At 54.0% G+C, this 114,624-nt stretch carries 105 protein-coding genes (2 of these 105 cut by a window edge); 49 read left to right on the top strand and 56 right to left on the bottom strand.

The features are described from left to right. A protein-coding gene (locus C5523_RS15540) for a GNAT family N-acetyltransferase (protein WP_172600664.1) crosses the window boundary here: on the top strand, positions 1-74 show its 3' portion. The gene continues 382 nt to the left of window position 1, outside the view; the window shows 74 of its 456 coding nt (coding positions 383-456); its start codon lies beyond the left edge, outside the window; it ends in the stop codon at positions 72-74. Positions 75-192: 118 nt separating this feature from the next. On the opposite strand, the gene C5523_RS15535 is transcribed toward C5523_RS15540, so the two are convergent. After that, positions 193-1,116 (bottom strand): AraC family transcriptional regulator, encoded by a 924-nt coding sequence (locus tag C5523_RS15535; RefSeq protein WP_071194833.1) that lies wholly within the window; start codon positions 1,114-1,116, stop codon positions 193-195. 94 nt (positions 1,117-1,210) lie between these two features. Between C5523_RS15535 and C5523_RS15530 the strand changes: the two genes are divergently transcribed. The 3 genes from C5523_RS15530 (at position 1,211) to C5523_RS15520 (ending at position 3,053) form a co-directional block, all read left to right on the top strand. Further along, positions 1,211-1,981: an SDR family oxidoreductase gene (locus tag C5523_RS15530; RefSeq protein WP_108701466.1), complete on the top strand. Its 771-nt coding sequence runs from the start codon at positions 1,211-1,213 to the stop codon at positions 1,979-1,981. A 140-nt stretch (positions 1,982-2,121) separates the two neighbouring features. Beyond that, complete coding sequence (locus tag C5523_RS15525; protein ID WP_172960898.1) at positions 2,122-2,571, top strand: SMI1/KNR4 family protein; 450 nt, start codon at positions 2,122-2,124, stop codon at positions 2,569-2,571. Positions 2,572-2,666: 95 nt separating this feature from the next. Continuing rightward, positions 2,667-3,053 carry a hypothetical protein gene (locus C5523_RS15520; RefSeq protein WP_108701464.1) on the top strand — a complete coding sequence of 129 codons (387 nt, stop codon included), beginning with the start codon at positions 2,667-2,669 and terminating at the stop codon, positions 3,051-3,053. A gap of 328 nt (positions 3,054-3,381) precedes the next feature. Here C5523_RS15520 and C5523_RS15515 read toward each other — a convergent pair whose 3' ends face one another. From C5523_RS15515 to C5523_RS15500, 4 genes are all read right to left on the bottom strand, one after another. Next, positions 3,382-4,338: a glutathione S-transferase family protein gene (locus C5523_RS15515; protein ID WP_108701463.1), complete on the bottom strand. Its 957-nt coding sequence runs from the start codon at positions 4,336-4,338 to the stop codon at positions 3,382-3,384. Positions 4,339-4,348: 10 nt separating this feature from the next. Then, entirely contained in the window at positions 4,349-4,756 is a 408-nt protein-coding gene (locus C5523_RS15510) for a DoxX family protein (protein WP_039079357.1), read from the bottom strand. A 108-nt stretch (positions 4,757-4,864) separates the two neighbouring features. Then, positions 4,865-5,758 carry a LysR family transcriptional regulator gene (locus tag C5523_RS15505; RefSeq protein WP_108701462.1) on the bottom strand — a complete coding sequence of 298 codons (894 nt, stop codon included), beginning with the start codon at positions 5,756-5,758 and terminating at the stop codon, positions 4,865-4,867. Between the two features lie 102 nt (positions 5,759-5,860). Beyond that, positions 5,861-6,757 (bottom strand): LysR substrate-binding domain-containing protein, encoded by an 897-nt coding sequence (locus C5523_RS15500; protein WP_071194839.1) that lies wholly within the window; start codon positions 6,755-6,757, stop codon positions 5,861-5,863. 128 nt (positions 6,758-6,885) lie between these two features. Here C5523_RS15500 and C5523_RS15495 point away from each other — a divergent pair, with 128 nt between their 5' ends. Then, complete coding sequence (locus C5523_RS15495; protein WP_103245667.1) at positions 6,886-8,238, top strand: MFS transporter; 1,353 nt, start codon at positions 6,886-6,888, stop codon at positions 8,236-8,238. Between the two features lie 50 nt (positions 8,239-8,288). Here C5523_RS15495 and C5523_RS15490 read toward each other — a convergent pair whose 3' ends face one another. Next, positions 8,289-11,042: a LuxR C-terminal-related transcriptional regulator gene (locus tag C5523_RS15490; RefSeq protein ID WP_108701461.1), complete on the bottom strand. Its 2,754-nt coding sequence runs from the start codon at positions 11,040-11,042 to the stop codon at positions 8,289-8,291. A 207-nt stretch (positions 11,043-11,249) separates the two neighbouring features. On the opposite strand from C5523_RS15490, the gene C5523_RS15485 reads away from it, so the two are divergent. Then, on the top strand, positions 11,250-12,029 hold the full coding sequence (locus C5523_RS15485; protein WP_039079352.1) for an acetoin reductase: 780 nt from the start codon (positions 11,250-11,252) through the stop codon (positions 12,027-12,029). Positions 12,030-12,086: 57 nt separating this feature from the next. Here the strand turns inward: C5523_RS15485 and C5523_RS15480 are convergent, their stop codons facing one another. Further along, on the bottom strand, positions 12,087-12,635 hold the full coding sequence (locus tag C5523_RS15480; protein WP_071194842.1) for a flavodoxin family protein: 549 nt from the start codon (positions 12,633-12,635) through the stop codon (positions 12,087-12,089). A gap of 24 nt (positions 12,636-12,659) precedes the next feature. After that, a complete protein-coding gene (locus tag C5523_RS15475) occupies positions 12,660-13,088 on the bottom strand; it encodes a DoxX family protein (RefSeq protein WP_039079350.1) in 429 nt (142 codons plus the stop codon). 249 nt (positions 13,089-13,337) lie between these two features. Between C5523_RS15475 and C5523_RS15470 the strand changes: the two genes are divergently transcribed. After that, positions 13,338-13,718: a helix-turn-helix domain-containing protein gene (locus C5523_RS15470; protein WP_108701460.1), complete on the top strand. Its 381-nt coding sequence runs from the start codon at positions 13,338-13,340 to the stop codon at positions 13,716-13,718. 107 nt (positions 13,719-13,825) lie between these two features. Here the strand turns inward: C5523_RS15470 and dhaM are convergent, their stop codons facing one another. The 3 genes from dhaM to dhaK are packed head-to-tail and all read right to left on the bottom strand — an operon-like array spanning position 13,826 to position 16,970. Further along, complete coding sequence (gene dhaM, locus C5523_RS15465; RefSeq protein WP_108701459.1) at positions 13,826-15,241, bottom strand: dihydroxyacetone kinase phosphoryl donor subunit DhaM; 1,416 nt, start codon at positions 15,239-15,241, stop codon at positions 13,826-13,828. 15 nt (positions 15,242-15,256) lie between these two features. Continuing rightward, on the bottom strand, positions 15,257-15,889 hold the full coding sequence (dhaL, locus tag C5523_RS15460) for a dihydroxyacetone kinase subunit DhaL (RefSeq protein WP_108701458.1): 633 nt from the start codon (positions 15,887-15,889) through the stop codon (positions 15,257-15,259). Positions 15,890-15,899: 10 nt separating this feature from the next. Further along, positions 15,900-16,970 carry a dihydroxyacetone kinase subunit DhaK gene (gene dhaK / locus C5523_RS15455; RefSeq protein ID WP_039079346.1) on the bottom strand — a complete coding sequence of 357 codons (1,071 nt, stop codon included), beginning with the start codon at positions 16,968-16,970 and terminating at the stop codon, positions 15,900-15,902. Between the two features lie 460 nt (positions 16,971-17,430). Here dhaK and dhaR point away from each other — a divergent pair, with 460 nt between their 5' ends. Next, on the top strand, positions 17,431-19,353 hold the full coding sequence (dhaR, locus tag C5523_RS15450) for a dihydroxyacetone kinase operon transcriptional regulator DhaR (protein ID WP_108701457.1): 1,923 nt from the start codon (positions 17,431-17,433) through the stop codon (positions 19,351-19,353). A gap of 3 nt (positions 19,354-19,356) precedes the next feature. Here dhaR and C5523_RS15445 read toward each other — a convergent pair whose 3' ends face one another. The 5 genes from C5523_RS15445 to C5523_RS15425 all read right to left on the bottom strand — a co-directional run bounded on the left by C5523_RS15445 (position 19,357) and on the right by C5523_RS15425 (position 26,558). Beyond that, a complete protein-coding gene (locus C5523_RS15445) occupies positions 19,357-20,109 on the bottom strand; it encodes an alpha/beta fold hydrolase (protein ID WP_039079344.1) in 753 nt (250 codons plus the stop codon). Positions 20,110-20,282: 173 nt separating this feature from the next. Further along, positions 20,283-21,968, bottom strand: a complete 1,686-nt coding sequence (locus tag C5523_RS15440) for an NAD-dependent malic enzyme (RefSeq protein ID WP_108701456.1) — start codon at positions 21,966-21,968, stop codon at positions 20,283-20,285. Between the two features lie 184 nt (positions 21,969-22,152). After that, complete coding sequence (locus tag C5523_RS15435; RefSeq protein WP_047370704.1) at positions 22,153-23,091, bottom strand: AEC family transporter; 939 nt, start codon at positions 23,089-23,091, stop codon at positions 22,153-22,155. Positions 23,092-23,306: 215 nt separating this feature from the next. Continuing rightward, entirely contained in the window at positions 23,307-24,956 is a 1,650-nt protein-coding gene (fumA, locus tag C5523_RS15430) for a class I fumarate hydratase FumA (RefSeq protein ID WP_108701455.1), read from the bottom strand. A gap of 90 nt (positions 24,957-25,046) precedes the next feature. After that, the gene (locus C5523_RS15425) at positions 25,047-26,558 is read right to left on the bottom strand and encodes an anion permease (protein ID WP_039079340.1); all 1,512 of its coding nucleotides are present in this window, start codon (positions 26,556-26,558) and stop codon (positions 25,047-25,049) included. A gap of 635 nt (positions 26,559-27,193) precedes the next feature. Here C5523_RS15425 and C5523_RS15420 point away from each other — a divergent pair. Beyond that, positions 27,194-29,977: a flavocytochrome c gene (locus C5523_RS15420; RefSeq protein WP_108701454.1), complete on the top strand. Its 2,784-nt coding sequence runs from the start codon at positions 27,194-27,196 to the stop codon at positions 29,975-29,977. 44 nt (positions 29,978-30,021) lie between these two features. Further along, entirely contained in the window at positions 30,022-30,990 is a 969-nt protein-coding gene (locus C5523_RS15415; protein WP_079496627.1) for an FAD:protein FMN transferase, read from the top strand. Here the strand turns inward: C5523_RS15415 and dcuR are convergent. Together dcuR and C5523_RS15405 are read right to left on the bottom strand one after the other, a co-directional pair. Next, positions 30,971-31,690, bottom strand: a complete 720-nt coding sequence (gene dcuR, locus C5523_RS15410; protein WP_039079337.1) for a two-component system response regulator DcuR — start codon at positions 31,688-31,690, stop codon at positions 30,971-30,973. The two genes, C5523_RS15415 and dcuR, sit on opposite strands and share 20 nt — an antisense overlap. Further along, complete coding sequence (locus C5523_RS15405; protein ID WP_071194916.1) at positions 31,687-33,264, bottom strand: sensor histidine kinase; 1,578 nt, start codon at positions 33,262-33,264, stop codon at positions 31,687-31,689. The genes dcuR and C5523_RS15405 overlap by 4 nt, the downstream gene beginning before the upstream one ends. Positions 33,265-33,482: 218 nt before the next feature. Between C5523_RS15405 and C5523_RS15400 the strand changes: the two genes are divergently transcribed. Then, positions 33,483-34,355 carry an N-acetylmuramic acid 6-phosphate etherase gene (locus C5523_RS15400; RefSeq protein WP_039079336.1) on the top strand — a complete coding sequence of 291 codons (873 nt, stop codon included), beginning with the start codon at positions 33,483-33,485 and terminating at the stop codon, positions 34,353-34,355. A gap of 134 nt (positions 34,356-34,489) precedes the next feature. Here C5523_RS15400 and C5523_RS15395 read toward each other — a convergent pair whose 3' ends face one another. Next, positions 34,490-34,972, bottom strand: coding sequence for an RES family NAD+ phosphorylase (locus C5523_RS15395; RefSeq protein WP_108701453.1), 483 nt, complete (start codon positions 34,970-34,972; stop codon positions 34,490-34,492). Between the two features lie 130 nt (positions 34,973-35,102). After that, on the bottom strand, positions 35,103-35,996 hold the full coding sequence (locus tag C5523_RS15390) for a LysR family transcriptional regulator (protein WP_108701452.1): 894 nt from the start codon (positions 35,994-35,996) through the stop codon (positions 35,103-35,105). Positions 35,997-36,247: 251 nt separating this feature from the next. On the opposite strand from C5523_RS15390, the gene C5523_RS15385 reads away from it, so the two are divergent. Then, positions 36,248-37,429, top strand: a complete 1,182-nt coding sequence (locus tag C5523_RS15385) for an MFS transporter (RefSeq protein WP_108702332.1) — start codon at positions 36,248-36,250, stop codon at positions 37,427-37,429. An 86-nt stretch (positions 37,430-37,515) separates the two neighbouring features. Here the strand turns inward: C5523_RS15385 and C5523_RS15380 are convergent, their stop codons facing one another. Beyond that, on the bottom strand, positions 37,516-38,046 hold the full coding sequence (locus tag C5523_RS15380) for a glyoxalase superfamily protein (protein ID WP_039079333.1): 531 nt from the start codon (positions 38,044-38,046) through the stop codon (positions 37,516-37,518). 384 nt (positions 38,047-38,430) lie between these two features. Between C5523_RS15380 and C5523_RS15375 the strand changes: the two genes are divergently transcribed. Beyond that, positions 38,431-38,946, top strand: coding sequence for a GNAT family N-acetyltransferase (locus C5523_RS15375; RefSeq protein ID WP_071194852.1), 516 nt, complete (start codon positions 38,431-38,433; stop codon positions 38,944-38,946). Between the two features lie 99 nt (positions 38,947-39,045). On the opposite strand, the gene C5523_RS15370 is transcribed toward C5523_RS15375, so the two are convergent. Further along, positions 39,046-39,939 (bottom strand): LysR family transcriptional regulator, encoded by an 894-nt coding sequence (locus C5523_RS15370; protein WP_108701451.1) that lies wholly within the window; start codon positions 39,937-39,939, stop codon positions 39,046-39,048. A 159-nt stretch (positions 39,940-40,098) separates the two neighbouring features. Between C5523_RS15370 and attM the strand changes: the two genes are divergently transcribed. Beyond that, positions 40,099-40,893: an N-acyl homoserine lactonase AttM gene (attM, locus tag C5523_RS15365; protein ID WP_172960928.1), complete on the top strand. Its 795-nt coding sequence runs from the start codon at positions 40,099-40,101 to the stop codon at positions 40,891-40,893. Positions 40,894-41,173: 280 nt separating this feature from the next. Here attM and C5523_RS15360 read toward each other — a convergent pair whose 3' ends face one another. Further along, positions 41,174-41,620, bottom strand: a complete 447-nt coding sequence (locus C5523_RS15360) for a hypothetical protein (RefSeq protein WP_108701449.1) — start codon at positions 41,618-41,620, stop codon at positions 41,174-41,176. 372 nt (positions 41,621-41,992) lie between these two features. Between C5523_RS15360 and C5523_RS15355 the strand changes: the two genes are divergently transcribed. Beyond that, on the top strand, positions 41,993-43,132 hold the full coding sequence (locus C5523_RS15355) for a dienelactone hydrolase family protein (protein ID WP_172960897.1): 1,140 nt from the start codon (positions 41,993-41,995) through the stop codon (positions 43,130-43,132). A gap of 541 nt (positions 43,133-43,673) precedes the next feature. Next, on the top strand, positions 43,674-44,732 hold the full coding sequence (locus tag C5523_RS15345) for an HNH endonuclease (protein WP_071194857.1): 1,059 nt from the start codon (positions 43,674-43,676) through the stop codon (positions 44,730-44,732). A 125-nt stretch (positions 44,733-44,857) separates the two neighbouring features. Here the strand turns inward: C5523_RS15345 and C5523_RS15340 are convergent, their stop codons facing one another. Next, complete coding sequence (locus tag C5523_RS15340; RefSeq protein ID WP_071194858.1) at positions 44,858-45,835, bottom strand: HNH endonuclease; 978 nt, start codon at positions 45,833-45,835, stop codon at positions 44,858-44,860. 238 nt (positions 45,836-46,073) lie between these two features. Beyond that, positions 46,074-46,499: a helix-turn-helix domain-containing protein gene (locus C5523_RS15335; RefSeq protein WP_039079327.1), complete on the bottom strand. Its 426-nt coding sequence runs from the start codon at positions 46,497-46,499 to the stop codon at positions 46,074-46,076. 128 nt (positions 46,500-46,627) lie between these two features. On the opposite strand from C5523_RS15335, the gene C5523_RS15330 reads away from it, so the two are divergent. Then, the gene (locus C5523_RS15330) at positions 46,628-47,539 is read left to right on the top strand and encodes an NmrA/HSCARG family protein (protein WP_108701448.1); all 912 of its coding nucleotides are present in this window, start codon (positions 46,628-46,630) and stop codon (positions 47,537-47,539) included. 166 nt (positions 47,540-47,705) lie between these two features. Here the strand turns inward: C5523_RS15330 and C5523_RS15325 are convergent, their stop codons facing one another. Next, positions 47,706-48,542 (bottom strand): MipA/OmpV family protein, encoded by an 837-nt coding sequence (locus C5523_RS15325; protein WP_108701447.1) that lies wholly within the window; start codon positions 48,540-48,542, stop codon positions 47,706-47,708. Between the two features lie 205 nt (positions 48,543-48,747). Here C5523_RS15325 and C5523_RS15320 point away from each other — a divergent pair, with 205 nt between their 5' ends. From C5523_RS15320 to C5523_RS15310, 3 genes are read left to right on the top strand one after another with little or no spacing between them, the layout of a single operon-like run. Then, positions 48,748-49,425: a response regulator transcription factor gene (locus tag C5523_RS15320; RefSeq protein ID WP_079496618.1), complete on the top strand. Its 678-nt coding sequence runs from the start codon at positions 48,748-48,750 to the stop codon at positions 49,423-49,425. Then, complete coding sequence (locus C5523_RS15315) at positions 49,425-50,828, top strand: HAMP domain-containing sensor histidine kinase (RefSeq protein WP_108701446.1); 1,404 nt, start codon at positions 49,425-49,427, stop codon at positions 50,826-50,828. The genes C5523_RS15320 and C5523_RS15315 overlap by 1 nt, the downstream gene beginning before the upstream one ends. 32 nt (positions 50,829-50,860) lie before the next feature. Next, positions 50,861-51,298, top strand: a complete 438-nt coding sequence (locus C5523_RS15310) for a hypothetical protein (protein ID WP_108701445.1) — start codon at positions 50,861-50,863, stop codon at positions 51,296-51,298. A gap of 200 nt (positions 51,299-51,498) precedes the next feature. On the opposite strand, the gene C5523_RS15305 is transcribed toward C5523_RS15310, so the two are convergent. After that, complete coding sequence (locus C5523_RS15305) at positions 51,499-52,215, bottom strand: class I SAM-dependent methyltransferase (RefSeq protein ID WP_108701444.1); 717 nt, start codon at positions 52,213-52,215, stop codon at positions 51,499-51,501. An 89-nt stretch (positions 52,216-52,304) separates the two neighbouring features. On the opposite strand from C5523_RS15305, the gene C5523_RS15300 reads away from it, so the two are divergent. Continuing rightward, positions 52,305-53,087, top strand: coding sequence for an AraC family transcriptional regulator (locus C5523_RS15300; protein WP_039079321.1), 783 nt, complete (start codon positions 52,305-52,307; stop codon positions 53,085-53,087). A 131-nt stretch (positions 53,088-53,218) separates the two neighbouring features. Here C5523_RS15300 and C5523_RS15295 read toward each other — a convergent pair whose 3' ends face one another. The 6 genes from C5523_RS15295 to C5523_RS15270 form a co-directional block, all read right to left on the bottom strand. Beyond that, entirely contained in the window at positions 53,219-53,455 is a 237-nt protein-coding gene (locus C5523_RS15295; RefSeq protein WP_039079320.1) for a helix-turn-helix transcriptional regulator, read from the bottom strand. A gap of 2 nt (positions 53,456-53,457) precedes the next feature. Then, the gene (locus tag C5523_RS15290) at positions 53,458-53,991 is read right to left on the bottom strand and encodes a DUF2975 domain-containing protein (protein ID WP_071194866.1); all 534 of its coding nucleotides are present in this window, start codon (positions 53,989-53,991) and stop codon (positions 53,458-53,460) included. Between the two features lie 25 nt (positions 53,992-54,016). Continuing rightward, entirely contained in the window at positions 54,017-54,364 is a 348-nt protein-coding gene (locus tag C5523_RS15285; RefSeq protein ID WP_071194867.1) for a hypothetical protein, read from the bottom strand. Continuing rightward, positions 54,351-55,466: a serine hydrolase gene (locus tag C5523_RS15280; protein ID WP_108701443.1), complete on the bottom strand. Its 1,116-nt coding sequence runs from the start codon at positions 55,464-55,466 to the stop codon at positions 54,351-54,353. The genes C5523_RS15285 and C5523_RS15280 overlap by 14 nt, the downstream gene beginning before the upstream one ends. 11 nt (positions 55,467-55,477) lie before the next feature. Beyond that, a complete protein-coding gene (locus C5523_RS15275; RefSeq protein ID WP_108701442.1) occupies positions 55,478-56,284 on the bottom strand; it encodes a MipA/OmpV family protein in 807 nt (268 codons plus the stop codon). A 240-nt stretch (positions 56,285-56,524) separates the two neighbouring features. Then, entirely contained in the window at positions 56,525-57,427 is a 903-nt protein-coding gene (locus tag C5523_RS15270) for a LysR family transcriptional regulator (protein ID WP_039079447.1), read from the bottom strand. A 90-nt stretch (positions 57,428-57,517) separates the two neighbouring features. Here C5523_RS15270 and C5523_RS15265 point away from each other — a divergent pair, with 90 nt between their 5' ends. Continuing rightward, entirely contained in the window at positions 57,518-58,534 is a 1,017-nt protein-coding gene (locus C5523_RS15265) for an NADP-dependent oxidoreductase (RefSeq protein ID WP_172960927.1), read from the top strand. 188 nt (positions 58,535-58,722) lie between these two features. Beyond that, entirely contained in the window at positions 58,723-61,470 is a 2,748-nt protein-coding gene (locus C5523_RS15260) for a winged helix-turn-helix domain-containing protein (RefSeq protein WP_108701440.1), read from the top strand. Here the strand turns inward: C5523_RS15260 and C5523_RS15255 are convergent. Further along, complete coding sequence (locus tag C5523_RS15255; RefSeq protein ID WP_108701439.1) at positions 61,467-62,633, bottom strand: MFS transporter; 1,167 nt, start codon at positions 62,631-62,633, stop codon at positions 61,467-61,469. The genes C5523_RS15260 and C5523_RS15255 overlap by 4 nt on opposite strands. Positions 62,634-62,803: 170 nt before the next feature. On the opposite strand from C5523_RS15255, the gene C5523_RS15250 reads away from it, so the two are divergent. Together C5523_RS15250 and C5523_RS15245 are read left to right on the top strand one after the other, a co-directional pair. Further along, positions 62,804-63,610, top strand: a complete 807-nt coding sequence (locus tag C5523_RS15250; RefSeq protein WP_108701438.1) for an SDR family NAD(P)-dependent oxidoreductase — start codon at positions 62,804-62,806, stop codon at positions 63,608-63,610. 598 nt (positions 63,611-64,208) lie between these two features. Then, complete coding sequence (locus C5523_RS15245) at positions 64,209-66,122, top strand: methyl-accepting chemotaxis protein (protein WP_108701437.1); 1,914 nt, start codon at positions 64,209-64,211, stop codon at positions 66,120-66,122. A gap of 116 nt (positions 66,123-66,238) precedes the next feature. Here the strand turns inward: C5523_RS15245 and C5523_RS15240 are convergent, their stop codons facing one another. Next, on the bottom strand, positions 66,239-67,087 hold the full coding sequence (locus tag C5523_RS15240) for an MBL fold metallo-hydrolase (RefSeq protein ID WP_108701436.1): 849 nt from the start codon (positions 67,085-67,087) through the stop codon (positions 66,239-66,241). A 246-nt stretch (positions 67,088-67,333) separates the two neighbouring features. On the opposite strand from C5523_RS15240, the gene C5523_RS15235 reads away from it, so the two are divergent. The 3 genes from C5523_RS15235 to C5523_RS15225 all read left to right on the top strand — a co-directional run bounded on the left by C5523_RS15235 (position 67,334) and on the right by C5523_RS15225 (position 69,519). Beyond that, positions 67,334-68,245: a LysR substrate-binding domain-containing protein gene (locus tag C5523_RS15235; protein ID WP_108701435.1), complete on the top strand. Its 912-nt coding sequence runs from the start codon at positions 67,334-67,336 to the stop codon at positions 68,243-68,245. Between the two features lie 156 nt (positions 68,246-68,401). Beyond that, positions 68,402-68,857, top strand: coding sequence for a VOC family protein (locus C5523_RS15230; RefSeq protein WP_108702331.1), 456 nt, complete (start codon positions 68,402-68,404; stop codon positions 68,855-68,857). A 95-nt stretch (positions 68,858-68,952) separates the two neighbouring features. Then, positions 68,953-69,519 carry a GNAT family N-acetyltransferase gene (locus C5523_RS15225; protein WP_108701434.1) on the top strand — a complete coding sequence of 189 codons (567 nt, stop codon included), beginning with the start codon at positions 68,953-68,955 and terminating at the stop codon, positions 69,517-69,519. On the opposite strand, the gene C5523_RS27440 is transcribed toward C5523_RS15225, so the two are convergent. Further along, positions 69,486-69,659: a hypothetical protein gene (locus C5523_RS27440; RefSeq protein ID WP_158276522.1), complete on the bottom strand. Its 174-nt coding sequence runs from the start codon at positions 69,657-69,659 to the stop codon at positions 69,486-69,488. The genes C5523_RS15225 and C5523_RS27440 overlap by 34 nt on opposite strands. Before the next feature lie 23 nt (positions 69,660-69,682). On the opposite strand from C5523_RS27440, the gene gcvA reads away from it, so the two are divergent. From gcvA to C5523_RS15205, 4 genes are all read left to right on the top strand, one after another. Continuing rightward, complete coding sequence (gene gcvA, locus C5523_RS15220; RefSeq protein WP_107223292.1) at positions 69,683-70,588, top strand: transcriptional regulator GcvA; 906 nt, start codon at positions 69,683-69,685, stop codon at positions 70,586-70,588. A gap of 75 nt (positions 70,589-70,663) precedes the next feature. Continuing rightward, a complete protein-coding gene (locus C5523_RS15215; RefSeq protein ID WP_108701433.1) occupies positions 70,664-71,491 on the top strand; it encodes a DMT family transporter in 828 nt (275 codons plus the stop codon). Between the two features lie 20 nt (positions 71,492-71,511). After that, positions 71,512-72,402, top strand: a complete 891-nt coding sequence (locus C5523_RS15210; RefSeq protein ID WP_108701432.1) for an oxidoreductase — start codon at positions 71,512-71,514, stop codon at positions 72,400-72,402. A gap of 278 nt (positions 72,403-72,680) precedes the next feature. Then, entirely contained in the window at positions 72,681-73,430 is a 750-nt protein-coding gene (locus C5523_RS15205) for a phage antirepressor KilAC domain-containing protein (RefSeq protein ID WP_039079303.1), read from the top strand. On the opposite strand, the gene C5523_RS15200 is transcribed toward C5523_RS15205, so the two are convergent. From C5523_RS15200 to C5523_RS15190, 3 genes are all read right to left on the bottom strand, one after another. Beyond that, on the bottom strand, positions 73,425-74,195 hold the full coding sequence (locus C5523_RS15200; protein ID WP_108701431.1) for a hypothetical protein: 771 nt from the start codon (positions 74,193-74,195) through the stop codon (positions 73,425-73,427). The genes C5523_RS15205 and C5523_RS15200 overlap by 6 nt on opposite strands. Before the next feature lie 2 nt (positions 74,196-74,197). Next, the gene (locus C5523_RS15195) at positions 74,198-74,395 is read right to left on the bottom strand and encodes a hypothetical protein (RefSeq protein ID WP_039079301.1); all 198 of its coding nucleotides are present in this window, start codon (positions 74,393-74,395) and stop codon (positions 74,198-74,200) included. 116 nt (positions 74,396-74,511) lie between these two features. After that, positions 74,512-75,834, bottom strand: a complete 1,323-nt coding sequence (locus tag C5523_RS15190) for a sodium:proton antiporter (protein ID WP_108701430.1) — start codon at positions 75,832-75,834, stop codon at positions 74,512-74,514. 223 nt (positions 75,835-76,057) lie between these two features. Between C5523_RS15190 and C5523_RS15185 the strand changes: the two genes are divergently transcribed. The 7 genes from C5523_RS15185 (at position 76,058) to C5523_RS15155 (ending at position 87,090) form a co-directional block, all read left to right on the top strand. Further along, a complete protein-coding gene (locus C5523_RS15185) occupies positions 76,058-78,454 on the top strand; it encodes a membrane-bound PQQ-dependent dehydrogenase, glucose/quinate/shikimate family (protein WP_223878700.1) in 2,397 nt (798 codons plus the stop codon). 803 nt (positions 78,455-79,257) lie between these two features. Further along, positions 79,258-82,230 carry a formate dehydrogenase subunit alpha gene (gene fdhF / locus C5523_RS15180; RefSeq protein WP_108701428.1) on the top strand — a complete coding sequence of 991 codons (2,973 nt, stop codon included), beginning with the start codon at positions 79,258-79,260 and terminating at the stop codon, positions 82,228-82,230. Then, on the top strand, positions 82,230-82,709 hold the full coding sequence (locus C5523_RS15175) for a DUF1641 domain-containing protein (RefSeq protein WP_039079297.1): 480 nt from the start codon (positions 82,230-82,232) through the stop codon (positions 82,707-82,709). Before fdhF ends, C5523_RS15175 begins: the two co-directional genes overlap by 1 nt. A 1-nt stretch (position 82,710) precedes the next feature. Beyond that, on the top strand, positions 82,711-84,096 hold the full coding sequence (locus C5523_RS15170; protein ID WP_108701427.1) for a cytochrome ubiquinol oxidase subunit I: 1,386 nt from the start codon (positions 82,711-82,713) through the stop codon (positions 84,094-84,096). Next, positions 84,089-85,072: a cytochrome d ubiquinol oxidase subunit II gene (locus C5523_RS15165; protein ID WP_071194886.1), complete on the top strand. Its 984-nt coding sequence runs from the start codon at positions 84,089-84,091 to the stop codon at positions 85,070-85,072. The genes C5523_RS15170 and C5523_RS15165 overlap by 8 nt, the downstream gene beginning before the upstream one ends. A 276-nt stretch (positions 85,073-85,348) precedes the next feature. Next, a complete protein-coding gene (locus tag C5523_RS15160) occupies positions 85,349-86,542 on the top strand; it encodes a zinc-dependent alcohol dehydrogenase (RefSeq protein WP_039079294.1) in 1,194 nt (397 codons plus the stop codon). A gap of 53 nt (positions 86,543-86,595) precedes the next feature. Beyond that, entirely contained in the window at positions 86,596-87,090 is a 495-nt protein-coding gene (locus tag C5523_RS15155) for a 2-oxo-tetronate isomerase (protein ID WP_039079293.1), read from the top strand. Positions 87,091-87,104: 14 nt separating this feature from the next. On the opposite strand, the gene C5523_RS15150 is transcribed toward C5523_RS15155, so the two are convergent. From C5523_RS15150 to C5523_RS15115, 9 genes are all read right to left on the bottom strand, one after another. Beyond that, a complete protein-coding gene (locus C5523_RS15150; RefSeq protein WP_082027085.1) occupies positions 87,105-87,239 on the bottom strand; it encodes a DUF2474 family protein in 135 nt (44 codons plus the stop codon). After that, positions 87,239-88,249, bottom strand: coding sequence for a cytochrome d ubiquinol oxidase subunit II (gene cydB, locus C5523_RS15145; protein WP_039079292.1), 1,011 nt, complete (start codon positions 88,247-88,249; stop codon positions 87,239-87,241). The genes C5523_RS15150 and cydB overlap by 1 nt, the downstream gene beginning before the upstream one ends. After that, complete coding sequence (locus C5523_RS15140) at positions 88,249-89,649, bottom strand: cytochrome ubiquinol oxidase subunit I (RefSeq protein WP_039079291.1); 1,401 nt, start codon at positions 89,647-89,649, stop codon at positions 88,249-88,251. Before C5523_RS15140 ends, cydB begins: the two co-directional genes overlap by 1 nt. Positions 89,650-89,718: 69 nt before the next feature. Beyond that, the gene (locus C5523_RS15135) at positions 89,719-90,594 is read right to left on the bottom strand and encodes a manganese catalase family protein (RefSeq protein WP_039079290.1); all 876 of its coding nucleotides are present in this window, start codon (positions 90,592-90,594) and stop codon (positions 89,719-89,721) included. A gap of 21 nt (positions 90,595-90,615) precedes the next feature. Continuing rightward, a complete protein-coding gene (locus C5523_RS15130; protein WP_039079289.1) occupies positions 90,616-91,122 on the bottom strand; it encodes a ferritin-like domain-containing protein in 507 nt (168 codons plus the stop codon). 72 nt (positions 91,123-91,194) lie between these two features. Further along, positions 91,195-91,692, bottom strand: coding sequence for a ferritin-like domain-containing protein (locus tag C5523_RS15125; protein ID WP_039079288.1), 498 nt, complete (start codon positions 91,690-91,692; stop codon positions 91,195-91,197). 103 nt (positions 91,693-91,795) lie between these two features. Beyond that, the gene (locus C5523_RS15120; RefSeq protein WP_039079287.1) at positions 91,796-91,978 is read right to left on the bottom strand and encodes a general stress protein; all 183 of its coding nucleotides are present in this window, start codon (positions 91,976-91,978) and stop codon (positions 91,796-91,798) included. 705 nt (positions 91,979-92,683) lie between these two features. Then, complete coding sequence (locus C5523_RS27265; RefSeq protein WP_125124805.1) at positions 92,684-92,869, bottom strand: hypothetical protein; 186 nt, start codon at positions 92,867-92,869, stop codon at positions 92,684-92,686. Positions 92,870-93,071: 202 nt separating this feature from the next. After that, complete coding sequence (locus C5523_RS15115; RefSeq protein WP_064572407.1) at positions 93,072-93,245, bottom strand: general stress protein; 174 nt, start codon at positions 93,243-93,245, stop codon at positions 93,072-93,074. Positions 93,246-93,759: 514 nt separating this feature from the next. Here C5523_RS15115 and C5523_RS15110 point away from each other — a divergent pair. Then, the gene (locus C5523_RS15110; RefSeq protein ID WP_039079286.1) at positions 93,760-94,086 is read left to right on the top strand and encodes a four-helix bundle copper-binding protein; all 327 of its coding nucleotides are present in this window, start codon (positions 93,760-93,762) and stop codon (positions 94,084-94,086) included. 15 nt (positions 94,087-94,101) lie between these two features. On the opposite strand, the gene C5523_RS15105 is transcribed toward C5523_RS15110, so the two are convergent. From C5523_RS15105 to C5523_RS15095, 3 genes are all read right to left on the bottom strand, one after another. Then, positions 94,102-96,495 carry a phosphoketolase gene (locus C5523_RS15105; protein ID WP_108701426.1) on the bottom strand — a complete coding sequence of 798 codons (2,394 nt, stop codon included), beginning with the start codon at positions 96,493-96,495 and terminating at the stop codon, positions 94,102-94,104. A 176-nt stretch (positions 96,496-96,671) separates the two neighbouring features. Next, positions 96,672-97,499, bottom strand: coding sequence for a hypothetical protein (locus C5523_RS15100; protein ID WP_108701425.1), 828 nt, complete (start codon positions 97,497-97,499; stop codon positions 96,672-96,674). A 116-nt stretch (positions 97,500-97,615) separates the two neighbouring features. Next, the gene (locus C5523_RS15095; protein WP_039079283.1) at positions 97,616-98,059 is read right to left on the bottom strand and encodes an ester cyclase; all 444 of its coding nucleotides are present in this window, start codon (positions 98,057-98,059) and stop codon (positions 97,616-97,618) included. Positions 98,060-98,173: 114 nt separating this feature from the next. Between C5523_RS15095 and C5523_RS15090 the strand changes: the two genes are divergently transcribed. Continuing rightward, positions 98,174-99,088 carry a LysR family transcriptional regulator gene (locus tag C5523_RS15090; protein ID WP_108701424.1) on the top strand — a complete coding sequence of 305 codons (915 nt, stop codon included), beginning with the start codon at positions 98,174-98,176 and terminating at the stop codon, positions 99,086-99,088. 11 nt (positions 99,089-99,099) lie between these two features. Here the strand turns inward: C5523_RS15090 and C5523_RS15085 are convergent, their stop codons facing one another. Then, a complete protein-coding gene (locus tag C5523_RS15085) occupies positions 99,100-103,779 on the bottom strand; it encodes an ATP-dependent helicase (protein ID WP_108701423.1) in 4,680 nt (1,559 codons plus the stop codon). 200 nt (positions 103,780-103,979) lie between these two features. On the opposite strand from C5523_RS15085, the gene C5523_RS27710 reads away from it, so the two are divergent. Beyond that, positions 103,980-104,447, top strand: coding sequence for a hypothetical protein (locus C5523_RS27710; protein WP_223878699.1), 468 nt, complete (start codon positions 103,980-103,982; stop codon positions 104,445-104,447). Positions 104,448-104,526: 79 nt separating this feature from the next. On the opposite strand, the gene C5523_RS15075 is transcribed toward C5523_RS27710, so the two are convergent. Beyond that, a complete protein-coding gene (locus C5523_RS15075) occupies positions 104,527-105,711 on the bottom strand; it encodes a fimbrial protein (RefSeq protein WP_155525399.1) in 1,185 nt (394 codons plus the stop codon). Positions 105,712-106,034: 323 nt separating this feature from the next. On the opposite strand from C5523_RS15075, the gene C5523_RS27885 reads away from it, so the two are divergent. Continuing rightward, positions 106,035-106,157 carry a hypothetical protein gene (locus tag C5523_RS27885; RefSeq protein ID WP_255423149.1) on the top strand — a complete coding sequence of 41 codons (123 nt, stop codon included), beginning with the start codon at positions 106,035-106,037 and terminating at the stop codon, positions 106,155-106,157. Here the strand turns inward: C5523_RS27885 and C5523_RS15070 are convergent. The 3 genes from C5523_RS15070 to C5523_RS15060 are packed head-to-tail and all read right to left on the bottom strand — an operon-like array spanning position 106,154 to position 108,714. After that, a complete protein-coding gene (locus tag C5523_RS15070; protein ID WP_039079279.1) occupies positions 106,154-106,918 on the bottom strand; it encodes an inositol monophosphatase in 765 nt (254 codons plus the stop codon). The two genes, C5523_RS27885 and C5523_RS15070, sit on opposite strands and share 4 nt — an antisense overlap. Before the next feature lie 9 nt (positions 106,919-106,927). After that, positions 106,928-107,947: a LacI family DNA-binding transcriptional regulator gene (locus tag C5523_RS15065; RefSeq protein WP_039079278.1), complete on the bottom strand. Its 1,020-nt coding sequence runs from the start codon at positions 107,945-107,947 to the stop codon at positions 106,928-106,930. Beyond that, a complete protein-coding gene (locus C5523_RS15060; RefSeq protein ID WP_108701421.1) occupies positions 107,944-108,714 on the bottom strand; it encodes an MBL fold metallo-hydrolase in 771 nt (256 codons plus the stop codon). Before C5523_RS15060 ends, C5523_RS15065 begins: the two co-directional genes overlap by 4 nt. Positions 108,715-108,931: 217 nt before the next feature. On the opposite strand from C5523_RS15060, the gene C5523_RS15055 reads away from it, so the two are divergent. The 6 genes from C5523_RS15055 to C5523_RS15025 form a co-directional block, all read left to right on the top strand. After that, positions 108,932-109,981, top strand: coding sequence for an ABC transporter ATP-binding protein (locus C5523_RS15055; protein WP_108701420.1), 1,050 nt, complete (start codon positions 108,932-108,934; stop codon positions 109,979-109,981). A gap of 29 nt (positions 109,982-110,010) precedes the next feature. Continuing rightward, positions 110,011-111,150: an extracellular solute-binding protein gene (locus C5523_RS15050; protein ID WP_039079275.1), complete on the top strand. Its 1,140-nt coding sequence runs from the start codon at positions 110,011-110,013 to the stop codon at positions 111,148-111,150. A gap of 191 nt (positions 111,151-111,341) precedes the next feature. Further along, a complete protein-coding gene (locus C5523_RS15040) occupies positions 111,342-112,172 on the top strand; it encodes an ABC transporter permease (protein ID WP_071194900.1) in 831 nt (276 codons plus the stop codon). Continuing rightward, the gene (locus C5523_RS15035) at positions 112,172-113,032 is read left to right on the top strand and encodes an ABC transporter permease (protein ID WP_172960926.1); all 861 of its coding nucleotides are present in this window, start codon (positions 112,172-112,174) and stop codon (positions 113,030-113,032) included. Before C5523_RS15040 ends, C5523_RS15035 begins: the two co-directional genes overlap by 1 nt. A gap of 98 nt (positions 113,033-113,130) precedes the next feature. Continuing rightward, positions 113,131-114,039 (top strand): LysR family transcriptional regulator, encoded by a 909-nt coding sequence (locus tag C5523_RS15030; RefSeq protein WP_108701419.1) that lies wholly within the window; start codon positions 113,131-113,133, stop codon positions 114,037-114,039. A gap of 351 nt (positions 114,040-114,390) precedes the next feature. Beyond that, on the top strand, positions 114,391-114,624 hold the beginning of the coding sequence (locus C5523_RS15025; RefSeq protein WP_107223278.1) for a Slam-dependent surface lipoprotein. It continues 528 nt past the right edge of the window; only the first 234 of its 762 coding nucleotides appear in the window; its start codon is at positions 114,391-114,393; its stop codon lies beyond the right edge, outside the window.

The following is a 114,624-nucleotide window of genomic DNA, read 5'->3' as shown; positions in this document are numbered from 1 at the left end:
ATCGTGCGCAAAGATTATATGACTGGATAGCGAAAAAAAGCGGCATGATTGAATATCGGATGCAGGTAAGATAATCCGCGCAATGGCTCCCCCTTCAACAAACGCCGCAAAGCCTGTTTTATTTAGGGGGAAAGTGCGTAAAGACAAGGCCAGTGATAATTTACAGAAAGAGTATTCAACACTGGCTTTTCATCAGTAATGCGGCTCCACAGAGATAGCATGGGGTTTCTGGCGTCGGAATACCCCCGGCGGCATCCCTACATATTTCGTGAAGGCGACGTTGAAGGCGCTCGCTGACTGATATCCAATGCGAAATGCGATCTGTTCGATTTTATCCGTACTGCTCAACAGTGCTTTTCTGGCCAACGACATTCGCCAGAAGAGCAGATATTGCATGGGCGGCATACCGACTGTTTCGTTGAATATGGCGAAAAAAGAGGAACGCGACATCGCACAGTGGCTGGCGAGCTGTGCTATTTGCCAGTCAATGTCGGGTTTTTCATGAATGAGATGCAGAGCGATGGCGATTTTTTCGTGTTGTAATCCCCGCAAAATACCTGCCGTTCCCGACAGACAATCATGGCTTCGCAACGACTCAACCAGTAATAACTGTAAAAGACGCATCAATACCACTTCACGTCCTGGCCGCCGGGCCTGGCTTTCATCAAGCAGAAGTTCAAGCAGGGTGACAAAACGCTGTTGTCCTTTCACCAGGATCTCGTTGGGCAGTAACGCGACGATAAGCTGTTTGTCCGGCGTGTCGAATTCGCAGTGCCCCACATTCATCAGAAATTCAGCCGGTCCTGTTGTTGCGCCAATTCTCACGTGCCCATCGCCAATAAGGGTCGGCGTCGTAATGTCCGTCGGCGCAGACGTGCCCGCATTGGTGTTTTCAAACGTGTAGGTTGCGGGTATCAGAATGAAATCGCCGGATACCAGCAATTTTGGCGCTTTGCCGTTAATGCTTATCAGACATTCGCCTTGTAACACTGCGCAGTAAAACGCCTCTCCGCAAGATTCCCGGACAATGCGCCACTGACCCGCACCCTCAACGAGTTTGGTATGGGTGGGCCTGGGGTTGAGCAAGGTAACAATATCGGTTAACGGGTCTGACATTGGACGCTCTCTAAATTTTACTGGATTTTTGATTATATATTGTCCAGACAGAGGCGGCTATGATCGTTGCTCTTGCCAACAGAGAGGATTAAACATGTCGACTGCACTGATTACCGGATGCTCATCGGGTTTTGGGCTTGCAACAGCAAAACTCTTTTTAGACAAAGGCTGGAAAGTGATTGCAACCATGAGAACGCCCGATCCGACGCTGTTACCTGAAAGCGACAACCTGACTCTTTTGCCGCTGGATATCACTTCCGCTGACAGCGTTGATAATGTGGTGAAAAAGGCCGGGGCGATTGACCTGCTGGTGAATAATGCCGGTTTTGGCGCACCGGTACCTGTTGAACTCACGCCCCTGGCAACCGCGCAGCAGTTAATGAACACCAATGTTCTGGGGACGCTCGTGTTAACCCAGGCGTTTCTGCCGCTAATGAGAGAGAAAAAATCAGGGATTATCATCAATGTTTCATCGTCAGTGACAACCAAAGCAATGCCGCTGATTGGGCTTTATCGTGCAAGTAAAGCGGCGCTGAATGCCTGGAGCGAGTCATTAGCCATTGAGGTCAGGCCATTGGGTATTCGCGTTCATGTGGTGTTGCCGGGGCGCTCACCAGAGACGAAGTTTGGCGAGAATGCGCGGGCCTATTTTGGTGGACAAGACGATCCGGTGTATGGCGCGATGGTGGATGCGTTTATTCAGATGGCGCGCGATAGCCATTCGCCGGTGACTCACGCCGGGGATGTCGCGAATGCCATTTTTGCCGTTGCGAACGATCAAAACGCGCCGCTGTATACCGCCGCCGGTGAAGATGCCACCCATTTTTTACAAGAGGCGCAGCAACGTTCACCCTTTTCTTACTGATATTCGAGGGTGAAAAGGGGAATGAATCGACGAGGCGATCATGGTGGTGATGAGTATGAAGCAAGAGAAGCTGTTACTATTTCTTGCTATTAAGGATGGCTGAGAGGCCATATTGCTGCTTATTGCCAACAGGTAACGACATGATGATTAAACTCGTAGATTCATCGCCCGCCGTCACGGCTGATGAGCTTGGCGATATTGAAGCATCGCTGGGCGTCTCTTTCCCTGATGTTTTAACCTCGTTATGGCTCATCAGTAACGGTGGCAAGCTTGAGGATGGGCGGCGCGTTTACCAGAGTGAAAAATATGAGAACGATATCAAATACTTTCTGTCGATTTTGCGTGCTAACAGCCCAGGTTTGTTGACCGCTGATGGCTACTACAGAACGCTGGTTGTTGATAAGAAGATTCTCCCGGCAAACTTTCTTCCCTTTGCCATTGACGGCGGTGGGTTTCCCTACTGTATGAATATGGATGATGGGGCCGTCTATTTTGCCAATCTGGAAAGCCAGAAGAATATTTTTCTTGAGCAAAGTCTCGAGAGTTTCATCAGCAAGGTAATAACCGAAGATGAAGCCTGGGGATTTTAATTCCCTCGTTTTCTTGCAAGCATTGCCAGATATGAATTCGCTGAGGGCAGAGAAACCATCACTGCCCTGAGGTCCCGATAAAAGGAACCCGAAAGATGTCCGTAGAACTGGAATACTATGCCGATGATGAAGGTGCCGCAGTTGATTTGCTTTTACCGATATTCGGTTCTGAACCTGTTCAGTGCATAAATCTGGAAGCGCATTCGCCTGATGACAAAATGAGGAACGATATCCAGTTTCTTATTGAGAAACAGAACGCTTTCTCGCAGAAAATCACAGCGGAAACTCAGGCTTACTGCAAACGGGTATACGGCGCAGAGGCGACAGATCTTATTCTGGTGAAAATTTATCTGTCTCCTGATGCGAAAGATAATTTCGGGTTTATGTTTGCAACCGATATAGATCGTGAACACGGAATAGGGCTCAAATTTGTAGGGCTTGAGCTGAAAAGCGTGGGGAGCAGCGAAACCGCGTTTTTATAACCCCCACCTCCCGAGCCGCATTTTCCCCCTCACCCTAACCCTCTCCCCAAAGAGGAGAGGGGACCGATCGTGCTCGCATTTTTGTGGGGATTCCTCAGCCCACAGGGCGAGGGGACTATTTAGTGCGGCCTGAACGTTTTGTAGCCCGGATCAGGCGCTTGCGCCGCCATCCGGGGCCGCGGGGATTGTAAAGGGGAACGCGGTGTTCCCCTTTACCCATCCACGTATCCGGAGGTTCCATTTCGGCATGAACGTAAAGTGAACGGAACCCTCCTCCATAGCCGCCTGGCCTCCTCACCCTGCGATGATCTCGCTTTCTGCGACTGACTTATAAGCCATACGCACTGAGATCCGGCCCCTGCGGAACAATCCCATTTGGATTGAGCGCCTTGATGGAATAGTAGCCCTGCTTGATGTGATCAATATTCACCGTTTCCCGGATGCCCGGAACCGCCAGCATTGTCCGCAGATAGCGGTCCAGATGCGGGTATTCCGCAAGCTTACGCCGATTACATTTGAACACCCCATGGTAGGCGGCATCAAACCGCACCAGGGTCACAAACAGACGGATATCGGCTTCGGTTAGCTGTCCACCGCAGAGAAATTCCCGCGTTGCAAGACGCGTTTCCAGCGTATCGAGCATGCAGAACACATCACTGACTGCCTCCTCATAACTGACCTGGGTGGTGGCAAAACCGGCGCGGTACACACCGTTATTCAGCGTTGGATAAATCTCGGCGTTGAGCTGATCAATCTCTTCACGCAGGGCGGCGGGGTAGAGATCAATACTGCCACGCGCCAGTTCGCCAAAGCCGCTGTTGAGCATCCGTATGATATCAGCGGATTCGTTATTCACGATGGTATGGGTTTTCTTATCCCACAGCACCGGGACCGTCGCGCGGCCGGTAAAGGTTGGATCGGCTTTGGTATAAAGCTGATGCAGCCACTCGACGTTATTGATCGTGTCGCGGTCGGTGCCGGGGTAATCGCCGAAATGCCAGCCTTCCTCCAGCAGCCAGGGTTCAACCACCGAGACACTGATAACCTCTTCCAGCCCTTTCAGCTTCCGGGCAATCAGCGTACGCGAGGCCCACGGGCAAATCAGCGCGACATACAGATGGTAGCGTCCCGGTTCGGCGATAAAACCGCCTTCGCCCGTAATACCGGGCGCCCCGTCAGGCGTCACCCAGTGGCGAAAACTGGAAGTCTGGCGCACAAACCCGCCTTTTTCATCGGTAGCCTGCACAGGGTGCCAGTCCGCCGTCCATTTTCCGTCAATCAGCATGTGTACTCCTCTAGCCTTTAAAAGGGGTCGGTTTGAGCGCGTATTTTCCATCACCGGTCAGCGCCAGAGCAAGCAGACCCACTATCCAGAATGCCGGGAATTCCCAGCCGCCGTTCGGGTTAGTGAAGAAAAAGCCAGCCGGGCCATGAACGGTGAAGATAGCGCCCAACAGAATCGGAATCAGCACGATGGCAACGATACGGCTATAGATACCGAGGATCAGCGCGATCGCCCCCACCAGTTCAACCGCCATGGTGAGATAGGCCAGCCCGCCAGGCAGACCGAGAGAGGCAAAAAACTTCGCGGTACCCGCCGGGGTAAAAACAAAGAATTTCAGGCTAAAGTGCGCCAGAAACAGAATACCCAGCGCCAGGCGCAACAGCAGAGATGCATAGGGAGCAGTACGTGAATCAGTCATGGTTGTGTCCTCTCGAATAGGTTGATGAAAAGACTATAGAGTGTTTCCAGCCCAATGATTATTGGGTCAAAAAGAGGATATTTATTTCCATAATGGAAACAATCATGGCTACGACAGCGAGGCGTACGTTGCCGCCAGAAAATCGATTAACACGCGGGCTTTCTGCGCCAGATAGCGGGCCGGGGGATAGACCGCATAGAGTGCCAGCGGCGGCGCCTCAAAAGGAGCCAGAATGGGCACCACACGCTGCGCATTCAATGCTTTTTCAGCGATAAACATCGGCACTCTGGCAATCCCCAACCCGGCGCAGGCGGCCTCCATACAAGCTTCCGCATTGGAGAATTTGATTCGCCCGCGAACCGGCTGCAAATGCATTTGCTGTTGGGTATCGCGAAACGGCCAGTGCCAGGGATCGCGAAAATTGGTATCAACAATCAGGGCGTGCTGTTCCAGCTCTGACCAGTGTACCGGTTCGCCGTGGCGTTCAAGGTAGCTTTGGGCGGCGACGACTACACTGCGAATCGGGCATAAACGGCGGGCAATCAGGCTGCTGTCACTCAGGCTGCCGATACGCAGGGCCAGATCAAAGCCTTCATCCACCACGTTAACGAGCCTGTCGGAAAAGCTGACATCCAGTTCGATATCCGGATAGCGGCGGGCGAATTCCACCAGATGTGGTGCCAGTTGTGAGACGCCAAACGTGACAGGGGCCGAAATGCGCAGCAGCCCGGAAGGGGCGTTGGCGCTATTGCGAACGGCATCATTAAGCGCGTCGTAATCGACCAGAAGCTGACGGATTCGTTCGTAGTAGGCCAGGCCCACCTCGGTGGGGGTCAGTGAGCGGGTGCTGCGGCGCAGCAGGTTAACGCCCAGTTCGCTCTCCAGCCGGGAGATCAATTTCGATGCCTGACCGTGGCTGGTACCACACCGTTGCGCCGCCGCCGTAAAACTGCCTGTTTCCATCACCGCGACAAACATACGGTCGCAATCCAGCCGCTCCATTCGTTCTACCCGCTTCTCATCAGCAAAAAAATACCATAGCAAAACCCAGGGTGGACCGCTTACGTTTTCACCTGGTCACAGCGCGTGTTTCTCGCCTTTTTGTTACAACGTCACGTCATCAAAAGCCTTGATAAGCCACTGTTTGAACTGTTGCACATCGCGGCGGTTAGCTTTTTCCATGCTGGTGACAAAATAGTAATTGCCGCCGGGAAGCGCCCCCGGCAGGGCAATATGCAGTAGCCCTTGTGCCAGCGGATACTGGATTAGCAGTTCGCTTGCCAGTAACACGCCCTGTCCGGCAATCGCCGCCTGAATCGCGTGTGTCTCATCATCAAAACGGATCCCCGTCTGCACGGCTAAATCCGCCGGGCCAAACGTCTCTTTCCAGTGGTGCCAGTCCGGTTCCGGCGTTGGCACATGGCGGTTTTCGATGTGAAAAAGCGTGAGTCCGGCCAGATCCTGCGGGCTTTGCAGCTTTATAGCCGGGCTGGCGACCAGCACAAAACGATCCCGCCAGAGTAACGTGCTTTCCAGCGACGCGTCCGCCTGCATGCTGTAGCGAATGGCGCAGTCGGCCATCGCGCCGCGCACATCCACCAGGCTGGTGCTGCTGTGAAAGCGCAGTTCCAGGTCCGGGAGCTGGCGGTGCAAAAGCGGCAGGCGCGGCACCAGCCAGTTGGTCAGGAAATTCGAGGTGGTGCTGAGCGTCAGCGCATCGGGCGGGGCACCGGCCTCGATAAGCGTGACGGCCTCGCGCAGGGTGGTGAACATATTCTCCGAGGCGCGAAAAAGGATCTCGCCGCTGGCGGTGAGCGTTACCGCGCGGGCGGAACGGGTAAACAAGCGCTGGCCGAGGGTCTCTTCCAGTTGACGAATCTGGTGGCTGATAGCCGTGGAGGTGACGCCAATTTCCTCGGCGGCCAGTTTAAAACTGGCGTGGCGGGCAACAGCATCAAAAGCGCGGATCGCGCCAAGCGGTGGCAGACGACGTAATTTCATGGATGAATTTAACTCATCTTTGGCTGAAAACTATGACTTTGATTGCGTCAATCAATAAGGCGTAGCCTGTATGAAGAGCAAGCAATCCATGAGGATTATTCATCATTATTCAACGAACAGGAAGCCTGATGACGCACATTAATCTGACGACAACGCCACAAACATCGCGTTCTCTTCCTCTGCTGGTACCGGGCATTGCCCAGGCGCTGATTGCGCTGGATTACGCCATTGTTTACGTGGCGCTGCCCACGCTGGCGCAGGATTTGGCGCTCACGGCTGGTGAAATGCAATGGGTTGTTTCCATCTATGGGCTCATTTTTGCCGGGCTGCTGCTGCTGGGGGGAAGCCTCTGCGATCGTCTGGGGGCCCGGCGGATATTTACCATCGGGATGGGGCTGTTTTTATTCGCGTCCGTCATCGGTGGGCTGGCGCAGAGCGCCGCGCTACTGTTAACCGCTCGTGCGGGTCAGGGCGTTGCGGCAGCACTCCTGCAACCGGCGGTACTGGCGCTGATGGCGCAGCGTTTTCACGGCGAAGCCCATCGCCGGGCGCTGGCTATCTGGAGTGCGATTGGCGCGCTCGGGCTGGTGGCAGGCGTAATGCTGGGTGGGCTGCTGGCCGAGTTAAACTGGCGGGCTATCTTTTTTATCAATCTGCCACCAGGGCTGCTGGCGCTCTGGCGGGTTAGCCGGGACTTTCCGCTGTTGAGAAGCGAAGGAGAGAAACAGCCTGGAGGGTTTGGGGCGCTGGCAGGCTGTGCCACTGCCGGGGCGGTCGTCTGGGCGCTGATGCGCTACGCCGAAACCGGGCAGCCTGATTTTCTGGCAAACCGTCTGGCGCTGGGCATGCTGGTGCTGTTTATCGTACATGAGCGCTTTGCCGCCAGGCCGCTGTTGTCGGAACGGCTTCGCACGTTACCGGGGCTGCAAAGCGGCTGGCTCAGTAGCGCCTGCTATATGGCAAGCGTCGGTAGCCAGTTCTATGCCATGACGCTGTTCTGGCAGCAGACACTGGCGCTGGGGGCGGTGGTGACCGGGCTGTTGTTTACCCCGCTGGCAGTGTTGATTGTGGCTGGCAACGGTCTCTATACCCGCCTGAGCGTACGCTTTTCCAGCGCGGGGGTGTTAACCGTTGGGTTTGCTGCTGCGGGGCTGGGGCTGTGGCTGCTGTCGACGACGCTCACTGTGCCGTTTTCGCTTGCCTTTATGCTCGGTATTGCGCTGAGTGGCCTGGGACACGGGTTGATTTATCCGGCGATGTTTGCCATCGGGCTGACGGCCACGCCTGTGGCGCTACAGGGGCGGGCCAGTGCGCTGATGGTCACCACTCAGTACACCGCCGGGGCGATGATGCTGGCAATTATCACTGTGCTGTTGGGGGCGCATCCGTCACTGGAGGCGTGGCGTCTGGTGTTCCAGTGGCTGAGTGGGGCCGCGCTGGTGGGAATGTGTGTGGCATTTTGCGCTCGTCGGTCGGCGTAACCGGTGACTAATGTGTTCTTCGCCTGTCACACAGGGCAGGCGAAAACTCGCTAACCCATTAAACCCAATTTTCTCGCCCGGTTCACCGCCTGAATACGTCCGCTCACCGCCAGCTTTTCATACAACTGCTTAAGGTGCCACTTGACGGTCTCAACCGAGATGCCAAGCGTGCGGGCGATGCCTTTATTGGAGTGTCCTTCGGCGATGAGCTGTAAGATTTGCTGCTCGCGTTCGGTCAACCGTAGCCCCTGCGTCGCGGCTTCGTGTGTCGCCAGGGGGGGAATTCCCCCGGACATCAGCATCGCCCCGGCGCTGGCGATGACGGCGGTTAATGCCGTATCGAACTGGGACTGTTCACGCAACCGGCTGAGCAGGGCCAGTAAAGGCGACCCGCCATCGAGCAGCGTGCGCTGCATGTTTTGCGCGACGGCGCGCGGGAGTGCCGGAACGCACGCCGCCATAGCCTGTTTCTCGTCACCGGCTTGCCAGAAGGCCACGGCCTGCTGGATGCGCAAGCGCGTTGCCGCCAGCCATTCACCACAGCGCTCCTGCTCATTTATCACGGGAGTCAGCGTCGCCGCCGCCGTCAGCGCATCGCCTTCGGCCAGTAACAGGCGGCTTTCGCAGATCCCTCTGTGCCAGCCGACAACCCTATTTTCTACCGCCCTTGGCTCGCTCGCCAGTTGCTGGAGTAAGGCGAACTGCCTGCGGGCGTTATCTTTCTTGCCGGTATTCAGGTGGAGGGTGATTTCTTCGGCAAGCAGCGCAATGCGCGCACGCCACCAGCCGCGGTCTCTACACAGTTGCCCGGCATGGCGTAAGAGTGTCATGGCCTCATCAGGTTGCGCATTCAACTGCGCCTGACGCGCAAGCACCACGTAGCACAGGCTAAGACCATCCGAGGGGCAAAAATCATCAATCATACCCAGACGCAGGTTCAGCAAACTGTTGACCCGTTCGCTGTCGCCGCGCTCCCAGGCGATTTCGGCCAGCAGCGGGGCCAGCGTGGCGCCACTACTGGAATTTTGTCCGGTATGGTGCTCCGCATGGTGCAACGCCTGGATGGCCTGGCGTTCGGCTTCTTGCAGGTCCCCCTGACGCAACTGACCGAGTGCCAGCACAAAGACCCGGTAGACCTCAACAAACAGGTTGCGGTTGGTGGCCCGGTTGCCGGAAACGTGCTGCTGCACCTCCAGCGCTCGCTGCGGGTGGGCAAGGGCGAGATGGCAATAACTGAGGATGTTGCAGACCAGCCCATCCACCCAGATATCCCCGCAGGGCACCTCATTCAGCAACGGTTCAACCAGCGGCAGACTGCCGGAAATATTATCGGCGAAGGCCTCACAAATGGCGCGCACCACGCGCTGCTTTACCCACGTTGACCGTGGAAGATGCTCTGCGCGTGTCGCCACCATCGCCTCAATGGCATCAAGCAACTGGCGGGCGTCGCTAAAGCGGCAATGGTGCGCCAGCGCCCAGGCCAGATTAAGCTGTAGTTCAATGCGCGAAGGATCGGGCGTGGCGGGCAGATGGTGGATCCAGCGCACCATCGTGTCGATATCGCCTTCTTCCGCCAGCGATTGTGCCCCGGCTTCTGCGTGTCGGGCGAGCGACTTCCCGGCCGCCAGCGCATGGCGTATCGCTTCTGCCCAGAGCTGCTGGGCGGCGAACCAGTTACCCGCGCGCTCGTGAAGCTGGCGAATGTCGATGGTGGCATCCTGTTGCAGGCGTTGGGAGAGGGCATCGCGCATCAGCGGATGGTAGCGAAACCAGAATCCCGCTTCATCCAGGGCGCTAAGAAACAGATTGTGTTGCTCAATCCAGGCGAGCATCTCTTTGCCGTTATTTAACCCCGTCACCGCATCACACAACGCCGGATGCAGACGATTCAGCAGCGAGGTCAGCATCAGGAAGTGGAGCACGCTGGCAGGCAGCGGTGCGAAAATGACCTCTTCAAGGTAGCGACTGATTGAGCGCGAACCGCCACTGAGTACTCCCCCAATGCCGGGCATCGCGTCATGCCTGCGCGGAGAGAGGGCGGCAATTTTCATCCCTGCGACCCAGCCTTCTGTCAGTGTCATCAGTTGCGGGATATCGCGCGTATTAACCGGTGGCGTTACCGACCGGGCGAAGTAGGCCTGGGCTTCGGCATCGTTAAAGCGCAATTCACTGTCTTCGATTTCCGTGTACTGCTCCCAAAGCCGCAGGCGGCTGAGCACCAGAGGCAGGCGGTTGCGACTGCCGATAACCAGATGTAACGACGCCGGGGCATGGTGGAGCAGCCAGGTTAGCCCATCATGGATTTCGCGGCTTCGGATGCTCTGGTAATCATCGATAATCAGATAGAGCGGGTGTGAACAGTGGTGAAGCTGATTGACCAGTTCTGCCAGAAACAGTGAAAAATCGCCAGGATGCGCCCCTTCCGGGTATCGCTGGAAGGTATCGCTCCAGCCCGGATAGAGCGGGCTCAGCGCTGCCAGCAGGTAGCGCATAAAGAGTAATGGCGTGCTGTCTTCTTCTTCCAGACTGAGCCAGGCCAGCGCATCGCCCTGTGCCTGACGGTGTTGGTACCACTGGGAAAGCAGCGTGGTTTTGCCAAACCCGGCAGCCGCGCAGACCAGCGTCAGGCTACCGGAGGCGGCGTTGTCCAGCCGCGTTAGAAGACGGTCGCGTTGCAGCACGACGCCAGGGGTACGCGGCGGCGTGAGTTTTGTGAGGATCAGCGGGAGGTTGCGTGTAAATCGGAAAGGTTCTTCGTCAACGTTCTCTGTGGGCAGGTGACCTGTGGGGGACAAAAATGCCATACAACCGCAACCTCGTTCTGTTCTCTTTCCCCCGAGTGTACTCAAGGAGGCAGGGCGGAACCAGCATCACACCCGGGCGACTCGTCACTTCGCGTGCTCACCCCCCCATCAGAGGGGGTAGGCCACGCCTCGGGCGGGCGGTAGTGTAAGCCCAGTCTGCTGCCGTGGCTAAGGCAGTGTTTTTTGTCAGGATGAGGTGAAGAAAGTATGGCTATCGAAAATAAAGTCGCGCTGGTAACCGGTGCCGGTCAAGGGATTGGGCGAGGCATTGCGTTGCGTCTGGCTAAAGACGGCGCAGCAATCATGCTGGTGGATATGAAGGCAGAAGCGCTGGAAGCCGTCGCCGCTGAGGTCAGAGCCTTAGGGCGCAAAGCCGCGACGTTCGTGGCCGATATCTCCGATCGTGAACAGGTCTATGCGGCTATCGCCCAGACGGAACGCGAACTGGGTGGTTTTGACATCATCGTTAACAACGCCGGTATCGCGCAGGTACAACCGCTCTCCGATGTCACCCCGGAAGAGGTGGATCGCATTATGCGGATTAACGTGCAGGGTACCCTCTGGGGGATTCAGGCCGCGGCGAAAAAATTCGAAGAGCGTAAGCAGAAAGGCAAAATTATTAACGCCTGTTCTATTGCCGGCCATGACGGTTTTGCGATGTTAGGCATTTATTCGGCGACCAAATTCGCCGTCCGTGCGCTGACGCAGGCGGCGGCAAAAGAGTATGCCAGCCGTGGTATTACGGTGAATGCTTACTGTCCGGGGATTGTGGGCACCGGGATGTGGACCGAAATCGACCAGCGTTTCGCGGCGATCACAGGCGCACCGGTGGGTGAAACGTATAAGAAATATGTCGAAGGGATTGCGCTGGGACGCGCGGAAACCCCGGATGATGTGGCAAGCCTGGTCTCTTACCTGGCAGGCCCGGATTCTGACTATGTCACCGGCCAGTCGATTCTGATTGATGGCGGTATTGTTTACCGTTAAGCCTGTTTTGATATGGAAAAAGGGCAGCAGGCTGCCCTTTTTTATGCGTGCGCCAAATCAGTTAAAGCGCGCGGTAATCGCCGCAACACGTTCGCCAAATTTAGTCGCTGTGGCAAGGTCGCCAGACGGGATTTTATCCGCGCCCGCATCGGACGGAGACTGCACCAGCAGGCCCACAGAACCGCCCAAGTTGTTCAGATCTTCACGCGACGCGGCCAGCGTATTCGCCGGCGGCAAGCCAAGGCTCACCCACACACCGCCGTGCTGAGACGCCAGGGTTTGCAGGTACTGCAACGTCACCTGTTTGTCACCGTTCAGGCTGGCGCTGTTGCTGAAACCCGCAAAAATTTTATCCTGCCAGCTACGGGTAAACCACGCTTTAGAGGTGGCATCAGCGAACTTTTTAAATTGCCACGGTACGCCGCCCATGTACGTCGGCGCGCCAAAAATAATCGCCTTCGCGTCGTTTAACTTTTGCCAGTCGCTTTCTGTGATTTCGCCATTTTCATTAATAGCAATCAGCTCAGCACTGGCGCCGGCAGCAACATTTTCCGCAACCAGGGAGGTGTGGCCGTAGCCAGAAAAATAGACAACAACGATACTCATAGGTAGTCCCTCAATGGTGAATGATTATTCTTTATTACCAGACAGACTGTATTTCCCGGCGCCAAGAAACATAATGCACAGGCCGCCGAGGAAATAGAGTGCTTCACTTTCAAGTCCCCATGCCCCGACTTTGGTCAGGGTAAAGAATTTATCTGTACCCACCAGCAATGTTGCCACCACAATGTTAAAGGCATAAATAAAAGCGGCAGGGCGGGTTAACCAGCCAATAATGATCAGCACGGGCGCAACAATTTCCCCGATATAAACACCCTGGGCGATAAATCCGGGTAACCCCTTTGCTTCAAGCATCGCGGAAATCCAGTCTACGCCGTGGTTCACTTTGGCAACGCCATGAAAAAGCATTAAAATGCCGAACGTTAACCGAAGCAGTAATCGGCCAAAATCAGGATGCCTGGTGTACCGGGTAAACGCTTCATCAAATTTATTCAACACGATGTCATCTCTTATTTTGTTGCACCACGGATTGCCGCGTTATTGCGCGAAAGGTGGTCAAATATTCGCAGGTTTATTTTATCGACACAGTGGGTGAGCAAGGTATGTATAAATACTTTGTCATTCAGAGTGCCTTAGTATCCAATAGATACCTGAAGCGATTTATACACATTATCTTGTGGTCATGAAAGAAGGCACCTGAAGGCCACTAAGTTTCCCTGAGGAAACCTTGTAAGAGAAACTATCGTTATGAATAAACTGCAATTACCTTACGATGTTTACGACGATCGCTGCCCGACGCGTGATGTGCTCTCAAGGCTGGCCGATAAATGGGCGCTGCTGGTTCTGGGCTGTCTGGAAAAAGAGCCGCAGCGTTTTAACAATTTGCGACGACATATTCGCGGGATTACGCAGAAAATGTTGACGCAGACGCTGCGCAAGCTGGAGCGTGACGGGCTTGTCTCGCGGAAAATTTTCCCCACGGTGCCTGTCACGGTGGAATACAGTTTGTCGCCGTTAGGCAAAACGCTGACGCACACCATGTCGTTTCTGACACTGTGGGTAGAAGACAATATGGACGCCATGCTGGCGGCCCAGGCGGCCTTTGATAAGGCCAATCCCGCCAGCTAGCAGGACATCCACAGCCTGGACGTATTGCGTGAATAATGTGACACAGTGAACACACCTGTCAGACAGGCATTAAAAAACGACACTCCCGTCTGGGGAGTGTCGTCAGTTTATTGAGGCCGGGCAGTGTCGAGGGTAAGGACGTCACCGCTGCGCACTTTAGCCAGTGCGCTGACTTGCTGATACAGCACGGGGATCCCGGCTTCCCTGGCGATAATCGCGCTATGAGAGTGTGGGCTACCCTGCAGCAGGGCAATCCCGGCGATGTTTTTCTTCTCCAGTTGCAGCATGACGGACGGGTAGAGATCGCTTGCGATAAGAATACTCGGGCGCAGCGGCGTCGGGATGTTTTCCAGCGCCTGTGCCAGATGAAGATGTGTGCGATGCAGTAAATCTTCTATATCGATATAGCGTGCCTGCAAATAGGCATCATCCAGATGGCGATACTGGCTGCTAAGTTCCATCAGCATCTTGTGCCACGCCCATTCCGCCGTGCATTTTCGCTGCCGCAGCATCTCCCAGGCGCTATCCATCAGTTCCTGATCGTCAAGCAGGGTCTGGTGACCGGCAAAAATGGCGGCGATCTCGGGGGAAAACTTCTCTTCGGCCAGGCGAATCAGGTCGCTCAGATCGTCCAGCGTGTCCTTAACGGCACAGCGCAGACGAGCCATTTCCTCTTCCGGTGTTCGCACGGTGGCCTGGGCCAGCGGCAGTTCGACAGGGGTATAGCGCAACGCCTGGCCTTTAATCTGGACTGGAATATCTGGCGTTACCGCAGGTTGCTGCGCCGTGAGCGTTTCCCCGAAATTTTCCTGTGCCAGCCGTTCAAAGGCCGCCAGCGCCAGCGCTGCCTGCGGGCCACGGGCAATCAGGCGCAGGGTGTCGTGACAGCGTACCTGCAGCAGAGCGATTTGGTTGATGCTGTCCGGCCTGACACATTTTCCCTCTTTTTCCAGCAACAGCCGGGCGTCAAAACCGGCCAGCGCAGCCACCAGGCGAGATGCCGGGCGAACGTGCAGGCCGTTAGGGTTGTTCACGGTCACTGCGACGGTGAGCGCCTCTTCGTGTGTCTCATCGTCTGTTTGTGGTTGTGGGAGCGCTTCCTGCCGGGCGTCGAGACCAAGCTGAACGCGCTTTGCCTCAAGGGCGTTTTGCGCATCGGCAATCACCTTGTCAATGTCAGAGCCCGTGGCGGCGCTAACCGTGGCGGCCAGGGTGCCTTCCACCAGTGGCGCGGCGCACAGACGCACTTTTGCGGCAATGTCCGGGTCAAGCAGTTCCAGGGCGGTTTCCGCGCTTAGCAGGGCGCTACCGATATCCATCATCACCAGCACATGATCGGTGTCGGCCACCGACTCAATGGCCTCCATGACTTTAATTGGATCGGTGCCGATCGGATTATCAGGATCGTCAATTCCAGCGGCAATGGCTAACTTGCAGCCATCTCCCGTTAACATCTGCCGGGCCAGTTCCCCGACACCCTGGCCCAGTTGGGCACTATGAGAAACAATCACCAGGTTAACCATCGCCGTTTCCTTCTTTTACGCTTTTGCGGCTGCCGCCAGCATCTGCACCATAAACATCACCGAGGTTGCGCCAGGGTCCTGATGACCAATACTGCGTTCGCCCAGATAGCTGGCGCGGCCTTTACGGGCCTGCATGGTGATGGTCGACTGAACTGCCTTTTCCGCCACCTGGCTTGCGGCCTCCAGAGCCGCGGGAATGGACAGGTTTTGCGCGATGGCCTGCTCCAGCGATTCCGCGACGGGCAGCCAGACGTCACACATGGTTTTGTCGCCGGGCTCTGCTTTACCACGGCTGATTACCCCTTCGGCGCCTTCACGGATCATCTGATGCAGCTCAACAAGCGTCAGGCTTTGATGGGCCTGGGTCGCCTGCGCGGCGCGCAGAAAAAAGGTGCCAAACAATGGACCGCTGGCCCCACCGACGTTAGAGAGCAGCACCATACCGGTGTTTTTGAGAATAAAGCCGATGTCTTTGTCTGCAATGGCGGGCAGTTTTTCCACCACTTTGCTAAAGCCGCGATGCATGTTCAGGCCGTGGTCCGCATCACCAATGGCCCTGTCCAGGCCGGTGAGGAAATCACTCTCTTTGGTGAAGACCTCGCCGCAGCGGTAGAGCCAGTCAACAATTTGGTTTCTGTTCAGCGACATAAAAAATTCCTTAGTTACCCCAGGTCATGGCCGGTGTATGGACAGGCGCATCCCACAAAGCGAGGATCTCGTCGTCGGCTTTCAGCAAGGTAATGGAGAAGCCGCCCATGTCCAGTGATGTACACCAGCTACCGACCAGGTTGCGTTCGATGACAATACCGGCTTCCTGGCAGCGAGTTTCCAGCCGGTTGTAAACGCCGTACAGCTCAGACAGCGGCGTTGCGCCCAGGTTGTTGACCATCGCAATAACGCGATCGCCGCGCTGCAGGGCCTGTTTGCTCTGTTTGACTTCCTGCCAGCTTCCGCTGGTGTGATCCCATTCGCGCAGGGTGCGGCTGTAGTTGCCATTTTCCAGCAGCACGTTAAACATCTCGTCGACAGTGGTATCAAGTGAGCTAAACGGGCGGCGGTCGATCCCCGGTTCGCCGTGGATACCCACGCCAAATTCCATCTCGTTGTCCGCAAGGGTAAACGAAGGCTGACCGGCCGCAGGAACCGTACAGGCGCTTAAGGCGATACCAATGGAGTGCCCCTGATTGTTGAGCTTACGGCCCAACTGCGCGCAGGCATCCAGTGAGTCTCCGCGCTCGGCGGCGGCGCCGACCAGTTTTTCAATCAAGACGGTATTTGCCACCCCACGGCGTCCGGCGGTATAGAGACTGTCTTTCACGGCGACGTCGTCATCCACCACCACGGTTGTGACCTTCACGCCGCTGTCGTGCAGCAGCTCAGCGGCGGTTTCGAAATTGAGGATATCGCCCGTGTAGTTTTTGATGATTAACAGCACGCCTTCGCCACCATCAATGTTCATGGCGCATTCGAACATTTTATCCGGCGTGGGGGAGGTGAAAATCTCGCCAGGGCAGGCACCGCTTAACATACCTTTGCCGATATAGCCGCAGTGCATCGGCTCATGACCGCTGCCGCCGCCGGATAACAGCGCCACTTTCCCGGCGACCGGGGCATCGGCGCGGGTCATATACACCGGGTCCTGGTGCAGCGTCAGCTCAGGGTGCGCTTTTGCCAGGCCTGCTAATTGTTCGCTTAATACATCTTCCACACGGTTAATCAGTTTTTTCATTATTCATACTCCGCAGGAGGTGAGCCAGGCCATCCGCAGCGCGCAGGCCTGATGTTGTAGGGCATCAGCGGCGGATACCCGTCGTGCGGGGTTCCCTGGCCGATGTGCTGATTCTCCTCTGGCGAGAGAAAAAGAAAATGCCAAAAAATTGGGTTTCATAGTGAAACACCCTTGCGGATAAATGTTTCATAACGGAACACTTTTGCCGGAGAAAGGGGGAAAATGCGAGCAATGCCCGCCTTTTTTACCCCGGTTCCGATGCAGAATATATTTTGTGCAAAAAATCGGCGAACCCGAACAGCGATCAGTGCCAGCCACTCAGTGCTGCGGCTAACGCGAGGCGGATCGCATCCTGGGTCAGCGTTATTGACGCAGGTTCCATAATGGAACGTTTACGTTGATTTCTTTTTTCGGCTGTAGCGACAATAACGTCCCTTACCCGACTCAGACGGAACCGCGCATGACACAGCATCAAACGGCAGAACAGGAGGTTGCCACCTTCATCGCTCACTCCTGGCAGCGCTGCGAAAAAATCATGCAGCGTGACACCTGGGGCACGCCGCACCAGGCACAGGGGCTGACGTTTGAGACGATCAGCCGCCGTAAAACCGGGCTGCTGACCATTGGTCAGGCGGCGCTGGAGGATGCCCTGGAATATATGGAAGGGCGGCCCTGCGCGCTGTTTATCCTTGATGAGTCTGCCTGTATTTTGAGTCGCTGTGGCCATCCCGACACGCTTGACGCGCTGTCCCGGTTCGGCTTCCTGCCGGGCAGCTACTGTGCGGAAAGTATTATTGGCAGTTGTGCGCTGTCGCTGGCGGCGATGATGGGCCAGCCGGTAAAGACGCTGGGCTGCCAGCATTTCAAACAGGCGCTGTTCCCGTGGGCCTTTTGCTCAACGCCGGTATTCGACAACCATGGTCGGCTGTCCGGGTCTATTGCGCTGTGTTGCCGGGCGGAACATGCTTCCCCGGCGGATCTGTCGCTGACGCTGGCAACGGCCAGAGAAATTGGCAACTCGCTCCTGACGGACAATTTGCTGGCGGAATCTAACCGCCATCTGAATCAGATGTACGGCCTGCTGGAGAGTATGGATGACGGCGTGATGGCCTGGAATGAGCAGGGGGTGCTGCAATTTCTCAATGTGCAGGCGGCGCGCATGCTGTTTCTCGACGCCCAGGTCAGCCAGGGGAAAAACATTAGCGATCTGGTGACATTGCCCGCGCTGCTTCGCCGGGCGATTAAACATGCCCGGGCGCTCAATCACGCAGAGGTGACGTTCGAAAGCCAGCACCAGTTTATTGATGCGGTGGTGACCCTCAAACCCATCGTCGAAGAGCAGGGGAATAGCTTTATTTTGCTGCTACACCCGGTTGAGCAGATGCGTCAGTTAATGACCAGCCAGTTGGGTAAAGTCAGCCATACCTTCGAGCAGATGCCCGCCGACGATCCGCAAACCCGCCGACTGATTCAGGCCGGTCGGCAGGCGGCGCGCGGGGCGTTTCCTGTTCTGCTGTATGGGGAAGAGGGGGTGGGTAAAGAGCTGATGTCGCAGGCCATTCACAATGAGAGCGAACGCGCCGGGGGGCCGTATATCGCCGTTAACTGCCAGTTGTATGCCGACAGTGCGCTGGGGCTGGATTTTATGGGCAGCGCGGCCACGGAAAATGAGAAAGGGCGCCTTAGCCGCCTGGAACTGGCCAATGGCGGTACGCTGTTTCTGGAAAAAATCGAGTATCTGGCCCCTGAGCTGCAATCCGCGCTATTGCAGGTCATCAAGCAAGGGGTACTTACCCGGCTTGAGGCCAGGCGTCTGGTGCCGGTGGATATCAAAGTCATTGCTGCCACCACGGTCGATTTGGGCAATCTGGTGGAGCAAAACCGCTTTAGCCGTCAGCTTTATTATGCTTTGCGCGCCTTTGAGGTCGTCATCCCGCCCCTGCGGGAACGTCGCGACAGTATTCCTGCCCTGGTACAAAGCCGTCTGCGCGGGCTGGAGCGACGATTTTCCTCGCGGCTTAGGGTGGATGACGATGCGCTGGCCCGGCTGGTGGCCTACTCCTGGCCGGGGAATGATTTTGAGCTCAACAGCATTATTGAAAATATCGCGATCAGCAGCGAACAGGGCCATATTCGCCTGAGCCATCTGCCGGAGTGGTTGTTTAACGAAGGGAGTGCGCCGCAGGAACCGGGCGCCAGACTGGCTGCCAATCTGACGTTTTCCGCCGTTGAAAAAGAGGCCATTATCCAGGCTGCCAGAGTGACCAACGGGCGAATACAGGAGATGTCGCAATTGCTCAATATTGGTCGTACCACCCTGTGGCGCAAGATGAAGCAGTACGACATTGACGCCAGCCAGTTTAAGCGCGCACACCTGCGCTAAGGGCTATTCGTGCGCGGTGCAGAACGCGGCCAGCGCGGCGGCAAGGGCGGGTGGGTTCTCCCACGACATATTGTGCCCGCAGTCGGCCAGTTCCACAGTGGCGATACCCATGGCGCTCAGTTGCGTAAAATCAGCATCTGGCAGGGATTCTGCGCCAAACAGCAGGCAGATTGGCTTATTGAGTTCAACAAACATTTCAAACCACTGATTGCCGGTAATCAGGCTGGATGCGCCACGCCAGACGGCCCAGGGGGCGGCGGCCGATAAACTTCCGGTCCAGGGGTTTTTATAGTTGTTCATCATGAGCGCATAGACATGGGTAATATAAGTCTCTTCATCGACCCGACAAATCTGGCGGCTAAAAAATCCCCCATCGGGGCGGAAGTTGGGCTCCGAGACTATCAGACCACGTAAACCGCTAAGTTGGGTTGCGGCTTCGATGGCAATACTGCCCCCCATGCTGTGTCCATACAGGAAGTAATCATCGAGCTGTAAATGGGCGATCAGTTCGCAGACAACAGCGGCTTGTTCGCTGATGGAGTAGCGAAATTCTTTTGGTTTCTCGCTATAGCCGTAACCTGGCAGGTCAATCAGGATGGCGCGTCGGCCCTGGAAGTTTTTATCGCAGACCACGCGGGGGTACTCGTAAGAGGAGGCGCAGCCAAGGCCGTGCACAAAGACCAGCGGCACACCGTCGCCGGGGAGATCTAACCAGCGGACAACACAACCGGCCTGGGTAGAGAAAAATGCGTTCATCGGTTTTTCCTTGTGATGACGTTTTTGCGCGCGCCGACAGCATCCACGCAATAGCATGAGACCGCTATCATTGTCCTCCGTTTAGGTTATGTCAAAAATTATAAAACCCGCCATGTTTACTCACGGTCTACGGCCTGAAAGCAGGGGAGATCCTTTCCCCTGACTGCGCGGGTTTAGAACGATGCGCGTTTATAGGGAGCGTATTGCGCTTCCCAGAAGGTTTTCTCGATTGCCGCATGCAGTTCGTCGTCGCTGGCCTGCGGGGCAACGCCATCCTGCTGAGCCGCACGCGCAGTGGCTAACGCAATGGCGCGTGAAATCTCACCAATATCTTCCACTGCCGGTAACAGGCCGCCGCGCTCCAGGGTGGCCTGCGGTGAATGGGCGGCCAGCGCCTGGCTTGCGGCCATTAACATATTTTCCGTTACCCGCTTAGCGTTACCGGCGAGGATCCCAAGCCCCAGCCCCGGGAAAATGTAGGCGTTGTTGCACTGAGCAATCTCGTAGACCGCGCCATCGTAATGCACCGGCGCAAACGGGCTGCCGGTGGCAATCAGCGCCGCGCCCTGGGTCCATTCAATCAGGTCACGCGGCTGCGCTTCCGCCCGGGAGGTCGGGTTGGAGAGCGGCATAATGATCGGGCGCGGACAGTGGCTGTACATCTCTTTGACGATTTCTTCGCTGAACAGGCCCGGCTGACCGGAAACGCCGATCATGACCGTCGGGTGGGCGTTACGCACCACATCCAGCAGAGAGATATTGTTCTGCTCCACATCCCAGTGGGCGATAGCCTCGCGCGGGGTCACCAGTTTTTGCTGGAAATCGAGCAGATTCGGCATGTCGTCCGTCAGCAGGCCAAAGCGGTCGACCATAAAGACGCGGCCGCGCGCCTGGGCTTCGCTTAAGCCTGTTGAGACCATATAAGCAATGATTTTTTCCGCAATGCCGCAGCCTGCGGAGCCACCGCCTAAAAAGACGATCCGCTGATCCTGTAAATTGACGCCTGCGGTACGCGAGGCGGCGATCAGGGTGCCCAGCGTAACGGCGGCGGTGCCCTGAATGTCATCATTGAAGCAGCACAGTTTATCCCGGTAGCGGTTGAGCAATTTCGTCGCGTTCTTCTGGGCGAAATCTTCGAACTGTAAGAGGACATCCGGCCAGCGGGCTTTGACGGCATCGATGAACATGTCCATAAATTCCATGTACTGATCATCGCTAATACGCGGATGCCGCCAGCCCATATAGAGCGGGTCGTCCAGGCGTTGGGCATTGTTGGTGCCAACGTCAAGCATGATAGGCAGGGTAGTAGCCGGGTTGATGCCGCCGCAGGCGGTATAGAGGGAGAGTTTGCCAATGGGAATCCCCATTCCGCCCACGCCCTGGTCGCCGAGGCCCAGAATGCGCTCACCGTCTGTCACCACAATGACGCGGATATCGTTACGTGAAAATTGTTGCAGCATCTCATCAATCTGGTGGCGGTTCGGCCAGGAGATAAACAGGCCACGGGCCCGGCGATAGATGTCGGAGAAATGCTCGCAGGCTTCGCCCACTGTCGGGGTATAAATGATCGGCAGCATTTCGCTTAAATGGGTGCGCACCAGGTTATAAAATAATGTCTCGTTGGTGTCCTGAATATTGCGCAAATAAACATGTTTTGAAATATCACGTTTGAAATCGCAAAACTGCGCCCATGCCCGGTCGGTTTGTTCTTTAATAGTTTCTACCGTGTCAGGGAGCAATCCATTTAAATTGAGTGCCTGGCGCTCTTCCTGGGTAAACGCCAGTCCTTTATTTAATAATGGGGTTTCCAGCAATACCGCGCCAGTATAGGGCGTGTACAGCATCTCTTTTTTTAACATGTTACGACTCCTGAATAAACACATACCTTGCCTGCAAAAACGGCAACGTATTGCCGCTATTAATGAGGTCGCCTGGTGTTGATGAAGTTACGCCATGCCATTCTAATCGCACATGGCGCTGACTTTGGGTTTGTTTAATTTATTAAAACTTTAATTAGTTAAATAACATCTGTTGATACTTGATTTATGAAACCAAATATATCATGAACCCTTCGGTTATAACGCCCAGCGCCGTTCCTAATAATATGGACGATGACGCCGATTCGACATAAGTATCACTGCGCAGGGCAAACATCCCGGCGGCAATAGCCGAAGGGGTGGCACCAATAATCACGACTTGCTGCATCAGCGTATGATTCAGGCCGAACGCTAAGCCGGCAACGGCCATCATGATCGGCTGAATTAAATTTTTAATACCAATATTGGTACAGGTCTGAATGTTGAAAGAAGGGCGCTCGCCGTAAAACAGCAGACCGAGTGCGAAGAGCGATAAGCCACCGGCGATTTTGCCTACCATCTCAATCGGAGAGCTGAGCAGATGCGGCAACTTCACGCCCGCCAGGCTCAGCAGAATACCGGTTACCGGGATCCAGACGATAGGGTTACGCGCCGCTTTCCACAGATTTTGCAACACCATTTTCACCGGGTTCAGGTCTTCGGTGTGGTTTTTATCGCCCATACGGATAAGGACAATGGTCAGCGGGATCATAAATACGCTGGTCACCACGTTGCCAATCAGCACGCCTAAAAAGCCTTCCGGGCCGATTAATACCGCCAGTACCGGCGCGCCAAAATAGGCCATATCCGGGAAGGCGCAGACCAGTGATTGTATGGCGCTGGTCTTAATATCGTGACGAAACACAAAACGGGACACAAGCAGGGTAAATAAATAAGACCCCATCAAACCAATAACCAGCACTGCCATAAATGACAGATTCTGTATTTTCTCCGGGTCAGTATTTAATGCGCCAATAAAAAGATGAAAAGGTAGAGCGAAACGGATAACCACAGATGCCATGACATTGGCATCTTCACGTTTGGTATAGCCTAATTTTCCGCTCAACCAACCTAATACCATGATGAAAACTAAAGGGAACAAAGATTGAAGTAAAATTGATTGCATAAATTATCCTGTGCCAATGTTTTATTATAAGGGTACTGACAGTGGATAATTTAGCTGTCTCTTCTGTAATAGTGAGTGACGTTAGTCACACTCACTCCGCTTTAAATAATTACAGAATGCTTACTTTAGTTTAATTAGTGAGGGGAGATGATGTGCTAATAATATTGCTTTTGCGGAAAATCGCAAGCCGGAAAATACCGGCCTGCGTAAGATAATTATTTCATTGCACAGTTAGCGCATTGTTTATTCTGGATCTGCTGGAAAAAGTCATTGCCTTTATCATCAACCAGAATGAAGGCCGGGAAGTCTTCCACCTCGATTTTCCAGATAGCCTCCATTCCCAGCTCCGGGTAGGCCACACACTCAAGGCTTTTAATACTCTGCTGCGCCAGTACCGCCGCCGGGCCGCCAATGCTGCCGAGGTAAAAGCCGCCGTGTTTATGGCAGGCATCGGTCACCTGCTGGCTGCGGTTGCCTTTTGCCAGCATCACCATGCTTGCACCCTGCGCCTGCAACTGATCGACATAAGAGTCCATGCGTCCGGCAGTGGTCGGGCCGAGGGAGCCTGAGGCATAGCCTTCCGGTGTTTTCGCCGGGCCTGCGTAATAAATCGGATGATCTTTCACATACTGCGGCAGTTCTTCGCCACGGTCGATGATCTCCTGTAATTTCGCATGGGCGATGTCGCGGGCGACGATGATCGTGCCGGAGAGGGAGAGGCGGGTGGAGACCGGGTGCTGTGACAGTTGTTTAAGAATGTCAGCCATCGGTTGATTGAGGTCGACTTTTACCGCATCGCCTTCGCCCGCTTCGCGCAGTGCCTGCGGAATGAATCTGCCCGGATTCGACTCCAGTTTTTCAATCCAGATACCGTCGCGGTTAATTTTGGCTTTGATATTGCGATCTGCTGAGCAGGAGACGCCCATGCCCACCGGGCAGGAGGCGCCGTGGCGCGGCAGGCGAATCACCCGGATATCATGAGCGAAGTATTTCCCGCCGAACTGCGCGCCGAGGCCAAGATTTTGCGCCTCGATCATCAATTCTGCTTCCAGTTGCGTATCGCGGAACGCCTGACCATGTTCATTGCCTTCGGTCGGCAGTTCGTCATAGTAATGGGTGGAGGCGAGTTTGACCGTTTTCAGGGTGGATTCCGCAGATGTGCCGCCAATCACGAAGGCGATATGGTACGGCGGACAGGCGGCAGTACCGAGGGTACGCATTTTTTCCACCAGGTATTTTTTCAGCTTCGCCGGGGTGATCAGCGCTTTGGTTTCCTGGTAAAGGTAGGTTTTGTTCGCCGAACCACCGCCTTTCGCCATACACAGGAACTTGTACTCGTCGCCATCGACGCTGTAGAGATCAATCTGTGCGGGCAGGTTGGTGCCGGTATTCACCTCTTTGTACATATCCAGCGCCGCATTTTGCGAGTAGCGCAGGTTATCTTCGGTATAGGTGTTATAGACGCCGCGCGTCAGCGCCGCTTCATCACCACCGCCGGTCCACACGCGCTGGCCTTTTTTACCAATAATGATCGCCGTGCCGGTATCCTGGCAGGTCGGCAACACGCCTTTGGCGGCAATCTCAGAGTTACGCAGGAATTGCAGCGCCACGTACTTGTCGTTTTCGCTGGCATCCGGGTCGGTCAGAATAGTGGCTACCTGCTGCTGGTGCGCCTGACGCAGCATAAAGGCGGCGTCGTGGAAGGCCTGTTGCGCCAGCAGGGTGAGTGCCTGCGGCTCAACTTTCAGTATCTGCTGCCCCTCAAACTCGGCAACAGAAACATGCTCGCGGCTGAGGAGATAATATTCCGTATCGTCATGCGCCAGCGGGAAGGGATCCTGATAGTAAAACGGTTTCGTCGACATAGCTCTCTCGCTTTTTGTAAGGTTAGAGCCGCATACATCCATGCGGCAGCGACAAAAAAACGCCGCCGGAGCGTGTCCGGCGGCGAGGAATCAGAACATCATGGAAATCCACGGATAACCAATCAGCAGCAGGGCGGCCAGGAAGATGGCACCGAAAATGGTCCCCAGACGCCAGTAGTCTTTGGTGGGCAGGTAGCCGCTACCGTAGTAAATCGGGCTCGGACCAGTACCGTAAGGGGTGATAATCCCCATCACGCCCAGCGAGGTAACCATCACCAGCACGAACACTTGCATGTTCATCCCCGGAATGGTTGACGCGATGGTCAACATGGCGGGCAGCAGGGCGGTGGTGTGCGCCGTGGTACTGGCGAACAGGTAGTGCAGCAGATAAAACGCCAGCAGCAGAACAATGGTCGCCACGCCCGGTGAGACATTGCCCATCAGCGAACCGCCTTCTTTACCCAGCCATGCGATAAACCCGGTGGAGGAGAGGCCATCTGCCAGCGCCACCAGAGTGGCAAACCAGACGAAGGTGTTCCATGCGGCTTTGTTGCTGGTGATGTCGTTCCACTCCAGCACGCCGGTCCATAACATCAGCACGATAATAAGCAGTGCGGCGAGGGCCGGTTCCAGCCAGTTGGCGGCAAAGATCCACATCACCAACGCGGAGCAGACGAACACCAACAGCAGGATTTCGTTGCGCGACAGTTTACCCAGTTTTTCCAGCTCACGACTGGCCCACAGCGGCACTTCATCGTTCACTTTTACTTCCGGCGGGTAGAACCAGTAGGCCAGCAGCGGCATGGTCAAAATCAGCAGAATACCCAGCGGCAGGAAGGCCAGGAACCAGGTCCCCCAGGAGATGTCGAGCCCGGTAATGCTTTTCACCAGTGCCAGTGAAAGCAGGTTTGGCGCCAGCGCGGACAGGAACATTGAGCTGGTAATACAGGCGGCGGTGATCGCCACCCACATCAGATAGGAGCCAATTTTACGTGCGCTCGGATCGTTGGGTTTTGAGCCGTACAGCGGCGGCAGGTTGGCGATAATCGGGAAAATGGTGCCGCCACTGCGCGCGGTATTCGACGGTGTGAACGGCGCCAGCAACAGATCGGCGAAGGTAATGGCGTAGCCGAGTGTCAGGCTGCGACGGCCCAGATATTTCACCAGAATCAGCGCCAGGCGGCGGCCAAAGCGGGTTTTATCGTAACCGGCGGCAAACATAAAGGCGCCGAAGATAAGCCACACGGTGGAGTTGCTAAAACCGCTGACCGCCCACTTAAAGGACTGTGCGGCGAGTTTGAATTTAGGATCCACCAGTTGTTCAGGGCTGAACAGCAGCCACTGGCTGCACAGCGCAATCACGACAACACCGGTCATACCGATAACCGCGCCAGGCAGGGGCTCAAAGATAAGCCCGACGATCACACCCACGAAGATGGCGAAATAGTGCCATGCGAACGGCGGCAGACCTTGCGGAACAGGTACGAACAGCAGGAGTACTGCGACAATAACCGGTAGCGCCAGCATCAATAGCTTGCTCTGGTTACCACTCTTTTTACTACTCACCTGTGACGGTGCTAAAGCGGATGATTTCTCGTTCATAATAGCGTTCTAAGGTTGATAAGGATTCTGTTTTCACGCCAGACAATGGGAATTTAATGACTTTAGTTACAAAACTTTTTTTACTTATTAAATTCAACTCTGGCACGTTAAATAAATGGGTGTTTCCCGCAATAAGCTTTGCGAGGAATTAAAAATTGGGTCTGTTTCTATAATGCTGCTTTCGCTTTTTCGACAATTGATCGCGATCAATAAAATTATCTAATGGTGTTATTGTATGCCGCCAATATAAAAATATCGGCATTTTGTGGTTTTTGCTGAATCGATACACTTTTTGTCAAACTTTGTGGATATTAATTAAGATTTTTACCCGCGTATTTTTTGTAAAGTTTTGATTAAATTGTATTTAATCTCTTTTATTTCAGCCTGTAGCACTTACTTGTTAGTAACTTGTAAGTTATATTTGTTAGCGCAAATGTTAATTCTATTTTATTTAAATAATAACACCTTTGAGTTAGCGATGTTATTGAGTGTATTAAATAGTTTTTTAACTAAAGTAAGCAATTAAGAAACTAAAGAAATTATTATATTAAAGACATGTATTCGGCAAAAACGACAACGAAAATAATGTCCGATAAGAATTCTCAAATTTCACTTTTAAAGTTTGGAGTTTATTTATGAGCCATTACTCGCAAATTCTCACCCCCTTTACACTACCGAATGGTACCGAGCTTAAAAATCGTCTGCTGATGGCACCCATGACCACCTGCACAGGCTATTTTGACGGTACGGTCAGCAGCGAGCTTATCGAGTACTACCGTGAGCGTGCCGGGGCTATCGGGGCGGTGATTGTCGAATGCTGCTTTGTTGACAGCCTGGGCCTCGCGTTCCCTGGCGCCATCGGGATTGATAACGATGCAAAAGTGGCCGGGCTGGCGAAAATTGCTGACGCCATTAAATCCAAAGGATCGAAAGCTATCCTGCAGATTTACCACGGCGGCCGCATGGTCGACCCGAAACTGATCGGTGGTCGCACACCGGTTGGCCCAAGCGCGCTGGCGGCACCGCGTGACGGCGCGGCTACCCCGGTCGCCCTGACGACTCAGGAAGTGGAAGAGATGGTCGCGAAGTTCGGTGACGCCGTACGCCGCGCTATTCTCGCGGGTTTTGATGGCGTTGAGTTACACGGCGCGAACACCTATCTCATTCAGCAGTTCTATTCGCCAAACTCCAACCAGCGTGATGACGAGTGGGGCGGCAGCCGCGACAACCGTGCGAAATTCCCGCTGGCGGTGCTGGAGATCACTCACAAAATGGTCCGCCAGTATGCGGATGACGCCTTTATCATCGGCTACCGCTTCTCGCCTGAAGAGATGGAAGTGCCTGGGATCCGCTTTGATGACACCATGTATCTGCTTGAAAAACTGGCCGCGCGTGGCCTGGATTATCTGCACTTCTCCGTTGGCGCAACGCTGCGTCCTTCCATTGTTGAGACCACCGATCCTACACCGCTGATTGAAAAATATGTCGCTCTGCGTTCCGAAACCCTGGCCCAGGTGCCGGTGATGGGAGTGGGCGGCGTGGTGAACGCGGCTGACGCACAGGACGCGGTTGACCACGGCTATGACCTGATTGCCGTGGGGCGCGCCTGCATTGCTTATCCGGACTGGACGGATCGCATCATGCGGGGTGAAACGCTGGAGCTATTCATCGACAGCACCCAGCGCGAAGCGTTGACCATCCCGGAACCGCTGTGGCGCTTTTCGCTGGTGGAGGCGATGATCCGCGACATGAGCATGGCGGACAAAAAATTCAAACCGGGTGTGTACACCGAAACCGTACAGGATGATACCCGCGAGCTGGTGCTCAATATCAGCCTTGAAACCGACCGTATCGCGGATATCGAACTGCTGTCAGGCTCGGGCGATGATGTGGATTTTGTCACCAGCTTTGATGAGATTCGTTCACGCATTCTGACCGCCAACAGCCCGCATGTGGATGCGATTTCCGGGGCAACCAGCCAGAGCGAATCGGTGAAAAAAGCCGTCTCCAAAGCGATGGTGAAATCGGGTAAAGCGCTGGCGCAGGAAGAGGGGGCGGACGACACCACGCCGAAAAATTATGATGTGGTGGTGGTCGGCAGCGGCGGTGCCGGACTGGCGGCTGCGATCCAGGCGCATGACGAAGGCGCACGCGTGCTGATTGTTGAGAAAATGCCAACCTTTGGCGGTAACACCATTAAAGCCTCCGCCGGGATGAATGCCGCAGAAACCCGCTTCCAGCGTGTGAAAGGCATTCAGGACAGCAAAGAGCTTTTCTATCAGGAGACGCTGAAAGGCGGCCAAAACCGCAACAACCCTGAGCTGCTGCGTTGCTTCGTGGAACATGCGCCGCAGGCCATCGAATGGCTGGCGAATCGCGGCATTATGCTTAACGACATCACCACCACTGGCGGCATGAGCATTGACCGCACCCACCGTCCGAAAGACGGTTCAGCGGTCGGCGGTTATCTGATTAGCGGTCTGGTTCGTAATGTGACGAAGCGCGGTATCGACGTGATGCTCGACACCTCGGTTGAAGAGATCCTCTGCGAGCAGGGTAAAGTGAGCGCGGTACGTCTGATCAATGACGAAAACGAAACCCTGACCATCGCGGTGAAAAGTGTGATTGTCGCCACCGGCGGCTTTAGCGCCAATAGCGAGATGGTGGTGAAATACCGCCCGGATCTTGACGGTTTTGTCACCACCAACCACAAAGGGGCGACCGGGGCCGGTATTGCACTGCTTGAACATATCGGGGCAGGCACGGTGGACATGGGTGAAATTCAGATCCACCCGACGGTGGAACAGAACACCTCGTACCTGATTTCCGAATCGATTCGCGGCGGCGGGGCGATCCTCGTTAACCAGCAGGGCAACCGCTTCTTTAATGAAATGGAAACCCGTGACAAAGTCTCCGCGCAGATCATCGCCTTGCCGGAACATTACGCTTACATCGTGTTTGATGAACACGTACGGGCGAAAAACAAAGCGGCAGATGAGTATATCGCCCGCGGCTTTGTCACCAGCGCCAGCTCACCGCGTCAGTTAGCGGAGAAACTGGGGATGGATTATCATGCTTTCCTGGCAACGCTGGAGCGCTACAACGGCTTTGTTGAACAGCAACACGACAGCGATTTTGGTCGTAGCACCGCACTGCGTAACCCGATTAATGAAGGGCCGTTCCACGCGATCCGCATTGCGCCGGGGGTTCACCATACGATGGGCGGTGTAACCATTAATACTGAGACAGCGGTGCTGAATAAAGCGCAGCAGGTCATTCCGGGGGCGTTCGCCGCAGGCGAAGTGGCCGGGGGGATCCACGGTAGCAACCGCATCGGAGGTAATGCGGTGGCTGACATCATTATTTTTGGTTCACTGGCCGGGCACCATGCGGCAAACTGGGCGAAAGCGCAGGCCTGATGATAAGCCCCGGCAGAGACCGGGGCATTTTTTTAGGAGTGAATATGGAACAGCAAGAAGGTGTCTGGTCATACTCCGCCGTCCTGATGGGATCGCCGATCCTGCTCAAACTGTTCAGCCACAACCCCTCGCTTGCCGCCGACACCTTTCGCCTGATCAAACGCTATGAAGATCTGTTTACGGTCAACCGCACGCCTTCGCAGGTGATGGATATCAATCTGGCCGCCGGGCAGCATCCGGTGGCGGTTAGCCGTCCGGTCTTTGCATTAATTGCCTGCGCGAAGGCGGCAAGCCTGGTCAAGGGCGGCTGTTTTAATCTGGCTATTGGCCCGCTGGTCAAACGCTGGCGGATTGGTTTTCGCCACGACAACGCTGTACCGCCCGCTGAGGAACTGGCTGCATTGCTGGCGCTGACCGACCCACAAAACGTATTGCTGGACGAGGCCGCAGGCACGGTTTATCTGGCGCGTCCGGGGATGGAGATCGATCTGGGGGCGATTGCCAAGGGCTATATTGCTGACCGGGTACGCGATTTCCTGCGTCGCGAAGGGGTCACGCAGGCGTTGATTAATCTTGGCGGGAATGTACATACGCTCGGCGCGCCGCAGGGCGGGTGGGGTATCGGACTGAAAAAGCCGTTTTCGACGGCGGATGCGCTGGTGGGGGTTATCGATGTGCAAGATAAATCGGTGGTCACGTCGGGAACCTACGAGCGCTACTTTGAGGTAGACGGCAAACGTTATCATCACATCCTTAACCCGGCGACGGGATACCCGCTCGACAACGAACTCGACAGTGTGACGGTGATTTCAACCGACTCACTCGATGGCGATATCTGGACCACGCTGCTTTATGGGATGGGGGTGGAACAAGGATGCCAGGCGCTGCGCAACAAGCCGGAGATCGAGGCAATCTTTGTCACAAAAGACCGGCGGGTGGTGGCCTCATCCACGCGTAATGTCCGTTTTACGCTAATGGATGATAGCTACACCTTTACTGACAGTACTGCTTAAGCAATCCGTACTGCTCTTCCAGCAGGCGATAACGATAGACCGGGCGACCCGTCACCCCATAGTGGATGGTGGTAAATAAAATGCCGATCTGCGCAAGCCACATCAAATACTTACGGCAGGAGACGCGGGAAATATTGACCGCGCTCGCCAGCTCATCGGTCGAAAACTCGATATCCGGGTGCGCATCAATCCACTGACAAATGGTCCGCAGCGTCTGCGGAGTAAGCCCTTTTGGTAAGCGTCGGGTATCGGCAACCTCCTGCGGCCCGCCATGGAGCAACCTGTCCACATCCGCCTGTTCGTAATACTGCTGCGCGCTCATCAGTTTCTTCTTTTCCTGCCAGTGGGTCAGGGCTTCTTCAAAGCGCGGAAACTGGAACGGTTTGATTAAATAATCCACCACGCCGTAATGCATCGATGTCTGAATGGTCGCGGCATCGGAGGCGGAGGAGATCATGATGACGTCGATTTTCCGTCCACTGGCGCGAATGATCGGGAGCAGTGACAGGCCATTATCCTGCTGCATATAGACATCAAGCAGGATCAAATCGATATCCAGCGCCGGGTCGTTAATCATATTTTCGGCCTGACGCAGGGTGGAGGCGACACCGCAGCAGGTAAAGCCAGATAGCCGCGTGGTATAGACGCGGTTCAGCTCCGCCACCATGGCGTCGTCATCGACAATTAATACATTAATCACACGCTCTTCCTCTCACTGTCCCAGGGGAGTTGTACAAAAAATTGAGTAAATACGCCAGGTTCCGACTCCACCGTAATGCTGCCACCGAGATTTTCGCACTGCTGGCGGGCGAGGAACAGCCCGACGCCCCGGTTTTCGCCTTTGGTTGAGTAACCTTTGTGGAAAATGGCATCGATATGTGCCGGGGAGATACCGGGACCATCGTCGCTGACCTCGGCGCTTAACCAGCCGTTTTGATAGTGCAGCAACAGGCCAATTTCGCCATCGGATTGATCGGTCATGGCGTCGAGGGCGTTTTCAATAAGATTACCCAGAATGGTTACCAGCGCCGTCACCTGCTGCTGGTTGGGGTTATCCGGCACCAGGGATTCATTCGCCAGGGTCAGGATAACCCCGGCCTCTCTGGCACGATTGATTTTACCCAGCAGAAAACCTGCTACGACGGGCGTCTGTATCTGATGCTGCAGGGTGCCGATGTCGTTCTGATAACCTTCTGCCGTCTGTAACACATACTCTTCGAGCGTGTCATAACGCTTCATGTTGAGCAGGCCGAGGATCACATGCAGCTTGTTCATAAACTCATGGGAGTGGGCGCGGAGTGCATCCACATAATTGACCATCCCGTCGAGACGTTGCAGTAGCTGACTGATTTCGGTTTTATCCCTGAATGTGCTGACCGCGCCAATGACCCCATCCTGGCCGCGCACGGGCACACTGTTGCACAGCAGCAAATGCCCGTTGCAGCCGATCTCCTGATCGGACAGCGGCTGTCCGCTTTGCAACACGGTTTGCAGGTCGGCAAACAGCGGCGTGTGGCGAATATCGCGAGTGCCGTGGTTATTGGTGCTGAGCAACATCTGGCGCGCGGCCTGGTTGGCGAGGGTGATATTGCCCTCGCGATCAACGGCAATAACCCCCTCTTTGAGCGATTGCAGCATGGCCTGGCGCTGCTCAAACAGGGTGGAAATTTCATAAGGTTCCAGGCCAAAAAGAATACGCTTGAGCACCCGGACCAGCGCCCAGATGCCAAGCGAGCCGACCATGGCGCTAAAGAGCATGGTGAGCAGCAATCCCCAGCGGCTGTGGCTTATCTGTTTATCCACTTTACTGAGCGAGATACCGATGGCGACCACGCCGATTTGCTGGTGTCGGGCATCAAATACCGGTGTAAAGACGCGCAGCGCCTCGGCGAGGACGCCGTGGTTGACCGAGACATTCTCCCGGCCATGCAGGGCGGGGATCAGATCATCACCAATAAAGTGTTTGCCAACTTCACTGGCTTCGCGATGTGATAAACGGATGCCGTCCATATCTGTCACGACGACAAACAGCAGATCGTTTCTGCGTTGTACCGCCTGGGCAAGGTCCTGCACCGTTTGGCTCCCGACAGGCATCGAGAGCGCGCGTTTGATCTCCGGTTCATCGGCAAGGGTGCGTGCAACGGCCATCGCAGTGTCCTTCACCCCTTCCCGGGTGACATTGGCGATCTGGACAAAATAGAGCGCGTAAACCACCAGTAACACCGAGCCAATAACGCTGCACAGCATCAGCGTAACCAGGGTACTGAGTTTCATGGTGCGTTTGCGCGAAGCAGGATGTGGATGCCTTCCGTTCACTGCGGCCTCAAAATCATTCACAGAAAGAGGGTAATTATCGCCGAAGGGGCGCATATCTCAAAGCGGCTAACGGCTTGTCACCTTTGAATTTATCCCCTCAGTTACGTGACACGTCTCGCAAGGCAATTATATGAATCGCTTTATAGTAGGGCAGGATAAATAAAAAGGAGGTAATGATGAGCACTTTGTTAACGGTAGCGGCGAAAGCGCGACGTAATGACCGGACAACGGAGATAGACAGACTCTCAACAGACGATGTCCTGCAACTCATTCATCAGGAAGATGTCGCTGCTCACGACGCGGTGGCGCACTGTTTGCCTGATGTAGCGAGAGTGGTTGAGCATGCCGTGGCGGCACTCAGTCGCGGCGGGCGAGTTGTCATTATCGGGGCCGGTGCCTCTGGCGAACTGGCGCAGCAGGCGATTAATGATTTTGCCCCGGACAGCCAGACACAGGTGCGTTGCATTGCGGTTAATGACACGCATGCCGACGACTACGACGGCGGGATTGGTGCCCTACAGGCGATAAATTTTAACCACAATGATGTGCTGCTGGCGCTCACGCTAAGCGGTAAAACGCCGTGGGTATGGGGCGCGCTGCGCCAGGCTAACGAGACCGGCGCGATGGTGGCGGTACTTACTTCCGATCAACATAGCGAAGCCGCAAGCCTCGGGGATATCGTGATTGCGCCGCCAACGGGCGCGGAAGTGGTTGCGGGTTACGGGAATCCCAAAGCACGGCGCGCGCAGCAATCTATTCTGACCATGTTAACGACCACGCTTGCCATCCGCAGCGGCCGGGTATACAGCAACCTGCGGGTGGATATTCCGGCGACGGAAAATAAATGGCAGGAGCGCCAGATAGCGATCGTGATGGCGGCCAGTGATTGTTCACGTAAAGAGGCAAAAGCGGCGCTGGCAAGCTGCAATCAGCAGTGCAAAACCGCCATTCTGATGCTGCTCAGCGGCATGGATGCGTGGGATGCGAGCGAAGCACTACAGCGCAATAACGGCCATCTGCGCCTGGCGCTGAAAGAGAAGAGAGGGTGAGTTTCGGGCCACACGGCATAGGTCATGTAGCCTGCGTTGTGGAGTAAAACCGTGAAAAGCTGAGGCGCGTGGGTAAATCCACGCGCCTCAGAAGCGCAAGACCGTGTGATAAAGAAACGGCTGCACGCTTCAATTCATTCAAGAAGAGACACGCGCGAATGCGTGTCATGATTCCAGCTAAAAAGCACCAGATGCCAGAGTCCCGGTGCTTTTCGGGAAGGGTCAATTAACCCCTTTACCCCAAGCGACGTCAGACGGTTACGCACATTCCACGACCGGGGGACACCGCCTTCACGCACGATTTCCTGCCAGGGCGCAATGGCATCATTCAGGTCAACACCTGCGGCGAACAGCGCCTCAGCATTTCTGAGATCAATAATTTTATCGCTGGTAACACTAACCCTGACGATTTCAAGGTTGCGACTTCTGTTACCGCTGTGCGACTGCATGGCCGCTTCTACCCCTTCTGGCGAGGAGCTGAGGTACAGCGTGGGTTGATGGCTGTCTGAATACCTGCCCGGCGCTCTGGAACCCGATAACGCAAAATGCCGATATGCGGGATCAATGGCCCGGTAAAAAACCCCGTCGATATCCGTTAAATAATTTGTCAGATCCATACGTTCTCTCACTTCTCTTCTGAGAAATGCCCCCCTTCTGCGGGCACCCGTCACCCATCTGGTTTACCTGCCAGCGCGGGTTATGCCTGGAAAGCACAAAAAGCGGCAACAGTCGGTTAGCGTGAAATACTTATGGCAGCGCCAGATGAGCTTTATGTTCATCAAATAATGCAATTAAGTGGTCGGCAACGACTCTGACCCGTCGTGACCCGGCTAAGTCTGAATGCATCACCAGCCATAACGGCTGATCCACACCAGGATCGGGATTAACGCAGTGCAGACCGTTTTTCCTTGCCATAAAGTGCGGCAAAACGCCTAAACCGAGACCCGCTAAAACGGCGGAGACCTGTGCCGCGAGCGTGTTTGCTTCCAGCCTGCATGGCCTGCCGCGAAGCATTCTCGTTATCCAGCGCGCCGCAGGCAGGTGTTGGTGTGATTCCGGCCAGCCTATATAGTGCGCATTTTGTAACGTGACTCCCGCGGGCCCGCCAGACATTTTTTTAAGATATGCCTCAGCGCCGTATACGCCAAATCCCACAGTTCCCAGACGTTTTAGCGTCAGATTTCCGCTCTCTGGCTTGACCATGCGTATCGCTAAATCGGCATCTCTGCGATGAAGATTAACTGACTGCACGCCGCTGAGCACTTCCACCCGCAGTTCAGGATAGTTGTTCATCAGCCCTTCCAGCGAGGGCAGGATGAAATGCGTAGCCAGGTTGTCCGATGTTGCCAGCCGGACAAGCCCCGCAACATTACCCTGTAGTTTAGCTTTCTCGCCAAAAGCGAGCCCCGCGTATTCCAGCGCTTCCGCCTGCTCCAGCAGCGCTTCACCATCATCCGTTAACCGGTATCCGCTCTGATGTCGGCTGAAAAGCGGCACGGACAGCGACTGCTCAAGCCTGTCCAGCCTTCTTGAAATCGTAGCGATGCCCATTTCCAGAGCTTCTGCTGCGCCGCTCAACGTCCCGGCGCGGGCGATGGCCAGAAAAATGCGCGTATCGTCCCAGTTAAAATTGGCACTCATAGTTTTTCCGTTTATGGAAAACGGCTCTCCATTTTCAGGTCTGTTTTATCGATTTTAACAAGTTAATACTGTCGTTCCCATAAGGAGATAAACATGAAAAAACCAACATTAACGCCATCGCTCAACCTGGCTGCCATCCCCATTGCCGGACCTCGATGCGCTGTTCAAGAAATGAAAGGCGCGGCTGCCTGAAATTACTTACCAAAAAACGCCTCAGTCACATTTCCACTTTTTTTAAGAGTATTTATTTTATGAATGAAACGGCTGTACACGTAAATTTCGTGCCGGTGCGCGCCTGGCTGGCAGTTACCGTACTTGGGATCAGTGCATTTTCAATCGTGACAAGCGAACTTGCGCCGGTTGGTATGCTCAGTACCTTAGCAAAGGATTTGAATCAGACTGAATCCGGGGCGGGTCTTGTCGTGACCGCCTATGGCTGGGTTGGTGCGCTCGCAGCGCTGCTCTCCGGCGCGATACCCGCACGCATTTCCCGCAAGGCTCTGCTTGTTGGCCTGATGCTTATTCTTGCTTTGTCCTGCATGGCTGCAACTTTTTCTTCTTCCATGAGCACATTTATGAGTGCGCGCATGGCCGGGGCACTTGCGCACGGTGCGTTCTGGGCAATGATTGGCATAGTGGGCGCGCAGCTTGTTCCGGCGCAAAAGCTTGGGCTTGCCACCTCAATCATTTTTGGCGGCGTCTCGGCAGCCAGCGTTCTGGGTGTACCTCTTTCGAGTTTTATTGCTAGCATGGCCGGATGGCGTAATGCCTTTATGCTCATTTCGCTGCTGGCGCTGGCTGCCGCCAGTGCATTATTCTGGACGCTTCCCGCACTGGCAGCGCCGCAGCCACTAAGGCTGCGTCTTTACTGTGGGCTATTCAAAAACCCCGTGCTCATGTCCCTGTATTGTGCAACAGCCTGCATTATTTCGGCCCATTTCGCGGCCTTCACCTATCTGGAACCCCTGTTGATGAAGGTCCATGGCGTACCGGCGGCTTCCGTCTCGGGTTTGCTGCTGGTGTTCGGGCTTTCTGGCCTGGCAGGGAATGTCATTGCCGGTAAGCTGATTGACCGGCATCTTAAAACGCTTATTTTCACGTCACTTCTTTTGAGTGCCCTCGCACTCGGTATGCTTGGTATGAGTAGCGTCGCACCTCTTCCTTTCTGGTTAATGGGGATACTGCTTGCCTTGTGGGGAGCGGGTATTTCGATTGTATTCGTCGGGTTGCAGACGTGGTTACTTCATAGCGCCGGCGATGCCGCACAACCGGCGTCAGCCATTTACGTCGCAATTTTTAACGCAGCGATAGGAACCGGCGCGCTTGCGGGTGGCCAGGTGTTAGCCGTGACAGGCTTTCAGGGGCTGGCGTTACTGGCAGCAGGTATTATTGTGGGCAGTATGATGCTTGTACTGGTGTTGAAAAAACCGTGAAGACGCACCAGGGAAAATTCGACTGCTGATAAAAACGCGGCGATGGCATAAGGGACGCAACAGACTTGCGCCCCTTACTTTAATAATTAGCTTTGACAGAAACGGAGCCGGTTGCCAAAGGGATCATGGACTTCCATAACCTCTCCCCAATCCTGCTTGATGATTTCCGGGCGACCGTAACCATAATGTTTGTCGTGTAGTTCCTTTCTGAACAACGCAATATTGTTCATCGGGATAAATATCGTTGCGCCTGGGGTGGCGTCACCGTGATGTTCAGAAAGATGCAACTGCAAACCATCGCGGACGATGCCCATATACAGGGGTAAGTCGGGTGCAAAACGGTGTTCAAACTCAACGCTGAATGACAGAAATTCAAGGTAGAACTCCTGTGCTTTTCGGACATCAAAAATTCGCAGGATGGGTATCGATTTACTGAACTGAATTTGAGACTCAGGAACCTGCGGACGTAACGATGCCGCCGCCGTGTTCCAGTCTCTAAAGCCTAACTGATGCGAAACCATTTCGAGTGCGGTGGAGTAAGAGATCGTCTGCTCATGTAACGCAAGAGAGGCTTTTAACTTCGCAGCCATGTGTTTGGCTTGCTCGATAGAAAACATAATTGCTCCTGTCGTCAGGAAATGAGGGTGCTCGCATTACCACATCCCGACCATCAAGAGTGGTTGAATCAATGAAGTTGAGAACAAACATGCTTTCACCTTTTCCCATCGGGAAGCGAGCGGCAGGCAGCATGAGCCCTGAAAAAGAATACCCAGCCCCTGGACATTCCTCAAGCTTTCGGGGGCGTATGAAGAGGGCGGCTACCAGTCCAGGTAGGTAGGGGTAATAGATATCAGATGCAATAAACACAGCGCCCGCGTCTTGCTCACCGCAGATCTGACGCCTACTGAGTGCGAGTAGATGATGTTGCTTACATCATGATAAGTTGATTCAGGATGAGTAGGTCACCGAAGCCAACACCTTTACGTAAAAAGGAATGTCAGATGGATTTAGAAACCGCACGTCTAACGCTTGAACCTTATAATGACTCACACTACGAAGGCTTAAGAAGGATGGATAGCGATACCCGTGTGATGCGTTATATCAACCAGGGTATTGCTAAAACACCCGAAGAGACCTGGGAAGGTATCAGACGTGTCCAGGCCCGTTGGGAGCAATACGGGTACTCGTGGTGGGTAATCAAAGAAAAAGCGTCCGGGGAGATCGTTGGTGCAGCCTGCCTCCAGCACCTGGCAAATGTGGATGGCGCACCGTTAGAGATAGGCTGGCGACTCGTCCCGGAACATCATGGCAAAGGTTATGCGACAGAAGCTGCTAAAGCGATTATTGCTTTCGCGGTAGAGCGAACAGGCACAACGTATCTGGTGGCTGTTGCCGATCCTGACAATATCCCCTCGCATCGCGTTATGCAGCGCTTAGGGATGACGTATAAGGCAATAGAACAACATTATGATGTGCCCTGCGTCGTTTATGAACTTACGCTTCAACGTTCTGAGTAAGGGTGATTAATCATTCTGGGGAGGCGAATGTCCTTTCGCTCCTCTTCATAGCAGACAAGGTTGCGCTGTCGACGGGCATGTGTGTGCCAGACGCAGATGCTATTTCTGGCACATCAACGCAAGCAGTGAATCTTTGAGATACCCCTCCAGCAGAGATGCACAAATGCGTGTTTCATATGACATCATGCCCGCCGGTGGATGAAGCAGCCAGGCAGTAAAAGGCGGGACCGTGTAGTGGCTTAAAAGGGGGATTAGCGCCCCCTTTTCCATTTCGTTTTTGCAAACCGGAAATTGCAAAACACCGATGGCATGACCAGCTAATAACCAGGTGAGGACACTGCGCCAGTGAGTGGACTGTAATTTAACATCAACGGGAACGTTAATGAGTTGGGCATCAGCGTTGATCAATGGAATGCGATGGCTGGCAAATACACCAGAAACAGCAGCAAATGGATAACCAGCCAGCGCATCCGGAGAGTCCGGATAACCCATTCTGGCCAGCAAAGCAGGGGAGGCGAGCAACACTCTGCGCACGCTACCAAGCGGACGGGCGACAAAAAAACCTTCTGAGACCTCTCCCAGCCTCAGTGATAAATCCACCCCCTCCGTGACAGGATCGATAACGCGGTCGTTAAAAATGACATCGATCTGTAACCCCGGATGTTCGTTCTGAAGCTGCAACAGTGCAGGCATCAGCAGGCTTTCCCCGGCAGAATAGGGCGCCGCAATACGGATTTTGCCTTGCAGCCCCTGATTTTCTTCATTCACGGAAAGCGCGTGCTCTGCCGCCTGAATGGCCGCTTTGCTTCGCTCATAAAACAGATTACCGCTATGCGTCAGAGACATGTTCCGCGTGTTGCGCCTTAGCAAACGCGTACCAAGATGTGCTTCCAGTTTATCTATTCTTTCACTGACGGCGGGTTGGCCAATGCCAAGATCGCGGGCTGCAGCCGACATGCTGCCCCGCTCAACGACCCTGATGAATATGCGCATTGCTGAGAAGAGATCCATTTAGCAATTATATCGGTTTTACCGATAAATGTAATTCGACACAGGTATCTACTGCTCTTCTGCGAAATGATGAAAACTCAACGCTCAGGTAAGCGTTAAGCAAAATAGTAATCTATTTCATTGAATTATTGGTGGAGGGTAATTATGTCAGATATCAGGCTTTTCATGTTCCAGTCAGGAACGCAGCAGTGTAAATATCAGCATATAAGGATGAATCAGGGCGTGGGAGAGAATTATGAAATTCCTGTCCCCTGGTTCCTGCTGACACATCCGGATGGTTTTACTCTGATTGACGGTGGTCTGGCTGTAGAAGGATTGAAAGATCCTTTTGCCTATTGGGGAAGTGCGACAGAGCAGTTTAAACCGGTGATGTCAGAAGAGCAGGGCTGCCTGGAACAGCTTAAAAGGATTGGCATCGCCCCGGAGGATATCCGCTATGTGGTACTGTCCCATTTACACTCCGATCATACGGGGGCGATTGGCCGTTTCCCACATGCCACTCATGTGGTTCAGCGGCGAGAGTATGAATATGCCTTTGCACCTGACTGGTTTACATCTGGAGCCTACTGCCGACACGATTACGATCATCCTGAACTTGACTGGCTTTTTCTCGACGGCTTATCAGATGACAACTATGACCTTTACGGTGATGGCACGTTGCAGTGTATTTTCACGCCAGGGCATTCACCGGGACATCAATCTTTTCTCATCAGATTACCCGGCGGTACATATTTTACGCTGGCGATTGATGCGGCTTACACCTTAGATCATTACCATGAGAGGGCGCTCCCTGGCCTGATGACATCCGCCACTGATGTCGCTGACTCTGTCCGCAAGCTGCGTAAGCTTACCGAGCGATATAACGCGATATTAATACCCGGTCATGACCCGGAGGAATGGAAAAAAATCAGGCTTGCTCCCGCCTGGTATAGTTGAATCATTGCTCGCTCTGTAGTAGTGCATTGAATTTGGCCACCTGAACAGATGTGATATGCTCATGTCGAAATAATACAGGTGCCCTGATGAAAAAAGGAATTTTAGTGCAGCGTTGAAACGTAAATTCGTTTAGCTAATTATTGTTCAGAACTACACCGTGGCTGAAACAGCCTCTGCAACAATAACCCAGGGTGTCGGGCAATTACGGGGCGAGCGGTAGGGAATTAATATAAAGGTGTTTAAGCGCCTTTTAATGTCCCAGAGCCAAACCACAACTGTTTCATGTTTGGCTTAACGATTTGATTATTTCAGAAGCGAACTGAGAGATTAATTCATTGCTGTGTTCGGATAGTAACGAAAAACGGGGGAGTTCGGCGATAAGACGCTCTCTGGTTGACTCGAAATAGTCGGGAGCATTCGGCCCTGTCTCTATACAGCATTGGGCGAATCCCCATAAGATGTCGAGTATTTCAACCGTAAGTAACTCATCGGCGCTATCAAGAATCTCTAATATAAATGGAAGGGCAATATATCCCGCTGGCGCCATAGAAACATGCTGATGACAGAGTCCGCACCAAAGCTTATGACTGGCGGTCATTGCTGCCTCGTGATCATCAGATGCTAATTGTAATAATAGCTCAGGAACATCGTTTGCGGGTCCATATGCTGTACAGGATGAATTCCAGTTTATAGCATAGATTCTTTCCTCCAGTGATGCATTATTCATCGATAATTTCCTTTGTTCTGAATGAGTATAATCAACAGTTTTTCCGCATTAACGATAATGTAACCAAAACTCGTGCTATTAAAATAAATAGCCTTAAGCGCACCACTGCTATTATAGCCATTTGGCGGTTCTAAAGTCAGCATCTAACTTGATAACTGTTTTAAGGAAAATCCACACCTCATACATATTTACTTACGTTAATGTTCTTCATCTCACTTGGTGGATTAAGGATCTTAAGTCATTAATACTGGGACTGTCAGCGTTAGCGTTTTTACCTGTCAGTACGCAACTGCAAAGCGCTATATCTCCAGGCCAATTAAGGATATCTTCTGATGCGCAGCCGTTTTATAACCCACGCAGTATCTTTTTTTTTTGCCATTGACAGGCTTCATCATAAGTTTACCGGGGCACGCAGAATCTTTAACGGACAGGGCTGAATATCAACAGATAAGCGGGCTTATCAGGGAACCCCTCACGCTGTCCGTCACGTTAAATAACGGCCAGCCTGCAATACTTGATGCTTTTGTCACACGTCCGGTTAGCAAGAAGCCTTTGCCGGTTGTGTTAATTACTAACGGAACTACCGGTAAGGCCGAGTTTGACCGCTGGACGCTTAACCCAAACCGGTATTCCTCAACAGCAATCGCGTTTGCACGCCATGGATATGCTGCAGTGGTCGTCCTGCGGCAGGGATATGGTCAGTCCAGTGGCGCTGCGGAATATGCAGGACACTCGTGCATTCAGCCCTTTCATCTGCAGGCCGGAGAGCAGGACATCCAAAATATGGTTGCGGCGCTTAACGCTGTGCGCCGGAATTCATGGGCATCCGTTGATAATGCGATGCTGGTTGGTATGTCCGCCGGTGGATTTGCCATTATCGCAACGGGTGCCACAAATCCGCCTGGCGTAAAGGCAGTGATCAATTTTGATGGCGGCAGAGGGGCCATCGACGGGAAATCTCTCTGTGATAAGACGGGGCTGATGAAATCGTATGCGCAATACGGAAAAGCAGCGAAGATCCCTTCGCTGTGGCTTTACGCAGAAAACGATAAGTCGTTTCCCCCGGATACAGGCCGAGAGATGTTTAATGCCTATCAGCAGGGTAAAAGCCCGGCCCGGTTCGTCGTCATGCCTCCTTATGGGAAGGATGGTCATGTCTTTATGGATTCTGCGCCGGAGAGTTTCTGGTGGAATACCGTTGCCACTTTTCTTGAGCAGTACCATCAGCCGTTTCAGGAGATAATCAGGCTTCCCGTCGTAAATCTCATTGAACCGCCAGCCCTCAATGCTGCCGGAAAAAAAGCCTTTTCCGAGTATGAAACAACGCAGCGATATGAAAAAGCCTTTGCCACCGATCCGGACGGAGACTGGGGCGCTGCATATTGGGCCAGAAACAGTCAGGAAGCTGCCGCAACGGCGCTTAATATCTGTACAAAGGAACAACGGAAAGGGGCACCTCAATGCACTCTGTACGCTATCAACAATAATTACGCCGCAGAGAAAAGACACTGAAATAAGCGGATAGAACCGCGGTCCTTGCGCTTGTACGACATTAGGTTTATTCCTTGCTCAGAGTGGATATCCTTCCTTCTGGCTCTATCCGCTAAGTGCTTGGAGCGGAAGTTGCTTATGCCTTAGCGAGTTAGTCATTAGGAATCTGAATAAACACCAAAACTTCAAACACATGACAGCATTTTAAACCTTACATATATGATAAAAATTTTTACTATCACTAATTTGCTGGGGGACTTAAATGCGGTTATCAAGATCCTTATGCAAAGTGGTTAGCGATGTTATTGCTAACTCTGGCTCTTACGCAGCCTTAGACATGTTATTCCTATCTGCAGGTGCACCACCAGCAGGGTTTCATAGTACAAAATGGAAAGACTGGCTATTCTTGGCTGGACAAGATCCCACAACTTCAAGATTTACAGGTAAGTACTAAGTCGATTAGTCGTCTTCTTGCTCATAGAAGCCTGATGAATTTTTGCGAATTATGTGTCAGATTTGGATATCACTTATCTCAAGGTATGTTCGTTGACGGAGAAAACTTTTGAATCTGAGCAAAGATGGATATCCACAAGGTCCGTTGGTACGAACCGTATGGGAGTGTTGTGATGAACTCTATGAAAAACTAGGTCGAGCCCCTTCCCGACAGGAATTTAATGACGAAATTGGCAAACGCGAACCACATCGCATAGGTATTAGTACACATGCTCGCCAGTGGGGAGAGTGGATGCGCCATCATAATTTCTCAACATATGTTGCTAGTGTGCCAGCCATAATCCCTGAGGAAATTCACTATCCGCAATATCTACGTGTATGGTATGCCGTGACACAACTCGGTTCCGCCTCTGCTGCAAATATTGTTAAGTGGATCCGCAACAGCAGCGCCCCTCTGAAGGAAACCGAGATCCGCATTCAACTGGATGCATTAACTGTTAATAGCAATTCACGGTATCGATATCTTGGTAGCCGTAAAAGCGCTCGTACTGACATGGGTAACCCATACGACGTTTTGTTTCGTACAGGAAATCTACGAAATACACGGTATGAACTGTATGTTCAAGAACTGCATGGTATATGGGATATTGGCGATGATGGCAGAACGCCAGTTCAGATTTCTATCCCGAGATTATGTGATCGGTTAATAGTTGAAGCGAGGGATGAATTATTCACGGAATTCCCCGAGGATGAAGGTGACATCCGTCTAAAGGCTCTGCGTGAAGTTATTGTTCGAGAAGGACAGCCCGCATTTAGACGTAAACTCATTGAAGCTTATGAAGGTAGATGTGCGGTAACAGGTTGTTCGATCCAAGTATTACTTGAAGCTGCTCATATTACACCTTATGCCGGGGCCTGGCATACTCGTGCCCAGCATGGCTTGTTATTAAAAGCAGATATTCATACTTTATTTGATCGTGGTTTGCTCTGGATTGATACCGAATTGAAAATAAGGATATCAGAACAGCTAGCTGGGTCAGAATATTCAGAGTTAGATGGACGATACCTAAGGTTACCAAAAGATAAAAAAGACTGGCCGTTAATCACTCATTTGCTAAATCATCGACAATATTGGAGCGATAAACATAATGACGAAGAACGCGATTAATCCGGTCCGTCCACACCTCGCTCAGAGCGAAATTAATGAGATAAAATCATACCCACTCCTGATTAAGAGTGGGTTATAAACATGGTAATCACTTAATAAAACATAAGCTCTATTGAGAGTGGTTTTTAACCATGTATGATACGATTTAGCGAATTGAGTTCAGCTAAGTCATATTTTTTAGTAAATCTTTTCCACCTTTCGACAATAGCTCCGTGGTGAACTTTATATGTTACATGCAGCTTTTTGCCATGATACCTTGCGTACTCTTTATTTTGGATATGTGGAGCAAAGTAAATTAACAATGAATCCGGATCGATTGCAAATAGGTCCAAATCGTAAAGAGTATGCATGTCACAACGCAATAATAGTCCATTGCTTACATGATTATGTGTATCATTTTTGTATGCAGTGATATGTGCCGCTTCGAGGATATCAACGATTTCACAGCCACTTACTGCACATTTTGCTTCTTGAGATAACAAAGCGTCACGGAAAGCTTTTTGCCCACGCCTTTGCTTAATCTGCCGTAAAACCGCCTTACGCTGATCATCTACATCGAGAGGAGTATCATCAATGTCAGCTTCAGAAGGATCCAACTGAATGATGCCACTAAAGAGGCTACTTGCCCATTTAAAATCAACTTCTTGAATTGAACTTTGAACGTTGTAACGTGGGGTATGAGATATTAAATCTATCATGGAGATAGAATTAATAGACATATAGTTTTGCTTATACTCAGCTTGAAATTTAAGTGCTGGTACGTTTTCTACTTTAGGCTGTTCAAATTCATGCTCATTGCTGCAGCGCCACTTTGGTTTTTTAGATTTCCGAAGAGTCAACTTTGCTGGTGTGCAATTCTCATATGGGCATCGGTGACGAGCTTTTAGATATGGGGTTGATAATAAATTGTCTATAATTGATATACCCAGAACGTTATTTCTATCAGTTACTATGACAATATCTCCTTTTTTGACCTGCTTATGATTTGGTACAAAGTTGTCATATTGGTAAAAACTGGTTGAGTCATCTTGATAACCATTATTCCCAAAGTATCGGAGATCATCCTTACCTACTGCTTTAAAAGACCATGCTTTCTGATTCATCCGTTTGATTCCATCATAAAAATTCCAATTGAATCATAAAGCAATAATAGGATGTTGAGAACAAGCTGTGTAATATTTGAGCTTCTGTAACACATTAATCATAAATGATAGCTCCCAGTGTCCGTTCTTCACTCACCACCGACTTTCAGCGAGGCAGACTTGTCTGCCTCACGTGAAGACCAGCGAGGCTGACACCAGTCTGTTTGCGTCATACATAAAAATCAGGTTTCACTCTGAACTAACGCGATGGTGTCGTCTTTTTCCCGGCTGCCTCATCGAAGGCTTTTCGGGACGCCTCAATATCCTGCCATGTATCCCTGATCCAGTCGGTGAATCCGGCGAGGGGTTTTAGCATCGAATGACCACGGTCAGTGAGCTGATATTCCACCCTGGGTGGAAGCTCCGGGTAATAATAACGGTTCACGAGACCATCTCGTTCCAGGTTGCGTAGCGTCAACGTCAGCATACGTTGTGAGATATCGGGAATGCCGCGTCGGATGGCGCTAAATCGCAGGGGGATATCAGGCGAAAGCGACAGCAGCGAAATAACAAGAATGGTCCATTTATCACCCAGCCTTTCCAGCACACTCCCTGGGGCACACGGCGTCAGTTTCGGTCCGTCGGGTGTTTCAATGATCGGCCTGCCATTAATCTCACGCGCCATAACTTTTCTCCGCTGAAGGCTCCTGATAGTTACTTCTGTGTAACCAGGGACCAAAAATGTGCCGTCTTGTGGAGGAAATCATAATAGTTCCATACTGTGACCTTCAATAGTTACTATCGAGAACTTTCATGAACAAAACAGCAGAATTTCTTGTTTTTGGCGCCACCGGACAACAGGGCGGGGCGGTGGCGCATGCGCTACGGGCGGCGGGCCGTGAAGTCAGGGCCTTTGTGCGTGATCCGCATAGCGAAAAGGCGCAGGCATTGATGGCGGCGGGCATCACGCTTGCCGTCGGTAATCTTTTTGACAGAGCCTCCATTGAGCGGGCAATGGTGGGCATCAAGGGGGTTTTCAGTGTTCAGGCCAGCTCTCCGCAGGGAGAGATAAGTGATGAGCAGGAGATCATTCAGGGAAAAGCCATTGCGGACAGCGCTCTGGCGGCCGGAGTCAGCCATCTTGTTTATTCTTCGTCCGGCGCGGCGGGGAAAGGCCCTACAGGTATGGGGCATTTCGACAGCAAGACGGAAATAGAAAATTATGTCCGCTCTTTGCCACTTTGCTGGACGATCACGCGTCCGGCCAGCTTTATTGAAATGCTGATGCTGCCCGGTATGGGGCTGAACACCGGGAATTTTTCCTTCTTCATGCAGCGTAACCAGCCGATGCAAATGATCACGCTGGACGATCTCGGGCGTATCAATGCCCGCATCCTGTGTAACCCGCAACAGTTCGCCGGAAAAGTGCTGGAAATCTCCAGCCAGACGCTGACAGGGGAGGATCTGGAGCGTGCTTTCTCAAACGCCGCAGGTTTCCCCATCCACTATCAGCGCTTTCCCGACGCACTATTAACACAAAACAGCTTCCTTCGTCGGCTTACCGAACTGGTAGACAATGGCATTGTCGCGGGCGTTGCTGATATTCCGGCACTGGAAAAGATGTTCGGTGAAATGATGAAATTGGATCAATGGCTTACGGGACCCGGAAAACAACACTTTCAGGCCGCACTTAACGCCCCACAGGCTGAAATCGCGCTACGATAAACCTTATCGACAACGCTCTGGCTCACCGGCCACGTTATTCCAGCGTGGCCTTTGCTAACGGCACATCCGACATCGCGCCCCCCGCCATCTGAGCCGGGACGGCGCGAAAGGAATTCATTGAGATTGTATAGCCATAAGTTTGCCGGAAACGCACCGCGAACAGCAATCAGAAACGGTATGTCACCTTCAGGCTTCCGGTGGGCGATGTTTTTCGCTGAACAATGGGGCTATTACGTGCATCCCCCGTTAATTGCGTAAAGCCAGCTTCGGTAATCACGCTCCAGTCCTGATTAATCTTGTACGTCCAGTCAATATTCGTGGACCAGGCATAAATGCCGGAACCGGCATCATATCGTGTAAAGCCCGATGCGGCCGACTGCGATGCGCTTACCCCGTAGTATGTCTGCATATACTTGCTCGTCCCCCAACTGCCGGTTAGCGCCAGCGTCACGGCATTGCTCGATGACTTATAGAGCGGGCTGACAATGCCGAAATGCAAAGCCGTACCATTGTCTCGCTCAGAAAGGGGCACCTCAGCCTGCAATTGCATATTAAGCCAGTCGGTCACCTCATACCCCAGGGTCGGTACACCGATAGCTGAACCTTTGATATCGCCCATACCGCGCAAATTGTCGCTGCCGCCGTTTATCGAGCCGCTGTCCACGTCACGATCCTTACGGCCTGCGCGGTAGCTCAGCGCTGCGCTGTAGTTAAATTTGCCGATGTTGTTGCCGTAACCGAGACCGCGCGTGGCGCTGACGAAGAAGCCATTTGCCATAGCGTAATCAACTACCAGGGCAGTGGTGACACGACTTTTATCCGAACCCGAATAGTAGGGCGCAACATCCACGCCTCCACCCAGGGTCAATTCGTTGCTCTGTTTCTGTTCCGCCGCCAGTACCGGGGTGGTCAGTAATGCCAGGACAACGCCCGGCACCATTTTTTTCAGGCTGCGGCACGGAAATGAACAGGGGGACTCAGGATGCAGGTTTCTGTTTTTCATTAAAGAAGTCCTTGTTGATTCAACTGATTACAAGACAAACGGTTGTTAATCGCCAGAATGCTCAGTGTGAATGCTTACCCTAAAGTTCTCATGAGCCAAAAATGAAGAAATGCTGAAGCAAGTGCCAGTGCTGCAAACCTGATGGATTTCCTGCTACCGTCTTTTCTTCAGACGATCTTCATTCACTGTTGATACAGTAACCATTGTGAAAATTCTCCTAATCGAAGACGACCTGGATCTGGGCAACGGTGTGCGTATCGCCCTTGCAGATCAAGGGTTTGATGTCATATGGGTTCGCCGCAAAGAGGAGGCGCTGCATCAAATCGATGCCTGCGTGCCGGAACTCGTGTTGCTTGACCTTGGGCTGCCCGACGGTGATGGCATGAGCCTGATGACGTACATGCGTCAGCAGCTCAAAGGGATCCCCGTCATCATCCTCACTGCGCGAGGCACCCTGCAGGATCGCCTGAGCGGGTTGGATGCCGGTGCAGACGACTATCTCGTCAAACCTTTTGTTCTGGCCGAATTGTTGGCCAGGGTGAGGGCGCTTGCGCGCCGCAGTTACGGTTTTCAAAATGAGGTGATAGAGATTCGGGGGTTAACGCTTCATGTGCCGACCCGACGCGTGACAGTGAGCGAACGTCATATTGAATTGACGGCCAGTGAATACGCGCTGCTTGAAATTTTAATGTTGCGCACCGATCGCGTGCTGACACGCAGGTTTCTGGAAGAGAGGGTATTCGGCTCAAAAGAAAATATGAGCAACGCGCTCGATGTGCATATGGGCAATTTGCGTCGCAAAATTGGCGAAGGCTATGTGCGAACGGTGAGGGGCGTAGGGTATGTCATTGATACCGTGCCTATCCAGAAAGGGGAAGGTTGATGCGAAATTTCTGGCGACAACTGAGAACCCCAACGCTCGTGCGGCGAATTATGGTCGCTCAGATGCTCCTGCTTACACTGCTTTGGTCTCTATTTCTGACCTTCGTCTTGTGGGAGGACTTGCGCAGCCCCTCGATACTCACGGGCAGTAAGACCTACGACGCCGTTTTTACGCTGGTTCAGAGTATGGACGAGCGACCCCAGGAGCGAACCGCCTTGCTTGACGCGTTCAGCAAGGCGTTGCGGGAAGGTTATGGCGGCGGTGAAGATCCTGAGCTCTCAATCAGCCTGATTGTTCGCAAGAATAAAGCACTCATTTATTCATCCCCTGGCGCGCCGACAGGGGTGATAAATACCCGGTTTGGGGAGATTCAGCGTATTCAGAGCGAAGGGCGCGCCTGGACTGGTCGTACGCTCAAGTCAGACAACGCTGACGTGGAGGTAACGCTTGTTACCCCTGCCGCAGGCTGGAATTTCTTTTTTTATCTGAACTCGCGTGGCTACTACATATTGCCGCTGCTGGTGTGCATTCCTTTTCTTTTGTTTCCAGCGTGGTTATCCATCCGTATTGCGATGCGCCCGTGGAACAAAGTGGTTAATGAAGTTTCCTTACGACCATCAGACGATCTCTCGCCCTTAAAAGAAGTGCCAAAGCACAAGGAGCTTCGCCAGATGGTTGATGCGATCAATATCTTTCTTGCCAGGGTGCGGGAAAGCACGGAACGGGAACGGGTATTTATTGCCGATGCCGCTCACGAGTTACGTACGCCGCTCGCGGCGATGCGTATCAATGTTGAAGCGTTGCAGTCCTATGTCAGCAGCGACAGGCAACAGGAGTTGCTGGCAGGGATTATTCGCAGCAATAGCCGTGCGGCGCGTCTCGTTAATCAGTTGCTATTGCTGATGCACAGTGAAGCGCGCATTGACACGGTAATGGCGCCTGTGCCGCTGACGACGCTCATACAAGAGCGTATGGCGGCGTTGTCACCGCTGGCGGCTGAACGCGGGATTGAGCTTGAATTTTACTCCCATGACGAAACCTGGGTGACCGGCGTCAGGGAGCGCCTGATGTCGCTTATCGACAATGTCATTGAAAATGCCGTGAAGTACAGCCCACAGGGCGGACGGGTTGAGGTAGAGGTCCGAACACGCGATGAATCCACGCAGCTACGTGTCTCAGACGCCGGCCCCGGCATTCCCGTCGAATTGAGGGAGCGCGTATTTGATCGATTTTTTCGCGATCCCAGGCAGATGCAAAGCGGAAGCGGCCTGGGCCTGGCCATCGTCAAGGCGGTTGCCCAGCAACACAACAGCAGCGTAAGCCTCAGTACATCTGCAGAAGGTGGACTGATGGTGACGATTGACTTCCCCAACCCCCAGGGACGCCTGAAACACAACATCTGATCCCTGCATGGCGGAGGGCCTCTACCAGAACAATGGAGTCGAAAGTGAAATACCTGTCTCTGGCAACACTGTTCTTTTCAATCTTCATGAGCGGGTGCGCCATCACTGTCAGTGATTTAAAAAGCAGCCAGTCATCTTTTGATGGCAGTTTTACCAGCCAGACGGGGCCCTCCGATACCTATAGAACCTTACGGCACATGGCAAGGCAGTGCCTGGAATATGAGGCCTATTCAGGAAATCCGGTTATCGTATTAAGTGAGTTTGACGCGGAGCACAAAGAAGGTGAGATCAACCAAAAGTTCCTTGCGGATGGACTGTTGATTAACAACACGCTTATTCAGGTGGAAAACCAGGGTAGCGACAACGCGAAGGTCAGCTTATATACCACCAAGAACATCCTGAGCGTGGGGATCCGGTCGCCAAAAATAGGTGATATCAAGCGCTGGATCGGCGGGGATAAAACGTGTTAGCTCAACACGCTTGTAGAGAATCAGGCTTGTTCTCAGATGGCGTGGCGGGTCGTCATGCTGTGTTGACTTAATTAAACTCAACGGATTAACCCCGCCAGCAATATCAGGATCGCAAGATGTGTCCGGCTAATGAAAACAGATTTTGCCTGTGCTGGTATCTCAGGAAGCAGAAAAATACCCGCAGAATATCTGCTTCTCGCTCATTTCACCGCTGACGTACGCCGGGCCAGCCAGGCCCCCCAGAACAGACTGGAAAAGAAGCGAATCGGGGCCGCAAATCCGGCGCCAAAGAGTAAGGTAAAGACATCATCTTCTGACCGGGGTGGCTCTGCGCCCTGCAGAATTTTGTTCATTTTAGACTGGATCTCTTCGGGTTCAGCGCCATTCATTCGCCAGCGATTTGCCCATGCGGCCATCAGCACGGGTTGCGATGCGTAAGCGCGATAGTTTCCTGCAACGACCAGCGGGGCATTCGGTTTCAGGCGCATCGCAATCTGCGCCAGAATATCGTGTTTTGCCTCATCGCCTGGCAGATGGTGCAACACGCCAATCATAATGGCGGCATCGAAGGCGGGGGAGGCATCCAGATCAGAAACCGCACCGGGAACAGCTTCAACCCGGTCGGCTATTCCGGCACTGGCGATATTGGCACAGGCAAGATCGAGCATTGGTTGAGAGGGATCGACGGCGACAAAAGACCAGCGTGGCTCCAGTGTCGCAGCGGCGATGATCTCCCCGGCTGTTCCTCCGGCCCCCACCACCAGCACACGCGCAGGCTTCGCTTCGCCCAGCACGGCCGAGAGCATACATGCAGAAAGTTCGTGGCAGGCATCATATCCGGCCAGCGCAATCCGGCTTTGTTGGGCGTATTCCCCTGCGCGAGTGGCGTCGAATTTAGCAGCAGAATCTTGGGTCATGGCATCTCCAGGCAGCTATCCAGGTAATAGGTCATTCTCTCTCGTTGACGTAGAATAAAAGATTCTGGGTAATAAAGTTCGACAAAGACATGATTGAAAGTCTGAATATTCCACGAAGATATGATCGGTTGACGGCCTTCCTGCACGCTTTTCCGCTCCATGTGGAACAGTGCGAGTCGCCAACGTCGGCAAACCTGCTGATTATCGATGTGAATTGCTCAGGCGGGCCGACCCATTTGCTCTACCGCGCCAGAACATCGGGTGGCCTGCCTGCCGGGGCGACGCTGTGCGCCGCCGCAAGGGTTGATTTTGGCGGCAGTGCGAACCCACTGGTTAGCGCATTACCGGACGAGCTGTGCTTTTCCATGGCGGAGATGCCGCAATTACTTGGCCTGGCTGAACTGATCGTGGCGGAGTACGATGTGAACCGTTGCGGTGGCGGTGCCGTCCAGACCCGGTTGTGCGAAGTCGTGGTGGTATTAGCCATTCGTCGGGCCATCGCGCAGGGAACCGTGGATGCAGGGCTGTTAGCGGGACTTGCCCACCCTAAACTGCACAGGAGCCTTGTCGCTATACACGATGATCCGGCGCGGAAATGGCAGATCCCCGACCTGGCTGCGATTGCCGAAATGTCCCGCGCGCAATTTATCGAGGTGTTCAGGAAAACGGTCGGCGCCTCGCCGGGGGCATATTTGACCAACTGGCGGTTAGCGCTGGGCGCGGCTAAATTACGATCCGGACGGAGCGTTAAATCCGTCGCCGCGATGGTGGGCTTTGGCAGCGCTGAGGCATTCTCGCGCGCATTTATGCGTAAATTCGGTTATTCGCCCGGGAAGTGCAAAATGCAAGGAAACCATAACGACGCGGCATAATCAGGCTGGTCTGCCGCAATCCGCCATTGTGGTTTCGTCATGTGTGACCCCATTCTGTTACTGGCTGGTTTATTCATATCTCTGAGGGGAACTGTAATGTCTCAAATGACGCTTCACTTTCAGTGAGCCAGTCAGAGTGCGTCATCCGGTGCGGCTGGTGGGCTATCCGGCTCCCAGGAAATAATATCGCCGGGCTGACACTGCAGCGCCTCACAGATTTTTGCCAGCGTATCAAAACGAATACCTTTAACCTTCCCGGACTTGAGCAGCGAGAGATTCTGCTCGGTGATGCCCACAAAGGCTGCCAGCGCTCTGGACGTCATTTTCTTCTCTACCAACACTTTGTCCAGATGAACCACGACAGCCATAATCAGATAAACTCCTTATTTTCTTCTTCCGCTCTGATCCCCTCAACCAGGGAGTGAAACGTCACAAGCAGCAAGCCGCCCGCTAATAACAGAACAATATCGCCGATCAGCAGGGTGACCTGGTAGAAATGTTCCGGCCACCAGACGACCAGAGGGATCAAAAAGCGGCACACTGGCAGGACGATCCCAAGGCTTAGCATCGCTATCGCGATTTTACGTACACTGTGCGCCAGCGCCTGAGTGAGGATCTGTTTTTGGCGTACCAGTTGCGTGACTTTCATACCTTGCCAGATAGCAAAAGCAAACAGCCCCGTCGGGAAATAGAGAATCACCAGCAAAAGTAGCTGGTTAAGTGACGATACCGTCGTGGTTGGCAAATTATCGCCCTGAATCTCGGCGAACCTGAGCATACTGGAAATAAAAAACGACGAACCCGTGAAATACATCCACAGCGGTGTAATTACCACCAGGATAAGAAATAGCGGTAGCACGCCGGTGATGAGCGCCAGGCTGATTTTATTTCTCGCACCTTTCACATTGAACCTTCCTGAATAATACGCACTATTTTAAGACCAGTATGCTAAAGCATGACATAAGCATCAGCGCGATAGCAATCTTGCTGGCGTTCAGACCTTTAGCGCCGCGTTTTAGCCAGGGATTTGGCCATACGCGGTAGACACCAAAAGCGATATAAGATGCCTGAATCGCCCAGGTCAGCATTCTGAATAAGTAACCCGGCTTACTGAGGTGCGTTATTGTCTGCATCATCTCCACGCAGTAAATAATAATGCCAACGGTCAGGATATAATTGACTAAGCGAAGTTTGTAATGCGAAGCCCAGTTTCCGCACACAAACAACATGGTCGAAGCAAAGGCGAGTATTGCCCAGAGAATATCAATCCAGTTCACGGTGTGCCTCTGTTTCAGAAGACGGCTGGGTGAGTAACAGCCGAACAGCCGGACCAATCACCGGCCATCCGGTGTCGGAGAGGATAACCACGGCGCTTTTACGCTGCGGATCCAGGGCGATAGCGCTGGCAAACCCAGAGGACTCGCCGTCATGCCAGGTGATATCGCGCCCATGTATGCGGGTTGTAAACCAGGCATAACCAATCCGTGAATCGGGATCGTCAGTGGCAAATCGCGGCGGCATCGCTTCGCTTCCTGCGAGTTTTCCTGCCAGTAACGCCTGCGCATAATTTGCCATATCGACAATGGTCGATCGTACTCCCGCGGCGGGGGTAAATGCGTGCAATACCCACGGCGCTTCGCTGAATCCGGAAACTGACCAGCCGTGGCTGAATGTAGGAGTGACGGGTTTCGAATCATCTGCGATGACGGAGCTTTTCATTTGCGCTTGCGCAAAAACCCGTGTGTGCAACAACGTGGCAAAAGATTGATGTGATGCGCGCGCCAGCGCCAATCCCAGCAGGGCATAGCCGGTATTGGAGTAATCAAACTCGGCGGGTTTTTCAACGCGGGTGGTGTTCACCATCTCTATTAATGTCTCGTCATCGTAATTCCAGAAATTGTCACGCAGGATGATGGCCTTAATCACCTGAATTTTCTGTCGTAATGATGTCGCCAGCGGCGGCAGGCCAGAGCGATGTGATGCCAGTTGCTCAAGTGTTATCTCGCTCGCCGGGCCAGTGATTTCCGGGACGAGCTCTCCTACGCGGGTTTGTGCCGTTGCTTCGCCGCGTCGCTGCGCTTCAATCAGCAGGCTGCTGGTCATGGTTTTGGTCAGGCTGGCAATTTCATACTGTTTTGCATAATCACTGTTCCACAGCGCATATTGTACGCCTCGCGGGGTGATGAAGGCGGCGGCAACGCTGCCTCTTGATCCTTTCAGCAAAGGGGTTAAAAACGAGGCTACCGTTGCATCTCCCGTCTGATGCAAAGACGGTGAACTAAATCCGGGTTGCAGGTAGATCCCCGCCGCTATCAGCGACACAAAAGCTGTACCGGCGGCTAACAACCGCGTACGACTGCGCACAGAGTGCTTCTTCATTGTTGTCCGCCTCAGAATTCATACTGAATCAGTGATGACAGGGTGTACTGCATTCGGCTTTTCACTAACGGACTCTTACCCGCCTCATCAAACAAGTATGCCGCGCGACCGCTCACTCCTGCGGCTACGTTTTCGCTAATGTGCCAGACCAGCCCGGTAGACACTCCACCAAGCTGGAAACCCGATGACGGGCGATAGACAGAAAAATCAGTGCGTTGCGCCTGGCTTGTGGTGACACCGTAATGGCGCTGTTGATAACCGCCGTTCGCCCAGGTGATATCGCCAGCGACTGAAAAATCGACATCCCGCCAGTGCCATAGCTTTGCCTTCACGCCACTGTTTAACGTCATGCCCGGATCCTGCGTTTCGCCCCCGTATCGGTGCTTTTGTGTTGCACTTAATGCGCGCAACCATACCATCCAGCCCTCACGTTGATACCGCAATTCCGCACCCGCCATGAGGATGTCGGAAAGGTCTCCCATCCCTTGCAAGTCACGGTTTTTTCTGCCGGAAAATGGGTAGTTGAACACCTCTTTTCGCCCTTCATCCGGTGTTAACAGTAGGCTCACGGCAAACGGGGAATCCGCTGGCAGCGTCCATGCCAGACCGTCTGTAGACAGATCCCAATATCCCCAGCCATCACTCTTAAGGCTTACGCCACCTTTGAGTAACGGACCTGGCGCAGCGTGCTGTGACCCCGAATAGACGGGGCTGACTGCAACGCCGAGACCCGCGTACCCGGACAGATCCGCGCTGTGTAAAGGAACACAAAGCATGATTCCCGCAAGCGAAACGCCATATTGCAGACTTCTTTTCATTCGATGCCTCTCCTGGCAAACGGTAGGTTGAAGTGTGTGCAGGCTAGCCTGTAGTTTATCGTTTTACAATAAATTATTATTGTTTTATATTAAGTCAACTGAGCGGAAAGATGATTTCAGGAAATGGCGATGCCGCGGTGTACAGGTAAGAAATTTATTGTGACAGGCGCGACGCTACGCATTGCGCCTGACGAGGCATATTTGACGGTGCAGTGAGTGTTATCGCTGAAAACCGGTAGCTTAAAAATGGCTAAGCATATGATCCAGAAAAGCGCGTACCGCAGGATTGGAACGTCGACTTTCATGCCACACGGCCGACATGTCATGCCGCTCCACCGCGAAATCACAGAGCAGCGGAACAAGCTTTTTGTCGCTTACCCGGGACGCCGCCATAAAATTCGCGGCCATACCGATTCCGGCACCGGCAACAATGGCGGCAATGACGGCTTCGCTGGTATCCGCAATGATCGTTGATGACGGCACAATGTCTATCTCGCGCTCCCCGACGCGAAACGGCCAGCGAAAAAGCTGCCCTGTATTTTGATAACGCAGATTAATCGTCGTATGCCCGGATAAATCATTGGGATGCAGCGGAGGGGCGCAGCGGGCTAAATAGTCAGGCGAGGCGTAACAACCTATCTGATAGGGGGGAAGGCGACGCAACAGGAGGTTGGAATCCGCGAGCTCGCCAAGTCGAATGGCAATATCAATATTCTCATCAACGAGGCTTACTCGCTGGTCGCTCAGGCGTAGATCAATGGTCACTTTTGGATGAAGTGCGCAAAAGGCGGGAAGGAGAGGGGCAATCATATGGATACCCACCGGCAGTGACGCCGCAATGCGTAATATCCCTGCGGGCTCCGCGCGAGCGTGTTTCGCTATCTGTTCAATCTCCTCCGCATCCCGTAGCAACCGCAAAGCCCGCTCATGCAGTTCGCGCCCTTCGGCAGTTAACACCAGTGAGCGTGTCGTTCGGGTGAATAAGGCAATGCCGAGCTGCTTCTCAAGGCGCTGAATACTTTTACTGATGGCTGAGGGGGAAACAGAAAGCGAACGGGCAGCGGCACTATAGCTACCCAGAGCGCCTGCGCGAGCGAATGCAATAAGACCTGTGAGTCTCTCAAAACCGATTTGTTCCTTCATGGCATAAGTAAAGCGAAATTCAGCCATATTATCAACCTGGGTTATTGATCCTATGCTCTGTCACCTGAGGTCTTTTAGAGCGAGATGATGATGACTGAGATGATGAAAGCAGTACAACTCCATGCGTTTGGCGGGCCAGAAAACCTGCTTTATGAAGATGCACCCAGACCACATGTGGGCAACGACGATGTCCTGGTGCATATGCAGGCGGCCAGCCTTAACCCGCCGGACTGGTATCTGCGCGATGGCTTTCGCACACTGCCACCGGAATGGCGCCCCGATCCCGTTTTTCCCCTTATTTTGGGTACTGACGTATCAGGCATCGTTGCCGCCGTCGGTAAAAATGTGACTGCGTTTCGCCCCGGAGATGACGTCTATTCGATGGTGCGTTTTCCTGAGAAGGTGATGACGGGCAGCGGCGCCTATGCAGAATATGTCAGTGTGCCCGCATCCGAACTGGCACTCAAACCCCAGGGGATTGGGCATGTGGAGGCCGCCGCCGCGCCAATGTCGCTACTTACCGCCTGGCAGTTTCTTGTCGACACAGGGCATGATGCGGTTAATCCCTTCCAGCCTTTTCCTCATAAAGCCGAGCCATTAAAAGGCCGGACGGTGCTGGTCAATGGCGCTGGCGGCGGCGTGGGGCACCTTGCCGTGCAAATCGCCCGCTGGAAAGGGGCGAAGGTTATCGCTGTGGCCTCTTCGCACCATGAGGCGCTGTTGCGTGAGCTGGGGGCCGACGAATTTATCGACTACACCACAACGGCAGCCGAGGAGGTGGTCAACAATGTGGATCTGGTTCTCGATGCGGTGGGCGGGGCGCATATGGAACGCTTTCTGCGTTGTATAAAGCCAGGCGGGGCTCTTTTTCTGGTTAACCCTTTGGGTTTTTCCGCAAGGGACGAGGCCGCGCAAAAAGCGATTACGGTCTCTTCCACCCAGGTACGCTCCAGCGGCGCGCAATTAAATGAAGCAGGACGTCTTCTGGAAAATGGCCTTGTCCGGGTGGTTATTGACAGTACCTATCCGTTAGCCCAGGCCTGCGCTGCCCATCAGCGTGCTGCGATGGGCGGGATTCAGGGTAAAATTGTGCTGACAAACCTCTGATAATGACTCCCCTTGCGAGTTAATGAATACATCGTAGGGCTATGCGCCACAGGGGCATGACTCTATACTTATCAACGGTTCAGGTCAGGCTATACCGGGTCTCTGTATAGCCTTGGCCGCCTTGCGGTAAAAATGGCTTTTCCGGCATACAGTGTGTGTGATGGTGAAAAACAGAAGATCTCAAGACTATGATAACAACCGATGAGATTCACTTTGCTGAATGGCAACTCTGGCCCCAGCTAAGGATTCTGTTGCACCGGGGTAAGCCGGTAAAAATTTCTGCCAGAGCATTTGATGTTCTGGTGGTTCTGATAAGGGCCGACGGTAAAGCGGTCAGTAAAGCGTCTCTCATGACCCAGGTGTGGGGAAATGAAATCGTCGAAGAGAACAATCTTCAGGCGCAAATTTCAGCGCTTCGCCGCCTGTTGGGGCGAGACCGGCATCTCCTTGTTACTGAATTTGGCAGTGGCTACCGCTTTAACATCAAGAACGTACCGTTGCAGGCATCTCCCGACCCGGAAATACCGCTTCCGCCTGCTACCCCCTTTCTGAGCTCGATTTTAGGGCGCGACCAGGCGGTGCAGGAACTCTGTGCCCTGCTAAATCAGCGCCCTCTGGTGACGATAACCGGTCCTGGCGGCGTGGGTAAGACGCGTCTGGCGTGGGAAGTGGTTAACCAGGCGCACCCGCAATTTCCCGATGGCGTCTGTGTGGCGGAACTGGCCCATGTTACCGACGCATCCAGCGTGCTCTCCGTTATTTCTCAGGCGTTACATCTTCCCTTAGCCGGTCTTGAACAGGATGCCGATTTACGCCAACAGCTCGCGCGACGTCAGTGTTTGCTGCTTATTGATAACTGTGAGCACGTGACGAGCGAACTGGAACCGCTGATGACGCGGCTTCTGAGACTGGCTCCCCGGATCAAACTGTTATTGACCAGCCAGGTGGCGCTCCAGGTTGCTGGTGAACAACAATATTTACTCCCGCCGTTGCAAGTCCCGCACGAAGAGGGCGCCGATAACGCCACGTTAATCTCTTTTGCCAGCGTCCGTCTCTTTATTGAGCGTGTCCGGGCCAGTGCGCATGATTTCCAACCCTCAGCACGTGAACTGGTGTTGATTGGTGAATTATGCCGTCATCTTGATGGCTTACCCCTGGCTATTGAACTTGCGGCCTCCCGTCTGCCCTTTATGAGTGTGAGTGAGATTTATCATCGGCTTGAGGACCGCTTCCCGTTATTGAGCAATACCCACCGTTCGCTGGAGCCCAGACATCAGAAAATAGTGACGACGCTGGAGTGGACTTATCAGTTACTCAACGCGCGTGAGCAGCGATTATTCAGAATGCTGGGCATCTTTACCGACACGTTTAGCGTGCAATCCGTCAGTGATTTTCTGCGAACAAAAGACAACCATAGCTGGCAGGTTATCGACGATTTGCAGCGCTTGTTGTCTCTGTCGCTGATTCAGGTCAGTAGCCAGGCGCCTGTTACGCGTTTTCGCCTGCTGGAAACCATGCGCCAGTTCGCCTGCGCGAAGCTCCGCGAACAGGATGAATATGTTGCGCTTGCAGCCGATTTTGCTCATTACAATAGCGTGCTGGTGGAACAGGCGCAGAGGGACTGGCTTAGCTTACCAACGGAGCAGTGGCGGGAGCGCTATCGTCCCATCCTTAATGATTTGCGCCGCGTTTTACAGCAAACATTAACTGAGGGGCGCGATCCCTCAACAGGGCTTGCGATCTTACAGGCGATGACGCCGTTCTGGATTGAATACTCACTCTATGATGAGTGTCAGCGTCATATTTACCCTCTGCTCTATGAAAATAACGCGCGGGTCGTATTAACGTTACATCAGAGAATGCATCTGTGCGCCGCAGCAGGTAAGGCATCGACCTGGGCAAAAGGCCCGACATCTGAAACCTATTCGGCCTGGCAAACCGCACTGACGCTGGCGGAAAAGCTCGACGATAAAGAGATACGTTTACAGGCGCACTATGGGTTATGGCTGTATTGCCTGCGCACGGGCGCTCCTGGTAAAGCGCGTGAACATGCGCAGTCTATGTGCGAACTGGCGCGATCCATCGATGATGCAGAAGCCCATGCCGCCGGGCTGCGTATTCTCGGTGTCTCCCTGCATTTTTTAGGTCAGCATAGCGAAGGCCGCGGTTATCTGCTGCAATCTTTGGCCTGGTACGCGCAGGAAAGTATGAGCCACTCCTTTCGTTTTGGTCTCGATCAGGAGACCGCCGGCATGGCTTTTCTGTCTCGCTTACTCTGGGTTCAGGGTGAGTATAAGGCCGCAAAACAGATGGCGTTGCGCGGCGTTAAAAAAGCCGCCCGTTTGCAGCATGCCTGTTCTCTTTGCTGTGCGCTCGCCGAGGGCGCCTGTATGACAGCGGCGCTGGAACGCCGTCCACGTTGGGTGGTCAGGGCCGCGAACTGGCTTGTTCAACTGGCAGAAAAACATGATTTGTATTTCTGGAAGACCTACGGCGAACTGTTTCTTGTCTGGGCCCAACAGTTCAGTCATAGCAATGTCAGTCAAACCACACTGTTCAGTTCGCTGCGGGCGACGGGATTAGACTGGCAATACTCCCCTTTATTGTCAGAAATTGATGGCGCGCTGGCGCAGAAAGCCGCCAGCGAGGGGCCAGACAACTGGTGCGCGCCAGAACTGATGCGTCTTTGCGCCACGCAATCACCAGCCCAGGAGCGACGTTTATTGCTGACACAAGCGTTGGATAAAGCGCGTCAGCAGCAGGCCCACGGCTGGGCTCTGCGTATTGCCTGTTCACTGGCAACCGTTCAGGCCGAAGCCGGGGAAAACGGGGCAGCAAAGCAGTTAATTCGGAACGCTTTAAACGATGTTGATGGTTCACACCGGGCGACAGAGGTAAGAAATGCGCTGGCCCTGTTTGCCCGAATAGGGCGCTAATCTTTACGTCTCACGGCAATGAGCATCCCGCTGAGTACGAGAGCGGCCCCCGCCGCAGAAATCAGCGTCCAGCTCTGCGTTGCCTGCCATAACCCGGTGGCTGTCAGGGAACCACAGGCGCCACCAATAAACATAACGCACATAAAGAGGGTGTTCAGACGGTTTCTGGCATCCGGGCGCAACGCGTAAATGGTGTGCTGGTTCGCTATCAGTACACATTGTTCGCCCGCATCCAGTAACAGAATGCCCACCACCATCCCCGCCATACTGTTCCAGCCCCAAAAAACAATCCAGGCCAGCAGCATGAGAATGACGCCCAACATCACCATCCGGAAGGGGCCCTGACGATCGCTGAAACTCCCCGCCAGAGGGGCACACAGAATGCCGATTAACCCCAGCGCCGCCAGTGTTCCGGTTACCCCCGCGCCGTAATCGTAGCGATGGGCTAACCAGAATGGGAGTACGGTCCACAGCACGCTGAAGGAGGCAAACAGCATGGCTTGTGTCAGCGTTGCCTTGCGCACCTGCGGTTCGCTTTTCCACAGTTGCCCGAGTGAACGCAATACCGGCAGATAGTTAAATGTTGGCGCAGGCAACGACTGCGAAGGCAAAATGCGCACGATAAAAACGACGGCCAGTAGCGTCATGAGCGCGCCGAACAAAAAGACACCCCGCCAGTCGAAATACTGACCGATGAGACCGCCAATCGCCCGCCCGGCAAGGATACCGGCGAGAACGCCGCTCATCACGGTACCCACGGTTTTACCCCGGGATGACGGCCCGGCGAGAGAGGCGGCCAGCGGCACGATTTGTTGGGCCACGGTTGCGGACACGCCTGTAATAAAAGAGAAAAACACCAGCACGGTCGCCGTTGGGGATAACATCATGCCGAGCAGCGCCAGGAAAAGCACCTGGGCCTGGCGCAGGATCAGCCGCTGACGTTCAATATAATCGCCTAATGGGATGAGAAAGAATAACCCCGCCGCATAACCTAACTGGGTCGCCATGGGGATCAAAGAAACCGCATTCCGTTCATTGGGAAATGCGCCCGCAATCAAATTCAGAACGGATTGATTAAAATAAATATTCGCTACTACGATACAGCAAATAATAGCCAGCATCAGGATCCTGGCAGAAGAAAGCGCGTGGTTGTGGGTCTGCATTGACCGCTCCTCACCCGGAATAAAATGTTGCCGCAGTATAAGAAGGGGTGATGCTTAACGCTTTGCGCGTTTTTTTCAGACGTCTGAATTCTGCTGCGCAAGCCCCTGAATGCATTATTTGTTACTCATATTCTTCATCTGGTCATTGTGTTTACTATGAGGAACAAGACATGGATTTAAAACTGACAGGAAAAGTGGCGCTGGTCACCGGAGCCCGAACCGGCATTGGTTTTAGCATTTGCGAAGAACTGGCGGCAAACGGGGCGCATTTAGTCATGGTATCCAGACAAGAGTCTGCCCTGATCCTGGCCGCGAAGAAGATTGCCGATAAATATGGTGTTTCGGCGCTGCCTGTTGCCGGGGATGTGACCGATCCCCACCTCCCGGCACGGGTGGTTGAGCACGCAGAAACGGTTTTTCAGGGAATTGATTTACTGGTCAATAATGCCGGAAGAGCGCATGCGGGTACTCTACTCACCACGTCAGAAGAGGACTGGCAATTAATGACGGAGACCAAATTCTCTGCCATGCGGCGCTTTTGTAAGGCGGTTATTCCCGGCATGCAGAAGCGAAACTGGGGGCGCATTGTTAATATTTCTTCTATCGGCGGCATCTATCCAAACCCACAACTTACCGTCCCACACGCCCTGAGTGCGGCAATTAACAATCTGACCCGGAGCTTAGCGTTGAGCGTGGCGCCGGATGGTATCCTGGTCAATGCTATTGGTGTGGGCGCTGTCGCGACCGATAACTGGGCGCAGAATATGCTGCCGAATGTCCGCCATCGTCGCCCTGAACTGGCTGAAAAAACGGACGACGAGGTGATGGCACTGCTGGGTAAAGAGAAAACCCCGGTGGGGCGCTTTGGGCTTCCTGAGGATATTGCGGCAATTACGGCTTTCCTGCTTTCAGACAGAAATCAGTTTGTTACCGGCCAGACAATTGAAGCGTCAGGCGGGGCAGAGCGATTTATGTGATTTTTCCACGGTTGGCTGAACCGCACCGCAAAGCCGGGGTGGTTCGTCAGCCGGATGGGGAGCAGTCAGTGCAGCGTGAATAAAGAAAATGGCTGAGGATTAAAACCAGCGCTGGAAATAGCTGAGACAGTATGTGGTTTTAAATATGGCTACAATCTCAGACGCTTCTCGTGCATGACTGGCACGATAAACATTTTCGATAGTGATCAGCAAAAAGCCTGAGTAATGATAATTAATAACATGCCGAACAGTCATCCTCGCAATATACATCGTTAGCGAAATATATTATATCTTTTAATTCCACAGCGTAGCAGTTGGTCATAAATAACTTTGCAGGCTTATGATTATCACGGTAAGAACACCGTAATATGCTGGGCCGTTCACATTATTTATGCAACAATCTTAATTTTCTTAGGATATATTTTCCGCAGATCTTTTTTTTGATTTTTTTATTAAATTAAATTGCGTAATTGACGATAAGTAACGTGATAGCCCACTTTTTGTGACTCCTCAAAAAGAAATGAAAAACCGCAATCGAATAAGAAGTAAAAATGAAACTATTTTTTAAATATTAAAAAAGAACACTGAGGATACGTCTATGTCAAAGCTGTTACCGTCAATAAAAAATCTGCCTGTGGCTGCCAAACTTTTTGGCGGGTTTGCAGTTTTAATCGTTATTATTGTTCTGTCCTCACTTATCAGCATTCAACAGTCCGCGAGTATCCGTGAGCATGCCTTAAAGGGCAAATTAATCAGTGAAATCAGCACCGAGCTCAATACGGCGCGACGTAACCGTTTGACTTATCAATTAAACCATGATGAAAAATCACTGCAGGCGAATAGAGTCGCCATTGATAAGATGGATCAAAAAGCGATTACGGGTCTCGACTTTACCTGGGACAGCGATGCCCGTGTTTTGTTTGATGAATTGCGCAGTACTATTCCTGACTATGCCACCCACCGTGATACGTTCGTTAAACTCGAACAGGTGACGGTCGAAAAATCGCAGAATTTAACCTCTCCTGCTCTCAAAACCCTGCTCGATAAATTCAGTACCCGCCTTGAGCAGCAGGAAACCATTTCAAAAGATGAAGTCGCGTTGCTCAATCACCTCAATAACACCTGGGCGGCCGCTTATGAAATTCAGTCATCTGCCGGAAAATTGGGGATGGATATCTTTAAGGCTCAATACGATGAGGCGATGAAGATTCTCCATTCCGAAAATGTCACTTTTACAGCCGAAGATAAAGAGATGGCTCAGGCATTCCTGAGCGGAATGCAGGATAATGTTGCCGCTTATGCTAATGCCCAGAAAGAGTCGCAGAGTGCCGCGACAGCGCTCACCGGCGTTGCAGAAAAAATTAATACTATTACGAATGATTTGGTAACTGGTCAGACTCAGAAAAATATCGATATTATTCAACGTGTGATGATCATTATGGGCATCGTCGCCGTGTGCGCAGTGCTGACAGGGTTACTGGTTGCCTGGCTGCTTACCCGCCAGATGACCCGCCAGATTAAACACAACCTGACACTGGCGGAACGTATTGCCGAAGGCGACCTGACCGCGATCATTGAGCCGCAGTCAACCGATGAACTGGGCCGCCTGACAATGGCAATGGGCGTCATGAACGACAAGCTTCGTGACATGATCACCCAAATTAAAGAGTCGGTCATTCACGTGGCGAACGCCTCGTCGGACATCTCCGCAGGCAACACTGACCTTGCCTCCCGCACCGAAGAGCAGTCAGCCGCGGTAGTCGAAACGGCGGCGAGTATGGAAGAGTTGACCTCAACGGTTAAGCGCAACGCAGACAATGCGCGTGAGGCCAGCCAGCTTGCAGGCGTGGCGGCAGAGCATGCGCGTTCCGGTGGCAAAATTGTCTGGGACGTGGTCAGCACCATGGAAACCATTACCGAAAGCTCCAACAAAATTACCGACATTATCAGTGTAATAAATGGTATTTCGTTCCAGACCAACATTCTTGCGCTTAACGCAGCCGTTGAGGCGGCGCGCGCCGGTGAGCAAGGGCGCGGTTTCGCGGTGGTGGCGGGTGAAGTAAGAAGCCTTGCCCAACGTAGCGCCCAGGCTGCCAAAGAGATCGAAGGATTGATAAAAGAGTCGGTACAACGCGTGACGACCGGCTCAGAAATGGCGAACAAAGCCGGTACCACCATGGAGCAGATTGTCTCCTCGGTCACCAATGTGAGTGGGATCATGAACGAAATCTCCAGCGCCTCGGAAGAGCAGAGCAGGGGTATCGATCAGATTGGTAAAGCGGTAACGGAGCTCGATTCCACAACCCAGCAGAATGCGGCGCTAGTTCAGGAGTCGTCTGCGGCGTCATTATCACTGGAACAACAGGCCGAACAACTGGCGCAACTGGTTTCCGTGTTCAAACTGAATTCAGAAACGGCTAAGCCGAAATACGCCCCAGCGGCAGCGCGCGCTAAGGTTAGCCTGCGACCCGCAGCGTCAACAGCGAACGGTTCTGACTGGGAATCGTTCTGATTACCAGCCCAAAAAAACGGTGCCCTCTTGAGCGAAGAGGGCACGGCTTAACACACCACGAGAGGCCCGGAAAACGCCGGGCACTTAACCGGTGCGTCTGAACACACAGCCGGAATTCATCTCAGCTCGTCGGGCCACGCAATAGCGTAGCCAGTATCATTTCTGACAATGTTCGCAAACCCCCTCGGTCCCAGATGCATGCCCGCAATAAGCAGATTTTCACGCACGGCTTGTGCGAGGATTCTTTTGCGCGTGTCTTCGGCCTGTGCGGGGTCGGCATCAAACAAAATCGTCACGGCGGGCTGTGCCGTCTGAATATGCGGATAATGGACAATGTCGCCCCATATCAGCAGGCTTCTTTCATGCGCGTCAATGCGAAACCCGCAATGCCCCGGCGTATGACCCGGTAACCAGACCGGGGTAATGCCCTTTATGATATTGTCTGCGCTAAAAAAACGCACATTCTCTGCATAGGCATCCAGCGTTTGTCTGGCCAGACGGAAATTACGCTGGCCGTGTGCACTCGCCTTTTTTAATTTGCCATCATCGCGCCAGTGACTCGCTTCGAGAGGATGCAAAAAGAGTTTCGCATGTTCAAATACAGGCCGTCCTTCGGCATCAAGCAGGCCGCCAATGTGGTCCGGATGGCAGTGTGTCAGTAATACGCTGTCCACATCGTTATGATTGACGCCGCTAGCCGCAAGCCTGGCTTTGAGCTGGCCCCCCGCGTTGTTCAACCCGCCTGTACCGGCATCAACCAGCATGGTTCGCCCCCGGCCGCGAATAAGATAGCCGTTGATATGGATATTGCCGGGCTCAGTCATTCCGGCCTGGCGCTGAATGGCTGCGGCATCCGCTGCTGCAATGCCTGACAATAAATCCAGGCTGACAGACATATCGCCATCACTCAGCGCCGTTACCTGAAAATCGCCAATCTGGCATGTTGGGAAGAAGGGCGCGTTCATCGGTATCTCTCCTGAGGATAAAATTCATTCCACTCTTGCTCGCTCTTTGGATCGGTATATGAGCACTCCACGAAATACAACATTGTCCTGCCTCCGCATGAGTAACCGCAGACAACCACTCACTCTGCTTAATGATTTTTACTCATGCTATAGGGTGTTTTGTGGCCTGGAAATCGATAATATTTCACCTGTTAGTGATATTTACTCACTAAATGGCATGGTCAGTTGCGAAAGAGAGCTCTTTTTATGCGCAGAAAAATACCCAGTAGCACTTCCCTGCAGGCCTTTGATGCCGCCGCACGACACGGCAACTTTGCCAGGGCCGCCGAGGAACTCTCACTGACGGAAGGGGCCATCAGCCGCCAGATAGCGCGCCTTGAATCGCTGCTCAACTGCAAACTGTTTGACCGGACAGGAAGCCGCGTAAAGCTTAACCCTGCCGGAGCACGTTATGCCCGGCATGTTCACGAAACGCTGGAGCGGCTCGAAAGAGATACCCAGTACATCATGGGGTTACCCGAGGGGGGCAAAAGTCTGGATATTGCCGTCCTGCCGACCTTTTCCAGCCGATGGCTGATCCCCCGTCTGCATAGCTTCATGTCGTTGTACCCGGACATAACCTTAAATATTGCCGCCAGCACCGACCCGTTTATTCTCACCGGAAGCGGCTTTGACGCCGTGGTTCATTTTGAACATCCCGCGTGGGCCGGTATGCGCACGCAGTTTCTGTTTCAGGAAACGCTGGTTCCGGTGTGTCACCCTTCGCTGTTATCGCAACAGGATATTTTTGAACAGTTAAACGCACTGCCGCGCATTCACCGACGGCAAAATCCCGAGGCGTGGCATCTGTATGCCCGGGAAAAGGGGATACACCTGGATAACCCAGGGCAGGGGGTTCGCTACGATCTGCACGAAATGGCAATAGCCGCCGTGATGGCAAGGCAGGGCGTGGCGCTGGTGCCGAGGATGTATGTCGAAAATGAGTTGAAGCGTGGCCTGCTGGTTTCACCCTGGCCCGAATCCGCAACCCTCAGCAAACGCTTCTGTTTAGTCAAACCGAGCGAAACGGGAGCGAATAGCGCCGCATTAGAGGATTTCGAGCGCTGGTTACTTGCCGAAATAGCGCCCCATCCAGAAGCTTTGGCGAAAAAGCTTTAACAGCAAAAGTCTCTGTCAGAAAGCGTACAGGCCCGCTCTCTTAAGATTGTGACACTACAAATATTAGGGATCGGGTGCGGGTAGCCTGCTGTTGACCTCAAGTTAACTTGAGCTTTTATGATGGCTGCCACGGACCAAGAGGGAGTTATTCTGGATATGAAAGATATTGATGTTGGATTCACCCATGTTGCTTTTATGGTCAGGGACCTGGAGAAAAGTATTGCGTTCTATCGCCGCTATGCAGGCATGGAGGTCGTACATCAGCGCGAACCCGGCATTCCGGATGCGCGCAAAGTCGCGTGGTTAAGCGATCATACCCGCCCGTTTGCGCTGGTGCTGGTTCAGGCGGACACCGTAACGGATACGCCGCTGGGCCATTTTGGTCACCTTGGCGTTGCCTGTGCAACCCGCGAAGAGATTGACCGCAAAACCGAGATGGCCATCGCGGAAGGCGTATTAAGAAAAGCGCCGGAAAACTTGGGTGACCCCGTCGGTTACTATGTGTTTTTTGCCGACCCGGACGGTAATACGTTAGAACTGTCATTCGGCCAACGTGTTGGGCTTGAAGCGATCGCCTCTGTAGACCGTGGCGCCCAAACGCAGGAACGATAAACACAGAGCGTACCGCCTCGCAGATTTTCGTTTGCGGGGCTTGCAACATATCGATGCGGCCCATCGCCCGGATGATTAACGATAAGAGAGGATCCATGACACAGGCGTTGCCGCTACTCACCCCGCGATTATTATTGCGCAAACTGACACCCGCTGATTTGCCGCAGCTTGCGCGCTACCGCAGCCTGCCCGAGGTCGCCCGGTTTCAAAGCTGGGTTCATTACACTGAGCATGATGCGCAGACATTATATGCGCAGCAGTGTTCGCTGGCGTTCAACAGCGAGGGGACCTGGTATCAACTGGCCGTTGAGCGGCTGGACGTGGGGGCGCTTATCGGCGATATCGGCATTCATTTCTTTGATGAGGGAAGACAGGTTGAACTGGGTATGACCTTTGATGTGGCGTATCAGAAGCAAGGTTTTGCCAGGGAGGCAATGGGGGCTCTCATCGCGATGCTGTTTAATGATTTTGCAAAGCACCGGCTCACCGCGGTTGTTGATACCCGCAACACAGCGGCTGTGAACCTGCTGGAAAAACTCGGCTTCCGCCGCGAAGCACATTACCAGCAGAATATTTTCTTTAAAGGCGCGTGGGGTGATGAGTATCTCTATGCGCTGTTAAAGAGCGACTATAGCCAGGCTTCTGCTGCATCGTCCGTGTAAATCATCGCCGCATCATCATTTTGCCCGGCACGCGTCTTCGATGCCAGTTCGTTGCCGGGCACCCTGCTTACCGGCGCGCTGGGTTGCGGGCCTGTTATTTCTCTGGCACAGAGATGCGCCGCTATGGTCATATGAGCCATTACTCATTAACAGGGCGAAAAGCATGCGTAATCTTCCACCCACTGCCACCTTGCGCGCGTTTGAGGTCGCCACGCGCCATGCCACCTTTACCTCTGCCGCCGAAGAACTTTTCATTACCCAAAGCGCCGTCAGCCATCAGCTAAAAAACCTTGAGGAACTCTGGGGGTTGCAACTTTTTCAGCGCGGTAAAACCCTGAGCCTGACGCCTGCCGGTGCAGCGCTCGCGCCGCTGGTGCGCGAATTTTTCAGCAAACTGGATACGACCCTTGCCGATCTGCGTGAACAAAATGGTCGGGTAAGATTGCGTGTCAACACCACCTATTCGTTTGCGCTGAAATGGCTGTTGCCGCGCCTGCCCGCCCTGGCGCGGTTACATCCGGAGATTCTGGTGTCGCTGGACAGTTCCGATAAAGCCATCAATTTTGCGGGGAGCGAGTCCGATGTGGCCATTCGCTTTGGTCATGGTAACTATCCTGGGCTCTTTACCGAGTTTTTGTTTCGCGAGCAGATTTTTCCGGTCGCCAGCCCGTCACTTTTGCAGCGTTTTGGTACGCCTGCTGAACCCGCCGAACTGCTGCGCTACCCGCTGCTAACGCGTGACGGCGCTGACCTGGTGCCAAAATGGGACGCCTGGTTTGAGCAAACCGGCGTTAATATCAACGTCCTGCATGAGAGCGTGCGCTTCGCGGATACCAATATGACGATTGAAGCCGCGCTTCTCGGGCAGGGTATTGCGCTGGCGCGCAGCGGACATGTGGAAAAAGAGATTGCCGAGGGGACGCTGACACGGCTTTTTGATATCCGGTTTCCTTCACCGGCCGCCTATTACTTTGTCTGCCCGCAGGGGATTGAAACCCAGTCGCATGTTGTGAAATTCCGCCACTGGTTACTGGATGAGTCACTGCAGGCGCAGCGGCGGTATCGTTAAAGTATGAGTATTTATTCATGGCGGGATGACAACACTTCACTGTTCATCGTGGTCAGGGCTGTTTAGCATCAATGCATGCCTGTAACGATGATTTCGCTGACGCTATTTGCAGCCTTGCTGCATGCCACCTGGAACGCGCTCTTACACGGGGGCGCAGACAGGCTATGGTCGATGACCATCATGTGCGTTGCCATTGCGCTGGCAAGCGCAGCCGCTGCCCTGTTTCTGCCGCTACCCGCTCGCGCAAGCTGGACGTATGCGCTGCTGTCCGCGCTGCTGCATGTGGGCTATAACTGGTGTCTGGTACGCAGTTATCAGAGTGGCGAGCTAAGCCAAACCTACCCGGTTGCACGAGGCTCTTCGCCGCTGCTGATCACCTGCGCGGCGGCGCTGTTCGCCGGTGAAAAAATCGCCTTTCATACCCTTGGCGGCATCGTACTCGTTTCGTCCGGGATCCTGATGCTGGCATTCAGACAGCGTCGGCTGGCAATGCCGGGGGTGAAACAGGCCCTGGCGACCGGGGTTTTTATCGCCGCCTACAGCGTGGCTGATGGTATGGGGGTACGGCTTTCCGGCAATGCGCTCTCTTATACCGTGTGGATGAGCATGCTCTGGGGGCTGCTGATGCCGGTGCTTTATATCATCCTGCGTGATAGCAAAAGTTTGCTTCGCTGGCAGCCAGGCTTGCTGAGTGCGGCGGCAGGCGGGCTGGTATCACTGCTGGCTTACGGCATCATTATTTTTGCCATGGCCGCCTCACCGATGGGCGCCGTTTCCGCGCTGCGTGAAACCAGCGTGCTGTTTGTGGCGGTGCTCGGTTACCTGTTTTTCGGCGAAGCGTTGACGTTTAGAAAACTACTGGCGTGCGTGGTGATTGTCACCGGCACACTGATCATGGGCTAAGTGAATCAGGAGAATCAACGATGTCAGAAAATCCGTCCATCGCGCTAATTGGCCCCGGTGCAATCGGCACAACCATTGCTGCCGTGTTGCATGAAGCTGGCCGCGCGCCGCGACTTTGCGGACGTACTGCGCATCCGAAGTTAGTGTTGCGTCACGATGAGGGTGAAATTGTGGTGCCGGGGCCGGTATTGACCGATCCGACGAAGATCGATCATCCCTGCGATCTGGTTTTTGTGGCGGTAAAAACAACCCAGAACGCTGACAGCGCAGGCTGGCTGAGCGCGTTATGTGATGAAAATACGGTGGTCTGTGCGCTGCAAAACGGCGTGGAACAAAAAAAACAGCTTGCGCCCTGGGTCAATGGCGCAACGGTACTGCCCTCAGTGGTCTGGTTCCCGGCGCAGCGTGAAGCGGATGACTCCGTCTGGCTGCGTGCCAGCCCGCGACTGACGCTGCCGGATGTCCCACAGGCAAAACGGGTCGTGGAGGCCTTGCAGGGGACGCGCTGCGCGGTTGAGCTGTCGGCGGATTTCCCCTCTGTCGCCTGGCGTAAATTGTTGCAAAATGCGGCGGCCGGTTTGATGGTCCTTGCCAATCGCCGCGCCGGAATGTTCTCCCGCGAAGATATCAGTGAACTGACGCTGGCGTATTTGCGCGAATGCCTGTCTGTTGCCAGGGCCGAGGGGGCGGAGCTGGACGACGCGGTCGCGCAGGAGATTCTGGCGGGTTTTAAACGCGCGCCAGCCGATTTAGGAACCTCGATTCTTGCTGACCGTCAGGCTAACCGGCCAATGGAGTGGGATATTCGCAACGGCGTCATACAGCGCTATGGTCACCTTCACGGTATTCCCGTTCCCATCAGCGATGTGCTGGTCCCTCTGCTGGCGGCGGGCAGCGAAGGGCCGGGCTGATCCGCGCCGGATTGATGATTGACCTCTGCGAGCGCCGCCTCTTTTAAGCCGTCTTCCCCGAAGACGGCCTGGCCGCGCATCCTTTGCGTGAGCTAAACGGCGCATAATCCATCCCGCTGCTGCGACCCGCAAGGGCAGCAGAACTAACCTGCACAGACAGACGTTATCGCCTTCCCCAAAAACTATCCTTTTCCTTTAAAATTGTACTGGATATTTAACCAGGTAATTGTATACTAATTCTGCAAGTTGGTTGTTTTTTAGCATAAGTGGTGAACGCTATGGTGATTCCTTTGGACACTCTCAATTTGAACGATCGGTCGCCGAGGATGAGCAGCCGTGAAATCGCAAAGCTGACAGGGATAGCCCACAACGAAGTCAAACGCATGGTCAAAAGCCTCGAGACAACGCAGCGTTTGTCGCAACCGGTACAGATGCAGCTCTATGAACGGGAAGGGGAGATGCGTCAGGAGTTCCTGCTTAACAAGCGGGATTCCGTGTTGACCGTGGCGCGTATCTCACCCGGCTTTACCGCCGATATCCTGGACAAATGGCAAGAGCGCGAGCAAACCATGAATCTGCCGGACTTCACCAACCCTGCGGCGGCGGCTCACGCCTGGGCCGAACAGTATGAAAAGCGTCAGCAGGCAGAAGCGCAGCTCGCGCTGACACTGCCAAAGGCTGAGTTTTTTGACTGGTTCGTCAACGTCGATGAGTCGCTGGGTTTCCGCCAGCTTTGTAAAATGCTCAAGGCAAAAGAGCCCGAGTTTCGTCAGTTTTTGCTGGAGCGCAATATCATGCAGCGCGTCAGCGGGACGTTACTGCCGGCGAAGCAGTATAGCCAGGCGGGCTATTTTACGGTGCACGATGGCGTCGGTGAAAACCAGCGCACCTGGTCACAGGCGCGCTTTACCGCGCGGGGCGTGAAGTGGATTGCCGGGCTGTGGGCCGGGCATCTTGCCTCACGTCAGATAGATCTGCGCCCGCCTGAACGTACTGAACCCAGCGCGCCAGGCCGCAACTGGCTATAAATGCTGCGCCGGGGTGTCCGTGCTTTTGTGAATGCCCATCGCCATGACCTGCGCCGGGTGGAATAGCGACAAGCTTTCCACCTGCGACAGAAGCAGGACTTTGCGGAAATCTACCGCCGCACGCACGTCGATATCATGGGCGTCGTACCATGCGCTGTAGTTGTGCTCAACGTGCAGGTCCAGGGTTTCGCGGTCACGATAACCGCTCAGCATCGGGATCAGCACAATGTTATTGGCATCCGCGCTGTCGAAGGTGGCGGTGTGGATCATGCCAATATAGATGCGCTGCGATGTCAGGGTTATCCAGGCGAGATCGCCTTTCTCCATACACTGATAAACCAGCCCCTCAACGCCGTTGGCGCGGGACAAATGCTTATACAACTCCCTGCGCCCGCTGGTATCAAGGCGGGCGGTTGGCGACCAGTTAGAACGCCACAAACAAAAAATGACGGCGAAGGCCAGCATAATGACTACCGGTGCCTGGATGCCTAAAAAGGTCCAGTTCATAAACGTCATATGCCAGTGGTGATATTCCGGGCCAAAAATAGCGGGCAATGCATTGGTGACGAGTGAGCCTGTCAACAGCGCCAGCCATAAAACGGCGGTAGCCAGCATACCCTGCAAAACAAACACGCAGCCATACAGGGCGACAAGGAAATAGACATCCCAGCCAAAGCTACGTTTGAATTTGAAACGGGTGGAGAGGTCATGGGAGCTGTACCAGTAACCACAGACCATCAAAACCATAAAAATCGCTGTGCCCATCCCTAAGCCCTCTTTAACGCATCGACATGCCGTTTGAAATCATCCTGCACCTTCTGGCAGTGGATATTCACCGACGTGTTACCATCTGCGTCAACAACGATCCGCTCGCCATCCTCAATGGCGTCCTGAATTTCACTGTGGCTCATCACCTGCAATAAGGCGTCCGGGCTGGCAAATAAAGATTTAAAAAACGTTCTCATCAAAAGACCTCCGGCACTAAGTATAGAGGCAAGTGAAAACTCTTCTGGTTGCAGCAGGCGGGAAGACGAGGATGAGAAGAAAATCCAGATTATCGCTACCCGGCGAAAACACCGCTTTACTGGTCTTCTTCACGTTTGCGGCGCAGCGCCAATAAAGGCGTCACCGATATGCCATGGATAAATACGCTGAGGGTAACAACCGTAATGGCAATATCCACCATCCTGATTGCCTCGCTTCCCGCCAGGCCATGAACCCAGGCATAAGCGATATAGTTCAGACTGCCGATGCCACGGATACCGAGCCACCCGAGGCTTATGCGATGAAACAGCGATTCGTTTGCGCGCCATGTCAGGATGAATACCGCCAGTGGCCGGACGACCACAAAGATAATCAATGCCAGCATCAGGGCAGTGGCGTCCCAGTGTAATGCGAAGGTCACCCCCAGAACGATGACCAGCGTCGCCGCCAGCAAACGCTCTACCGTATCGCCAAAAGACAACGCATCGCCGATGACGAGACCGACTTGCTTTATTGGGTTGCGCTCTTCCAGCGCATGTCGGGTGTGGGGATTTACCTGCATTTCCGCAGGTAAATCATGGTCGTCTTCCTCAGAATGGCGTTTCTGCACGCTCACTTCCGCACTACGCAAGCCGACACCTGCGGCAAACGCCGCCAAAAAACCGGACGCACTCACCGACATGGCCAGCGAGAAGCTCAGACAGATAAGGGAAAGCGCGATGAAATCGCTGGGGGCGACTTCCCCTTGCGCATGGCGGGAATGGGTGGCTGCAAGGCCAATGACTCTGCCAAGAAGAAAGCCGATCGCTAACCCGCCAATCAGCGCCCAGACCAGATCGACACTCACCCAGCGTAGCCATTCATCGGCGCCGATCGTACCGCCTGCTTTATACCAGACCACCGCCAGCATCAGAAACGGCAGGGCGGTACCGTCGTTCAGACCGGCCTCGCTGGATAACGCGATGCGCAGCCGGTCGCCGTCGCGTGCGTCATTGATTGCCACCAGACTTGCCAGCACGGGGTCGGTGGGGGCCAGGATAGCGGCTAACGCCAGCGAGAGGGGCCAGGAGAGATCTGCCAGAAAATGTGCCGCGACCATGATGCCTGCGATAGTTAACAGCATACCGGGCAGGGCCAGCATCCACCCCATTTTCCAGTACGGGGAGCTGAGCGGCAGGCGAATTTTAAGGCCGGTAATAAACAACGAGGCCGCCATCGCAATCTCGGTTATTCGGCTGGTTAAGGAGGCGTGTTGGACGATATCAAGATTGATCAGGCCAAGACCCCAGGGGCCACAGCCGATACCGACGATAAGATACAGCCCAAAGACGGGGACCGGTACGCGGCTAATCCACCCATAGGACAACGACATCAAAAGTAATAAACCACCGGTTGCTGCGGTCCACGCCAGATATCCCATACACCTCCTCAATCCTCAGCACAGCGTCTGTTCATCGAAAGGGTATAGCCCTTAACCGGGCGTTCTTCCAGGTCGGACAGTGAGCACAAAGAACAAGCAGTGACTTCATCTCTTTGAAAGTAAATGAATTGTATGGCCTGGATACTCCTCATTCTGGTTTTAAATACGCCTTATGTGAAATTTCCTAAGCTTTATTGACATGAATTTACAAAAGAGGTGGGTTGTGTCACAGACTACATCGCCTTTATGGGCGCGCGTCACCGGTGTTCTGGTGACCCTTTTCGGACTCGCATTTTTGCTGCCCGGCGGCTGGCTGGCCTTTATTGGCGGTTCGCCCGGATATCTGCTTTTTGGCTGCGGCTTCCTGTTCAGCGGCGTGTTGTTGTGGAGAAAGCGTCTGGCCGGGGTCTGGATTTATCTTTTCACCTTTGTCCTGTGCGTCATCTGGTCTTTATGGGAAGTCGGCCTGGATGGCTGGCAACTGATGCCTCGTTTACTGCTGCCTGCAGTTTTGGGCGTGTGGGTAAGCATGCCCTGGGTGGTTCGCCCTCTGACGCGCTCTGCGCCAGCCAGACGAAATGGCAGCGCCATCGCCCTGGTGTATGTGGTCGCGATTATCGGCATTTTCTGGAGCGGCTGGCAGATTTCGGATGCGCGTTTTGTCCATCATCAGCCGTTTCCGGCGGAGAAAACAACCGCCCTGACAGACGGCGAAAAGGACTGGAAATATTACGGGCGCACCGCTGAGGGTCAGCGATATTCACCGCTGGCGCAGATCACGCCTGCGAATGTCGCGCAATTGAAACTGGCGTGGCGCTTTGACTCTGGCGATGTCATGCAAAAGGGGGAAGACAAAGCCGGGCGTGAATTTAACCTTGAAGTGACGCCCATCAAGGTGGGTAATGCGCTCTATATCTGTACGCCCCATCGCCAGGTGATCGCGCTTAATGCCACGACGGGTAAGATGCTGTGGCGGTTCGACCCGCAGAACGATACCTCGGCCAATGAGTATCTGGCCTGCCGCGGCGTGGCGTGGAGCGAAAATACCGATGATACAGTTTGCCCGCAAAAAATTATCACGACCACGGCGGATGCCCGTATGGTGGCGCTCAACGCACAGACGGGTAAACCCTGTGCAAACTTCGGTAAGAATGGCTTTATCAGCCTGACCGATCATCTGGGCGATGTGCCGCCCGGTTTCCATTTCATCACCTCACAGCCGATGGTGATGGATGGACGCATTGTGCTGGGGGGCTGGATATACGATAACCAGTCTACCGGCGAACCCTCCGGCGTTGTCCGGGCCTATGATGTCAACAGCGGTGAACTGGCCTGGGCCTGGGATATGGGGCGTAACCCGCCCACCGCGCCGCTTAACCCGGGTGAGAACTATACGCGCGGGACGCCGAACGGTTGGGGAACCTATACCGCGGATGCTCAACTGGGGTTGATTTATATTCCGTTGGGCAATGCCACGCCTGATTATTATGGTGCGGGTCGACGCCCCTTTGATGACCGTTACTCCAGCGCTATTGTGGCGCTGGACATCCGCACCGGGGCGGAGCGCTGGCATTACCAGACGGTACATCATGATGTCTGGGATTATGATGTGCCCATTGGCCCAACGTTAATTGACCTGCCCGCTGAGGGGGGTGAAACGGTACCCGCATTGGTGCAGACCACCAAAATGGGACAGTTGTTCTTGCTCGACCGACGAACGGGCACACCGCTGGCGCAGGTTAACGAAAAGCCCGTTCCACAGCATCCCTCGCTGCCTGGCGAGCGTTTATCGGCAACACAACCTGACTCCGTGGGGATGCCGGATCTCTCTCCGGCTGATTTGCGCGAAACCGATATGTGGGGTGCCACGCCCTTTGATCAGCTCTGGTGTCGCATCCAGTTCCACCGTTACCGCTATCAGGGTAAGTTCACGCCGCCTGCAGAGGGCACGTCCATTGCCTATCCGGCCTTTGACGGCGTGATTGACTGGTACGGCGCCTCTGTCGATCCGCGCCATCATGTGCTGATTGCCAATACCAGCTACATCCCGTTCACCATGCAGGTAATGAAAAGCGAAGAGGCGATCAAGCAGGGATTAATGCAGAAATGGGCCGGTTGGGGAAGTGGAAAACCCTATCCCAAACCGAAAGAGTTTTCCGTCGGGCCGCAATATGGCACCCCCTGGGCGGCCATCGTTAAACCCTGGCTGGGCGCGCTGGATGCCCCGTGCAACGCGCCGCCGTGGGGGAAAATCTACGCCATCGACCTGGTGAGCAAAAAGATTATCTGGGAGCGTCCGGCGGGAACCACCCGCGATATGAACATTTTCGGCACCCATACCAATCTGCCCTTGCCGACCGGGATTTTCATGATGGGGGGAAATGTCATCACCCAAAGTGGGCTGATTTTTACCGGCGCCACAGCGGATGATTACCTGCGCGCGTTTGACGAGGCCAGCGGCAAAGAGCTCTGGCGCGCACGGCTTCCGGCAGGAGGGCAGGCAACGCCAATGACCTACCAGGGCGATGATGGCAAACAGTATGTGGTTATCGCTGCCGGTGGGCATGGGGGGCTGGGAACCCGCTCCGGAGACGCGTTAATGGCGTATGCCTTACCCTGAGTAAGCGTTTATCAGGCCGTCATCCTTTATTTTAATTCTCAGACCTGCTTATTCGGCAGGTCTTTTTTATCGGGCCAGAAAAGGGGAACTATCGATGTAACTCTCTTTTCTGTTGGCATTATTTACGCGCAATCTTCATGCAATATTTCAACAAGCGTAACGGTATTTTGGATTTAACATGGCGCTTGCCGCCTGGCTTATTTTTCATGAGACCGTCTATAGTTAATCTCTTATTGAAAACAGGAGGCGGTTTTTATGCTGTATATTGAGAAAGATGATCCCCGTGAAGCACCCGAGTCCGGAGATAAAAAACCTGATCCGGATAAAAAATAGAAGAGTCTAAAGGCCACGCTGTGTGGCCTTTTATATTTTATAGTCAATAAGTTGTGACTTTGTCGTGAGCGGGCGTCTTACGTTTTTCTGAGGGTGAGCCTGTCTGCGTCATTTAGCTGATTCGGGCATCTATAATCAGATGCATTAACGTATGCGGATAAAAAGTATATCGGGCCAACTAATACGACCATTTTCTTTATTGCTCCGGCGCAATTTTACCGCTTCGTTTTGTAACGTTTGCTCATACTCTTTTTTAGAGCGACAGTGTTTTTTTCACTACGATTTTTTCACAACAAACAGACAGACGGAATATTTCCGGCTTTGCCACTCGGTTTAGCAAAAAATCTATTTAACCGCCATAACAGATACGTCACCCATGGCGTGAGTAAAAACGCGTTATTCATCAGGATAAGACGTAACGCATTTTACCAAACGGGAGTGCGCGTACATGACTGGTCTGAGGAAGCAAAATGAGCCTGCAAAAATGTACCGTCATTTACGACGGCAAGGCCCTTGTCGGCCCGGCGGACATGCCGCTTATCGATTTTCTTGATGCCTGCCATATCACCTTGCCCCACGTCTGCTATCACCAGGCGCTGGAGCCGCTGCAAACCTGCGATGTCTGCTGGGTTGAACAGGAGGGGACGCTGGTCAGAGGCTGTACATTGCGTAGCCAGGATGGGATGGTCATCAATAGCGCCGACCAACATGCGCGTGTCGCCAGAGAGGAGGGGATGGATCGCCTGCTGGCAAAGCATGAACTCTATTGCACCGTCTGCGAACACAATACCGGTGACTGCACGCTGCATAACACCATGGTGGACATGCATATCCCTATCCAGCGTTACCCTTTCCAGCGCAAGCCTTATGTGAAAGACGAATCCAATCCGTTTTACACCTATGACCCCGATCAATGCATCCTGTGCGGGCGCTGCGTGGAGGCCTGCCAGAACGTTGAAGTCAACGAGACGCTGAGCATCGATTACACGATGGAACATCCACGCGTGTTATGGGACGGCGGTAACCGCATCGCGGGCTCAAGCTGTGTCAGTTGCGGTCACTGTGTCACGGTCTGCCCGTGTAACGCGCTGCTCGAAAAAACCATGCAGCCCGATGCCGGTCCGTTCACCTCTATGCGCCAGTCCCTGAAGCGTCCGTTGATTGATGTTATCAAAACGCTGGAGAATGCCACCGGGGCAGAAATTATTTCCGGCATTTCAGTTATTGATACCCATCTGCGACAGCCGGAGATCAAACGCACCAAGACGGTCTGCACTTACTGCGGCGTGGGGTGCAGTTTCGAAATGTGGACCCGCGACCGGCATCTCCTTAAAGTGCAGCCGGTGATTGATGCGCCGGTGAATGGCATTTCGACCTGTGTGAAGGGCAAGTTCGCGTGGGATTTCATCAATAGCCCGGAACGCCTGACCACGCCGCTTATCCGCGAAAATGACCGTTTTCGCCCGGCAAGTTGGGAGGAGGCGCTCACCCTCGTCGCGCAACGCCTGCTGGCTATCCGTGATGAAACAGGGCCGGACAGCATTGGCTTTATAGGCTCCAGTAAAGGCAGCAATGAAGAGGCTTACCTGACGCAAAAAATCGCGCGACTGATCATCGGCACGAACAGTGTCGACAACTCATCGCGCTATTGCCAGAACCCGGCGACGGAGGGGCTTTTTCGCACGGTAGGTTATGGCGGCGATGCTGGCACGATACACGACCTGGAACAGGCGGAACTGATTGTGATTGTGGGCAGCAACACGGCAGAGAACCACCCGGTTATTGCCTCGAAACTGAAATCCGCCCGCAAACACCGTGGACAAAAATTGCTGGTTGTCGATCCGCGCCGTCATGAGATGGCAGAACGCGCCGATCTGCATTTGCGTATCCACCCAGGCACCGATCTGGTATGGGCATCCGCGATGTCGCGCTACATGTTTGACCACGGTTATGCCGACGAGGCGTTTCTTGCCGCACGCGTGAATGACGTGGAGGCGTATCGCCATTCGCTGGCCCCGTTTACCCTGGACTATGCCGCGCAAATTACCGGTATCCAGGAAAACACGCTGCGCGAAGCGGCGGAACTGATAGGCCAGGCGGGAAGCATGTGCATCCTGTGGGCGATGGGGATAACGCAACACAGTCATGGCGCGGATACCAGTACGGCGTTGTCCAACCTGCTGCTGGTGACCGGTAACTATGGCCGCCCCGGAACGGGGGGCTACCCCATGCGTGGTCACAACAACGTACAGGGGGCCAGTGATTTCGGCTGCCTGAAAAATTTCTATCCGGGGTACGAATCGGTCAGCGACCCGCAGGTGCGCGAGAAGTGGGCGCGGGCATGGGGCGTGGCACCAGAAAAACTCTCACTCGACGTGGGTGAGGACAATTTTATGATGGTCAAGCTGGCGGCCAGCGATCAACTTCGCGCGATGTATGTTATCGGTGAGGAGACCGCCTTTTCTGACGCGGACACAACCAATGTGCATCAGGGCTTTACGGAGCTCGATTTCCTGGTGGTGCAGGATCTCTTTCTCAGCCGCACGGCGCAGTTTGCCGATGTGGTATTGCCGGGGTGCCCGAGCGTGGAAAAAGAGGGCACCTACGTCAATACCGAGCGACGCATCCAGCGGTTTTATCCGGTGATGCCGCCGCTCGGCGACAGCCGACCGGACTGGCTTATCCTCACGCAACTGGCCGCGAAAATGGGGTATGACTGGGGTTATACCCATCCGGGGCAGATCATGGACGAAGTGGCAAAGATTGCCGAAAGTTTTGCCGGGGTCAGCTACGCGCGTCTGGAAGGCTGGAAATCACAGATTTGGCCGGTGAGCCCTGAGGGCGTCAGTACGCCATTACTTTACACCGAGCGCTTTAAATTCCCCGACGGACGTGCCCGTCTTTATCCCCTGAGCTGGCAGCCGCCTGCGGAGGAGGCTGACGCCGAATTTGACCTTATCCTGAACAATGGCCGCATGCTCGAACACTTCCAGTCGACCAACCAGAGCGGCAGAGGGGGTCGGACGATCAGCCTCTCGCCCGAATGGTATGTAGAGGTGAGCCCCGAACTGGCGGCGGGACGCAGCCTGAATGAGGGCGACTGGGTGAGGCTGAGCTCGCGCAGGGGAACGCTTGATGTCCCGATTGTCGTGACGGATCGGGTGCAGGGTAACGTGCTTTTCATCTCTATCCATCAGGGCAAGCCGGGGATTAATCAACTGACCGGCGAGCATCACGATCCGGCGGTGAATACGCCTGCTTATAAAGAAATCGCCGTTCAGTTGCAGCCGCTGCAACGGCCTGCTCACCCTGGCCCCTTACCCGCACACAATTTCCGCCACGGCAAGCGCACCCCCATTAACAAAGTGCCCGTGGAGGAGAAATGGCGTCGTGATGATTATGACGAGCCACCGGCGCATGAACCACATCCGGAGAGATTCTGATGGCGAAATCGATAGAGTATCAGCCGGAACCGGCAAAAATCGGGCCGGACGCCCACGACGAACTGGAACGTCTGCTGGAGACCTTGCACCAGCATGGTGTATTGCGTTTAGTCAACGATCTGGTGGCAGCGAATAACGAGGTCGCGCAGGTTCTGGTGAAGGGGCTGCAACGGGAAGGCACACTCAATGTCATCCAGAATGTGTCGGTCATTGTTCTGGCGCTCTCCTCTCTGCCGCCGGATCGGGTCTATAAACTGGCCTTTGGCCTGCGGGATATGGCGGATGCGCTGAGCCAGCCTGAACAGACCCGCGAGCAAAAGGCGCCCGGCGTGCAGGGAGTCTGGAAAATGTTGCAGGATGACGACCTGTGGCGCTCGTTGCAGCCTGTTCTTAACGGGCTTAAAGCCTTTTCCCGCCGGATGGAGGAGCAGGTCGATAAGCCCATCTCTTCATATACCGGCAAACCCAGCGACGCCTAGCATGAGCCCGGAAACCGCACTGCTACTGGCACGTGGTCAGTTTGCGTTTACCATCGGCTTTCATATTGTGCTGGCCGCCTTTACCCTTGGGCTGGCGCAATTTTTGATGGTGCTTGAAGGCCTGTGGCTCTGGCGAAAGCAGCAGGTCTGGCTGAGCCTGTGGCGCTACTGGAGCAAAATATTTGCCCTGAATGTGGCGGTTGGCGTGGTGACGGGTGTGGTGATGGAGTTTTCCTTCGGCACCAACTGGAGCGGGCTTGCCAGCCGCACGGGGGCCGTGCTGGGCCCGATGCTCTATATGGAAGTGCTGGTGGCCTTTTTCCTTGAGGCCGGATTTATGGGGGTTATGCTATTCGGGATGGGCAAGGTGCGCCCGTGGGTCCACTTTATGGCGACCTCTATTGTGGCGCTGGGATCGTTTTTCAGCGCCTTCTGGATCCTCGCAGCAAATTCATGGATGCAGACACCGGATGGCTTTGTGATAGGTACAGAGGGGCGTTTTGAGCCTGTCGACTGGTGGGCGGCTATTATCAACCCTTCGTTTCCGTGGCGGATGGCGCATATGGTCGCGGCCGCCATGCTCGGCACCGCCTGCCTGGTGGCGGCCTGTGGTGCGTGGCACTTGCTGCGCGATGCACGCCATCCGGCGGCACGGCACATGTTTTCTCTCGCCATGTGGATGCTGGTCGTAATGGCCCCCCTGCAAATCGTATTGGGCGATCTGCACGGTGAAAACACGCGCGATCACCAGCCGGTGAAACTGGCGGCTATCGAAGGCAACTGGAACCCGCCGCCGCCGGGCGAGGGCGAACCGATGCGCCTGTTTGCCATACCGGATATGGCGGCCCGCCGCAACCACTATGAGGTGGCGATACCGGATGTGGGTTCCCTGTACCTGCGCCACAATTTGCAGGGAACAATTCATAGCCTCAATCAGTACCCCCAGGATACCTTGCCCTGGGTTCCGCTGGTCTTCTGGTCGTTTCGGGTGATGGTTGGGTTGGGGCTGCTGATGACCTTTGCCGGGGTTGCCGGCCTGGTGGTGCGCCTGCGCCGCCATCTGTTTCACGCACGCTGGCTGCTTCGCCTGATGGTGCTGATGGCCCCGGCGGGGTTTGTCGCCATGCTGGCCGGGTGGGTGGTGACCGAAGCCGGGCGACAGCCGTGGACTGTGTACGGTCTGCTGCGCACGGCTGAGAGCGCCTCGCCCGTATCGCCATCGCTGGTGCTGGGTTCTCTGGTGTGTATTGTGACGGTTTATCTCGCGCTGTTTGGGCTTGGGCTGTGGTTTTTGCTGCGCATTTTGTCACGCCCGCCGCAACGGGACGAAGAAGGGGCAATGCCGGATGTCGCCAGGCGTACAGGGCAGGGGGCGCAGAATGAGTGAACTTCTGGGGCTTCCCTGGTTACAGACCCTCTCTGCTGCGGCGCTGGCGGGGAGCTTGTGGGTCTATGTTTTACTCGATGGCGCCGATTTAGGTACGGGCATGTTATGCGCATTCCAGCGCGATGCCGACGCCCGCCATCAGCTTAACCTCTCTTTATTGCCCGTATGGGATGGTAATGAAACCTGGCTGGTGCTGGCGGCAGGAGGCCTGCTGGGGCTGTTTCCGCTGGCCTATGCCATTATGCTTAGCGCGCTGTATGTGCCGGTCTTTATGATGCTGCTGGCGCTTGTGGCGCGCGGCATGGCCATTGAATACCGGCACTATGCGCCACGCCTCTTCGACACGATGCTGGTGGGCGGTTCATTACTGGCAAGCATCTCTCAGGGTGTCATCGTTGGCACTCTGATTATGGGACTCCCCAACGACGGTCAACAGTTTACCGGGACGGGGTGGGAATGGTTGAGCCCTTTCCCCCTCTTTTGCAGCATTGCCCTGATTACGGGCTACTGCCTGATGGGGGCGGGATGGCTGAACTGGCGTTGTACGGGCAGTCTGGAATACCGGGCAAGGCGCGCTATTCCCTGGCTTAGCGCCCTGACGCTGGTTCTTGTGACCGGGTTACTGGTCTGGACCATTTTTCTTCATGAGACCTGGCGGCAGCATCTCCTCAACCCCTGGCTGTGGGGGCCGCTGTTAACCATTGCGTCTGCCGGGCTTGCGGTGCTGTGGATTGGCCTTTCACGGCACTATGTGTTCTTGTCGATGGCCGCCATTCAGATACTGGTCAGTTGTGCGTTCGCGGCGCTGGCCTTTACGTTGTTCCCTTTTATTGTGCCCGTGAATCTCCTGATTCAACAGGCGGCGGCACCGGTAAAGACGCAACAGTTTCTTCTCCTCTGCTTTGGCCTGCTGGCGCCGATAACCTTAGCCTATAACACCTGGGTCTTTCGCGTATTTAGCGGCAAGATTCATTAGCTGCCCGCCAATTAAAGAACAGACATTTTCGCAGGATGAATAAATAGACGGGTACGTTCAAAACATATTCCGCTGCGCTTGTTATTTTTATTTTATTGTCTACGAAGAGGAACAATCAATGGAAACTTAATTTTTGTTCTATCCTTTATATTCTTAATCGGTAAATAAGATGGAGCGTAATCGATGCAGCCTTAATAAAAGGCGGCAGATAATTCAGATTAATACCAAAAACTTACCGTTCTGTTTATTCAAAGCCGTTAATCAGGAGACGCGCCTATGAAAGCACTCGCCTATCATGGACCTCATAACGTTAAAGTGGATACGATGCCCGACCCTGGTCTTGAGGCCCCGGATGATATTATTCTGCGTGTAACCGCAACGGCTATTTGCGGCTCAGATTTGCACCTCTATCACGGTAAAATACCGGGCACCCATCATGGTGATATTTTTGGTCATGAATTTATGGGCGAGGTGGTTGAAGCGGGCCCGGAAGTCAAAAATGTCAGTAAAGGCGACCGTGTTGTTATTCCATTTGTGATTGCCTGCGGAGACTGTTTTTTCTGCCGACTGCAGCAATACTCCGCCTGCGAAAACACCAACAGCGGGAAGGGCGCAGCACTGAACCGTAAGAGCATTACGCCGCCCGCGGCCCTGTTTGGCTACAGTGACCTCTATGGCGGTATTCCTGGCGGGCAGGCGGAGTATGTTCGCGTCCCGAAAGCCAACACCGGGCCGTTTAAAGTCCCCGCACACTTGCCGGATGAAAAAGTGCTTTTCCTCTCCGATATCCTGCCAACGGCCTGGCAGGCAGTGAAAAACGCGGAGATAAAAAAGGGGTCAAGCGTGGCCATCTACGGCGCCGGACCGGTAGGACTACTGACGGCGGCATGTGCGCGACTGAATGGGGCCGAGCAGATTTTTATCATTGATCACAATGATTATCGACTGGCGTATGCCCACCAACGCTATGGCGCCATTCCCATTAATTTCGATAAGAATGATGATCCCGCCGCTTGGATCATTGAAAACACGGCGGGCCATCGCGGTGTCGATGCGGTGATCGATGCGGTTGGCTTTGAAGCGAAAGGCAGCCTGACCGAGACCGTCATGAGCAACCTCAAGATTGAAGGCAGTAGCGGCAAGGTCCTCCGGCAAGCCATCGCAGCCGTGCGCCGTGGCGGTATTGTCAGCGTGCCCGGCGTCTATGCCGGATTTATCCACGGATTTATGTTTGGCGATGCCTTTGATAAAGGGCTGACCTTCAAAATGGGCCAAACCCACGTCCATGCTTTCCTGCCTGATTTACTTGAACTTATCGACCAGGGCCACCTCTCTCCGGAAGAGATTGTGACACATCATCTTCCGCTTGAAGAGGCGGCGCGGGGCTATGAAATCTTCGATAAGCGCCAGGAGGAGTGCCGTAAGGTTATTCTGGTGCCGGGCCTGAGCGCGGAAAAAGCAACCCTCTGATGGGAAAGGGCGGTTGCCTGCGCAACCGCCATGTGGATGACAGGAGGAAAATAATGACAACACCCGCTTTATCTATCGCCAACGAACTGGGGCGATTGCTCACTGAAAAGAAGTTACGATTGACGACGGCCGAATCCTGCACCGGGGGGTTAATCGCCTCGGCGCTCTGTGCTTCTGACGATACGCCCTCGTTTTATGGCTGTGGATTTATCACCTATACGGATGGCGCGAAAATCACGGTGCTGGGCGTCAAAGAAGAGACAATTTCAGCCCATACCGCGGTGAGTGAACAGACGGTGAAGGAGATGGTTTCCGGCGCTATCGCCCACTCCGGGGCGGATGTCAGCCTGGCCGTTAGCGGTTATGCCGGGCCGGATGGTGGTGAAGATGGCACCCCGGCCGGGACGGTCTGGTTTGCCTGGCAACTTCCTGACAATGTCATTGTCGCTAAAGTAAAACATTTTGAAGGTGACAGTGAATCGGTTATAAAACAGGCCGCCAGTTATTCATTAGGCACCTTAATTATGCTATTAGCGGATGATCAGTAAGCGCATTTCTTTCGTCAGGTATGCAGACCTGCCATCGTCATCAATAATTTAATCAGTGTGCTGGCGATAAATAACGCCAGCACACTGCCAAACCACAGTGAAATAAACCACATCACTTTTTTCACTGCGCCGCTTTGTTTACTGTTCATCAATGATAACCCTCCCCATGTTCAATTTTCCCGCGGAACACATAATAGCTCCAGAAGGTATAGACAAGGATGACGGGAATAATCAGTAGCGCCCCCACCAACATGAATCCCTGACTTTGCGGCGGTGATGCCGCCTGCCATAGCGAAATATCAGGCGGAATAATATTTGGCCATATACTGATGCCGAGTCCGCTAAAACCGAGGAAAATTAACCCCAGGGTCAATATAAAAGGCAGGGTATGGTGTTGCGGGTTATGTAAGGTACGCCATAACCCCACGCTTAAAATCAGTACCAGCAACGGAACGGGCGCAAAAAACCAGAGATTAGGGAAGCTAAACCAGCGCGCCGCGATCGCCTCGTGGGTGAGCGGTGTCCAGAGACTGACAATCGCCATGGCCAGCAGTAAACCGAGAAGTAATGTCCTGGCGGCCACCCGCATTTTTTGCTGCAACGCGCCCGCGCTTTTCATCACCAGCCAGCTTGCGCCAAGCATGCCATAGGTAATCACCAGTCCAAGACCGCAAAACAGGTTAAATGCCGTAAGCCAGTCCAGCGCGCCGCCGCTAAAGGTGCGACCCGTGACGGTAAAACCATTGATCACCGCGCCAACGACTACTCCCTGCGTAAAGGTGGCAAGTAATGATCCTGCAAGAAAGGCTTTGTCCCAAAAGGGCTTATGGTGGGGTGTCGCTTTAAAGCGAAACTCAAAGGCAACGCCGCGAAAAATAAGGCCGATGAGCATCAGCGTCAGGGGAATAGCCAGTGCGTCGGTGATCACCGCGTAGGCGAGGGGGAAGGCTCCAAACAGACCGGCGCCACCCAGCACCAGCCAGGTTTCATTGCCATCCCAGACCGGTGCGACGCTATTGACCATGATGTCCCGTTCCCCCTCGTCCGTGATCAGGGGAAAAAGAATGCCAATGCCAAGATCAAAGCCGTCCATCACGATATACATCAGCGTGGCGAAGACAATAATGACAAACCAGATAAGCGATAAGTCGATACCCATTATTTTCTCTCCCCGGTCTGTAAGCTCTCGCCAGCCGCAGAGAGCGGGCGTGCAGGTCTGCCGTCGGTGGGGTGCTCATCCCACGGCTGCGGACCTTTTTTAATCAGGCGTGCGATATAGCCATATCCCACACCGAAGACGGAGGTGTAGACGATAATAAATGTTGCCAGACTCAGGCTCATCTGCAATGTACTGTGTAACGAGACGGCGTCAATCGTGCGCAGGAGGCCATAGACAACCCAGGGCTGGCGACCTGACTCCGTTGTCACCCATCCGGCAAGCAGGGCGACAAGACCAGCCGGACCCATCCACAGCGCGAAGTGCAGAAAGGGCCTTGAGGTATACAAGCGGTGTCGATATCGCAGCCACAGCGACAGAATACCCAGCGCTATCATCAGCAGCCCCATCCCGACCATCAGGCGGAAAGACCAGAACACAATGGTGGAGTTTGGCCTGTCAGCCTTCGGGAAGTCTTTTAGCGCCGGAACCTGGTCATGCAAGGAGTGAGTAAGAATCAGACTGCCCAGCGCGGGAATGGCAACGGCGTAACGTGTGCGCTCTTCCTCCATATCCGGCAGGCCGAAAAGTAATAAAGGAGTGGCTTCGCCTGGCGGGTTTTCCCAGTGTCCTTCAATGGCGGCTATTTTGGCCGGCTGATGCTCAAGGGTGTTGAGCCCATGCATATCGCCCACAAAGGCCTGCACCGGGGCGACGACCAGCGCCATCCACATCGCCATCGATAACATCTTTCTGATGGCAGGGGTGTCATTGCCACGCAATAAGTGCCAGGCCGCAGAGGCGCCAACAAAGAGGGCGCTACTTAAAAAGGCGGCAATCGTCATATGCAGTAAACGGTAAGGGAAAGAGGGATTGAAGATGACCTTAAACCAGTCGGTAGGGACCACCTGACCATTTACAATCGAAAATCCCTGTGGCGTGTGCATCCAGCTATTGGACGCCAGGATCCAAAAGGTGGACATCAGCGTGCCGAGCGCCACCATACAGGTCGCGAAGAAGTGCAGACCGGGGCCTACCTTATTCCAGCCAAAGAGCATCACCCCTAAAAACCCGGCCTCAAGGAAAAAGGCCGTTAGTACTTCATAGGTCAACAAAGGGCCGGTAATACTCCCGGCAAATTGCGAGAAGCCGCTCCAGTTGGTTCCGAACTGATAGGCCATGACCAGACCGGAGACCACCCCCATCCCAAAGTTAACTGCAAAGATTTTTAACCAGAAATGATACAAGGCGCGCCAGTCAGGGTTTTTGGTCTTTAACCATAACCCCTCCAGCACCACGAGATAGCTGGCAAGCCCAATCGTGATAGCCGGAAAGAGAATATGAAAAGAGACCGTAAAAGCGAATTGTATTCTTGCCAGATGAAAGGCATCTAATTCAAACATCACGATCCCCTTATCAAAAAAACACCCCTTGGCTAAGGGGTGAATAACACAGGCATGCGACTGCTGATGTTATTTGGGTTGTGGTTCCCCATTTCCGAGTTCGGCACCGGTTAGGGGGTCGACAGAAGGGTCAGACTGGGTACGTTTAGCCATGGCTTTCACCAGCGCCTGCTGCTCTTTGCTGAGCGTGACAGAGGCTAAACCATCGCCACCGTCAACGGCAGGCTGCGGATCGGCAACGTACTCAAAGTTTTCATCACTATTCCAACTGCCACGCGGGTCGTCCCCTTCGGACATGTTGTAATAGACGTTGGTGTATTGTTCGATAGGCGGCAATTTGCCCGGCGGGAAATTGTTGCGAATCGAATAGAGCGCTTTCTCAAAAGAGAGCATATGCGCGGCTTCACGGGTCATTAAGAAGCTCAGCGCATCTTTCACACCCGGATCATCAGTGACGTTAATCAGGCGCTCGTAGATAATTTTGGCACGCGCTTCGGCCGCGATATTCGAACGAAGATCTGCCGTCACTTCACCAATGGTGTCAATATACGCCGCCGTCCAGGGATAACCCGCAGAGTTCGTCAAAGCCGGGCCGCCGCCGTAGAGCAGGGAGGTGACATGGCTGTCATTCCCGTTCTGCGTTAACGAACGGTAAAGCTCTGCTTCGTTCTCCGTCCCCTCTGCAAGCTCGCCCTTAGCGCCTTTATTGAGCATTCCCACGAGAGATCCGATGATTTCCAGGTGGCTCAGTTCTTCGGTAGCGATGTCCATCAGCATCTCTTTGCGACCGACATCATCATCCCCCAGTCCCTGGGTAAAATAACGGCAGGCTGCGGCTAATTCGCCTTGCGGGCCACCGAACTGTTCCAGTAAAAGGTTGGCGAGACCGGGATTCGGCTCACTGACGCGAACGGTATATTGCAACTGTTTAACGTGTCGAAACATAGTCTCTCCTGATGTGTCGTGTTATTTTTTCGCTTCTACGCCGTCGGCGGCGTCACGCAGTAAAAATTGTTCGGTCACATCCGGCAGATGTTTAAGTGCCCAGTCGGCCATGGCCTCTTCCTGGGCGAGGATTTGCTCAAAGGTCGCAACGCTTGCGGTATCGCCCACCTTTTTTGCCGCGCTGATTAATGAGGTATAACAGGCGATTTCGAACTGCTCGAAAACGTAGCTGCTAATCGCGCCTTTTACGATCTCGTCCGAGGCGAACATGCCGCCCGCGGCCTGACCCATGGCGCTCATTTTACTGGTGGCATCTTTCATGATGGAGCGGTTGATGCCGTTGCGATCAAGCACCTCTTCAAGAAGGGTGATCTGCCCCTGAGTCTCCGTCAGGTGTTGTTCAATTCGCGCGCGCAGGTCCGGATAATTATCGATACGTTTGCTCATGGCGTTGAGCATGGATTCGGCCTGTTTTTCCATCGCGTGGGCATCGCGCAACCAGTCGTGATAATTCTCTTGTGGGGTCATGTTCTTTTCCTTTCATCGTCGTCATTTTTACTTACCGGTAAGTGAAATTAAGCGAATGCATTACGAGGGCGTCTATTTGCCTTCGGCTTTTTTATTAATCGATGAGGTGGCAATTTTTGTGAGAAGATTATCGGTGGTTTTTTCTTCTTCAAGCGTCGCGGAAAGCAGGTCATAGGCTTTTTTAAGCCCTAACTGGCTTGCCAGCGTACAGAGCGTGCCGTAAGAAGCAATTTCGTAATGTTCAACTTTTTGCGCAGCGGCAATAAGCCCGGCATCACGAACACTGCCTTTTTCTGTGGCTTCGATAACTTCATTTGCTTCGTCAATAAGCCCTTCCATCGCATGGCATTTCATACGCTTGAGCTTGATATTCGGTTCGGCTTCAATGAGCTGGTCGAGACGCTCAATTTGCCCCTGTGTTTCTTCATAATGTTTTTTAAACGCGTCAGCGAGTTCAACATTCGACGATTCGCGGGCAAGTTTCGATAATGCACGAGTGAGCTGCTTTTCTGCACTGTAAATATCAGACAGGCCATGGATAAAGAAATCAGTCAGTGAATTGATCTGCATAAATATTACCCTCGAGGTCAGCGAAAATAATAGCGAGCCGAAACCGACTCGCTATCAGTATTGCTATTAAACCAAACGTTAAAATTAATTAATCGATGAAAAATTAGTCACCCGATTTGCGGCCGCCGCCATGGCTTTGTTGACCGCCTTTTTTACCTGCTTCAGAGGCGCGTTGCGGATCATTTTTAAAATTACCGCCACTATTTTGACCACCTTTACGACCTGCTTCGGATGCTTTTTCACGATTTTCTGCGAAATTACCAGAACCGCCACGATGTTCAGCCATGTTATTTCTCCAGTTTCGTTGTTTAAATAAAACGACATATTTTGCATCTCATGTCGTCGGTGTTCGTATTAAAAACTAGCCGAGTACTGAAATTAGTCAAAGCGAAGCGGTAAACTTATTATCGAATAAAAATTAACCTCGTGGTTTTATTTTAAGCGATAGTGGTATCTAGCATATATCTTTTCAAATAAGGGGGTTAAGTCAAAGTTCAATGCAAATGCATTAATAACGTGGGTTGCTATCTATCAAAACCAGGGATCCTGACGACTTTTCTTGACATTAATTGACATTTCTCGCCGGTTTTTTATCTGCGATTGATAACGTATTTTAATCATTTTAAGACTTATCTCAGTAGGGGGGATACCCAATAAATTGCTGATAAATGACAAAGATACCTAATTAGGGGTGGTTCATGCCCTGCTCCAAAAGTAAGCGAAACAGCAGAATTGGGTACGATCGCTTATAGAGACATACAACCGCAGGCGCAGAGGGATTTCCCCTGCATCTGGTAGCAATGACATATTCCTTATGCTGATTAAGCAGGAAACTCACTAACTGGTCGCATTCGGACAGTGCCTGAACCGGTCAGAGAGATAAATAAATGGGTGATGAGGAGACAGTATTGTCGGGTATGCAATAAAACCAGGCCGTTACAGAATAATAAGGAGAAAAGGGATGAGAATAACGCTGAAAATGAGTTGCCTTTTATTCTTCTTTATTCGGTAGCTTGCGATTGGCTAAACATCTCACCAGACGTAACTGCCAGGGGGCAAGACGAAGCGGTATATCGTCGTTATCAGAGTAATGAATAGTGATGATATCGGGTGAAGTAACGGTAGTGTTATCTGCTATTGTCGATTCATTTTGCTCTGGTGGATCTTGTGCTGGCATGAACAACTCTCCTATTTTTTACGGTTTGACTGCGTGTGCAGTGCAGTGGCAGGGTAAATGACTTCATGTTATAAGCTCCTTGTTTGCAGTGGGTTAAGTGTTATCGGTAAAGCCGTCAGTAAGCTTCAAAAAAAGTAAACGAGCCGTTACCGACTCGTTTATCGACGCTCAATGAGTATTAAGCGTGGTGATAAAATAAACGTTATTTTTTATCACCGCTGTGGCTGTTCTGGCCACCTTTTTTACCGGCTTCAGAAGCACGTTCAGGGTCATTTTTAAAATTACCCCCACTGTGCTGTCCGCCTTTTTTCCCTGCTTCTGATGCTTTCTCACGGTCTTCTGCGAAATTACCTGAGCCGCCTCTATGTTCCGCCATTCTATATCTCCCGTATGGGTTTTTGATATAATCGATACGACAACTAATACCGTATCAATCGCGTTCAGGAATTAACTCTAGCTGTTCGCGTAAATTCGTCAAAGCGCAGCGCAGAAACATTTTGTCGCAAAGCGAGGGGAGTAATTTATTTGATTTCTAAAAATAAAAAGTTGCAGCAAAAATAAAACGTTATTGAATCAATAGAGTTGGTGAGAAATGTAATTCAGGAATATTCATTACATCTGTTATTTGTTATGGGATGTTGCTGGTTTTTTCTGCCATTAAAGCTGTATATATACAAATCTTTACAAATGTTGTGCGCACAAATTCTACGCTCAGTAAGAACTGTGTATTAAATCGATGGCTTATTGAATATGCCATTCTGCGTTTTTGACGTGTTGCGCCTTTTTAATACGCCGTGGCTGAGTGTGACATCGGAACATAAGAAGTTGATTTTACGTGAGAGGGCGAATGTCAGATGACGTGAGTCGCTTATCAACATGAGGAGACGAATATGCATTCCGAACATCAAGACTGTATCGATGCCTGTTATCAGTGTGCCATCGCCTGCGAGCATTGTGCCGCAAGCTGTCTGAACGAAGATGACCTTGCGATGATGCGAAATTGCATCAAGCTGGATGTGCAGTGTTCCGCGCTGTGTCGCCTGGCGGCTCAATTTATGACGCTGGAAAGCGATCATATTATGCCGCTTTGCCGTATTTGCGTGGATGTTTGTAGAGCCTGTGCGGAAGAGTGTGGCAGGCATCAGCACGCGCATTGCCAGCAATGTGCACAGGCCTGTCGGGCCTGTGCACAAGCGTGCCTGCAAATGGTCGCCTGAGATCCCGATATTAAGTTACTCGGGAACTGTGCCTTCCCCTTGTTGGGAAGGCCATTTCCAGTTTTGCACCTCGGGGAGATCCTCGCCATATTCCCGCACATATTGATGGTGCGCGGCAATCTTCTGTTGTAACGCCTCCAGAATATCCTCCACATTTCCCTGCAAAGACGGTATGCGCAAAAGCGCCTCCTGGGCCAGATGGAAACGGTCGAGCCCGTTAAGCACCGTCATATCAAAGGGTGTCGTGGTGGTGCCTTCTTCCATAAAGCCGCGAACATGAAAATTTTGATGGTTGTTACGCAGGTAAGTGAGACGGTGAATCAGACTTGGATAGCCGTGAAAAGCGAAGATAACCGGTTTATCACGCGTAAAAATCGCATCAAAAGCCTCTTCACTCAGGCCATGCGGGTGTTGCTCCTGCGTCTGTAGCGCCATTAAGTCCACCACATTCACCACCTGGATACGCAGTTCTGGCACATAGCTACGCAGAAGGTCGACGGCAGCAAGTGTTTCCATTGTCGGCACATCGCCCGCACAGGCCATCACTACATCCGGCGCTTCGCCTTCCGATACCGTACCGGCCCAGTACCAGATGCCCATCCCGGCGGCACAGTGTTTTGCCGCACCCTCCAGTGTCAGCCACTGTGGGGCGGGCTGTTTTCCGGCCACAATGACATTAATGCGATCCCAGGTTTGCAGGCAGTGCCCGGCTACGCACAGTAACGTATTGGCATCCGGCGGCAGATAAATACGGACAATCTCGGCTTTCTTGTTGGCGACATGATCGAGAAAACCCGGATCCTGATGGCTGTAACCGTTATGGTCCTGTCGCCAGACATGGGAAGAGAGCAGGTAGTTGAGGGACGATATTGGCGCGCGCCAGGGCAGATGGCGCGACACCTTCAACCATTTGGCATGCTGATTGAACATGGAGTCGACAATATGAATGAACGCTTCATAGCAATTGAACAGACCATGACGTCCGGTCAGCAGATACCCCTCAAGCCACCCCTGACACTGATGTTCGCTGAGAATTTCCATGACCCGGCCATCGGGCGCAAGTTGCTCATCATACGATTTAAGCGGTTCCAGCCATGTACGGCTGGTGACGTCAAAAACGCGGCTTAGCCGGTTCGATGCGGTCTCATCCGGTCCGAACAGGCGAAAATTATCCGGGTTACGCTGAAAAATACCTGCAAGCCACGCTCCCAGTGCGGCGGTGGATTCTGCCTGGCTATCGCCCGGTGAGGTGACCTCTACGGCGTACGACGCCAGCTCAGGTAAGATCAGTTCTTTGCGCAGCCGACCGCCATTCGCCCAGGGCGAGGCTCCCATCCGTTTATCGCCTGTCGGGGCAAGGGCGCGCAGTTCTGGATGCAGGCGTCCCTGCTCATCAAAGAGATCGTCGGGATGATAGCTGCGCATCCAGTGTTCCAGGATGTGTCGGTGTTCTTCATTTTCACGGCACGATGAAACCGGAACCTGATGTGCGCGCCAGAAATTCTCCACTTTTTTACCGTCAACCGTTTGTGGACCGGTCCATCCTTTGGGGCTGCGAAGGATAATCAGCGGCCAGCGCGGCACGGATGCAGCGGCACTGCCGCTTCGCGCCGCGTGTTGGTAATCACGAATGGTATCCAGCGCGTCGTCCAGCACCTGGGCCATTTGGTGGTGCATGATTTTTGGCTCGTGGCCGCTAACCAACAGCGGTTCGTAGCCATAGCCACGGAATAGCTGGCGCAGGTCTTCATCGCTGGCGCGACCGAGAATGGTCGGGTTAGCAATTTTATAGCCATTGAGATGCAGTATGGGTAGAACCGCGCCATCGCGGGCGGCATTGAGAAATTTTATACCGTGCCAGCTTGAGGCGAGTGGCCCGGTTTCTGCTTCACCATCACCAATGACACAGGCGGCAATCAGCGTTGGGTTATCGAACACGGCACCGAAAGCATGGGAAAGCGAATAACCCAGCTCGCCCCCTTCGTTAATGGAACCGGGCGTTTCCGGCGCCGCATGGCTGGGGATCCCGCCGGGGAAGGAGAACTGGCGAAACAGCTTTTTCATGCCTTCGCCATCGGGAGTAACGTCGGGGTAGATTTCGCTGTAGGTGCCTTCAAGCCAGGTATTGGCCACCATACCCGGCCCCCCGTGTCCGGGTCCGCATACATACAGCATATCGAGATCGCGCTGACGAATGGCACGGTTCAGGTGGGCATAAATAAAGTTCTGACCCGGCGTGGTTCCCCAGTGTCCCAGCAGGCGGGGTTTGATGTGTTCTGGTTTGAGGGGCTCGCGCAAGAGCGGATTGTCCATCAGGTAGATTTGCCCGACGGAGAGATAATTGGCTGCTCGCCAGTAACGGTCAAGCAAGGCGAGATCATGGTCGGTAAGTGAGTTTATCTGGGTCATGCAGTTCTCCATGCAAGGGGTTATGCGTGCCACGCAGATTCAGACGCAGTACAGGCCAAGTATAGACAGGGTGATTTTGGCGACGGCATAACGCCGCAAGGATGGAAACATCCGCACCGGCGTGCGGATTTGAACGAGGGGGGGTTAGCGGTGAGAAAGCTTCGGATTAAATGCGGTCAGACGATACTCTGAAAGCCCATCTGCTGCATGACCTGATCGCCGGTATTAAGCTGCTGTTGCACCGCATCGATATCTTTTTTCACGTCGCGGTCATCTTTGTCTTCATCGCGCATTTTGCTTTTGACCATCGACAACAATGAGTGCAGTTCACGCACCACATCTTTTAATAGCTGCGCGTCTTTATGCCGCGAGTCGCTCTCCTGCAACTGCTCACGGATACCACTATAAAGCGATTGCGTCAGCCCAGCGCTATCACTGGTTTCGCTGTCATCACTCGCTGACTTGTGGTTTTCCTGGCCGCCGTCGGAGGCGCGTGCAGCGGCCATAGCGTCAGTTTTGCTCCCGGCATTGCCGTCTGCCAGGGACTGAATCGCACTGTACGCCGCCGTACCGCTGCTACTTGTGTCGACGCTATTGCTTGTACTGGCGCTGTCACTCTGCCCGAGTTGCGATGCCGCCTGACCCATCTGGGCCGAGAGTTGTTTAAGCTGTTTAAGGACGTAAGCAGAGGCATTGCCAAAACGCATCAGCATGGCTTTAAGGCGCTCAATTTCTCGCTTTATCGCTTCCAGTTTGGCGCGCGCGTCGGCTTTGCGTGAGGCGGCGCTGAACTCATTCAACCGGTTAACGGCTTCAAGGTCGTTTTGCAGATTAGTGTAGTAATCTTTCGCCTGTTGGCTCAACGAGACCGTGCTATCGGCGGTGGCCGTTGCCTGCTGTGGCAGCGCGGATGCTGAATTTTGTTCGCGGTTTCGGGACGTCGTGTCCGATGTCGCGGTGGATAACGAAAAGCTGGCATTACCTGTGAGGGTTGGTCGTAGCATGCGTATCACTCCGGAGGTCCATTCTTTCTATTAACGGCACGCTTTGCGAAATGCTTTAACACTATTCACACCCTCTCAGGGCGCTGCGCCAGAAGAGGGTGCGAAAAGGCGGGTAGTTAGGGTTGCGGCGGAAACTGACCTAGCTGCATGAACAGACCGAGCCAGTCCTCCATATGCCAGGTGGCCGTAATACGCTCACCGTTAAGCTGATGCATCTCATGCAGGCGAATGCTCACTTTTTTACCCGTCGCGGCAATCCCCATAAAGGTGCCTTTATGCGTACCGGTTATCTCGGCGCGCACGGCAATCTGCCCCGGTACCTGGATGACGTCATGAATAACGATACGCACATCCGGGAACGCCGCGGCAAACATCGCTATGATTGGCTTGAGCCCTTCCGGCCCTGGCTGCTGGCCGGGCGCTAACGGGATATCGGCCCAGTCTGCGGTAACGGCCTCATTAACTAAATCTGGCTGTTGCAGGCTAAAGGCCTGGTAGAGCGTTTCGACGGCTTTACGTTCTGTCAAAAGGCGATGGGCGATTTCTTCATGGTCTGACATGGTTTTACCTCTGGCTGGGACGCTTTTTGGGGAAATGCTTTAATGTGCCGCCAGTATCCCATCGGCAGGTGGTATAAATGAAATAGATAACAGATATAGAGGAATATTCGTTCTATGGATTTTAGAGGGCTTGATCTGAATCTGCTGGTGGCCTTTGATGCGCTGATGGAAGAGCAGAATGTCACCCGCGCGGCTATTCGGGCCTCGGTGAGTCAGCCTGCGATGAGCGCGGCACTGTCGCGCCTGCGAAGCCATTTTGCCGACCCGCTCTTTATTCGCAGCGCCTCTGGTCTGGTGCCGACTGCCAGGGCGAAGGAGATTGCGGTCCATGTGACGAAAGCGCTGCAGGAGCTGACAAACCTGCTGACGCCGGATGACGCCTTCGCGCCGCAGGAGAAAAAAATCGCCTTTACGCTGGGGATGTCTGAGTACCCAACGCTGGTGTTGCTGCCGGGTATTATGCGCGCCATCAGCCAGCAGGCGCCTGGGGTGACGATCCATGTGCATACGTTTGTTGATCGTGATGAAGCGGTGTCGATGCTGGATGCCGGCAAAGTTGATCTGGTCATCGGCATCGCGCCCACCCAGTCAGAAAGCCGCATCCTCTCACAGCCGCTTTTCAGCGATGAGTTTGTCACCCTGGTGCGGCGTGACAGCGATGCGGCACGCGATGGCATGACGCTCGAAACCTATCTCAGCATGGGGCACATCCTTGTCTCCCCGGAGGGGAGCCATTATGGCCTTGTGGACGAGTGGCTCAGGGCCAAAGGGTTACGCCGGGAGATCCGCCTGACTTTACCGGTCATGGTTGCTGTGTCCTCCATTGTTCAGCAGACCCATTATGTCGCGACGGTGCTCAGGCGCAGCGTGCTTGCCAGCGAGCAGAGCAGGGACGTGGTGATGCTGACGCCACCCGTAGAACTGCCTGCCATTGAGTTCAATTTGCTCTGGCACCGCCGTTCCGACGGGGGGAGCGCGCAAAAGTGGCTGCGCAAGTTGATATGCGCCTGTGCCAGCGAACTGATGTAACAAAAAGGGGGTTACCCCCAGTCCAGCCCGCGCGGTGAGCTCGAAAAACCGACCTCCCGCAGCAGGGTAAAGAGCGGCATCTGGCGTACAGGCGTGTCGTTAATCTCTTCCAGCGTGAAGTGCAGACGCGGCTCCCGGCGCAGCGCAACCGCCAGCGCACGGAAGACCTGCCCGGCGATGGCATCGTCATCATCCATCCAGACAATCATCTTTTTTCCGCCCTGAGCAAGGTAGAGGCGCAGTATGCCCCCGGCAATCACAATCAGCGCGCCATTGCGGCGAGTCGGCACCAGTGAGGAAGGATGAACCGGCCACGGCAATTGCGTACCGAAGGGGTTCGCCGGATCGCTGGCAGACAGCGCGACCGGCGTGAAGACAGCTTTTTCAGGTTGTGTCGTCGACAGCTCGCGCAGACGGTCAATGGTCAGCCGTTCGGCAAATTGCGTGCCGCCCATCCCTTCTACAAAACGCCCGCGCAGAATACGCCCGGCATCTTCCATATTGCGATAGACGGTCTGCATTGCCGGAAAACCGCCAGGCAGGTTCTCCATCATCACCGCCCGTCGGCTGACTATGCCGTAGCGGTCGAGCATATTGTCTGCCAGCGCAAGTAACCATTCGGTGTCACTGAGTGTATCGGCGAGCAACAACGACCAGCGCCCGGCAAGCGTCGGCGTACTGAACGACATGTGCACCGCCCTGGCCGGGTGGGGCGCCAGCGCCGGACGCCCGCGTCGGCTTCGAACGCGACGCTGAGATGACGGGCGGGACGTGCTCCCCATGCGGGATAACGCGCGCAGAGGCGACCAGATATCGGTGGTGATATACCCCAGCCAGACCAGCCCCCACAGCGCTTCATGCAGGGCATCCGGCGTCAGCGTCTCATCGTCTGGGGCGCGGTGCGAATCAATAAGCGTGCTGAGCTGGTGGGCGAACCAGGCTCCGCCGTTAGCAAGTGCCGCCAGAATGTCCCGCTGTAGCGGAGAGAGTGCCGCGCTGTCTGCGTGCGGCACGCTCAGGGTTTCCGCTGCATACTCCTGGATATGCAGGGCGACCAGCCCGTCATCATCACCGAGTTTTTTCTGCCCGGACCAGATCACTTCGCCCGTTGAAAGCAGCTCATCAAGCATCTCCGGGGCGTAGTCCCGCACGCGTGCGGGTAAAATCTGGCTTTCCCACAGCGTTGCCGGTAAGCCCAGCCCGGCCAGTTGCTCGATAACGCGCAGGACGCCGTCAACGCCTTCAAACACGCCGCCGGATAAATTGCTATGAAACGCCGGGCTGCCATCAGACCCGGCAAGCAACCCCTGGCGCTCCAGCAGCAGACGGGTAAAAGCCGTCGCCGGGACCGGGCGTGTCGCTTCGCGGGCCGCCTGCAGCGAGCGGATACGCAGGCGACGGAAAATCTCTTCACCCACCCAGTCTGACGCAGTGCGCGCGTCTGGCTGTGCAGGTTTCCCGGCGCGCAGGCGCATCACTTTGCCCTGGTCGCGCAATTTTTCCAGCGCCTCTTGCGCCACGGCGACGCCAAGGCCGAAGGCGTGGGCGATCTGCTGGACGGTAAACAACGTGTGGGTCTGAACATAGCGCAAAAATAAGTCAGCGAGCGGGGTCGCCACCGGATTAAGCCAGATGTCGGGCAGATCCGCCGGCAACCGCACCCCCAACGCATCCCGAAGCCGTGCGGCATCGTCCATACAGGCGATGCGCTGGCTTTCGCCAATCGTGACCACAAAGGCGCGCCGTTCCGCCAGCAGTTCCTCCAGCCAGAGGTTAACCGCATCCCGGCTCTCCCGGTGGCGCGCGGCGAGATCGTCTGGCGTCATCGGGCCCAGTTCGCGCAGCAGGTCAAAAAGGCCTTCTTTGCCTCGGGCTTTGCGATCGGGGGCCAGGCGCTGCAACTCATCGTCGATCTGGCGAATGACCAACGGATCGAGCAACTCACCAGGATCGGCCTGGCCCAGCAAGTTACCCAGCAGTTCGCTATCCAGAGACAATACCGAGGCCCGGCGTTCGGCGAGCGGGGCATCGGACTCATACATAAATTCTGCCACATAGCCAAAGAGCAGGCTGGCGGCGAAAGGCGACGGGGTGGTCGTCGTCACCCCGGAAATCTGCACTTCCCCGGTGTTCAGGCGGCGCATCAGCCTGTCCAGCGCGGGCAGGTCGTACACGTCCTGCAGACACTCGCGTACGGTTTCCAGCAAGATGGGGAAATCCGCATAGCCGCGTGCGATCTCCAGCAACTGACCCGCACGCAGGCGCTGTTGCCAGAGGGGGGAGCGACGGCCAGGCGTGCGCCCAGGCATAAGCAATGCGCGCGCGGCGCACTCGCGAAAACGGGCGGCAAATAACGCAGAGTTGCCCACCGCATCCCGGACAAGTCGGCCTAATTTTTCGGGTTCGAAAAGAAATACGTCGGCGTCCGGCGTTTTTCCCTCGGTATCCGGTAGCCTGGCGACGATACCGTCGTCACTGGCGACAATGGAGGCGTCTGCCCCCCATAACGCGTGAAGACGTCCGGCGATCGCCAGCGCCCAGGGCTCATGCACCCGACGGCCATACGGCGAATGCAGGATGACGCGCCAGTCGCCCATTTCATCGCGACAGCGCTCGAGCACCAGATGTCGGCTGCCCGGAATGATCCCCGTGGCGCTGCGTTGCTCCTCAATGAGCCCTTTGATGTTGGCAAGCGCGTTTTCATCGTGGCTTAACCCCGGCAAGGCGAGCGCGTTGGGTGAGGCGAGAAATGCCTCGTCGGCAAGGGCATGCATAAAATCGCCGATCAGTTCGCCGAGTTCGGCGGGACGCCCGTTCCCTTCGCCGCGCCAGAACGGCAGCCTGGCGGAGCGACCGGGGGCCGGGGTCACAATCACCTGGTCATGAGTGATTTGCTGGATGCGCCAGGAGGTGGCCCCCAGAGTGATGATGTCATTAACGCGGGACTCGTAGACCATCTCTTCGTCAAGTTCGCCCACCCGCCGGGCACCTGGCTGTTCTTCCCCTTCCGGGAGCAGGACGCTGAACATTCCCCGGTCAGGGATGGTGCCGCCGCTGGTCACCGCCAGCAGATGCGCGCCGGGGCGGGCGGTGAGCTGGCCGCTCTCCCGCTGCCAGATAATCCGTGGCCGGAAAGCAGAGAAATCACCGGAAGGATAGCGTCCCGCCAGCATATCGAGCGTGGCGTCAAAGACATCCCGTGGCAGCGCTTTCCACGGCGCTGCGCGACAAACGGTGGCATACCAGTCATCCACGTTTAGCGCATCCATGGCAACGGCGGCGACAGTTTGCTGGGCCAGCACATCAAGGGGATTTCGCGGCGGGGTCAGGGTCTCAAGTTTACCCGCCAGCATACAGTCGACCACGATCGTGGAATCAATCAGCTCACGCCGGGTGCGCGGATAGAAAAGGGCTTTCGATATACCGCCCACCTGATGTCCGGCGCGGCCGATACGCTGTAAGCCGCTGGCAACAGAAAGGGGGGAGGCAATCTGAATCACCAGATCCACTGCCCCCATATCAATCCCCAGTTCAAGGCTTGATGTGGCGACCACGCAGCGCAATTCCCCGGATTTCAGCGCCTGTTCTGTGATGGCCCTTTGTTCTTTTGATACGGATCCATGATGCGAACGGGCGATAAACACCTGCCCGGTTTGTGCACGGTTGGATGTCGCCCCGGAGGACGAAACAAAGTGCGCAGAGTCGCTTTGTTCTTCGGGCGATTCTGCCATGCGCGAGGCATAGAGTTCATTGAGCCGGGCAGTCAGTTTTTCCGCAAGACCGCGGGAGTTGGTAAACACAATGGTCGAGTTGTGGCTGAGTACCTGGTCGAGGATACCGGATTCGATATGCGGCCAGATGGAGCCTTCTCTGCCCGCGTGGCTGATTTCCCCGGTTCCGGCACTGGTGGAGAGGACGTCATCGAGATTGGCAACGGGCACCACAATACGAATATCCGGATGGCGAAGGGCCAGTGGGTTGACCACGGTAACCGGGCGATCGCCCCCCAGAAACTGCGCAACCTCGCCCGGTGAACGCACCGTCGCGGACAGGCCAATACGTTGGGCTGGTCTGGCAAGCAGGGCATCTAACCGCTCCAGGCTGAGGGCCAGATGCGCGCCACGTTTGTTGCCCGCCACCGCATGGACTTCATCGACGATAACCGTTTCGACACCGCGCAATGTTTCACGCGCCCTGGAGGTGAGCATCAGGTAGAGCGACTCCGGCGTGGTGATGAGGATATCAGGAGGATGGCGCACAAGCGTTGCCCGCTCCTGAGAAGAGGTGTCGCCTGTACGCATCGCCACGCGGATTGCCACTTCCGGCGCGCCGAGTTTTTTCCGCTGTTCGCTGATGCCCTGTAACGGGATCTGTAAGTTGCGCTGAATGTCGCTGCCCAGGGCTTTTATCGGCGAGATATAGAGAATGCGCGTGGTTTTTTTTCTCTCGACCGCCTCCTCAGCGGGGGCGTCACCTTCACGATAAAGCTGGTCCAGGGCGTAGAGAAAGGCCGCCAGCGTTTTACCTGAACCGGTAGGCGCGATGGCGAGCACATGTTCCCCGGCATTGGTTGCCGCCCATGTTTTCGCCTGTACCGGCGTGGGGTGCTGAAAAGCGCAGACAAACCAGTCGCGGGTGGCGGGCGAAAAGATCTCAGCCAGTACGGAGGGTAAAATGGTTTTCTTTGACATCTTTCCTGCTCCCTGTGATGTCTGCCGCGGCCGGAATAGTAATTAGGGTTGAAGGATAAGTGTAACGCAGACGCCGGGGGTTGAGCCGATGGGTTTTTGCCCTTAATAACAATGACGTGATGGTTTACGCAGAATTTAATATACCCGGATTGACATTGCGGATATCGTAAATGCGTCGTTTATTCGGGATGAGGGTTGAGATGAAGATCTACTGGAGTGGTAAAGATATTCCGGAGCTTGCGGGGCTGCCTGCCAGCGTCGGCCATAAAAATTACAAAGAAGCCCGATCGCGTGCCAACAGCCATGTGGAGACCTGGCTGGGGGGCGTTGTTTATTTGGGTTTGATGGTGGGGCTTTCTGTCGTTTTTGATCGCGTTTTCCCTGGTAAAGGGACATTCGCACACAGTTTTGTGACCATTATTTGCGCGTTGCTGCCCGCCACCTTTATCTGGAATCAAATCACGATTTATGTCATGCGCAAATATTATACGCATATTCTCGTGCGCAGGTCGGCGGCGTGCGGAGAAGTAGAGAAAGCGGCGGAACGGCTGATGGATGAAGCTGATGAGCGTGAGTTTCAGCAATGGCGCGTGCTGCGGCGGTTTGGTCGGTGGGGGCTGTTTATTGTGATGCTGGCGGCTATCTGTAGTCTGGCGACATCGGTGTAGTGATACGGAACCCGGATGGCGGCGCAGGCGCCTGATCCGGGTTACTAAATGCAATTATTTCAAACGGTTGAAACGGCGACTACTCGTAGTTGGCGAAAATTTCAATAATTGCATTCGCCGGGCCGGGCTGCACCGTGCCGGTGGTACGCACATAACGTGCCGCCATATTCACCCAGCCGCCGCCGGCAACGGTGACGCTTCCCACGGCAAAAGGCCCTGCCGCGATATTGTTGCTGATGGTGCTGGCATCGGTGGCCGTGTTCAGCTTGACCGGCTTTGTGGGGTTGCCACTGTTCTGGCTGGCGTAATCACCCCATGCCAGTTGGATACCCACGCCTTGCGCCCCGGTGCCGTCAAGCGCGAAGATACCTTTATCGGTATTAATCACTGTGGTGCGGGGGACGACTTTGATCGTTACGGCCTTATTCTGTGTAGCCGTGGCAATATTAGCGGGGTCCTGATAGGAGCCAAATGCTTTAGGGCAGTTTAGCTGGAAGCTGGCATCCACCCATTGCGTACCGTAACCCTCTGGGGCATTGGTCGGAATATTGCGCTTACCCATCTGCACCGTTTTTGCCGCATTGACAAACTCACAGGTGCCGGAATAGATAGCCGTAGTGATTCGCGGGATAACCTCATTCACAATACACTGATCCCCCGCCCATTTGGTATTACACTTCCCAAAGGTGTCTCCGGCCACAGGGCCAACTGTTTGGTAAACCTCAGGGCCGGTAACCATCACTTGCCCGTAGGGAAGCGTATCGGTTGCCGATGAATACCGCCACAAACGCACGGAGACCCAGGGATCGATATTGATGCCAGTCGCAATATAAGCCTGCGTTAATTTTTGCAATATATTACTGGTGTTTGGCGACCACGGGGGGATCGGCTTTCCATTATTTTGCGAAGAATTATCAGAATCGTTATAGGAGATGCCAATCCCGTCAATATTCGTTTTATAGATTTTGTAACCGGGCTGCTGGCCAACGCAAACTTCGACGGCGCTTTGATTTGTTGCAAGGTAATAAACCGTACTTACATTTGCGTTTGGCAATACGTTGTTCGCTGGCGCCAGTTTTGCATGTATTACTCCGGTAAGCATTGTGCAGTTCGGAATACCAGTGCCTATTGTGGTGTCGGTGGGATAAAGCGTCGCTATATTATTTACCGTACCTGTCACGGTATAACTCACTGTGGCTGCATCAAGTTCCCCGCTGCCTAAAGCCCCGATAATACAGCCCGCCACTATTACTAATCGCATCATGCCTCTCCTTGGTTCTAACACCGTCCTGAAGGGGCACAGTACAATAACTCACCACAGAAAGATATTATATCTTCCCAAGTTACGGATTTGTCGGGTGTTTTTCGCTCAAACGATAAATCACGACAATACGTTTTTCGGCTTGTATTTTTGCGGGTAATAGAAACCCTGACCGGGCGAGGTTGCTCGCGGTCATCAGGGTTTTCCTTCTGTACGGGAAGGCGATGGGATGCATCCGATGATGTGGCGGGTATGATGCATGGACGGTGAGTTATTTTCAATACAAATCAGATTGGCAATCCAATATATGAGGCTTATTTGTTATTGTGCGCAACCGAACCCGGATGGCGGCGCAAGCGCCTGATCCGGGCTATCACAAGCGTGAAGGTGAGCAGGTAGCCCCGGTAAGCGGTAGCGCCACCGGGGAGTTTTTTGCAGGAAGAGGTTAGTGACCAACCAGCAGAGCGGAAAGACGCGCCTGCACATCGACGCAACCGGCCAGCACCAGATTGCCATTGATCAGCCCATTATCGGCGAGAAACGCATTACTGGTGCCGCCTGCTTCAACGATAAGCAGCAGTCCCGCCAGCGCATCCCAGCTATTCATATGCTCCTCATAATAGGCATGCACCTGCCCGGTGGCGACGTGGGCCAGCATCAGCGCCCCGGCACCAAACCGGCGATACTCCATACCTGCATTGATCACACGGGCAATCGTGCGGGTATAGTTTTCCACCGGCGCGCGGCTCGAGCGCCCCATCCCAATAATCACCGTATCCGGATCCGGCTCGCGTAGCGTCAAACGCTGCTCGTTAAGAAACGCTCCCTTACCACGGCGGGCAACGAAAAACTCATCACGATCCGGGGCATAGACAATCCCCAGTTCAATCACGTTATGGCGAACATAAGCCAGCGAAATACACCAGTAATCCATCCCCTGAATATAATTGGTGGTCCCGTCGATAGGGTCGAGCACCCAGGTACCTTGCTCACCCCCTTGCAGACCACTCTCTTCTCCGAGGAAACCATCCTGTGGGCAGTGGCTGTTGAGCCAGCTTTTGACCTCCTTTTCGACAAACAGATCCGCATGAGATACAAAATCCTGGCGGGCCTTTTTATCGACCTGTAACCCCGCGTTACGTAATGCCTGCGCCTGTGCGCCCAACTGGCGAATCAATGCACATAATGACTGCTGCTGTTCTTCCGTCATGGCCTGCTCTTATTGAGATAATGGCGACGTGCGCCGATGAATTAATTGCACATCCACCCATGTCGTGCGCGAAGGCTGTTGCGGATCGTCGGCCCGTTCCAGCAGGCGGGTTAAGGCCTGGCGGGAAATTTCCGCAACATCCTGATGCAGGGTGGTCAGTTGATAACTGTATTGCGCCGTTTGTGGCGTATTGTCAAAACCAATGAGCTGAAAATCGTCCGGGGCGTGTCTGCCGCGCTGGCGCATCCCGTCAAGAAAACCGCAGGCGAGCTGCGCATTGGCACAGAAGATGCCTTCAAGATTCGCATCTGCGCTTAAAGCCGCCTCAACACCCCCGTCGTACCCCTCCGTAGGGGCGATGAGCGCCTGCAGATCGCGCGTGGTATCCACACCGAGTGCCTGCAACGCCTGATAAAACGCATCGCCACGCATCCGCCCGGCCCAGGTGGAGTGAGACGTATTGAGCCAGCCGAAACGTCGGCAGCCATTGCCGACCAGTTGCCCGGCGGCGAGCGTCGCGCCGCAGACATTGTCGGAACAGACATAATCCACAAATGGGATATCCGGCTGACGGTTGATGCCCACCACAGGGATCTGTTGTGAAACGCACTCGTTGACCAGTGATTCCGGCGGTTGCCCGGAGGTGACGATGACCCCGGAGACGCGAAACTGGGCAAAGCGACGCAGCGTGCGGGCCAGATCCTGCTCGCTGCGAATTTCGCTCACCAGTGCCTGAAAACCGCGACGCTGGATCTCGCCAAGCAGAGCGTCAAGCAAACTACTGCGAAACGGATCGCTGATGCGCGAGACCATGACCCCAATCAGATGACTGCGGCGGCGATTCAGCCCCTGGGCGAGGAAATTGACCTGATAGCCGAGCTCCTCTGCCGCGCGCAATACACGCTCACGGGTGTCGGGAGAGATACTGCCGTTATTGCTGAGCGCGCGGGAGACCACCGCCCGCGAGACGCCCGCCCGGTGGGCGACATCCTGCGCGGTCACGCTCTGTTTACGAGGCAGGGCGCTCATGCCGGGCGTTCCTCACCGTCAATCTGGGGCGTATCCAGTGGCAACTGGAGGCCGTCGTGACTGACAAACAGGCCATCCCAGGGCTGACAGGCGGTCTTAAGATCATCGAGTATCGCGTCATAGCAGTGGTAGAGCCCAAAAGCCGGGATAGCCAGTTGCCGGAAAAGCGCCAGACAGGAGGGGAAATCGCCGTGTGAGGCATCGTCGCTGAGCGCGGTCAGTGAAGCACACTCCTGAAAGGCGAGGTCGGCCCCGGCCATTAACGCGATGGACGCCGCCGTCGGGCGACCGTCGCCGCTATAAAACAGCGTCCGCCCGCCATAGGTAATGCGAATGGCGCGGTTGGTCAGTTCATGCCGGGTTTCGGCGGTGCGAATATGCCAGTCGTGCCAGTGCCATGCGTCGGTGGTGTCGCGCCAGTCGAGATCGAAACTCAGGGTGGTCTGCGGCCAGTTAGCCAGCGCCGCCAGTTGCATCAGTACCGGGCGCTGCTGTGGCTGACAATAGATAACCAGCGGTTTCTGGCGCGAGAAGCTTTTCCAGTAGTTCAGCAGAGCCGTCAGCCCGACGCAGTGATCCGGGTGAACATGGGTGAAATAGATAACGTCGATATCGTTGATATCCCCTCCGCGCTGCCAGAGTGCACGGGGAATCGTGGGGCCGCAGTCAATCAACCATTGCCGGTTCGCCTCGTCAATGACCCGCAGCGCAGAGGTATTTTGTTCACGGGAGAAAGCGCTACCGCAGCCAAGAACATCGATTTTCATTTTTCCCTCACCAAAAAATTTTTAGGCTTCTGAGCACTGCCCTGGGCCAAACGGACAAATAAAATAGCCTGATGACCAGAGTCTTAATTAAATTGTCACAAATACCCGACAAAGTAGGCTCACATAATGTCGAGTCAACATTGCATTTTTTTTACATTCGAATGAACACGTGTTCATCGGCTTGAAAAAATAAGCAGCGATTTTTTGGGTAGCGAATATGAGTTATTTACAGATAAGCGGTCTTAAAATTAGCTATGGCGATAAGGTCGTGCTGCATAATATCGATCTGCAGGTCGAAAAAGGGGAAATGATTGCCCTGCTGGGCCCGTCGGGCTGTGGAAAAACCACACTGTTAAATGCGCTGTGCGGTTTTATTCCGGTACAAAGCGGGGAGATTGCCGTTGCCCATCGCGATATTACCCACAGCGCGCCAGAGCAGCGCAATATCACCATGGTGTTTCAGAGCTACGCGTTGTGGCCGCACCTGACGGTGGCGCGCAATATTGGCTACGGGTTAAAGCTGCGCAAATGGCGACGCGACGACATTGACCGTCGGGTTACGGATCTGCTGAACATTGTCAATCTCACCGGTCTTGCGGATGTGAAGGTGACAGAACTTTCCGGCGGCCAGCGCCAGCGTGTCGCTCTGGCGCGTGCCCTGGCGATCGAACCCGACGTGCTGGTGCTTGATGAACCCCTGTCGAACCTCGATGCCAAAGTCCGCCTCAATGTGCGCCATGAAATTAAGGCGCTGCAAAAACGCCTCGGATTCACCTCATTAATTGTTACTCACGATCAGCAGGAAGCGCTGGTAATGGCCGATCGTATTGCGGTGTTAAATAATGGCCGAATCGAACAGATAGGCACCCCGGAGGATATTTATCAGCGTCCGGCAACGCCTTTTGTTGCCGATTTTATGGGGGCCGATAATAAAATTACCGCAAACGAACTCTTTGCCGTGCAGAATATTTCCCTGCGTACCCAGGGGAAATATTCAGCCGACGATTTCCGTGACCGCACTCTTTATTTTCGCAGCGCCGATGCGGCACTCAGTGCATTAAGTACGGGCACCCCAGAAGAGGGATTAACGCTCAATGGCGTTGTCGAGCAAAGTGCGTTTCTTGGCAATTTATATCGCCACAGCGTGCGCTGCCAGGATCGACTGTTACTGGCGGATTCAACACAGTGCTGGCCCGCGCAGTCAACCGTCCGGCTCCACGTCCCGGCACCCGCGTTACATATTTTTCCATCATCACAAGCAAGTTGACATCATCGTGTTCATTTTGGGGATAGACCATGTTTATTAAAACGAAAGCTGCGGTAGTGACTGCATTGTTTTTGAGCTACGGCGCACAGGCCGACACCATCCTGAACGTTGCCACAGCAGGCGATCAGAATATGGTGGATTACGTAAAAACCTGGCTGGGGCCGAAATTTGAAGCGGCGCATCCTGGCGTCAAAGTCCAGGTGGTGGGCACCGGTCCGGGCGATGCCGGTTCGAACAAAATCATCGAGAAACTGACCGCGCAAAAAGAGAGCGACGCGAAAACCTGGGATATTGATGTGGCGGTCGTTCACCAAAAAGCCGGTGGCGAACTGGTGGAAAAGGGGCTGCTTGCGAAATACCGTCAGCAGATCAGCACCGGCAGCATGGTGAGCGCGGATAACGCGAAAAATGCCCTCGGCGTGAATGTCGACGGGTACGTCATGCCGATGTTTTTAAGCCAGACCGCTATCGCATGGAACAGCGAGGCGATCAAAACCCCGCCTGCCTCCTACGATGAATTGGTGAACTGGGCGCAGAAAAACCCGCAGGCCTTTGGCTATAACGGGATCAAGAACGGCATGTCCGGCGTGAGCTTTGTGGTGGGCTGGATGTACGCCTATGGTACGGATGCTCAGCGTCTGTCCGCACTGCCTTACGACAAAGGCGTGGAGAAAAACTGGAGTCAGGCGTTCGAGAAGTTAAAGGCATTCAACAAGAACGTGACCTTTACGCCAGGCAATGCCGGGACGCTCGATATGCTCAGCCGTGGCGAGATCACGATGGGTCCGGTGTGGGTGGATATGTTCTATAGCTGGAAAGATCAGGGCAAACTGCCGCCGTCCATCAAACTGACGCTGCTTTCGCCGGGTATGCCAGGGCAACCGATGTACTACGTCACCCCGGCAAAGGCGGCAAATCCGCAGCTTGCGCGTGAGTTTATCGAGCTGGCAACCAGCCCGGACGTACAGGCGCAAGGCATTGTGAAACAGTTTAACTGGTACCCGGGTATTGATGCCGAACATGTGAAGCCGAAGCTGGATCCGGCGACCTGGCAGAAACTGTTTGCGGAAATCTCGCCGAAAGCGCTGGCGGATTACGGCAAAAGCTTCCCGATTACCCCTTACTTTGACGACATAAAAGAGGGCTATGAAAGCCAGGTCGCCAATTAATCATACCCGTCATCCTTCAAGCTGCAGGTGCGTTGGCTACACGCGTTCACCCGAATCACTTACCGACGTAAGCTCATCGGGATTTACTCGTTTGCCGCCTGCCTGCAACTGGAATTATTGAGGGTATACCGTCAATGTTCAGGCGCGACACGACGTCGCCCTGAGCTTTTTTTCTGACACCAGGTTTTGCTATGCGCCGTTCGTTGAAAAATGTGTTACTGGTCGCGCCTGCCGCGCTGATGATCGCCGTGCTCTTTTTATATCCGCTGGGGTTCTCGCTGGTTGCCGCGTTTACTGACGATGCCCGAAAGCTAACGCTGGCTCATTTCAGTAAAGTCTACGCGCTCTATTCCAGCGATATTGCCTTTACGCTGGTGATTGTGCTGATTTCAGTCGCGCTGCTGGCGGTGATTTCCATCACCCTCTCGGCGGTGATCACCTTGTCACCCTGTCGGCCCATTGTGCGGATGCTGGGGTTTTTGTACCGCCTGCCGCTGTTTATCCCCTTTATTGTGGCCGCGCAGATGATGCGCACTTTTCTGGCGAAAAACGGCCTGATGAACAATGCACTGGTGGCAACCGATCTCTTTACGCCGCTGGAGACCGTCTCCTGGCTGGGCTGGAAAGGGATCATCATCACCTTTGTCTGGAAACAACTGGCGTTCGCCACGCTGCTTATCTGCGGCGCGATGGCGGCGCTGGAGCAGTCACAGATACTGGCCGCCCGAAATCTTGGGGCCTCGCGTCCACGTATTCTGTTCGACATCATCCTGCCGCAGGTATTACCCGCCATCGGCGTGGCGCTGGTGCTCTCCACCGTGACCATGATGTCGGTGCTGTCCGTGCCGCTGATGATCGGTGTGGGGACGCCAACGATGATGACCGTGGATATGGCGTTTCGCGTTAACTCCTACGGTGACTATGCCGTGGCAAACGCGCTTGGCGTGGTGTCGCTACTGATTTGTGGCGCGCTGTCATGGTTCTACCTGCGCCACAGTCTGCAACAGAAGGGAGGCGAATGATGAAAGAGGCAACAATGACATTACCGGGAACATGGCTTACGAAAGGGGGCAGGAAACTGAGCGCCAGCCTGCCTCTGCAAACGCTGCTGTTGCTTTTTATGCTGTTGGCGATGTTTGGCCCGTTATTGAATTTACTTATCTGGACGGTGGCGGAGAGTTGGTTTTTCCCTCATGCGCTGCCCGGTCAGTGGGGGCTGAAATACTGGTATCAGGTGTTCAGCCCCTATAGTGATGTCTCCGGCTCGCTGCTCACCAGCGTGTTTATCGCCGTGTTGTCGGTGGCCGTCTGCCTGCTGATTTCGGTTCCGGCGGGGTATGCGCTCTCACGACGCGGGATGCCGCTGCGGGTGCTGTTTATGCTGCTGTTTTTGATTCCGCAGGCGTTCCCGAACCTGACGGTATATATGAATATCGCCCGGCTGTTCTATCAGTGGGGTCTCAATGGCACGGTAGCCGGCGTGGTGCTGGTGCACAGCGTACACGGCCTGATGTACTCGGTATGGATTTGCGTGGCGGCGTTTTCCGCCGTGGATCCGCTGCTGGCGAGGGCGTCACGGAATCTCGGGGCCGGGCCAGTCTACACCTTCTGGCATATCGTGCTGCCGCAGGCCTCGCCGGGCATTATCGCCGCCAGTATTTTTGTCTTCCTCGAATCGCTCGATGAGTTTACCGGCACCTTTTTCGTTGGCGCGCCGGACATCACCACCTTACCGCTGCTGCTGTATAACGCCAGTATGTCGGGGAACTATCAGGTGTCGTCCATTACCGCCCTGATTTTGCTGGTGCCGTCGCTGCTGTTTATGCTGGTCATTCATAAATTTATGCGCCCGGAGATGTTGTCAAAACTGGGGAAAGGGTAAGCCCGAAATGGCAGGGCGGGAAACGGCCCGTGCCATTGCGCCTTCATCAAATAAATCACTACAATGCAAAATTATTATCGACGACAAATTGAGAATTTATGGAGCGCATCAGTGACATTTCGCTTTTCCTGCGGGTGGTGGATTTAGGCTCCATCAGCGCCGCCGCACGCAGTGAAAATCTCTCTCTGGCGGTGGCCAGCAAGCGAATACAACGCCTGGAGGAGAGCCTGGGGGCCAGGCTCCTCAACCGTACAACCCGGCGTCTTTATCCCACCCCGGAAGGGGAATTGCTGGCATCACAGGGGCGGCCGTTGATTGAGGCGTTAAATGCCCTTGGCGAGAGTTTGCATACCAGCCGCTCCGAAGTGACCGGGACTATCAGAGTCACGATGTCAGCGTCCTTCGGGCGTTTATACATTTCGCCGCTGCTGGCGGAATTTCAGTCGTTACATCCGGACGTCAATTTTGTGGCGCACCTCAGTGATGAAGTGGTCGATCTGGTAAAAGGAGGATACGACCTCGCTATCCGCATCGGCAATCTTAAAGACTCAAGCCTGGTCGCGCGACGGGTCGCGCCAAACCGGCGCGTGCTGGTGGCGTCGCCGTCCTATCTGGCGCGACGCGGTGTGCCGCAGCATCCTGCCGAACTCGAAGCGCATGACGGATTACTGATGACGGACGCCGACGGCAAGCGGGATATCTGGACATTGCTCGCCCCTGGCGAGGGAACGTTTCGGGTAAAAATAAACAGCAAGATCGAGAGCAACTTCGGTGAATTGTTACGTGACGCGGCGGTATATGGACGGGGGATCTCTCTCCAGTCTGTCTGGCATGTTGCCGATGATCTCAAGGCCGGGCGCTTGCAGATTGTCCTGCCTGATTATCCGGTGCAGGAGAGTTTTATTCACGCCGTCACACCCACACGCCTGATGCAGACGCCGCGCATTAAGGCCTTTATTGATTTTCTGCTGGAGAAGTTTGCCGAGCCTGCCCCCTGGGAGCGGTAAGTCGGGAACAGAAACAGAGCCAGGCTGATTTCGGGTAATAACGCGCTAAATTGCCACGTTTGTCTATTTCTCTTTCTGGATAGGGCAGTCATGACCCGTCCAGACACCTTATTATTTTTGTCACCATAAAACCGATAAAAATAAACTGCCGCTCAACATCCCCTTAAGTCAAATTAAAAAACAATGGCGTTAAAACCTACCAAAAATAAGTAAGTCGTTGTTAAGATTAATCTTAGAGTTAATCGTGAAGCGAATCTCTGTTAGAGATGCCATTATTTTTGACGTAAATTTATTCATAAAGATTATGTTACAAATTCTACGAATTTCTTCACAACAAAGGATGTTTGGCTCATGAAGAGTATAAAACCTGGCGTATTACTGACAGCCTTATTTCTGACCGCATGTGGCGGCGGTGGCGGCGGCGGTGGGGGCGATGACAGAGCGCCTGCGCAAACCACGACACCGGTTCAAACCGATAACGGCAATACCAATACCGGCAATACCAATACCGGCAGTACACCTGAAACCCCTTCCCAGGCTCCCGCGAGTCTTGCAACCGGCGGGACCCTTTCTGGTTATACCTAC

Source organism: Phytobacter sp. SCO41 (assembly GCF_003073275.1).
Taxonomy (GTDB): domain Bacteria; phylum Pseudomonadota; class Gammaproteobacteria; order Enterobacterales; family Enterobacteriaceae; genus Phytobacter; species Phytobacter diazotrophicus.
The sequence above is the reverse complement of the archived record's forward strand: the minus strand, read 5'-3'. Positions and strand labels throughout refer to the sequence as shown.

Excerpts from the sequence above, each read along its gene's own strand:
- C5523_RS15535 (WP_071194833.1), bottom strand. The coding sequence starts at position 1,116 with ATGTCAGACCCGTTAACCGATATTGTTACCTTGCTCAACCCCAGGCCC.
- C5523_RS15530 (WP_108701466.1), top strand. The coding sequence starts at position 1,211 with ATGTCGACTGCACTGATTACCGGATGCTCATCGGGTTTTGGGCTTGCA.
- C5523_RS15525 (WP_172960898.1), top strand. The coding sequence starts at position 2,122 with ATGATGATTAAACTCGTAGATTCATCGCCCGCCGTCACGGCTGATGAG.
- C5523_RS15520 (WP_108701464.1), top strand. The coding sequence starts at position 2,667 with ATGTCCGTAGAACTGGAATACTATGCCGATGATGAAGGTGCCGCAGTT.
- C5523_RS15515 (WP_108701463.1), bottom strand. The coding sequence starts at position 4,338 with ATGCTGATTGACGGAAAATGGACGGCGGACTGGCACCCTGTGCAGGCT.
- C5523_RS15510 (WP_039079357.1), bottom strand. The coding sequence starts at position 4,756 with ATGACTGATTCACGTACTGCTCCCTATGCATCTCTGCTGTTGCGCCTG.
- C5523_RS15505 (WP_108701462.1), bottom strand. The coding sequence starts at position 5,758 with ATGGAGCGGCTGGATTGCGACCGTATGTTTGTCGCGGTGATGGAAACA.
- C5523_RS15500 (WP_071194839.1), bottom strand. The coding sequence starts at position 6,757 with ATGAAATTACGTCGTCTGCCACCGCTTGGCGCGATCCGCGCTTTTGAT.
- C5523_RS15495 (WP_103245667.1), top strand. The coding sequence starts at position 6,886 with ATGACGCACATTAATCTGACGACAACGCCACAAACATCGCGTTCTCTT.
- C5523_RS15490 (WP_108701461.1), bottom strand. The coding sequence starts at position 11,042 with ATGGCATTTTTGTCCCCCACAGGTCACCTGCCCACAGAGAACGTTGAC.
- C5523_RS15485 (WP_039079352.1), top strand. The coding sequence starts at position 11,250 with ATGGCTATCGAAAATAAAGTCGCGCTGGTAACCGGTGCCGGTCAAGGG.
- C5523_RS15480 (WP_071194842.1), bottom strand. The coding sequence starts at position 12,635 with ATGAGTATCGTTGTTGTCTATTTTTCTGGCTACGGCCACACCTCCCTG.
- C5523_RS15470 (WP_108701460.1), top strand. The coding sequence starts at position 13,338 with ATGAATAAACTGCAATTACCTTACGATGTTTACGACGATCGCTGCCCG.
- dhaM (WP_108701459.1), bottom strand. The coding sequence starts at position 15,241 with ATGGTTAACCTGGTGATTGTTTCTCATAGTGCCCAACTGGGCCAGGGT.
- dhaL (WP_108701458.1), bottom strand. The coding sequence starts at position 15,889 with ATGTCGCTGAACAGAAACCAAATTGTTGACTGGCTCTACCGCTGCGGC.
- dhaK (WP_039079346.1), bottom strand. The coding sequence starts at position 16,970 with ATGAAAAAACTGATTAACCGTGTGGAAGATGTATTAAGCGAACAATTA.
- dhaR (WP_108701457.1), top strand. The coding sequence starts at position 17,431 with ATGACACAGCATCAAACGGCAGAACAGGAGGTTGCCACCTTCATCGCT.
- C5523_RS15445 (WP_039079344.1), bottom strand. The coding sequence starts at position 20,109 with ATGAACGCATTTTTCTCTACCCAGGCCGGTTGTGTTGTCCGCTGGTTA.
- C5523_RS15440 (WP_108701456.1), bottom strand. The coding sequence starts at position 21,968 with ATGTTAAAAAAAGAGATGCTGTACACGCCCTATACTGGCGCGGTATTG.
- C5523_RS15435 (WP_047370704.1), bottom strand. The coding sequence starts at position 23,091 with ATGCAATCAATTTTACTTCAATCTTTGTTCCCTTTAGTTTTCATCATG.
- fumA (WP_108701455.1), bottom strand. The coding sequence starts at position 24,956 with ATGTCGACGAAACCGTTTTACTATCAGGATCCCTTCCCGCTGGCGCAT.
- C5523_RS15425 (WP_039079340.1), bottom strand. The coding sequence starts at position 26,558 with ATGAACGAGAAATCATCCGCTTTAGCACCGTCACAGGTGAGTAGTAAA.
- C5523_RS15420 (WP_108701454.1), top strand. The coding sequence starts at position 27,194 with ATGAGCCATTACTCGCAAATTCTCACCCCCTTTACACTACCGAATGGT.
- C5523_RS15415 (WP_079496627.1), top strand. The coding sequence starts at position 30,022 with ATGGAACAGCAAGAAGGTGTCTGGTCATACTCCGCCGTCCTGATGGGA.
- C5523_RS15405 (WP_071194916.1), bottom strand. The coding sequence starts at position 33,264 with ATGAAACTCAGTACCCTGGTTACGCTGATGCTGTGCAGCGTTATTGGC.
- C5523_RS15400 (WP_039079336.1), top strand. The coding sequence starts at position 33,483 with ATGAGCACTTTGTTAACGGTAGCGGCGAAAGCGCGACGTAATGACCGG.
- C5523_RS15395 (WP_108701453.1), bottom strand. The coding sequence starts at position 34,972 with ATGGATCTGACAAATTATTTAACGGATATCGACGGGGTTTTTTACCGG.
- C5523_RS15390 (WP_108701452.1), bottom strand. The coding sequence starts at position 35,996 with ATGAGTGCCAATTTTAACTGGGACGATACGCGCATTTTTCTGGCCATC.
- C5523_RS15385 (WP_108702332.1), top strand. The coding sequence starts at position 36,248 with ATGAATGAAACGGCTGTACACGTAAATTTCGTGCCGGTGCGCGCCTGG.
- C5523_RS15380 (WP_039079333.1), bottom strand. The coding sequence starts at position 38,046 with ATGTTTTCTATCGAGCAAGCCAAACACATGGCTGCGAAGTTAAAAGCC.
- C5523_RS15375 (WP_071194852.1), top strand. The coding sequence starts at position 38,431 with ATGGATTTAGAAACCGCACGTCTAACGCTTGAACCTTATAATGACTCA.
- C5523_RS15370 (WP_108701451.1), bottom strand. The coding sequence starts at position 39,939 with ATGCGCATATTCATCAGGGTCGTTGAGCGGGGCAGCATGTCGGCTGCA.
- C5523_RS15360 (WP_108701449.1), bottom strand. The coding sequence starts at position 41,620 with ATGAATAATGCATCACTGGAGGAAAGAATCTATGCTATAAACTGGAAT.
- C5523_RS15340 (WP_071194858.1), bottom strand. The coding sequence starts at position 45,835 with ATGAATCAGAAAGCATGGTCTTTTAAAGCAGTAGGTAAGGATGATCTC.
- C5523_RS15335 (WP_039079327.1), bottom strand. The coding sequence starts at position 46,499 with ATGGCGCGTGAGATTAATGGCAGGCCGATCATTGAAACACCCGACGGA.
- C5523_RS15330 (WP_108701448.1), top strand. The coding sequence starts at position 46,628 with ATGAACAAAACAGCAGAATTTCTTGTTTTTGGCGCCACCGGACAACAG.
- C5523_RS15325 (WP_108701447.1), bottom strand. The coding sequence starts at position 48,542 with ATGAAAAACAGAAACCTGCATCCTGAGTCCCCCTGTTCATTTCCGTGC.
- C5523_RS15315 (WP_108701446.1), top strand. The coding sequence starts at position 49,425 with ATGCGAAATTTCTGGCGACAACTGAGAACCCCAACGCTCGTGCGGCGA.
- C5523_RS15310 (WP_108701445.1), top strand. The coding sequence starts at position 50,861 with ATGGAGTCGAAAGTGAAATACCTGTCTCTGGCAACACTGTTCTTTTCA.
- C5523_RS15305 (WP_108701444.1), bottom strand. The coding sequence starts at position 52,215 with ATGACCCAAGATTCTGCTGCTAAATTCGACGCCACTCGCGCAGGGGAA.
- C5523_RS15300 (WP_039079321.1), top strand. The coding sequence starts at position 52,305 with ATGATTGAAAGTCTGAATATTCCACGAAGATATGATCGGTTGACGGCC.
- C5523_RS15295 (WP_039079320.1), bottom strand. The coding sequence starts at position 53,455 with ATGGCTGTCGTGGTTCATCTGGACAAAGTGTTGGTAGAGAAGAAAATG.
- C5523_RS15280 (WP_108701443.1), bottom strand. The coding sequence starts at position 55,466 with ATGAAGAAGCACTCTGTGCGCAGTCGTACGCGGTTGTTAGCCGCCGGT.
- C5523_RS15275 (WP_108701442.1), bottom strand. The coding sequence starts at position 56,284 with ATGAAAAGAAGTCTGCAATATGGCGTTTCGCTTGCGGGAATCATGCTT.
- C5523_RS15270 (WP_039079447.1), bottom strand. The coding sequence starts at position 57,427 with ATGAAGGAACAAATCGGTTTTGAGAGACTCACAGGTCTTATTGCATTC.
- C5523_RS15265 (WP_172960927.1), top strand. The coding sequence starts at position 57,518 with ATGACTGAGATGATGAAAGCAGTACAACTCCATGCGTTTGGCGGGCCA.
- C5523_RS15260 (WP_108701440.1), top strand. The coding sequence starts at position 58,723 with ATGATAACAACCGATGAGATTCACTTTGCTGAATGGCAACTCTGGCCC.
- C5523_RS15255 (WP_108701439.1), bottom strand. The coding sequence starts at position 62,633 with ATGCAGACCCACAACCACGCGCTTTCTTCTGCCAGGATCCTGATGCTG.
- C5523_RS15250 (WP_108701438.1), top strand. The coding sequence starts at position 62,804 with ATGGATTTAAAACTGACAGGAAAAGTGGCGCTGGTCACCGGAGCCCGA.
- C5523_RS15245 (WP_108701437.1), top strand. The coding sequence starts at position 64,209 with ATGTCAAAGCTGTTACCGTCAATAAAAAATCTGCCTGTGGCTGCCAAA.
- C5523_RS15240 (WP_108701436.1), bottom strand. The coding sequence starts at position 67,087 with ATGAACGCGCCCTTCTTCCCAACATGCCAGATTGGCGATTTTCAGGTA.
- C5523_RS15235 (WP_108701435.1), top strand. The coding sequence starts at position 67,334 with ATGCGCAGAAAAATACCCAGTAGCACTTCCCTGCAGGCCTTTGATGCC.
- C5523_RS15230 (WP_108702331.1), top strand. The coding sequence starts at position 68,402 with ATGAAAGATATTGATGTTGGATTCACCCATGTTGCTTTTATGGTCAGG.
- C5523_RS15225 (WP_108701434.1), top strand. The coding sequence starts at position 68,953 with ATGACACAGGCGTTGCCGCTACTCACCCCGCGATTATTATTGCGCAAA.
- C5523_RS27440 (WP_158276522.1), bottom strand. The coding sequence starts at position 69,659 with ATGGCTCATATGACCATAGCGGCGCATCTCTGTGCCAGAGAAATAACA.
- gcvA (WP_107223292.1), top strand. The coding sequence starts at position 69,683 with ATGCGTAATCTTCCACCCACTGCCACCTTGCGCGCGTTTGAGGTCGCC.
- C5523_RS15215 (WP_108701433.1), top strand. The coding sequence starts at position 70,664 with ATGCCTGTAACGATGATTTCGCTGACGCTATTTGCAGCCTTGCTGCAT.
- C5523_RS15210 (WP_108701432.1), top strand. The coding sequence starts at position 71,512 with ATGTCAGAAAATCCGTCCATCGCGCTAATTGGCCCCGGTGCAATCGGC.
- C5523_RS15205 (WP_039079303.1), top strand. The coding sequence starts at position 72,681 with ATGGTGATTCCTTTGGACACTCTCAATTTGAACGATCGGTCGCCGAGG.
- C5523_RS15200 (WP_108701431.1), bottom strand. The coding sequence starts at position 74,195 with ATGGGCACAGCGATTTTTATGGTTTTGATGGTCTGTGGTTACTGGTAC.
- C5523_RS15195 (WP_039079301.1), bottom strand. The coding sequence starts at position 74,395 with ATGAGAACGTTTTTTAAATCTTTATTTGCCAGCCCGGACGCCTTATTG.
- C5523_RS15190 (WP_108701430.1), bottom strand. The coding sequence starts at position 75,834 with ATGGGATATCTGGCGTGGACCGCAGCAACCGGTGGTTTATTACTTTTG.
- fdhF (WP_108701428.1), top strand. The coding sequence starts at position 79,258 with ATGAGCCTGCAAAAATGTACCGTCATTTACGACGGCAAGGCCCTTGTC.
- C5523_RS15175 (WP_039079297.1), top strand. The coding sequence starts at position 82,230 with ATGGCGAAATCGATAGAGTATCAGCCGGAACCGGCAAAAATCGGGCCG.
- C5523_RS15170 (WP_108701427.1), top strand. The coding sequence starts at position 82,711 with ATGAGCCCGGAAACCGCACTGCTACTGGCACGTGGTCAGTTTGCGTTT.
- C5523_RS15165 (WP_071194886.1), top strand. The coding sequence starts at position 84,089 with ATGAGTGAACTTCTGGGGCTTCCCTGGTTACAGACCCTCTCTGCTGCG.
- C5523_RS15160 (WP_039079294.1), top strand. The coding sequence starts at position 85,349 with ATGAAAGCACTCGCCTATCATGGACCTCATAACGTTAAAGTGGATACG.
- C5523_RS15155 (WP_039079293.1), top strand. The coding sequence starts at position 86,596 with ATGACAACACCCGCTTTATCTATCGCCAACGAACTGGGGCGATTGCTC.
- C5523_RS15150 (WP_082027085.1), bottom strand. The coding sequence starts at position 87,239 with ATGAACAGTAAACAAAGCGGCGCAGTGAAAAAAGTGATGTGGTTTATT.
- cydB (WP_039079292.1), bottom strand. The coding sequence starts at position 88,249 with ATGGGTATCGACTTATCGCTTATCTGGTTTGTCATTATTGTCTTCGCC.
- C5523_RS15140 (WP_039079291.1), bottom strand. The coding sequence starts at position 89,649 with ATGTTTGAATTAGATGCCTTTCATCTGGCAAGAATACAATTCGCTTTT.
- C5523_RS15135 (WP_039079290.1), bottom strand. The coding sequence starts at position 90,594 with ATGTTTCGACACGTTAAACAGTTGCAATATACCGTTCGCGTCAGTGAG.
- C5523_RS15130 (WP_039079289.1), bottom strand. The coding sequence starts at position 91,122 with ATGACCCCACAAGAGAATTATCACGACTGGTTGCGCGATGCCCACGCG.
- C5523_RS15125 (WP_039079288.1), bottom strand. The coding sequence starts at position 91,692 with ATGCAGATCAATTCACTGACTGATTTCTTTATCCATGGCCTGTCTGAT.
- C5523_RS15120 (WP_039079287.1), bottom strand. The coding sequence starts at position 91,978 with ATGGCTGAACATCGTGGCGGTTCTGGTAATTTCGCAGAAAATCGTGAA.
- C5523_RS27265 (WP_125124805.1), bottom strand. The coding sequence starts at position 92,869 with ATGCCAGCACAAGATCCACCAGAGCAAAATGAATCGACAATAGCAGAT.
- C5523_RS15115 (WP_064572407.1), bottom strand. The coding sequence starts at position 93,245 with ATGGCGGAACATAGAGGCGGCTCAGGTAATTTCGCAGAAGACCGTGAG.
- C5523_RS15110 (WP_039079286.1), top strand. The coding sequence starts at position 93,760 with ATGCATTCCGAACATCAAGACTGTATCGATGCCTGTTATCAGTGTGCC.
- C5523_RS15105 (WP_108701426.1), bottom strand. The coding sequence starts at position 96,495 with ATGACCCAGATAAACTCACTTACCGACCATGATCTCGCCTTGCTTGAC.
- C5523_RS15100 (WP_108701425.1), bottom strand. The coding sequence starts at position 97,499 with ATGCTACGACCAACCCTCACAGGTAATGCCAGCTTTTCGTTATCCACC.
- C5523_RS15095 (WP_039079283.1), bottom strand. The coding sequence starts at position 98,059 with ATGTCAGACCATGAAGAAATCGCCCATCGCCTTTTGACAGAACGTAAA.
- C5523_RS15090 (WP_108701424.1), top strand. The coding sequence starts at position 98,174 with ATGGATTTTAGAGGGCTTGATCTGAATCTGCTGGTGGCCTTTGATGCG.
- C5523_RS15085 (WP_108701423.1), bottom strand. The coding sequence starts at position 103,779 with ATGTCAAAGAAAACCATTTTACCCTCCGTACTGGCTGAGATCTTTTCG.
- C5523_RS27710 (WP_223878699.1), top strand. The coding sequence starts at position 103,980 with ATGAAGATCTACTGGAGTGGTAAAGATATTCCGGAGCTTGCGGGGCTG.
- C5523_RS15075 (WP_155525399.1), bottom strand. The coding sequence starts at position 105,711 with ATGATGCGATTAGTAATAGTGGCGGGCTGTATTATCGGGGCTTTAGGC.
- C5523_RS15070 (WP_039079279.1), bottom strand. The coding sequence starts at position 106,918 with ATGACGGAAGAACAGCAGCAGTCATTATGTGCATTGATTCGCCAGTTG.
- C5523_RS15065 (WP_039079278.1), bottom strand. The coding sequence starts at position 107,947 with ATGAGCGCCCTGCCTCGTAAACAGAGCGTGACCGCGCAGGATGTCGCC.
- C5523_RS15060 (WP_108701421.1), bottom strand. The coding sequence starts at position 108,714 with ATGAAAATCGATGTTCTTGGCTGCGGTAGCGCTTTCTCCCGTGAACAA.
- C5523_RS15055 (WP_108701420.1), top strand. The coding sequence starts at position 108,932 with ATGAGTTATTTACAGATAAGCGGTCTTAAAATTAGCTATGGCGATAAG.
- C5523_RS15050 (WP_039079275.1), top strand. The coding sequence starts at position 110,011 with ATGTTTATTAAAACGAAAGCTGCGGTAGTGACTGCATTGTTTTTGAGC.
- C5523_RS15040 (WP_071194900.1), top strand. The coding sequence starts at position 111,342 with ATGCGCCGTTCGTTGAAAAATGTGTTACTGGTCGCGCCTGCCGCGCTG.
- C5523_RS15035 (WP_172960926.1), top strand. The coding sequence starts at position 112,172 with ATGAAAGAGGCAACAATGACATTACCGGGAACATGGCTTACGAAAGGG.
- C5523_RS15030 (WP_108701419.1), top strand. The coding sequence starts at position 113,131 with ATGGAGCGCATCAGTGACATTTCGCTTTTCCTGCGGGTGGTGGATTTA.